Genomic DNA, 99,499 nt, shown 5'->3' with positions numbered 1-99,499 from the left:
GCTGYGCGCCRTGGTCSAGCCAGTGCTGCACGCGTTCCATGTCCATTTTCACGCGCTCTTCGCTGTCTTTCGGCAGCAGCGGGTTGTAGGTGCCCAGCTTCTCGATGAAGCGGCCGTCGCGCGGCATGCGGCTGTCAGCAGCCACGATGCGGTAAAAAGGACGCTTTTTAGAGCCGCCGCGGGCCAAACGGATTTTCATTGCCATGGGTACATCTCCTTTGATGGCGTTGTCCGGGGTTTGCCCCGGTTGTTCCTGTTGTCTGTTGTTATTTTTGGTGTTTCTTGTGGTGGCGGATGACTTCCCCGATGATGAAGTTCAGGAAAGCCTTGGCAAATTCAGGGTCCAGGTCGGCCTGTTCCGCCAAGTCTTCGAGCCGTGCGATCTGTGCCGCTTCGCGGGCCGGATCGGACGGGGGAAGGTCGTGTTCAGCCTTAAGCCGGCCCACCGCCTGGGTGTGCTTGAACCGCTCGCCCAGAGTATAGACGAGGATCGCATCCAGACGGTCGATGCTTTCGCGGTGGCCCTTCAGCAACTGGGCTGCGCGGGCGATGGGATCTTGGGTTCCGGTCGTCATCAGGTCCTCCGCAGGGCAGCAAGGCCGGGGTGTGCCGGGGCGGCAGCGGGCATGCACCCCCTGTACACCCCCTGTGCACCGCCGCAGCGCAGCAAATGCGTTTTCCGGTGCAGATCAGTCAAGCGCCCAGCCCTCCGGCTTGAACAGCGGGTCGGCGTAATGGGCGATCTCCATGTCGATTCCATGCGCAATCTGGCTGTCTTTCAAGGCGTCCGGCCCGGGGTGGCGGTAGACCGCATCATTACCGTCGATGGTGGCGGCCTCAGGGTCCTTGGTGGCGCCCAGACGTTCCGCAAGCCGGGTCGAGTCGAGGTTTTTAGGGTCGATATAGCTGACCGCGGTTTTCCAGCCCAGATTTGAATAAAAATGTCCGCGTGCGGCGTGCGCAGCCTCCAGCGCGTAGCCCTTGCCGGCGGCACCGGGCCAGATGATCCAGGCGATTTCCTGCTCGGGCCAGCCTGCGGGCTGCCAGCCGCCGGCCATGCCGTAGGTTTCATCCGTGGTCTTGTCGTGGATCATCCACATGCCGAAACCGCGCACCTGCCAATGGCCGATCTCGGCGGCATAAAGCATCCAGGCTTCATAGGTGTTGAGCGGCCCGCCCATGAACCGCGAGCGGTAGGAGCTGAAAGTGGCCTTGAAGTCAGGATAGTCCTGCGGCTCGGGGCCACGCAGCACCAGGCGGCGGGTTTCGATCACCGGGATGTCAAACGGCATCAGCGCGCTCCTTTCGAAGAAAGGGCGCGGCCGGGCCGGGATATGATCCCATGCAGGCGCATCAGTGGAGCAGGCCCTGAACGGCCTGCGGGCCGGTCACGCGGGCCGGCGGCATGTGGCGCCAGGCGCGGATGTTGGGGGCGGGCTGCAGGCGGAAGGAGATCGGCTTTTCGGGCCGCGCGCCGACGCGGCGGGCCAGCGCGATGGAAGCGTCGTTTTCCTCCGGCACGTAGGAGACGATCGAGTCCCAGCCGGCCTCGGTGAACAGCCAGTCGAGAACACATTGCGCGGCTTCGCTAGCATAACCCTTGCCGCGACCGGTTTCCATCAGATGCCAGGACAGTTCCGGTTCCGGCCAGCCCTTGGGGAACCAGGGACCGACGAGGCCCACAGTCAGCCCGGAGCTGCGCTCCACCACCGCGAACAGGCCGTAGCCGTGCAGGTGCCAATGGCCGATGATGGTGGCAATCGACCACCAGAGCGAGTCAGTATCCTCCGCCGCATCGATAAAGCGCGGCGCTCCAGGATCCAGGAAAGCCGCATTGGCGTCGAACTCCGGGTCCGCCGGAGAAATCAGCATAAGCCGTTTTGAAACAAGCCGTGGATACGGCGTTTGCACGTCAGTCATCTTATACCCCTTTATCCGGGCGGCGGACCGCCCGGCATGAAATTCACCCATCCAATGATGGAGTATCGGGGAGACTGCGTAATTTTCAGTTAAACGGGCTGCGGAAGCGGCTGCCGGGGGTGCCGTTTTCAGATCAATTTGACGGAAGCTCATGCGTAGGCCTCCATCCCGCCGTCGCAGGGCGAGGCAGGGGCGGGGTGGCGGTAGACCAGCTCGCGCCCGTGTTTCGGATTCTCGAATTCCGCCTCGAACACCGCGCCGAGCCGTTCGGCCAGTGCCACGGAGCGGGTGTTGCCCGGGAAGATGTTGGAACTGAGTGCCGGCAGGCCCATCACGTCATAGGCGTGGGTGCGGACGGCCAAGGCAGCCTCGGCCATGATGCCGCGGCCTTCGCCCGCCGGAAACGCGACCCAGCCCAGTTCCGGTTCCGGCCAGCCCTCAGGCTGCCAGATGCCGGTGATGCCAAGCGGTTCGCGGGTTTCCTTGCAAGTGATGGTCCAGAAGCCAAATCCGCGCATTGCCCAGTGGCCCACCGACATGCTGAACCAGCGCCAGGCCTCGTTACGGTCGAGCGGGCCGCCAAACCCCCAGGAGCGCGCTTCGTCGGCGAAGAACGCTGCCACCGGCCCAAAATCCGCCGCTTCCGGTCCGCGCAGGACCAGGCGTTCGGTTTCAAGCTGAGGGATGGCGGGGAGTTGCATCGCTTACTTCTTCTTGCCGAAGCCGCTGAGGCCCGCAGGCAGGCCCATGCCGCCGCCGAGGCCGGGGAGGCCGCCGGGCAGGCCCTTGCCGCCGCCCATTGCCTTGGCCGCCGCTTCCAGCGCCTTGGGGTCCATTTGCGAGGGGTCCATGCCTTCCATGCCGGGCATGCCGCCGCCTTTGCCGAACATGCCCTTCATGGCCTGTTTCAGCATCTTGCCTTTGCCCATCTTGCCCATCTTCTTCATCACATCGGCCATCTGCCGGTGCATCTTCAGAAGCTTGTTGAGGTCGGACACTTCCATGCCAGCACCGGCCGCGATGCGTTTCTTGCGGCTGGCCTGCAAGAGGGCGGGGTTGGCGCGTTCTTTCTTGGTCATCGACTGGACCATGGCGATCTGGCGTTTCAGCACCTTGTCGTCCATGCCGGCGTCCTGCACCTGCTTGGCCATTTTGCCCATGCCGGGCATCATCTGCATCATGCCCTCCATGCCGCCCATCTGGAGCATCTGTTCCAGCTGCATCTTCAGGTCGTTCATGTTGAACTGACCCTTCATCATGCGCTTCATCATCCGCTCGGCCTGTTCGGCCTCGATGGTCTCCTGGGCCTTTTCGACCAGCGCCACGATGTCGCCCATGCCAAGGATACGGCCCGCGATACGGTCCGGCTCGAAGGTCTCGATGGCGTCCATCTTCTCGCCCAGGCCGACAAAGCGGATCGGCTTGCCAGTGACGGCGCGCATTGACAGCGCCGCACCGCCGCGGCCGTCGCCGTCCATCCGGGTCAGCACCACGCCGGAGATGCCGATCTTTGCGTCGAACTCTTCCGCGACTTCAACCGCGACCTGGCCGGTGAGGCCGTCGACCACCAGCAGGGTCTCGCGCGGGGAGACCACGTTGCGGACGTCCTCGACCTCCTGCATCAGGGTCTCGTCAATGTGCAGGCGGCCGGCGGTGTCGAGCATGTAGACGTCATAGCCGCCGAGCGTCGCCTGCTGTTTGGCGCGTTTGGCGATGTCGACGGGTTTCTGGCCGGGCACGATCGGCAGGGTATCAACGCCGATCTGGGTGCCGAGGACGGCCAGCTGGTCCATCGCTGCCGGGCGGTAGATGTCGAGCGAGGCCATCAGGACCTTCTTGCCCTCTTTCTCCTTCAGCCGTTTCGCCAGCTTGCCGGTGGTTGTTGTCTTGCCGGAGCCCTGCAGGCCGACCATCAGGACGGGGGCAGGGGGGTTGTCGACCTTGAGCCTGCCGGGGTCCTCGTCGCCGCGCAGCACGTCGACCAGCGCGTCGTGCACGATCTTGACCACCTGCTGGCCCGGGGTCACCGATTTGGTGACGGATTGGCCGGTGGCCTGCTCCTGCACCTTCTTGACGAAGTCGCGGGCAACCGGCAGCGAGACGTCGGCTTCCAGCAGAGCGACGCGGACTTCGCGCAGTGCGGATTTGACGTCTTCTTCGTTCAGGGCGCCCTGTTTGGTCAGCCGGTCAAAGACGCCGGAAAGGCGTTCGGATAGATTTTCAAACATGCCTGCGGCCTCCTGATGCCGGTTTCAAGGTGTGGCGCCCCCGTATGTAGGGGACAAGCGGTCCATGCGCAAATGCCCCCACGGGCGTATAACGCTGGTGGGGGGCGATCCCTGGCACGGGCAGGGACCGGAAGACATGAGATCTCCCGGATGTTGGGGCAGGCGTTACGCGGATTGGGGGCCGGAGTCAACCTTTGCCGGGCTTTCGGCAGAGAGCCATGCGTTTATCGCATCGCTCAGCCGCTGCGAGCCGCGGCCGTTGGTGTAGGCCTCGGTCACTGGGTGGCGGCCGGCGCTCATGCCGCCGTCCAGGATCAGCACGGGGCGGTAGAGCGTGCGGGTGCGGCTCTCGCTGCGGCTGGTGGTGCTCTCCACCTCGGCGTGGGAGAGGTCGGCGAGACGGTGCGCCACTTCGTTGTAGCCGAACACCGACTGGCGCCGGATCACAATGCTGCCGTCGGGGCGGTCCAGGATCACCTGTACCCGGCGCACGAAAAGGCAGAAGGCCAGCGCGCCCATGCCTCCGCCAACGAAAGTAAAGATCAGGCCGGGCCAGAGAAGGTCACCGCCCTGGCTGAGCATGCCAAGACCGGCGCCGGCAAAGACCAGAATGAAAAAGACAAGCATGATTCCGATCAGCCAGGGCGTGTCGGACAGGATCAGCTGCTCAGGCGTGTTGCGGGTGATTTTCATGATATCAGCTTACCTAAGGGCAGGTGGCCATTCAGGGGAAAATGGCGGGCTTTGCGTCAAATCCGTGTGCGGGGCGCCATCGCTACGCCCTCTGCGCGCTTGACTCGGGGCAGGGCGCTTGGCCAACATCGGAAGCGGTCCCTTGCTGTCCACTCACCGGCGCGGGCCGCTCAGAGGAGCACCGAGGCAGATCTTCAGCACAGGCAAGCCGCACGCCTTTGGCGTCCGCGGTCCTAGGCGGGTATTCGCACTAGCTAAGGGAGGATCTGAGAACATGCGCGTTTTCACTATTCTGGGACCGTCGCAGTCCGGCAAATCAACGCTAGCCACGGCGCTGGCCAATCTGGACAGCGCTGCGGGCAAGCGGCAAGAGGTTGCAGGCGTCGCCGCGTTGCAGCCTTTTTTATTTATGGATGAGGACTGGGCTGCGATCGACATCGCAGGCGGCGCCGACAATCTGGCGCAGGCGGGGCCGGCGCTGGCCGCCAGTGATGCTGCCGTCCTCTGCGTTCCGGCAGATGCCGGGGCTGCGGTGCTGAGCGCGCCGTACTTGCGCAAACTGGAAGAGGCGGGCATTCCCGCCTTTATTTTTGTCAACCGTATGGACCAGGCGGCGGACCGCGTGGCGGAAATCGTTGCCGAACTTCAGGCCTATTGCAGCCACAACATCATCTTGCGGCAGGTGCCGATCCGCGAGGATGGCCAGGTTGTGGGTGCTGTGGATCTGATCTCCGAACGCGCCTGGCAGTATCAGGAGGGCAAGACTTCGGCGCTGATCGAGCTGCCGGTGGCCATGTACGCTCGCGAGCAGGAGGCCCGCACCGAGCTGCTGGAAGCGCTGGCAGATTTTGACGACACGCTGCTGGAGGAATTGATCGAGGATCAGCAAGTGATGGTTGAGGAGGCCTATGAGGTGGCCACCAAGGTGTTGCAGCACAATGACCTGATCCCGGCGCTGATGGGCTCTGCCGAGCATAAGAACGGGATCATGCGGCTGATGAAGTCGCTGCGCCACGAAGCGCCGGATGTAGGCGTGGCGCTGGAGCGGCTGTCGCAGGGCGGCGGTGTGGTGGCGGTGGGCTGCATGGCGGATCTGGTCAAGCATCTGGGCAAGACCGTGATGGTGCGGGCGTTGGACGGCAGTGTCGGCAACGGCGTGCCGGTTGGCGGCGCCGCGCTGGGATCGCTGACGGGCGTCGGCTCTGTGGCAAATTCCAGCCTGACGCCGGGCGACATGGGGCAGGCGGTGAAATCAGATCACCTCAACCTGGGCTTTGCTTATGGCCGCGATGGCGCGGCACCGCTGCCGGAGTGGGCGCAGCCGCGGCCCTCGACCTTCCGCCGGTTGATCACCCCGGTAAATGAACGGGACGATGCCCGCCTGTCGGGCGCGCTGGAGCGTCTGGCGGAAATCGACCCGGCGCTGGTGGTGGGGCAGGATGAGGCCAGCGGCCATGTGCTGCTGAACCTGCAGGGGCCGCTGCATATGCGCCGCATCAAGCAGGCTTTGAAAGAGGAGTTCGGGGTCGAGGTGGAGGAAGGGCCGGTGCCGCCGGCGCTGCGCGAGACCATCAAGAAAGCGATGCAGGTCCATTACCGCCACCGCAAGCAGTCCGGCGGCGCCGGGCAGTTCGCCGATGTGGTGATCGAGGTGAAGCCCTTGCCGCGCGGCAGCGGTTTTGTGTTCGAGGAGACAGTGAAGGGCGGCGCAGTGCCCAAGAACTATATCCCCTCGGTTGAGGCCGGCGCGCATGAGGCGCTGGCGCAGGGGCTGAACGGCCACCCGGTGGTGGATATCTGCGTGACCTTGAAGGACGGCAAGCACCATTCGGTGGACAGTTCCGACTATGCCTTCCGCACCGCAGGCAAGAACGCTGTACGCGAAGCAATGTCTGAGGCTGGCGCGGTGCTGCTGCAGCCAATCATGCGGGTGAATATCCATGTGCCGTCCGTGTTCACCGGCGGACTGGTGCCGGTGGTGAGCGGCATGAAGGGTCAGATCCTGGGGTTCGAGGCTGAGGTTGGCGTGGCCGGCTGGGATGTGTTCGAGACGCTGCTGCCAATGTCGGCGCAGGATGATCTGTGCAGTACCTTGGCCAGCGCCACCCGCGGCACCGGTTGGTTCAGCACCGATTTCGACCACTATGAAGAGGCGCGGCGGGCGGATTTCGCCGAGGCGTGACCAGCGGGCGGTGGGCGGAATCGTCCACCCGAAGCGGGCGGCGTTTGGACAATGCGCAGGGCGGACAATGCGCCCACCGCTTGAACTGGCGCAAAACGGGGCGCAGGCGGCGGAACAGCTCTTGCGCCCCGATGCCGTTTGGCGTGATCTGCGCTGCAACCCGGAACGGCTTGCGGAGAAAGATCATGGACGCGTCATCGGCTTATCAGGACAGCCTGCCCATTTCCTCGGATGCGCTGCTGGCGCAATTGGATGCGTGGGGCATTCCCTATATCCTGCACACCCATGTGCCGCTGCGCACGGTCGAGGATGCCAAAGGTGTCGAGGATCAGTTCATGGTGCCCGGCGAAAACGCGCTGCGGCTGAAGAACCTGTACCTGCGGGACAAGAAGAAGCGGAACTATCTGGTGACGCTGCAGCAGGACCGGGACATCGACCTGAAGGCGCTGGGTACAGAACTAGGCATCGGCAACCTGTCGTTCGGCTCGGCGGACCGGCTGCTGGAGACCCTCGGGATCCGCCCTGGCGCGGTCAGTCCGCTGGCGATGATCACCGGCGCTGAGAAGGGCGTTACATTCTATATGGATGCGCAGGCGCAAGAGGCGGATGTGATCTATATGCATCCGCTGGTCAATGACCGCACGGTTGCGATGAAGCATGACGATGTGATGGCGTTCTTTGAGAAGGCCGGCGTCGAGGTGAACTGGGTCTAACCGTCCCGTTCCTCCTCCAGCGCAAATCCAGCGCGGCGGCCACATGGGCGGCAGAGGGGTTCACGAACAGGAAGCCGCCGGCCTCGAAATTGACGTCGTCGATGTGATCGGGAAAGGCCAGCGGCAGCTCGATGCAGGCCAGCATAATGGCGTCGCCGGGCCGGGCGTGTTTCTGGCAGAGCTGCAGCAGGGGGGGGCTGGGCAGTGACTGATGCGCCGCCGTGAAAATCCTCGTCGATCATCGAGTGCATTTCGGCGATTTCGGCGCCCGGCAGGGTGCGGTTGGCACTGATCCCGTGTCCGGCAAGGACATCGGCATAATTGCGGGCCTGCATGGTGACGGCGGTCCCGAGCACCAGCGCGGTTTCCGCGCCGGTCTGCACGGCGGCCTTGGCGGTGGCGTCAAAGATGCCAGGGATCGGCATCATCACCCCGTCGCGGATCGCATGCAGCCAGGCGTGCGGCGTGTTGGAGGCGATCAGGGCGAAATCTCAGCCCGCGCGTTCCAGGGTCAGCATGGCGTCGCGGAAGATGGCGTCAAAGGCGGCCCAGCTGGCCTCTTCCCTCGGACGGCCACGCAAGGCGCGGGTCTGTGCCTGCACCACGGATTCGATGGTGACCGGCGGCACCGGCATCGGAGAACCTGCGCCGCGGGCTGCAAAGAACGCTCCGGCGCCTTCGCAGATGGCGCGGTAGTAATCGAGAGTGGAGGCCCAGCCGAATCCGCCGAGGATGCCGATCTTCTTCATGGAAATGCTTGTGCCTTGCGAAGGTGCTGCGGCCAGCGTTGCACAGATCCGTGCAGGCTGCCAAACGTTAAAATGCCGCCAGCCGGGATGCGGCTGACGGCAAGTGCGCTGGGCGGAGCTGGGAGTCAGGCCGCCAGCGCGTCGATCTGGGTTTTCGCCTTGGCCAGGGCACTGTCAGCGTCGACCATCAGGGCGTCGGCGGCCACGATTTCAACCTCGGTGATGCCGATGAAGCCCAGCACGTGGCGCAGATAGGTGGTGGCAAAATCGATGTCAGAGCCTGCCTGGGTGCCGCCGGAGGCCACCGCAATGATGGCGCGCTTGCCTTCCAAGAGGCCGACGGGGCCGGTTTCCTCATAGCGGAAGGTAACACCTACGCGGGCCACCAGATCGATCCAGGCCTTGAGCGTGGAAGGGACCGAGAAGTTGTAGATCGGCGTGCCGATCACGATGGTATCGGCTTGCTTGAGTTCCTCCACCAGCGAGTCGGAAAGAGCGAGCAGCTGCTTCTGTTCGTCGCTGCGCTGGTCTGCCGGGGTGAAGTTGGCCCCGACCCAGGCGCCGTCCAGCTGCGGCAGCGGCGCAGCCAGATCGCGGCGGATCACATGGGAGGCGCCAAGGCGGCTGGTGATCTGCGCGGAGAGATCGCGGGAGACGGAGCCGTCGGTGCGGGCGGAAGAGTCGATATGGAGGATGGTACGGGTCATTTCGGTATTCCTGTGCTTGTTGCTGACAGGAATTTGGGTTATTGCATTTTCGAACGCAACGCTGCTTTGAACACATGAGTTGTGCGTTTTTGTAAAGCGCTATTCCGCCGGCAAGGAGGCTGCCATGGATAATTGGGACGAAGTCCGCACCGCCTATCAAGTGGCCCGCATGGGCACGGTCAGTGGTGCTGCCGAGGTGCTGGGCGTGCATCATGCCACGGTGATCCGGCATATTGATGCGATCGAGGCGCGGCTGGGTGTCAAGCTGTTTCAGCGCCATGCCCGCGGCTATACGCCGACGGAATCCGGTCAGGACCTGCTGCGAGTGGCACAGGCCACAGACGATCAGTTCAGCCAGCTGGTCGGGCGACTGAAGGGACAGGGTGATGATGTCTCGGGCGAGCTGGTTGTGACCTCGCTGGCATCCTTTGCACCGATGATGGTGCCTGCGTTGAAGCTGTTCCAGGATATGCATCCGGGGCTGATAATCCGTTACCTGACCGGCGACCGGCTGTTCCGTCTGGAGTACGGCGAGGCGCATGTGGCGATCCGCGCGGGCAATGCTCCGGATCAGCCGGACAATGTGGTGCAGCCCTTCATGAACCAGCAGATCGGGCTTTATGCCTCTAAGGCTTATGCCGAAGAATACGGAATGCTGAAGGGGGTCGAGGATATTCCCAATCACCGGTTTGTCGGTCAGGACGATGAGACCAGCCGGGCACCGTTTTCGCGCTGGTTGCGGGCCAACGCGCCGGCTGAGGCAATCGCCTTTCGCTGTACCGATGGCTTTACCCTGAAGTCGGCGGTAAAAAGCGGCGCGGGGATCGGCTTCATGGCGGCCTGGGAGGCGCGGCGGCAACCGGATCTGGTGGAGATGATGCCGCCGCAGGAAGACTGGGAAGGCACATTGTGGCTAGTGACCCATGTGGATCTGCACCGGACCACCAAGGTGCAGGCGTTCCTGACGTTCCTCAAGGAACAGGTAAAGGGCTGGCAACTGTGAGCGAGGCGCTGCGCGGGCATCTGGCGATGCTGTTGTTTTCGGCGCTGGTGGCGGGATCCTTCTCGCTGGGCGTGATGGTGGCCAACGAGATTGCGCCGGCGGCCTTGAATGCGGCGCGGTTTGGTATCGCTGCTGTGGTGATCGGTGTGGCGGCACTGGCCACCACCGGGCTGCAGCGGGCGCACTTCCGGGCGCCGTGGCGGTTTGCGGTGCTGGGCGGGCTGTTCGGCGGCTATTTTGTGCTGATGTTCTACGGGCTGCAGACGGCGGCGCCGGTCAGCGCAGCGGCAGTGTTCACGCTGGTGCCGGTGATGAGCGCTGGGTTTGGCTGGCTGCTGCTGCGGCAGGTGACCACCCGCTGGATGGCGCTGGCCCTGGCGATTGGCGCGGCGGGTGCGGTCTGGGTGATCGTGCGCGGCGACCTTGGCGCGCTGGCAGCGTTCCAGATCGGACAGGGCGAGGTCATCTATTTCTGGGGCTGTGTGCTGCACGCCATCTACACGCCGATGGTGCGCAAACTGAACCGGGGCGAGCCTGCGGTGGTGTTTACCTTCGGGATGCTGCTGGCAGGCGGTGCGCTGCTGGCAGCCTTTGGCTGGCAGGACATTCTGGCCACCGATTGGGCTCAGCTGCCCGTTATCGTGTGGATCGGTCTGTTCTATCTGGCGGTCTGCGCCAGCTCAGCCACCTTTGTGCTGCTGCAATATGCAGCGATGCGGCTGCCCTCGGCCAAGGTGATGGCTTATACTTACCTGACCCCCAGCTGGGTGATCCTGTGGGAGATCGGGCTGGGCCGCGGCGCGCCGCCGGGGCTTGTTCTGATCGGCGTGGCCATGTCGGTGGTGGCGCTGGCGATGCTGCTGGAAGGGGCCCGGGAGCGGGTTCCGGCCTGACCGCAGTGGGCGTGCCCTCCGGCGGCCCTTGCCCGACGCTTGCGGCAGGTCAACGCAATTTCCTTGTTTTCCGCTATACTGGTCCTGAGGGACTCTTCGGACAGAGGAGGGAATAATGTTCAAGCATATCATGGTGCCCGTTGATCTGCACTTGCCCCCAACGGTCAAAAAAGCCCTGGATGTGGCGGCGGATTTTGCCAAAAATCACAGCTCGCGCGTGACGCTGGTGCATGTGACGGATCAACAGGTCAAGCGCGGGCATACGGTAGGGCCGTCTGGTGAAGAGCTGGCGGATCTGGCAAGCAGGATGGCGGCGCAGACCGGTGCAAGGGTTGAGGGGCTGCCGGTCTATTCTGTGGACGTCGGGTCAGAGATCGACTCCATCCTGCCCCGGACCGCAAAAGAGCTGGAGGTGGACCTGGTTGTGATGGGCACCCATATGCCCGGGATTCTGGACTATGTGTTTTCGTCCCACGCCAGCCATCTGGTGCTGCATTCCGAAGTGTCGGTGTTTGTGGTGCGCTAGCCGTCCGGCTGCGCGTCCTCGGACAGGTGCTCGGCCTCCAGGAAGCGTTCAAAGGCATCCAGGTTGACCGGTTCAAACTGACCGAAGCCTTGCATCCAGACCGAGGCAGCGCGCAGGGCATCGGGTTGCAGCTTGCACCATTTGACCCGGCCATGCTTTTCCTGCGCGATCAGGCCTGCGCGGGTCAGGATGGCCAAGTGCTTGGAAATCGCCGCCAGCGACATCTCGAACGGTTCCGCCACATCGGTCACTGCCATGTCGTCCTCAAGCAGCATGGTGAGGATTGCCCGGCGGGTCGGGTCGGCCAGGGCCGCAAAGACAGTGTCGAGGGTGTCGCTCATGGCTCCATTCCTATCCACCGCCTGCAGGTTTGACAATCTGTCCTGAGCCGTCATGGTGGCGCCTCTGCGCGGAGGGACAGGGCATGGCACTGAAATACTGGCTGGTGATTTTCGTTCTCGGCATCGGCTGGGGCATGTCGTTCATGTTCAACGCAATCCTGCTGCGCGAGCTGGGACCGCTGTCGGTGTCGATGGGGCGGGTGGGGTTTGGCGCGCTGGGCTGTTGGATCTATGTGCTGGCGGCGCGCAAACGGGTGCCGGCCGATCCCGGGCGTTGGCTGGCCTTGTTCGGCTTTGGTGTGCTTAGCTATGCGGGGCCGTTTGCCTTTTATGCGCTGGGCCAGCAGCATATCGCCAGCGGTGTTGCTGGTATCGTCAATGCGACCACGCCGGCGCTGGCGGTGGTTGTGTCGCACTTCTGGTCTGGTGGCGAGCGCGCAACCGGGCTGAAGTCGTTAGGGGTGGTCTGCGGGTTCCTTGGTATCGTGCTGCTGTCGCTGCCACTGCTGGAGAGCGGTCAATCGTCAGAGATCTGGGCGGTTCTGATCACCCTGTGCGCGCCGTTGTGTTATGCCTTTTCGGTCAATATCGCGCGCAGCTTTAGGGACATGGAACCTGTTGTACTGGTCGCGATTGCGCTGACCGGGGCCACCGCGGCGATTGCGCCGCTGGCCATCTGGAGCGAAGGCGTGCCGGTGATCACGCGGGCTGAGACCTGGGCGTCGCTGTTTGTGATCGGCTTTGTGCTGACCTCGGCCGCCTTCATCGCGTTTTACTGGGTGCTGCCCAAGGTGGGGCCGACCAACATCACCCTGCCGACGCTGATTGCGCCGGTCTCGGCGCTGTTCCTGGGGACCTTCGTCTTGAAGGAGCAGCTGCTGGCAGAGCATCTGTGGGGCATGGCAGCGATCCTGCTGGGATTGTTGCTGATCGACGGGCGGATTGTGCGCTGGCGGATGGCAAAAACGCCCATTCGCTAAAATCAACCTTTTGGTTGAATATGGATTCCGGCGCAGTTTGGCACTGACGGCGGTTGCGACAGAGCAGCGCGATGTGTGGTGTGTGGAAATATATACAGTAAAAACAAAATCTTGAACGTAATCTAAATCTTCAATCCATGTAATTGACTCCTAACTCCAGTGGCCTTAGCACCCTGCATAGGAATTCGCGTGAGGATGGCGCCCGTGACGGACGACGACCAAAAGCAGCGCATGGCGCAGCTGGAGGAGAAGCTGGCAGCGGCGCGTAAGGCACAACAGCCCAAGCCGCGCGCGGATGAGCACTATTCCTTGGCCAATCAGGCCTGGCGGATGGTGATCGAATTGGTGGCCGGTCTCGCGATCGGCTTTGGCATCGGATACGGGCTGGACCATCTGTTTGGAACCCTGCCCATCTTCATGGTGCTGTTTATTATGCTGGGCCTGGCGGCCGGGGTGAAGACGATGCTTCGCACCGCGCAAGAGATCCAGAAAGAGAAACTGGCCGAAGAGGCCGAAAAAAATGCGCAAGACCGGGACTGATCCGACGGGATCAAATGCCGGCGACAGGAGAAGCGGACCGATGGGCAAAATTTTCTTTTATGCAGCGCTGGCGCTGGTACTGGTGTCCGGCCTGATTTTCGCCCCGGCGGAGTCAAAGCTGGCGATCCACCCGATGGATCAGTTCAACGTGGCAGCACTGTTTGGCGATCACATCTCCTGGTACACTCCGACCAACGTGACTCTGTGGATGGCGCTGGCAGTTGCCGCGGTGTTCGCACTGCTGGTCATGGGCTCCTCGCGCCGCGCCATCGTGCCGGGCCGCGCCCAGTCGGTTGCGGAACTGGCCTATGGCTTTATCTACAAGATGGTTGAGGACGTGGCCGGCAAGGACGGCGTCAAGTTCTTCCCCTACATCATGACCCTGTTCATGTTCATCGTGATGGCCAACTTTCTGGGCCTGATCCCCGGCTCCTTCACCACCACCTCGCACATCGCAGTGACCGCGGTTCTGGCAGCGCTGGTGTTCTTCACCGTGACCATCGTCGGTTTTGTCAAGAACGGCGCCGGTTTCCTGGGCCTGTTCTGGGTGTCGAGCGCGCCGTTGGCGCTCCGCCCGGTCCTGGCCGTTATCGAACTGATTTCCTATTTCGTCCGCCCCGTCAGCCACAGCATTCGTCTGGCCGGCAACGTGATGGCCGGCCACGCGGTTCTGAAAGTGTTCGCAGGCTTTGCCGCAGCACTGGGCATGTTCAGCTTCCTGCCGATCTTTGCGATCACCGCAGTCTACGCACTCGAAGTTCTGGTGGCCTTCATCCAGGCCTATGTCTTTACCATCCTGACCTGCGTGTACCTGAAGGATGCACTGCACCCGAGCCACTAAGGCCAGGATCCGGAAAGTTTACCGGGTGAGCCTGGCGGTTCACCCAGACCCTAAATCACCACATTCCATCGTAAGGAGAATACTCATGGAAGGCGATATCGCACAACTCGGTCAGTTCATCGGCGCAGGCCTGGCAGCAATCGGTTCCGGCGCAGCCGCAATCGGTGTGGGCCACGTTGCCGGCAACTTCCTGGCAGGCGCTCTGCGCAACCCGTCGGCAGCAGCTGGTCAGACCGCGACCCTGTTCATCGGCATCGCGTTTGCAGAAGCACTGGGCATCTTCTCGTTCCTGGTCGCTCTGCTGCTGATGTTCGCCGTCTAAGACCTTAGGAACCTATTTCCTTACGGCCGGGCAGTGCGGCTTTAAACCTGCACTGCCCGGTGTAACGGCAAGTTCCCAAGGAGGACGACATGGCATCAAATACGCAAGACGCAGCACACGGCGCCGCAGACGCAGCGCACGGGTCTGCTCCGGGCATGCCGCAGCTGGACTTCTCGACCTTCGGGAACCAGATCTTCTGGCTCGCAGTCGCCCTGGTCGTGATCTACCTCATCCTGTCGCGCGTCGCGCTGCCCCGCATCGCTGCGGTGCTGGCCGAGCGTCAGGGGACCATCACCAACGACCTCGCCGCGGCTGAAGACCTGAAAGCCAAGGCTGTCGAGGCTGAAAACGCATATAACAAAGCTCTGGCGGATGCCCGTGCGGAAGCGCAGCGCATTGCTGCCGAGACCCGTGCGGAAATTCAGGCCGGGCTGGATGAGGCAATCGCCAAAGCAGACGAACAGATCTCTGCCAAGGCCGCTGAATCCGAAAAGGCAATCGCCGAAATCAAGGCCGGCGCACTGGAAAGCGTGAAGGCTGTTGCCACCGATACCGCAGATGCGTTGGTAACAGCGCTGGGTGGTTCGGCAGACGCAGACGCAATTGCCGCGGCAGTTGCTGAGCGGACGAAAGGATAAGGACATGCGCAATATTCTCGCCCTTACCCTGACCTTTGGCGCAGCTTCGCCTGCCCTTGCTGCCGGCGGCGGCATGGACCTGTCCAACACCAATCTGGTTGTGGGCCTCGGCTTTGTGCTGTTCATCGGCATTCTGCTGTTTGCTAAGGTGCCGTCGCTGCTGGCTGGCCAGCTGGACAACCGCGCCGAAGGCATCCAGAAGGAACTGGACGAAGCCCGCGCCCTGCGTGAAGAGGCCCAGACAGTTCTGGCGTCTTACGAGCGCAAGCAGCAGGAAGTTCAGGCCTTGGCTGATCAGATCGTCGCTGCCGCCCGTGACGAAGCTGCCCGTGCAGCGGAACAGGCAAAAGCGGATCTGCAAACCTCCATCACCCGCCGTCTGGCGGCTGCCCAGGAGCAGATCGCCTCGGCGGAAGCTTCGGCTGTGAAGGAAGTGCGCGATCAGGCGATCACCATCGCTGTTGCCGCTGCGGATCAGGTGATCTCCAAGCAGATGACCGCCGCCGAGGCCAACAAGCTGATCGATGCTGCCATTGGGGATGTGGACGCCAAGCTGCACTAGCTCAGGTTGACACTAACGAGTTAAAAGAACCCGGTCCAAGTGGCCGGGTTTTTTGTGCCTTAGGGGTATTGAACCTGCCGGGCATGGTACTCCGTTCAGGCCTTTGTGTCTCTGTTATCCATCGCGTCCAGGTTCATTTAGGTTGCTGGAGAAAAGCGCGATCTTGTTGCCTTGCGGGTCGCGAAGATAGCCAACAAAGAAATGCGGCCCATAGGCGGTTCGAAAGCCGGGCTGGCCTTCGTCCGAACCGCCTGCGCTAAGGGCGCTAGCGTGCAGGTTGCGAACTTGCTCTTGATTTTGCGCTTCAAGAGCAACCATAGACCCGTTGCCACCAGAGGCCGGACGCCCGTCGAAGGTTGGTTTGACGTAAAAGTCTGGAAGCACCGGAGACTGGCCCAGGTCAACGGGCAGTGCGTAACTCAGGCCTTCAGGTCCCTCCTTTAGCTCATAACCAAGGGCAGGTAGAAATGAGGAATAAAACCGCTCGGCACGGGCGATGTCATCTGCGCCTACTGTGACGTAGGCAATCATGCTTTACCCGTCTCATGCTCCAGCCGCTGCCGGGCCACTTCGGCGTTGCGCTCAGCCCGCTGGTGGTCGGTGAGGGCTTGTTTCACGTAGTCCAGATGCGCCTCGACCGCGGTGCGGGCTCCTTGCGGATCGCGGGCTTGCAGGGCGGCGTTGATGGCGCGGTGCTGGTCCAGCAGCGCCTCATAGGTGGTGTGCTGCTGGAACATGATGCGGCGGTTGTAGAACACGCCTTCGCGCAGGAGGTCGAACATCGACCGCATCATGTGCAGCATGATCACGTTGTGGCTGGCGTCCATGATGGCGGAGTGGAACTGGGCATCAAGCTGTGCCGCTTCCTCGGACACGGCGGGATTGCCGGCTGCCTCCATCTTGTCAAAGATCGCCTGGATCACCTGCAGGTCATAGTCCGACCCGAACCGGGCTGCGCGCTCCGCGGCCAGCCCCTCCATGTCGCGGCGGAATGAGAGGTAGTCGAACACCGCCTCATCATGGGTGGCGAAGAGCTGGATCAGGGCGGGCGAGAAGGCGGAGCCCAGAACGTCGGCCACAAACACGCCGGAACCGGCCTTGGAGGCCAGCAGCCCGCGTTCCTGCAATTCGCCGATGGCATCGCGCAGGGAAGGGCGGGAGACGCCGAGTCGTTCCGCCAGCTCCCTTTCGGCAGGCAGCCGCTCGCCGGGAGAAAGGATGCCGCGCAGGATCAGCTGTTCGATCTGCTTGACGACGGAGGCGGAGAGTTTCTCGGGCTGGACTTTCTGGAAAGGCATCTGGTCGCTCTGGCGGATTGGTCAATTTATATGACCACGCTGGACGCGTCGCCGCAAGAGCAGAGGGCATCACGAAGGCTGTAACAATAGGTCAGTATTATTGACTTTAATTTGGAGCCTCTTACCGTGACGCTAGTTGTTGAATGAGGAGAGAGCCATGCAGTTGGATCAGATTTTTGCCACCCGCAACAGCCGGATGAAGGCATCGGAAATCCGTGAGCTGCTGAAGCTGCTGGATCAACCGGACATCATCTCCTTTGCCGGCGGCATCCCCGATCCGGCACTGTTCCCGGCAGATGAGTTTGCCGATGCTTTCAAGAATGCGCTGACGCCGGCGCGGCAGGCGCAGGCGCTGCAGTATTCCGTCAGCGAGGGCTTTCTGCCGCTGCGCCAGTGGATCGTGGTGGAGATGGCGAAGATCGGCATCGACTGCGAGGCAGAGAACGTGCTGATCACCTCCGGCTCTCAGCAGGCGCTGGATTACCTGGGCAAACTGTTCCTGTCGCCGGGCGACACCGCGCTGGTGGGCTGGCCCACGTATCTGGGGGCGCTGGCGGCCTTCAACGCCTATGAACCGCGCTATGACCGGCTGTCGCTGAAGGGTAATCGCACAGCGGAACGCTATACCGAATGTGCGGCAGGGGCGGGCAGTGAGGTGAAATTTGCCTATCTCTCACCGGATTTTGCCAACCCGACCGGCGAGACGCTGGATCGCGCCGGGCGGCTGCGCCTGCTGGAACTGGCGGACACGCTGGACTGCGCCATCATCGAGGACGCGGCCTATCAGTCGCTGCGCTATGACGGCGAGCCGGTGCCGACGGTGCTGGCGCTGGAAATGCAGCAGAAAGGCTCGATCGAGGACTGCCGGACGGTCTATTGCGGATCGTTCAGCAAGACCTTGTCGCCGGGGCTGCGGATCGGCTGGGCGGTGGCGGCAAAGCCGGTGATCGGGCAGATGGTGCTGCTGAAACAGGCGGCAGACCTGCATACCTCGTCGATCAACCAAATGGCGGTGCATGGCGTGGCTGAGGCCTGTTTTGACGAACATGTTGCGCAGCTGCACGCGGTCTACCAGCGCCGCCGCGATGTCATGCTGGCGGCGCTGATAGGCCATATGCCGGAGGGTGTGGAGTGGACCCGGCCTGAGGGTGGCATGTTTGTCTGGGTCACCTTGCCGGAGGGCATGGACGGAGCGCAGCTGCTGGCCCGTTCGCTGGAGACAGAGCGGGTCGCCTTTGTCCCCGGCCAGGCGTTTTTTGCCGATGGCAGCGGCCAGAACACGATCCGGTTGAGCTTCTCCAATTCCAATCATACGGCCATTGAGGAAGGGATTGCCCGTTTGGGCCGGCTGTTGCGGGCCGCCTGACGCCTGATCACGCCCTGCTTGGCAAAAGACCGCCGGATCCTGCGGGTTATCCACAAGATATGGTGGCGATTGAGGCGAATTCACCCCGATTTGGGGGTGCGGAGCGTTGACTCACAGGATAGGAACCGCTGAACTTTCTCGATACGGAATCACGAAGGGGCAGCTTTGCGGTTTTCCAAGCTCAGGCTGAACGGCTTCAAAAGCTTTGTTGATCCTACCGAACTGGTCATTGCCGATGGGCTGACCGGGGTTGTGGGTCCAAACGGTTGCGGCAAATCCAATCTTCTCGAAGCTCTGCGCTGGGTGATGGGGGAAACCCGCGCCAAGGCGATGCGCGGAGGCGGCATGGAGGATGTGATCTTTGCCGGCACGTCGTCGCGACCGGCGCGCAACTTTGCCGAGGTGAGCCTGAATATCGACAACTCCGAACGGCTGGCGCCGTCGGGATTCAACGATGCGGACGGGCTGGAGATCGTGCGCCGCATCACCCGGGACGTGGGCAGTGCCTATAAGTCCAACGGCAAGGATGTGCGGGCGCGCGATGTGCAGATGCTGTTTGCCGATGCCTCCACCGGAGCGCATTCGCCGGCTCTGGTGCGGCAGGGGCAGATCGCCGAGCTGATCAACGCCAAGCCCAAGGCGCGGCGGCGTATTTTGGAGGAAGCGGCGGGGATCTCCGGCCTGTATCAGCGCCGCCATGAGGCAGAGCTGAAGCTGAAGAACACTGAGGCCAACCTGCTGCGCGTCGATGACGTGATCGAGCAACTGGCGGCACAGCTGGCGCAGCTGGCCAAACAGGCGCGGCAGGCGCAGCGCTACCGCGAGATTGGCGAGAAGCTGCGTCTGGCTGAGGGTATGCTGCTGTACCGGCGCTGGCGCGAGGCGGATGAGTTGCGGCTGACCTCCGAGGATGAATTGCGGGTGCGGGTCGAGCAGGCCGCGAAGGCTGAGGCGCTGGTGCGTGCAGCCGCGGCACAGCGCGGCACGTTCGAGGAAAAGCTGCCGCCCCTGCGCGAGGAGGAGGCCATCGCGGCGGCCATCCTGCAGCGGCTGGTGGTCCAGCGCGACTCGCTGGGCGACCAGGAGGCGCAGGCGCGCCAGACCATTGATCGGCTCAGCAGCCGTGTTGTGCAGCTGGGCAACGACATCGAGCGCGAGGCGGGGTTGAACAAGGACGCCGGCGAAACCATCGAGCGGCTGGAATGGGAGCAGCGCGAGCTGTCCAAGGCCGGTGACGGGCATGACGGCAAGATGGCCGAAGCCGCGGAGCTGGCGCGCGATGCAGGCTCGGTCTTGCAGGCGCGCGAGGATCATCTGGCGCAGGTGACCGAGGATGTGGCCCGTCTGGCCGCCCGGCACCAGTCGGCGCGCCGCGCGGTCGAGGATGGCCAGCGTGCGCTTGGCCGTTCCGAGGGCGAAGCGGAGAAAGCCCGCGGTGCTCAGGACGAAGCGCAGGACGCTTTGGAACTGGCTGCGGAGAAATTCGAGGCTGGGGTGACGGCTGAGGAAGAGGCCCGAGAAGCCTCTGAAATGGCGGAGGAGGCGCTGGAAGCAGCGGACGAGGCGCGCACCGAAACCCAGAGCCGCGAGGCAGAGGCGCGTTCGCAGCGCTCCGAGGCTGAGGGCGAGCTGGGTGCGTTGCGAGCCGAGGTGACCGCACTGGCCAAGCTGGTGGAGCGCGACACTGCCGAAGGCGGCCAGGTACTGGATGAGCTGACTGTCTCGCCTGGCTATGAGAAGGCCCTGGGCGCGGCGCTGGCGGATGATCTGCGTGCGCCGCTGGCGGATGCGGACGGTCCGACCGGCTGGGTCTCTTTACCGGGCTATGACCGTGATGCGGAGTTGCCGGAGGGGGCGCAGCCGCTGGCGTTGTTTGTTTCCGGCCCAGAGGCCCTTTCGCGCCGGGTGGCGCAGATCGGACTGGTGGACGGTGATGCGGCGGCGGGCCTGCAGGCGCAGCTGTTGCCGGGGCAGCGGCTGGTCACAGTCGAGGGCGACCTGTGGCGCTGGGACGGCTACCGCGCCTGGGCCGAGGATGCGCCGAGCGCTGCGGCCCTGCGGTTGGAGCAGCTGAACAAGCTGGAAGCGCTGAAACAGCAGATGGAGCGCGTCAGTGCCAAGGCCGACGGCGCCCGTGCCGCGCATGAGATGCTGTTGCGCAAACTGGAAGAGGTGACGCTGGCCGACCAGAATGCCCGCCAGGCCCGCCGGGTAGCGGATCAGCGTGTGGCCGATGCGGCCCGCGCGTTGAGCCGGGCCGAGGCGGACCGCAATCTGGCCGAGGCCAGGCTGGAAACTTTGGGCATTGCCGTCTCCCGCCACGTGGAAGACGCGCTGAATGCCAGCCTGCAACTGAAAGAGGCGGAAAAGGCGCTGGGGGATCTGGGCGATCTGGACCAGGCCCGCACTGCGGTAGAGGACATCAAGCAATCGGTCGAGGCGGCGCGGATCACCATGCTGACGCACCGGTCCTCTCATGATGAGCTGCGCCGCGAAGGCGAGGCGCGCACCAAGCGTGCGCAGGAGGTGACGAAGGAACTGTCCGGCTGGCGCCACCGTCTGGAAAGCGCCGAGGCGCGGATCGAGGAGCTGGCTGAGCGCCGCGAGGCCTCGCAGGAGGAGTTGGAAGAGGCCAACGCGGTTCCGGCGGAAATCGCTGAGAAGCGGGACGAGCTGAACGAGGCAATCTCCGAAGCCGAAGCGCGCAAATCCGCAGCGACCGAGGCGCTGATTGCAGCCGAAGCCGAACTGCGCGAGGGGGTCCACAAGGAGCGCGAATGCGAGCGGCTGGCGTCTGAGGCACGCGAAGCACGCGCCCGCTCTGAGGCGCGCAGCGACGCAGCCAAGGAGGCAGTCACGCAGGCCGCGGGCCGCATCATCGAAGCGCAGGAGATCACCCCGCAGGCACTGCTGGAGAAGCTTGGCGTATCGCCGGATGAGATGCCGGCCTCGGATGATCTGGAGCACGACGTGGACCGCTGCAAGCGCCAGCGCGACGCCCTGGGCGCGGTCAACCTGCGCGCGGAGGAAGATGCCCGCGGCGTGCAGAACGAGCATGACACGCTGGTGGCCGAGAAGCTGGACCTGGAGGGCGCAGTGAAGACCCTGCGCGACGGTATTGCCAGCCTCAACCGTGAGGGCCGGGAGCGGCTGCTGACCGCGTTTGAGCAGGTGAACAACAGCTTTGCCATGCTGTTCACCCATCTGTTCGGCGGCGGCGAGGCCAATCTGGTTATGGTCGAGAGCGACGATCCGCTGGATGCGGGGCTTGAGATCATGTGCCAGCCTCCGGGCAAGAAGCTGTCGACCCTGTCGCTGCTGTCGGGCGGCGAGCAGACGCTGACCGCCATGGCGCTGATCTTTGCGGTGTTCCTGTCGAACCCGGCGCCGATCTGTGTGCTGGACGAGGTCGATGCGCCGCTGGATGATGCCAACGTCACCCGCTTCTGCGACCTGCTGGACGAGATGTGCCGTCAGACCGACACCCGTTTCCTGATCATCACCCATCACGCGGTGACGATGGCGCGAATGGACCGGCTGTTTGGCGTCACCATGCAGGAAAAAGGCGTCAGCCAGCTGGTTTCAGTTGACCTCAAGAAGGCAGAGGCGATGGTGGCTTGAGGCGGGCTGTGAGGATTGGCGGCGCCTGCCGGTAAGAATTAATTTTGGTGGAGTGATAAATGGATATGCTCAAAGCAATTGCCGCATCCGCGGTGCTGATGATGCCGGTAGCCGCGGCTGCCCAGAACGTGGTGGCCAAAACCGGCGACAGCGTTGCCAGTTTCTTCAAGGATGAGGGCGCAAAGGTTGAAGTGACCACCGACAGCGTTGGCGACCCGAACCTGAAGGTCGAATATTACGGCAACGATTTCTCGGTCTACTATTACGGGTGCAACGACAACAAAGACTGCGAAGCCATCCAGTTCTTCTCGGGCTATCAGACAGATGGCAGCGTGCGCCTGTCCAAGATCAACGAGTGGAACAATGAAAACCGCTTTGCCCGCGGCTATGTCTCGGAAGAGGGCTCAGCCCGGATCGAAATGGATGTGTTCCTGGGCAACAAAGGCATGAGCCCGGATGATTTTGCCCAGGCCGTGGGGATCTGGAACCGCGCAATGCAGGATTTCGAAGCTTTCATCGACTGGTAAATCCAGCTGTCACCGGATCGTGACACCGGCTTAACAAGTGAACAGCTAAGGTAGGGGCATGAGATGGATCATGCCCCTGTTTTTATGCCAGTTGGCAAGCAGCGCACTGGCTGAGGGCTGGCCGCTGCGGCCCGGCGACACGGCCCTGGCGCAAAATGAGCTGGAGGCGCTGCCAGGCCGGTCCTTTCGCTTTTATGATGGCGGAGAGTCGCTGTATGGCAGCGATGGCGCCTATGCTTACACCTACTCGGTGGAGAACGGCGGGGGCACCGCTTGGGGCACTTACCGGATTGCCGCAGACGGCAGCATCTGCGTGGAGTTCACCAACGGATTCGGCCGTTGTGATCTGTATGTGCGTAATGGAAGCCGGGTCATCCTGATCACCGAAAGGGGCGAGCGGTTCCCGATCCGTTAAAGCTTCTGCAGCAGCGCCGGCGTCGGCCAGGCATCGGCGGGCAGGCCAAGACGGGCTTGTTCCTTTTGCACTGCAATCCGGGTACGGGCGCCAAGAATGCCGTCGATATCCCCAACGTTATGGCCGCGGGCCTGTAGTATCTGCTGCAGCTGTTTCATCTGAGTGCCGTTCAGCCCGTTTTCGGGTTGGCCTGCGCTATAGGCCTCTGCGCCTTCCAGCCGGTTGGCAAAGTAAGCCGCAGTAAGGACATAGGTAAAGCTTTGGTTCCACTCAAAGTAGACGTCAAAGTTGGGGTAAGCCAGGAAAGCCGGCCCTCTGTGGCCCTGCGGTAGCAGAAGCGAAGCGCGCAAGGAGGGATCGGGTAGTTTGCCGTCCCTTGGAGAGACGCCCAGAGCGCGCCACTGGGCTACGGATTTCTTGCGTCCAGTGCCCGTCAGCGTCAGATCCAGATCCTGAGGGATGATGATCTCTTGCAGCCAGGGCTGGCCCGGCTTCCAACCCAAATGGGACAGCATCCGCGCACCCGACATCAGCGCGTCGGCGGCCGAAGTCTTCAGGCTGACCTTGCCGTCGCCGTCTGCATCGACACCATGTTCCAGAATATCTCCGGGCAGCATCTGAACCATGCCGATCTCGCCGGCCCAGGCGCCTGTTGTGCGTTTGGGATCGAAATTGCCCTGGCTGAACAGCTCCAGTGCCGAGAAGACCTGCGGCCGGAAAAGCTCCGGGCGTCGGCAATCATGCGCCAGGGTGACCAGCGCATCGCGGGTGTTGAAATCGCCCTGATAGCCGCCATAGTCGGTCTCAAACGCCCAGAAGGCAAGCAGCACACCGCGGTCGATGCCATAGGTGTTCTCAATCCGCTGGAAGGTGGCATCATGTTTTTGCGCCATCTGGCGGCCGCGCTTGATCCGGTTTTGCGAGATCAGGTGGCGGGTGAACTCGATGAAAGGCTTCTGAAACACACCCTGGGCACGGTCCGCCTTGAGCACGCCCGCATCCTTGCGGGTGCCCGAGAAGAAGGCGTTGACAGTGGCGGTGTCATACCCGGCCTGCACGGCCTCGTCTTTCATCAGCTTAACGAAATTCTGAAAGCCGCCGCCGCACTGGGCAGTTGCCGCCGCAGGCAGCAGGCTTGCTGCAAGGACGAAGGGCAATAGGCGCATGGTTCTGGCGCTCCTTAGTCTGACCGCTCCCGCAGGGTCTTATGTGCTAGAAAACCGCGGCAATGGCAACCGTCAGGACCAGAGCAAGCGCCCAGGTCTGCCAGAGCAGGGTCACGGAGCGGGTGATGGTTTCGGCGTTGGCGCTTTTGGCACCAATTGCATGGACCCAGGGAAAGCCGCGCATCTGCCCGTCGTAGGACCGCGGGCCGGCCAGCGCGGTGTTCAGCGCCCGCGCCATGGCGGCTTCGGGCCAGCCGGCATTGGGCGACCGGTGCTTTCGGGCGTCTGCAGAAATTGCGCCCCAGTGGTGCAACTGGCCGCTGGACAGGGCGATCAGCAACCCGGTCAGCCGCGCCGGGATCAGGTTCAACAGGTCGTCCAGGCGGGCGGCGGCCCAGCCGAAATCCTCGTACCGGTCGCTACGGTAGCCGATCATGCTGTCGGCGGTGTTGATCATCTTGTAAACAATCAGGCCCGGCAGCCCGGCAATCAGGAACCAGAAGGCAGGGGCGATGACCCCGTCGGACAGGTTTTCAGATCCGCTTTCGATGGCGGAGCGGGCTACTTGCGGCGCCGTCATGGCCGCGGTGTCGCGGCTGACGATCATGGCCACCGCTTGGCGTCCGTCCTCCAGGCTGCTGCGCAGGCCCTTGGCAACGGCAGTAACATGTTCGGTCAGCGACCGCTGGGCGATCAGCATGGCTGCCACCAGGATTTCCACCAGCGTGCCGGGCAGCGACAGCAGCTTGCCTGCGATGAAGCCGCAAAGAACCAGTGCCAATGCGGCCAGCACGCCTTTGCCGCGGCGGTTTTGACCGGTGTTGAGCGTGTGGTCGAGGAAGCCGACTGCTTTGCCCATCAGCACTGCCGGGTGGGTGAAACGGGACCACAGCCATTTGGGCTCGCCGAAAACGGCATCCAACACGAGGGCAACCGCCAGCATTGCCGCGGTGGTCATAGCGTCGTCTCCAGCCGGTCCCAGCCGTCAGCGGGCGGCAGGCCGAGGCGCAAATAGGTTTTGGAATAGGGGAAGATCCGGCTCCAGATGCAGGAACGGGCAAGCTTGTTCTGCCAGACCGCGGCATCGTTCACATTGTAGAGACGGAACAGGTCGGTGCCGCCCACCAGGCTGGCGTCCTTGGCAAGCACCATTTCATCCAGCCGCGCCGCATCCGCCCGGAGCCGGGTGCGGGTGGCTTCGGCCCAACCGTGGTCCTGCAGAGCCAGAGCGCCAGTGCGCAGGGCCGGGCCGGAGACGGCCCATGGGCCTTGCCACGTGGACAGGGTGGCGATCAGTTTGGGATCGCCAATCGCAAAGCCCAGCCGCAGGCCGGCGAGGCCCCAGAATTTGCCAAAGCTTTTCAGGACAATCACGCCGGGCCGGGCGGCCATGCGAATCATGCTCTCGGTTGGGCAGACGTCGCAAAAGCTTTCGTCGATAATAGTGAGCGGTGCAGTGAGTTGTTCTTCACACCAGAGGCGGCCATCGGGGTTATTCGGATGCACCGCGACACGGGCCTCAGCCGGGCCATCCACGCGAATCTTCCAGCCGCGGGCTTCAAAGGCGGCGGCGTGCTCGTTGTAAGTCGGTTTGCTGATCTGCACCCAGCGCGGTGCGGCCAGTGCTGGCAGGGCTGCGATCAGGGCTGAAGCACCAGGGGCGGCGAGAACTGCAGCCTCATCCGGGATGTTCCAGAAAGACCGCGCGGCGAGTTCGAGACCGGCCAGCGCATCGGCGTCCGGCAGCGCGCTCCAGTCTCCGGCGGTGAAGTCCGGCAGCGGATAGTGGTGCGGGTTGATGCCGGTGGAGAGGTCCATCCAATCGCTGCGGATACCACCGAACTCTGCCATGGCAGCGCTGAGGTTGCCGCCGTGGTCCCTGGATGGGGTTGCATTGTCAAGCGGGAGTTCAAGCATCGCGGTAGCCACCGGTTGAATGTTGCTCCGAACGGTTCGGATGCCAAATCAGACACCGCGGTTCATAAAGCAACTGGGGCGAGGCGTGAACTCCCTAATTTTAGGAGCATCGGAAGGAATTGTTCTGCCAGGGGCCGGGGGGCGCCAGATCAGCCGCGCCGGTGCGGTTCCAGCCAGTCGATGTCCGGGTTGACCGGAATGATCCGGTGCGGGTTGATGGTGTCGTGGCTGTAGTAATAGTGGCGCACGATATGCTGCATTCCTACGGTTTCAGCCACGCCCGGCCATTGATACAGCTCGCGTGTGTAGGCCCAAAGGTTCGGGTAGTCCGCCAGCCGCTTGCGGTTGCATTTGAAATGCACGTGATAGACTGGATCGAACCGAAGCAGCGTGGTGAACAGCCGCCAATCGGCCTCGGTCACGCGGTCTCCCAGCAGGTAGCGGTGCTGGGACAGCAGATCCTCCAGCCAGTCCAGGCTTTCAAACAGCGGCTCGACTGCGGTGTCATAGGCCTCTTGCGAGGTGGCAAAGCCGCATTTGTAGACGCCGTTGTTGATGGTGCTGTAAATGCGGGCGTTGACCGCCTCGATCGGCTCGCGCAGTTCCTCCGGCCAGTAGTCATCGCTGTTGCCGGTGATATCGTCGAAGGCCGAATTGAACATGCGGATGATCTCGGCGCTTTCGTTGGAAACGATGGTATCCTGCGCCTTGTCCCACAGCACCGGTACCGTTACCCGGCCTGTATAACCTGCATCGGCGCGAGTGTAGACCTGATGCATATGGGAACTGCCGAACAGAGTGTCACCGGTGGCGCCCTGATCGTCTGTATCAAAGGTCCAGCCTTCGCCCAGCATATCGGGATGCACAACGGAAACGGAGATGTGGTCCTCCAGTCCCTTCAGCTTGCGGAAGATCAGCGTGCGGTGGGCCCAGGGGCAGGCGAGCGAGACATATAGGTGATAGCGGCCGCTTTCTGCAGGGAAACCGCCCTCGCCCGAAGGACCGGCGCTGCCATCAGCGGTGATCCAGTTGCGGAACTGCGATTCGCTGCGTTTGAACGCGCCGCCAGTGGATTTTGTGTCATACCACTTGTCGTGCCATTTTCCGTCGATCAAAAGGCCCATCGGGTTTGCTCCTGCTGCTGTGCGCAGGCACCATAGGCCTGGTCAGGCCGGGTGCCTATGCAGCGCAGCGCGCAAGGCCTCTGCACCACTGCACACGAGCAACAAAATTGCGCGACCGTCAAATTTCCGAAAATGTTCACTTGATTTTATATATTTGTGACGCACCGTTGAAAGAAGGACCCGAGGAAACCCAAGCATTTGGAAGGCCGGAACGATGAACACCTATGTGCCCAAAGCCGTACAGGAAGCACTGGACACCGCCCGCCTTCAGGGGATGCGCAAGAAAAGCCGTTTGCGGGTGATGGCGGACAATGAGCTGGTCCCGGTTCTGCGGATGTGGAAGACGGGTTTTTCGGTTGAGGCGGAGACTGCGCCGATGCTGCGCGGACTGGTCGATCTTTACGAGGGAGCGCGGCACCTGTCGCAATGCCTGATTGTTGCCAGCGAAGAAGAGGGCGGCGAGATGCGCTATGAATTCAAGCGCTCAACACCTGCTGCGGACAGGGCGCCGCTGGATTTCTACAAGTCGCCGGATGCGCCTGCCGGGCTGATCCCCTTCGACCAGTCGCAGGGCAAGATTTGAGCTGCTAGGTCAGGGACGGATTTCAACCTCCGTCCCGATTTCTGCCAGGCGCCACAGCGTTTCCATCTGTTCATTGGTGACAGCGATGCAGCCGGCGGTCCAGTCGCCGGGCAGGGTGATCAGATTGCCCACCGAATTCGGCTGTCCATGTATGAAGATGTCGCCGCCGGGGCTGACCCCGGCCGCGTTGGCCCGCACCCTGTCTTCGGGCTGCGGATAATTGATCCCCAGCGACAGATGATAGGCACTGTTGGGGTTGCGCCGGTCGATCAGAAAGGTGCCTTCGGGCGTTTTGCCGTCACCTTCCTGAAACTTGTCGCCTGCCGGTTCGAACCCTAGTGAGATGGGAAATTCCAGCACCGTTTCACCGCCGCGGCTGGCGGTCAGGCGGCGGGCGGATTTCTCGATCAGGATGCGGTCGATCCGGTCGACCGCCGCGGCCTGCGGCGGTGGTTCGGGCCGCGGGGCAAAAGCCTGCCAGGCGGCCCAGGCGGCGCCGGTCAGAACAACCAGCGCCAAAAGGCGCAACAGGCGCTTCATACCTACTGAAGATCCGAGAAGGCTGCAGTCAGGCGGCGGCAGGCTTCTTCGACACGGGAGCGCTGGGTGGCCAGATTGAACCGCTCCATGAATTCGCCGCCGGCCCCAAAGCCATCACCGGGCGAAGTGGCGATTTTGGCGTCTTCGCGAAGCCGCTTGATGAATTCCTCGCGGCTCATGCCGGTGCCGGAGAAATCCACCCAGGCCAGATAGGTCGATTGCAACGGCAGAGATTTCAGCCCCGGCAGGGCGTTCACGGTCTCATCAAACAGCTTTCTGTTGCCCTCCAGATGGGCGATCTGGGCATCGACCCATTCCGCACCCTCGGGCGAGTAGGCGGCGGTGATCATCGCAACACCAAGCGCGCTGGGGTCATAGTCCAGCGTGTTCTGCCGGTGCCGCATCGCGGTGCGCAGCTCAGGGTCCGGAATGATCATGTTGCCGGTCCTTTGGCCGGCAATGTTGAAGGTCTTGGATGGCGCGGTCAACGTCACTGTCCAGGCGCGTGTATCGGGGGCCGCCACGTCCATTGGGACAAAGGTGCTGCCGGGATAGACCAGGTCGTGGTGGATTTCGTCGGAAACCAGGATCAGATCGTTGCGTTTGGCGAAGTCCGCCACTTCGCGCAGCTCTTCCGGTGTCCAGACCCGGCCCGAAGGGTTTTGCGGCGAGCACCAAAGCAGCAGCTTCTCGGTTCCGTTCAGGCGCGATTGCGCATCGTCTAGGTCCAGATTGTAAGTGCCGCCGTCGCGCGCCAGCGGGCACTCGGTCACCTTGCGCCCGGCCTTGTTCACCTTGTGGGCAAACTCGTGGTAAACGGGCGAGAAGATGACGACGCCGTCGCCCGGCTGGCTCCAGACATCCAGGCAGAGCGCAATGGCATTGCCCAAACCCTGCGAGGTCATCACCCAATCAGTTTCTATGTCCCAGCTGTGCCGGGTCTTCATCCACCATTGAACTGCCTGCAGATACTCCGGGTGCTGCCAGGAATAGCCGAACACGCCGTGATCCGCGGCTTGTTTGACAGCTTCAATCACGCAGGGCGCGGTCTCGTAGTCGGAATCCGCTGTCCACATCGCCAAGCCGTCTTGCGGGGAGACGCCGAACAGCTTCTCCATCTTGTCCCACTTCGAGCTGTGGGTGCCGCAGCGGTCGGTGACTTTGTCAAAATTCATGTGGTGGATTCCCGTGTCGTTGCCTGTAACTTTGCATGCGAAGCTAATCGCTGCAGCGGCATGCGCAAGGGGGCGTTGCGATGAAGCGGCTGATCGCATACATGAAGCGCATGAAACGACCGATCCTGATCCATCCCGATCCCCGCCTGAAAAAGGTTTGCGTGCCCGTGCCGGACCTGAGCGATGACTTGCGCGTGCTGGCGGATGATATGCTGGAAACCATGTATGCTGCGCCGGGCATCGGCCTGGCTGCACCGCAGATCGGCATCCTGCAGCGGCTTATCGTGCTGGACTGCGTCAAGGAAGAAGACGGTGATGCACGTCCGCTGGCGATGTTCAATCCGCAAATCCTGTCCTCTTCCGACGACACCAACGTTTATGAGGAAGGCTGCCTGTCGATCCCGGATCAATACGCTGAAGTAACCCGGCCCAAGGTGGTTGACGTCGAATGGATGGACCGCGACGGCAACGCGCAGCGCGAAACCTTTGACGGGCTGTGGGCGACCTGCGTGCAGCATGAGATCGACCACCTGAACGGCAAGCTGTTCATTGATTACCTGAAGCCGCTGAAGCGCCAGATGATCACCCGCAAGATGCAGAAGCTGAAGCGCGAACGCGCCCGCGCCTGAGGAAACACCAGACATGACTGTCCGCAACTGCCTGCCCTGGCCTGACAAGCGCCTGCGCACCAAGGCCGAAGACGTAAGCGAAATCACCGGCGAGATTCGTGAAATCTGGACCGACATGGTTGATACTATGGATGCGATGCCGGGCGTTGGTCTTGCCGCTAATCAGATCGGTGTGATGCTGCGGCTGGCGGTGGTGGATGGCTCCACCGAACGCGGCCGCGCAGTGAAGCTGGCTAACCCGGAAATCCTGCATTCCTCGATCGAGCTGCGTGAACACGATGAGGCCAGCCCGAACCTGCCGGGTGTTTCGGCCAAGATTAAACGCCCGCGTGCTGTGACCGTCCGATTCATCAACGAGCAAGGAATGGTCGACCGAAAGGATTTCATCGGAATTGAGGCGACCTCGGTGCAGCATCAGATCGATCATCTGAACGGCAGAATGTATTTCGACCGCCTGAGCAAGGTGAAGCGCGACATGCTGATCCGCAAGGCGAAGAAGCTGAACGGCTGAGGCTGGCGATTGAACTCCCGGGCCGCCTGCGGCCCGGTTCGCGCCCGGCCCCGCCCCCAGGGCGGGCGCGAAACGCCCACCCCGGGACCGGGCGCGAACCTGCGTTGTTTCAGGCAAGCCCGTCGGTGTGTGCGGCAAGGCAACCGGGGTGCATACAGGGACGCCGATGCGCATCATATTTATGGGAACGCCTGATTTCTCGGTGCCGGTGCTGGATGCGCTGGCGGAGGCCGGGCACGAGATTGCCGCGGTCTACTGCCAGCCGCCCCGGCCTGCAGGCCGCGGCAAGAAGGACCGCCCCACACCCGTCCACGCCCGCGCCGCGGCCCTGGGGCTGGAAGTGCGCCACCCGGTCTCGTTGAAAGGCGCGGAGGAGCAGGACGCCTTTGCGGCGTTGCAGGCGGATGCAGCGGTGGTGGTCGCCTACGGGCTGATCCTGCCGCAAACCATTCTGGATGCGCCCAAGCTCGGTTGCCTGAATATCCACGCGAGCCTCTTGCCGCGCTGGCGCGGGGCGGCGCCGATCCACCGGGCGATTATGGCAGGTGACGCGGAAACCGGCATCTGCATCATGCAGATGGAAGCAGGGTTGGACACCGGCCCGGTTCTGCTGCGGGAGGCTACTGAAATCGGAGCAGAAGAAACCACTGCGCAGCTGCATGATCGGCTTTCGGCGATGGGGGCTGCGCTGATCGTGGACGCTCTGAGCCGCCTGGAAGGGCTGACGCCTGAGGTGCAGCCGGACTCTGGCGTCACCTACGCCGAAAAGATCGGTAAAGGCGAGGCTCGGATAGACTGGACCCGCCCGGCGGCAGAGGTGGACCGCAAGATCCGCGGGTTGTCGCCCTTCCCCGGTGCCTGGTGCGAAATCGAGGGCCAGCGGGTCAAGCTGCTGGCCTCAAGACTGGCAGAGGGTCATGGAGCACCGGGCGCGGTGCTGGACGACGACCTGACCATTGCCTGCGGCACCGGCGCGGTACAGTTGTTGCGCTTGCAACGGGCCGGCAAAAGCGCGCAGGATCCTGAGGCATTCTTGCGCGGTTTCCCGGTTCCCACGGGCAGCCGCCTGTAACCGGAGACGCTTGATGATCCTGACCCTGATGGGCACCGTGGTGATTGCCGGGATTGTCGGCTACGCTTCTGAACGAAGCGGCTTTACCAGCAATGGCTATGTGCCATCGATCATCATCTGCACGGGCGGGGCGTTTCTGTTCTATTTCGTGCGGCTGATGTTCGGCATTGGCTTCAGCGCGTCGGGCTGGAATGCGATTGCCTCTTCCATCGGGGCCTTGGTGATCGTGCCGACCCATTGGCGCAGATAGGGAGATCGCTATGCCCATCCTTGCTTTGCTTATCATCGGCGCTGCGGCAGGTTTCCTTGCGACCCGGCTGATGCGGCTGGAAACCGATATCATCACCACGGTCTGTATCGGCATGGCCGGGGCGTTGGTCGGCGGGCTGGTGCTGCGCGCCCTGTTGGCGGTCATGGGGTTCATGGCGGGTTTTGTCGGCGCGGTATTAGGCGCTTTGGTGCTGATCTGGCTCTGGCAGCGGTACCTGGGCAAGTAATCCTGGCTGAGGTACGCAGGCCACAGCCGAGGGGGGAGCGCGCGATTTCTGCTGCACCGGGCCGCTGAATGAATACAATATCTCAACCGCTGTGCAATGCGGTGGGAAAACGAGGCAGAGGGCATTTGCAGATGACACAGGACAGCGGCCAGCCCGGTGCGCCGAACGTGGTGGTTGTGACCACCATGAAAGATGAAGGCGCCTATATTCTTGACTGGATCAGCCATTACAAATCCATTGGTGTCAGCGATTTTGTCATCTTCACCAATGAGTGCTCCGATCCCACGGACCATATCCTGCGCTGCTTGCACCGCATGGGTGTAATCGAACACCGGTTCAGCCGGGTGGTGCGCCGCGGCCCGCACAAAAGCGCACTGATGTGGGCGGAGTACGAGCCCAAAGTGAACAATGCCGACTGGGTCCTGGTGATCGACGTCGATGAATACCTGCAAATCAATTCCGGTGACGGCACGTTGCCGGGGCTTCTGGCAGAACGGGCGGATGCAGATGCGGTTTCCTTTGTTTGGCGCATTTTCGGCAATGCAGGGGTTGGAACTGTGGACCATCCCCCTGTGCCTCAGGCCTTTGTGCTGGCTGAACCCGCGGTGGGGCTCCCGGATGAGCATCGGTTCTTCAAGACCGCATTCCGCAAGAATGGAAAATTCACCCGTATGGGGGTTCACCGCCCTTTTCTGGCGGAATCGGCGGGCGAGGTGAACTGGCAGCTTGCCGATGGCACGCGCCTGCCAGAGGATGAGCTGGAAGGTGCGCTTTACGTGCGAGGCGGCTACGGCTATTCCGCAGCGCAGCTCAATCACTATGCGCTGCGGTCTCGTGACGGGTTCCTGAACAAGAAAGCCCGCGGCCGGGCGAACCACTTCACCTCCTCCATTGAGCCAAGCTACTGGCACAAGTTTGACAAGAATGAAGAAGAAGACCGGCGGCTGGCGGACAATTTCTCAGCCGCGCTGCAGATCAAGGAGGACCTTCTGCAAGACGCCAGTCTGAGGGAATACCATGAAATGGCGCTGGTCTGGCACCGGCGCAAGGGCCGTAAGGCCAGGATCAGCAAAGACGGCCAGGAGTTTCTGAAATCCTTGGGTGACACCCGCAAAACCGCCTGATTGCGGTTGATTTGTTGCCGGTGCCATTCGTGTCAGCGCGTCTTGGTTTCCGGTGCTGGCAGATTACGCAGCCTTGCTCCGTAGCAGCAGCGCATCTGATCGCACTGGTGACAGTTCCTTGATCCGGGTTGTGAAGACAGGGTTCACAATCAGGCATTTCCGGTTGACTGGAGGAGGCGCCAATTGTTCTGACCGCAAACCGGCCTTAACTGCGCGGCGGGCGGCTTTTGTAGACAGGCAGGTGCCAGCCGAGCAGGATCGACCCTGCCCGCAAGGTCCAGCACACGCCGGCGCAGGCCAGCAGGGCAAACCGCACCTCCAGTCCAAGCCAGATCGCCAGGACGGCGGTGATCGCACCTGCCATGGCGCAGGAGATGTAAAGCTCACCCTGTTTCAGCACCAGGGGCACTTCGTTGCAGACAACGTCGCGCATCAAGCCGCCCATGGTTCCGGTGGCCATGCCCATCAGCACGGTGATCACCGGCGGGCTGCCCAGCGCCAGTGCGGCGCCTGTGCCTGCAGGAACAGCTACGGCAAGTGCAAAGCTGTCCAACCAGACCACCCAGCGCAGACGGCTCTCCAGCAGATGCGCGGTAAAGAACACCGCCACCGCAGCGAAGGCCGCCAACAGGATGTAATTCGGGTTGCCGATCCAGAACACCGGATTGCGGTCCAAAAGCAGATCGCGCAGCGTGCCGCCGCCAAGCGCGGTCAGGCAGGCGACAAAGGCAAAGCCGACGATATCCAGCTGCGCCCGGCTGGCCACCAGCGCGCCGGACAGGGCAAAGACCAGAACAGATGCGTAGTCCAGCAAAGCCAGAAACGTCATGCCCGGTTCTCGTGCATCAGGCGTTTTTCTTTTTCTTGAAGGGGGCCATGCCGGCGCGGGCCAGCTCATCCGCGCGTTCGTTCTCCGGGTGGCCGGCATGGCCCTTGACCCATTCCCAGGTCACCTTGTGGCGGGCTTGCGCTTCGTCCAGGCGCTGCCACAGTTCGACGTTCTTGACCGGCTTCTTGCTGGAGGTTTTCCAGCCGTTTCTCTTCCAGCCGAAGATCCAGCCGGTGACGCCGTTCTTCACATAGGCTGAGTCGGTAACAACGGTAAGCGTTGACGGGCGCGCCAGGCTTTCCAGCGCGTTGATCGCGGCCAGCAGTTCCATCCGGTTGTTGGTGGTCTCGGCTTCGCCACCCTTCAGTTCTTTCTCCTTGACGACGGTGTCTCCATCCATCGCACGCAGCAACGCACCCCATCCGCCGGGGCCGGGGTTGCCGGAGCAGGCGCCATCGGTATAGGCAAACAGCTCAGCCATGGGCGGTCAGGATCACATAGGTTTCAACCCCGCCGGCCAGTCCCTGGCCGTTTCCGCGGCGGGACCGGGTTACGGTGAAGCCCGCATCTTGAAGCAGATTTTTCAATTCATCCTCGCTGTAGTAGGCATAGAAACGTCCCAATTTGTCACGCCCCTCGCTGTCTCCGAGCTTCATGCCAATATGGAAGATGCCGCCGGGGTTCAAGGCGCGATGGATGCGCGTCAGATGACTGGGGAGATCGGCCCGCGGCGCATGCAGCAGGCTGAAATTTGCCCAGATGCCATCATACTCCCTTTTGCTCTCCAGTGCTTCGAAAGTTGCGACCTTCACCTCAATTCCGAAATCCGATTTTGCCAATGCGGCCATCTCAGGGGAGGCATCCATGGCCGAGACCTCAAAGCCTTGCGCCTTGAACCGTGCCGCCCAGTGACCCGGACCGCAGCCCAGATCCATGACCCGGGCGCCTGCTGGCAGAAGCGAGGTGAAGGCCTCGAAGTCAGGATCGTGAAAACTGTCATCGGACCGGGCGAATCCATCTGCATATGCCTGCGCCGCCTCGGCGTAGGCTTCCAGTGTTTTCTGGTCGCTCATTTCTTGCCCCTTTTCCGCAATGGCCGGCTCAGGCACGTTCAAAAGCGAGCCGGGCGGCAAGGCCTGCAAACACGGCAGCAAAGCCGCGGCTCATCCATTTCAGCACCCGCGCGCTGTTCAGAAGGTAACTGCGGGCCTGGGCGGCAAACAGCCCGTAGAGCACAAAGATGGCAAAGGTCATCGCCATGAACACCAACCCCAGAACTGACATCTCCAGCGTCGCGCTGGCAGGATTTCCGCTCAGGAACGGCGGCAGCAGCGCCAGGAAGAACACCGACAGCTTGGGGTTCAGAATGTTGATCAGCGCTCCGCGCCAGGCGATACTCCGGCCGGGTTGGCTGGTACGTTGTGAATTGACAGCCAGGGCACCGCCGCTGCGCAGCGCCTGCCAGGCCAGATACAGCAGATAGGCAACGCCTGCGGCCTTGACGATCTGGAACAGTAGCGCCGAGCTGTGCAGGACGGCGGCCAGCCCCAGGGTTGCGGCGGCCAGGTGCGGCACAATGCCGAACGTGCAACCAAGCGCGGCCCAGATCGCAGCGCGGCGGCCTTGGCCAAGGCCCAGGGCCAGCGTGTAGATAACGCCGGTGCCGGGGGCGAGGACGACAACAAAAGCAGTGATCAGAAATTGCAGGGTAATCATCAATGCGGCTCCAAAAAATGTCCGAATGCTATTGGGTGCCACGATTAGCGTACCGCAGGTGTGCTTTCTGTGACTTTCTTCGCAATTCAGCCGCGTTTCGTCAGGCGGTTTCGCGCAATACCTTGGGCACCTTGAATTCCACGGTTTCGACAGCGGTTTCCACCACCTCGACGGTCACGTCGAAACGTTCGCGGAAGGCGTCGATCACCTCGTTGACCAGCAGCTCGGGCGCCGAGGCTCCGGCGGTAATGGCAACCGAGCGGATGCCCTCCAGTGCGCGCCAGTCTATGTTTTCAGCACGCTGCACCAGTTGGGCGTAATCGCAACCGTTTTTGGCGCCGACCTCGACCAGGCGGCGGGAATTCGAGGAGTTCGGCGCACCGACCACCAAAAGGGCGTCTGCTTTGGGCGCCACCGACTTCACTGCTTCCTGGCGGTTGGTGGTGGCATAGCAGATGTCTTCTTTGTGCGGGCCGGTGATGTTCGGGAACCGCTGGTGCAGCGCTGCCACGATGCCTTTGGTGTCGTCTACCGACAGGGTGGTCTGGGTGACATAGGCCAGTTGATCCGGGTCGCGCACCTCCACCTTGGCCACATCCTCGACGGTTTCCACCAGCAGCACCTCACCGTCGGGCAGCTGTCCCATGGTGCCGATGGTTTCAGGGTGGCCTTTGTGGCCGATCATGATCATCTGCAGACCGGCCTCGGCGTGGCGTTGGGCCTCGATATGCACCTTCGAGACCAGCGGGCAGGTGGCATCGACATAGACCATCTCGCGGCGGCCGGCTTCGGCCGGAACTGACTTTGGCACCCCGTGGGCGGAAAAGATCACCGGGCGGTCATCAGGGCATTCGTCCAGCTCCTCGACAAAGACCGCGCCCTTATCGCGCAACGAGTCGACCACGAATTTGTTGTGCACGATTTCGTGGCGCACATAGACTGGCGCGCCCCATTTTCCGATCGCCATTTCGACAATTTTGATGGCGCGGTCCACGCCAGCGCAAAAGCCGCGCGGCGCCGCGAGGTAGAGGGTCAGGGCTGGTTTGGTCATGGGCGTCTCCTTGCGGCCAGAGGTAAGCGGTTCGAGCGGCAAGGTCCAGTGCTGGCGGGTCGCAACGGGTCCGCTCGGAGCGTCCCGCAGCAGGCGGCAGCAAAGGGATCGGCAGAGCCGAACTTGCATCAGGGAATGTATGAAATGGATAACTGGAGCCGCCAAAGGGCAAGGGTCGCCGCAGCCGTGAAGGCGTTTATGTCCAGGCGCTAAGCAAACATAATGTTGCTGGCTGTCTTGTCCACTTAAAGTACTGCGAGCCCGCTGACAGCATTAGTCACGGTAAGCTGGTTTCACGCCGCAAGCCGATCAATAATCAGGCGGCCGAAAAGCGCTGTCCGGAACAAGGCGCCACCCCATCAGGCGCCTTGTTCCGGCAGGTTTTGCTTAGCCGTGTGCAGCTGTCGCTGAACGCGGTTCGCTTTGCTCGCGCGGCGGGCGGCCGATGACATCGCGCAATTCTTCCAGCTCGATGAAATTGTCGGCCTGGCGGCGCAGATCGTCAGAGATCATTGGCGGCTGGCTGCGGATGGTAGACACCACCGAAACACGCACGCCCTGGCGCTGCAGGCTGGCAATCAGCGGACGGAAATCCCCATCACCTGAGAACAGCACGATGTGATCCACCCGCGGCGCCAGCTCCATGGCATCGACGGTAAGCTCGATATCCATGTTGCCTTTCACTTTGCGGCGGCCCATGCTGTCGGTGTATTCCTTGGCCGGTTTGGTGACCATGGTGAAGCCGTTGTAATGCAGCCAGTCCACCAGAGGTCTGATCGGGGAATACTCGTCATTTTCCAGCAGAGCGGTGTAATAAAAGGCCCGCAAAAGCTTGCCGCGGCGCATGAATTCCTGCCGCAACAGCTTATAGTCGATGTCAAACCCAAGCGCCTTAGCCGCGGCGTACAGGTTCGACCCGTCTATGAACAGCGCAAGCCGTTCGTCTTTATAAAACATAAAATGTTCCTTCCGGTATAACCGTCCCGGCCGGGTGTTCCGTGAGTGAGTGCTTGAAATCAGCGGGACGGGTGGACTTAATGTAAGTTATTTGTCATCTGCCGCAAGTATACTGCCATTCTGAAATAGGGTCAAAAATGGCCGGAAACCGGAAAACGTCGCTCATCGCGCTTGGCGGCAACCTGCCTGTTGACGCTGATGCGCCGCAAGCCACCTTGTCAAAGGCGATTGCCGCTTTGCAATCGGATGACGTTCTGCTGCGCTGCATCTCGCGGTTCTTTCAGACGCCCTGTTTCCCGGCAGGCGCCGGGCCGGATTATGTGAATGCGGCTGTAGCGGTTGAGACATCCTTGTCCGCGCGCGGGCTGCTGGCGCGCTTGCATGACATTGAAGCGCAGTTCGCCCGGGTGCGGCAGCAGCGCTGGGGGATGCGCACGCTGGATCTGGACCTGATTGATCATGGCGGTGCGGTGCTGCCGGATGAGGGCGGATTTGCCCGCTGGCAGGGGCTGCCGCTGGAGACCCAGATGCAGGAGGCCCCTGGGCAGCTGATCCTGCCGCATCCGCGCATTCAGGATCGCGCCTTTGTGCTGGTGCCGCTTTGCGATATTGCCCCGCGCTGGCACCACCCTGTGCTGCAGAAAACCGCCGCCCGGCTGCTGGCGGAATTGCCGCCGGAGGATGTGGCAGAGGTCACGCCGTTGTAAGACGCGCAATGCGGTGTTTTCCGCTCTTGTCAAGGGAAAGGTTTGGGCGTAAATGTCTGCCTTCTGGACCCGGAATGAAATGGAGAGTCGCTGATGGCCCGCGTGACGGTTGAAGATTGCGTCGATAAAGTGCCCAACCGCTTTGAGCTGGTGATGCTGGCAGCGCACCGTGCCCGCGAAATCTCGGCCGGTGCCCCGATCACCGTGGATCGCGACAACGACAAAAACCCGGTCGTTTCCCTGCGTGAAATCGCTGATGAAACACAAAGCGCAGACGATCTGCGCGAGCGTCTGATCGAAGGCAACCAGACTCAGATCGAGGTCGATGAGCCGGAAGAAGATTCGATGGCTCTGCTGATGGGCGCGGATCACGACAAGCCCGCCGATGACGACATGTCTGAAGAGAAACTGCTGCGCGCGCTGATGGAGGCCCAGGGCCAGGGCTGAGGCGTACGCTGACGAATTTGAGGCTGCGGACCGGACATGAACTCCCCCGATATTTCCGCTGGAGATCTGCTTGCTCTGGTCCGCAACTACAACCCAAAGACAAATGCGGACAGGATCGCCGAGGCTTATGCATTCGGCGAGCAGATGCATGAAGGGCAATACCGCCATTCGGGCGAACCCTATTTCACGCATCCGGTTGCCGTTGCAGCCATTCTGACCGAACAGCGCCTGGATGATGCGACGATCATCACCGCGCTTTTGCATGACACCATCGAAGACACCAAGGCCTCTTACGAGGAGGTCACCCGCCGCTTTGGCGATGAGGTGGCGATGCTGGTCGATGGCGTCACCAAACTGACCAACCTTCAGCTTTCCAGCCGCGAGACCAAGCAAGCTGAGAACTTCCGCAAGCTGTTCATGGCAATGTCCAAGGACCTGCGGGTTATCCTGGTCAAGCTTGCCGACCGGCTGCACAACATGCGCACAATCAAGGCGATGCGCCCGGAAAAGCAAGCCCAGAAGGCGCGCGAGACGATGGATATCTATGCGCCTCTGGCGGGCCGCATGGGGATGCAGTGGATGCGCGAGGAGCTGGAGGATCTGGCCTTCCGCGTGCTCAACGCCGAAGGCCGCCAGTCGATCATCCGCCGCTTTGTGACCTTGCAGCGCGAAACCGGCGATGTGATCCATCGGATCACCGGCGATATGCGGCTGGAGCTGGAAAAGACCGGGATCGAGGCCGAAGTGTTCGGCCGCGCCAAGAAGCCCTATTCGATCTGGCGCAAGATGCAGGCCAAAGATCAAGGATTTTCACGGCTGTCGGATATCTACGGATTCCGGGTGATCACTATGTCCGAAGAAGACGCCTACCGGGCGCTAGGCGCCATCCACCAGCGCTGGCGCGCGGTGCCGGGCCGGTTCAAGGATTACATCAGTCAGCCGAAATCGAACGGTTACCGCTCAATCCACACCACAGTGTCGGGCCGCGACGGCAAGCGGGTTGAGGTGCAGATCCGTACCCGCCAGATGCACGACGTGGCCGAAACCGGCGTGGCGGCGCATTGGTCTTACCGCGACGGTGTGCGGACGGAGAACCCCTTTGCCGTGGATCCGGCCAAATGGATTGCCTCGCTGACTGAGCAATTCGATGCAGAGGACGACCACGACGAATTCCTCGAGGCGGTGAAGCTCGAGATGTATTCGGACCAGGTGTTCTGCTTCACGCCAAAGGGCGATGTGATCAAGCTGCCCAAGGGCGCGACGCCGATCGACTTTGCCTATGCCATCCATACCCGCATCGGCCATGCCTGTGTCGGCGCCAAGGTAGACGGGATCCGGGTGCCGCTGTGGACCCGGCTGCGCAACGGCCAGTCGGTGGATGTGATCACCGCCGAGGGCCAGACCCCGCAGGTCAGCTGGCTGGAGATTGCCACCACCGGCAAGGCCCGCACTGCGATCCGCCGCGCCCTGCGCGAAGCGGACCGGGCGCGGTTTGTGAAGCTGGGCCATGAACTGGCACGCTCGGCTTTTGAACATGTCGGCAAGAAAGCCACCGACAAAGCGCTGGAAACCGCAGCGCGCGCATTGCGGGCAGGCGGGGTGAACGAGTTGCTGGCGCGGCTTGGCGCGGCAGAGATCACCGCGCATGACGTGGTGCAATCGGTTTATCCGGAACTGACCACCACTGGCGATGGCGATGAAATCTCTCCGCGCCGCGCGGTGGTCGGCCTGGAGCCGGGGCAAAGCTTTGAGCGCGCACCCTGCTGCCAGCCGCTGCCGGGTGAGCGCATCATTGGTATTACCTACCGCGGCCGCGGGGTTGTCGTGCATGCTGCGGATTGCGACAAGCTGGGCGAGTTCGAGGACCAGCCGGAACGCTGGATGGATGTGCAGTGGCACAGCGGCACCCACCCGGCGGCCTATGGAACCACGCTTGAACTGACCATTGGCAATGACGCCGGTGTGCTGGGGCGCATTTGCACATTGATTGGCGAGAAAAAGGCCAATATCTCGGACTTGGAATTTGTCGACAGGAAACCAGACTTTTACCGGCTTATGATCAATGTGGAGCTGCGGGATGTGGAGCAGCTGCACTCGCTGATGCTGACGCTTGAAGCCGAAAGCGATGTTGCCGCGGTGGCGCGGTTCCGGAACAAGCCGGAAGAACGCCATTTTCCGGGATAAGCCGCTGAAATTTTGAGCCGGGAACTGGGAAGGACGCACAGCTTTGGTATTCAGGCGCCGGGACAGACGTCCGCCCCTCCGGGCGCTGGCGAATTTTCTCTGGCCGCGCGGCGGCTGGGGAAGGGCGTTCCTGTATGTGAAGCACAGGGTGCGGCGGCTGCCCGATTCGCCTGAGCGCATCGCCCGCGGCATCTGGGCCGGGGTGTTCACCACTTTTACGCCTTTTTACGGTCTGCATTTCCTGGTTGCAGCGGTCATTTCCCGTCTGATGAACGGCAATATCCTGGCCTCGCTCAGCGCTACCTTCTTTGGCAACCCGCTGACTTATGTGCCGATCGGAGTGGCCTCGCTGCAGACCGGGCATTGGATCCTGGGCACCGAGTTCGACGAGGAAGTCGATAAGTCCCTGGTTGGCAAATTCATGGCGGCCGGCGGCGACCTGAAAGACAACCTGTTTGCGTTGTTCAAGGATCAGCCTGCCGATTGGCAGGGCCTGCACCTGTTCTATAACGAGGTTTTCTATCCCTATATGATCGGCGGCATTGTTCCGGGCATCATCACGGCCACGGTCTGCTATGTGCTCAGCCTGCCGGTGATCCGGGTCTACCAGCAGCGCCGCCGCTCCAAGATCAAGGCGAAGTTCGAGGCAATCAAGCAACGGGCGGAAATCGGGACCGACCCCTGAACCCAGTTGCCGGATTGTACCATTATTACCTGCAGGGTTGCTCTTGCCGGGCGGGTGTCTAGTCTTTGGTTAAAGTATTGACTTCAGACGGATGAGACAGATCTCATGACACAGAACAAATTGCGCTTGGGCGTGAACATCGACCATGTCGCCACCGTGCGCAACGCCCGCGGCGGCGCCTATCCGGACCCGGTCCGCGCGGCAAAGCTGGCTGAGGAAGCTGGCGCCGACGGGATCACTGCGCATCTGCGCGAAGACCGCCGCCACATCACCGATGCCGATATCGACAGGCTGATGGAGGCGCTTAACGTGCCGCTGAATTTCGAGATGGCGGCAACAGAGGAGATGCAAAGGATCGCCCTGCGCCACAAGCCGCACGCTGTTTGCATCGTGCCGGAAAAACGCGAGGAACGCACCACCGAGGGCGGGCTGGAAGTCGCTCGCGAGGAGAATCGCCTGGCCCACTACATCGCGCCCTTGCGCGATGCGGGCTGCAGAGTGTCGATATTCATTGCGGCTGACAAAAAGCAGATCGAAGTTGCGCACCGGATCGGCGCCGAAGTGATCGAACTGCACACAGGCGCCTATTGCGATTACCACGCCGAGGGCAAAACCGAGGATCGCGAGCGCGAACTGGACGCCCTGCGCGAAATGTCCGCATTTGCCCATTCTCTGGGGCTGGAAGTGCATGCAGGCCATGGCCTCACCTATGAAACAGTAAAGCCGGTAGCGGCCTTTCCAGAAGTGAAGGAGCTGAACATCGGCCATTTCCTGATCGGCGAGGCGGTCTTCCGCGGCTTGACCCCGGCAGTGCAGGAAATGCGGCGGATGATGGACGAAGCGCGGGAGGCATAAGGCCATGCAAGTCAATTTAATCCGCTATGGACTGCTGTGGATGGCGGCCTCAGTCGGTATGATGCTCTTGGGTCTGGTGCTGGCACAGTTCGGGGCCGGCATGCCCGCCGGGCTGGCAACGGTCCTGCCGCCGATGTTTGCCGCAGTTCTTGAAGGAATGCGCATCGCGCAGGCAACCCGGGCACCGCTGGCCGGCAAAACGGCCTGGGTCTGTGCTGCGGCGATGACCGGGGTCGTCGCGCTGCTGACCATTGCCCAGCTGCCGCTCTACTGGAACAACCCGGTGATCGCAGAGGCGCGGGCAACCATTCCTGTTCTGTATCTCGCGGGCCTGTTTGTGTTGCTGCTGGCGGTCATCCTGATGGTCAACCGCCTGTTTCTTGCGCATGGCATCAAACTGGGGCTGAAACGGCTGGAAGAATGATCCTGGGTGTTGGAACCGATTTGGCCAATATCGAGCGTATCCAGCGCACGCTGGACCGTTTTGGCGATAGGTTCCGCAACAGGGTCTTCACTGAAACCGAACAGCGCAAGGCCGAACGCCGCCGCGATATCGCAGGCACCTATGCCAAGCGCTGGGCCGCCAAAGAGGCCTGTTCAAAGGCACTGGGCACCGGCCTGCGCATGGGTATCGCCTGGAAGGACATGGCGGTTTCCAATCTGCGTACCGGTCAGCCGGTGATGCATGTGACTGGCTGGGCCGCCGAACGCCTGCGCGAGATGACGCCGCCTGCCCATGAGGCTGTGATCCACGTGACACTGACCGATGATCACCCCTGGGCGCAGGCTTTTGTGGTGATCGAGGCGCGTCCCATCACAGGGAACCCAGCGGAATCGCCCGCCGGAACTTGACTTGGCCCTTTCAGGCCCGCATGTAGCCCCGGACCCTGTTTCCAATCCGGAGAGCCTGATGACGGCCAAAGCAAAGACCAGCAGTTCGATCATCGAGACGATAAAGACCATCGTCTATGCGCTGCTGATCGCCGGTGTCTTCCGCACCCTGTTTTTCCAGCCCTTCTGGATCCCGTCCGGATCGATGAAGGAGACCCTGCTGATCGGGGATTTCCTGTTCGTGAACAAAATGGCCTACGGCTACTCCTACGCCTCCTGCCCCAGCGTGCGCATCCCCGCGGTTGGCTTGAATATCGACGCCAAAAACATCTGCGGCTTCCTGGACGGCGACAACACCCGCCTGATGGGCAGCCAGCCTGAGCGCGGCGACGTGGTGGTGTTCCGCCATCCGGTCAACAGCAATGACTTCATCAAACGGCTGATTGGTCTGCCGGGCGACAAGATCCAGATGAAAAACGGTGTGCTGTTCATCAACGGCGAACCGGTCAAACTGCAAGACGCCGGCCAATTCGAGGAAGTGATGGAGCGCCAGGGGCCGCAGGGTTCCTTCCCGCGCTGTGAAAACGCGCCGGTGGGCCAGGGGGCTGTCTGCAACAAGTCGCGCAAACTGGAAACCCTGCCGGGCGGCAATGAACATATCGTGCTCAACATCACCAATCAGGGCATGGATCACACCGGTGTCTATCAGGTGCCGGAAGGCCACTATTTCTTTATGGGCGATAACCGGGACAACTCCTCGGACAGCCGCTTGCCGCAGTCTGCCGGCGGGGTTGGTTTTGTGCCGTTTGAAAATCTGATCGGCCGGGCCGACCGGATCATGTTCTCCTCTGCCGGGCGGTCCATGCTGTATTTCTGGACATGGCGGAGCGACCGTTTCTTCAAGGGGATCCAGTGAAGCTGTCCAAGGAATTGCGCGCGTTTGAAGACCGGATCGGGCATCATTTTGCCCGTCCTGACCTGTTGCAGCGCGCTGTGACACATGCGTCTGTATCCTCGCCCAACCGCAAGGATAACCAGCGGCTGGAGTTTCTGGGTGACCGGGTGCTGGGGCTGGTGATGGCAACTGCACTGCTGGAGCACGACAAAACAGCCACCGAGGGCCAGCTCGCGCCGCGTTTCAACGCGCTGGTGCGCAAGGAGGCCTGCGCTGATGTCGCCGCAGAAATCGACTTGGGCGCCGTTCTGAAACTGGGCCGGTCGGAAATGATGTCCGGCGGACGCCGCAAACAAGCGCTTCTGGGCGACGCCATGGAAGCGGTGATTGCCGCAGTCTACAAGGACGCGGGCTTTGAAGCTGCGGCGGAAATGATCCTGCGCTTGTGGGGCCGCCGTATCCATCAGGTCGAAAGCGACGCACGCGACGCCAAGACCTCGCTGCAGGAATGGGCGCAGGCGCGGGGCCAGAAACCGCCGGCCTACATTGAAGTGTCCCGCAGCGGCCCGGATCACGCGCCGGTTTTCACTATTGCAGCGCGGCTGCAAGACGGCACCGAGGCACAGGCGACCGCAGGTTCCAAGCGGCAGGCCGAACAGGCCGCCGCAAAGGCGCTGCTGGAACAGCTCGGTTAAGCCATCAGGTCACGCGGATGTAACCCGCAAGGCCGGTTTTCTGGTGCTCGATCACATGGCAGTGAAAGGCCCAGTCGCCCGGATTGTCCGCAACCAGAGCGATCTCGGCCACCTCATCCTTCAACAATAGCATGGTGTCCGTCACCAGCGGGGGCAGCGTGCGCAGGTTTGATCGGATCGGGATAAATGCCAGCCCATGCAAATGGATCGGATGCAGGTTCGGCGATTCATTCCTCAGCCGCAGCACATAGCTTCTGCCGCGCTCCAGTGTCGCCAGCGGCCCGGTGCCCTTGGCCGCATCCCCGGCCCAGGGCGTTCGGTTGATCGACCAGAAACTGTAGCCGAGAGAACCGCAATACCCGTCATTCGGCGGTCCGCCCTCAGGCGTCCAGCCAAAGACGAAATCAAGCACGTCGGCGTTTGAGGGATCCGGCCGTGAAACCGGATTGGCCGGCAGCGGTTTCAACTCGGCCATGTCGCGCGCCAGGTTTGTGCCAACCGAACGCAACCGGGCCATGGTGCGCGTTGGCTGACCCGGAAGCTCTGCCAATAGATCCGCTGTCTGCCCCTCGCTTGCAGGCATCTGCACCGCAAATTCCACCCGCTGACCGGGGCCGACCAGCAGCGGCTCCGAGGCGGAGGGCAGGGGAATGTCCATATCCACGGGATGCCCGTCCCATGCGATGATCCTTGCCTGGTCTGTACTGAGATGCAGCTTGTAGATCCGCGTGGTATCCGTATTCACTACGCGCAACCGCACCAGCCCGCCAGCGGGGTGATCGTAAACCGGCGCCTGCAGCCAGTTCGCGGTCAGCACATTGCCGTGGGTTCCGCCGCGGGCCGCGCCGCGGGCGGTGTAGTAGGGCAGGAAGGCGCCCTGATCATCCAGCCGGAAGTCGCGCAGATTGATCACCTGATCACCGTCGAAACCGGGATCCTCTGCTTCCCTGACAACCATCACCCCGGTCAGCCCATGCGCCATCTGCGCCATGGTCATGCAGTGCGGATGATACCAGTAGGTGCCCGCATCCGGCGGAGTGAATTCATAACTAAACGACTCGCCGCCGGCGATCGGCATTTGAGTCAGATAGGGCACCCCGTCCATTGCGTTGGCGATCCGCAGCCCGTGCCAGTGCATCGCGGTGTAATCTTCGGTGCCGTTGGCCACCCGCAGGCGCATGGGGTTGCCCTGGGTGCCATAAAGAACCGGCGGCGGCGCATCCGGCGACAGGCTCACCAACCCGTCTGTAGGTTGTTCGCGAAAGGCAAAGCGGGCGGTCTGAATGGTCAGCTGCTGTTCGGTGCTGCGGGCTGCCCTCCAGGACGCAGCGCCCATCACGCCTGCCGTCGCAGCAGACCCAAGCAGAAAATCACGACGTTTCATTGGAAGCCTCCCCAAGGCGCAAATGTCATGAAAAGCCTGGCTCGCGAAGTGGCTTGGCGCTGCGGTTGTCACATTGGATCTGCCACAGGTCTTTGACATAGGGCAAGGTTGTGGGAAGGTGCCGGAAGCCCGTTGAAAACGCCTCTGGCCCCTGTGGGTAAAATCCTGTAGTGGGTCTGCTCTGCAAACAGGACCAGTACAGATGACCACACGCGCCGGATTCGTTGCCCTGATCGGAGAGCCCAACGCGGGCAAATCTACCTTGTTGAACCGCATGGTCGGGGCCAAGGTATCGATCGTGACCCATAAGGTGCAGACCACCCGAACGCGGATCCGCGGCGTGGCAATGGAGGGCGACGCGCAATTGGTGTTCGTCGACACGCCGGGCCTGTTCAAACCGCGCCGCCGCCTGGACCGGGCAATGGTCGCCGCTGCCTGGGGCGGCGCAGCCGATGCCGACGTTGTGGTGCTGATGGTCGAGGCGCACCGGGGCATCACCGAAGGCGTCGAAACCATTCTGCACGGGCTTGAAGAAATCGGCACCGGCCGCAAAGTGGCGCTGGCCATCAACAAGATTGACAGGGTGCCGGCTGAGAAACTGCTGGGCCTCGCCGAGGACCTGAACAGCCGCTACGGCTTTGCCGAAACCTTTATGATCTCTGCTGAACGCGGCCATGGCGTCGACGATCTGCGCCAGTGGCTGGCGGGCAAATTGCCGGAAAGCCCCTGGCTCTACCCCGAGGATCAGATCGCCGACCTGCCGATGCGGATGATTGCGGCGGAAATGACCCGTGAAAAACTGACACTGCGCCTGCACCAGGAACTGCCCTACCAGCTGACTGTCGAAACCGAGAACTGGGAAGAACGCAAGGACGGCTCAGCCCGGGTGGATCAATTGATTTATGTGGTGCGCGACGGGCATAAGGGCATTGTGCTGGGCAAGCGGGGCGAGACGATCAAAGCGGTCAGCCAAGCGGCCCGCGCTGAACTGGAGGAATTCCTGGACCGCAAGGTGCATCTGTTCCTGCAAGTGAAGGTGCGCCCGAATTGGCTGGAAGAATCCGAGCGCTATTCCGAAATGGGCCTCGACTTCAAAGACGGCAATTGAAGCTGCCCATGCACTTCACCTTTGTGAAAATACTCCTGCCAGAGGCGCCCGTGCGTTCAACCGGCGGCACCGCCGGAAAACGCGCAGCATGACCCGCCTTACTGCTGAATTCTGGGTGCAGGCCTATCTGGCCCGGCTGCGGCTGATGGAAATTCCTGCCTTTGTAACGTCGCACGGTGACGACACGGCGGGTGCCGTGCTGGTGAAACTTAACACCCTGGACGGCCAGGCACGCGCCTTCCACCGCACCTATGACCTGATGAGCGGCGCGCGCAAATGGGATGAGCTTTCAGCCGGGCCGGAAGCTGAGGTCGACACCTCTATCCTGCGTCAGCGTTCGTTTGATCCCGACCTCTGGGTTATTGAGGTCGAAGACCGGGCTGGACGCCATCTGCTGGACGAGCCTGGGTTGGAATAGTCTTGACGCTTGCGGAACGCACCGCAATGCGGTCTGCTGAGGCTGCCGGAACAACAGAGAGGGCCGCCATTGGAGTGGCGTGATCACGGCATATTGCTTTCAGTGCGCCGCCACGGTGAAAACTCGGCCATCATCGACGTCTTCACCGAAGAGCATGGCCGCCACGCGGGCATGGTGCGCGCCGGTGCCAGCCGCAAGCTGGCGCCGATCCTGCAGCCCGGCGCGCAGCTGGACGTGACTTGGCGGGCGCGGCTGGAGGACCATCTGGGCAGCTATCACGCTGAGCCACTACGAAGCCGTGCTGCAGCAGCGATGTCCGGAAGGCTGGCACTAGCCGGCCTTAATGCGGTGACAGCGCTGCTGTCCTTCTGTCTGCCAGAGCGTGAGCCGCACCCTGATCTCTATACCCGCAGTGAACGGCTGCTGGATCTCTTGGGTAATGAAGAGCTCTGGCCGCTTGCCTATCTGCGCTGGGAGTTGGCGCTGCTGGAGGAGATGGGTTTTGGCCTCGATCTGTCAGCTTGCGCCGTGACCGGCAGTGACAGAGCCTTGAGTTATGTCTCGCCGAAATCAGGCCGGGCTGTTTCACGTGAAGGCGCCGGTGATTGGGCGGATCGGCTGCTGCCCTTGCCGCCGGTGATGCTGGGACAGGGCAGCGCGGAGGATGCGGAAATTGTGCAGGCGCTGCGCACCACTGGCTATTTTCTGGACGCGCATCTGGCGCCATCTTTGGGCAATCTGCCAATTCCAGAGGCACGGAGGCGGCTGGCGGATTTGCTCATCCGCCGGCTGTGAACAGCATCTCGCGCCCCTGGCCGTTGCTGAGGATCAGCACATCCCCGGAAACCTCGGCCAGCGTCATTTTTTGAAGGGACTGCAGAAATTCGGTTTCAAGTGCCAGTTCGGGACAAGCCGCGCGTGTAACGGTAAGCGCCTCAGCGCTGAACCAGGGGTAAGGTGCGGTCTGAGCACCCTGGAAACTGTTGCAGGGCGTATGCCCGGTGATTTTTCCAGGTTCAGGGAATGCTAGCCTGGCAATTGCAGGAAAGGCCGCATTGTCGATACTGGAGAGACGCCAGGTTTTATCCGCCGCCCCAAAGGCCGATAAAGTCTCGTCTCCGGTGCAGGCACTGGCAAGCATCAGTAAGCAGATCAAAATAGCACGCGGCATAAGGTTTCCGTATAGCAGTGATTTTTTGCACTCTGGAAAAGGAGCGCAGAGAACGCAAGGCGGGCCCTGAACTGGAAAGGTGACGGCTCCCGCCCGCGGCAGCGGCATTGTGAATGCCTTGCGCCCGTTGGGCATGGCGCCGCGCAATGCGCGGTGCGGACGAGCCCGGGCGGGAATGCGCTGTTTGCGCCGTGCGCAGCCCGGCGCCCGGCCCAACGCAGAAGATGCATTCCATGAATGCGTCTGAAGCGGCGGGAGGGGCCGCCTAATTTGCCTGGATGATTTCGGCCACCTTGCGGCCAATCTCGCTGCTGGCCTTTACCGACGGGTGGATCATATCCAATGCATGATAGGAGTGGTCGCCAAAAGGCACCATGTCTTTGTTCGACAATAAGAAAATGCCCTCATCCAGTGCCGCCAGGCGTTCGATGCGGGTTTCCAGCTCGTTGCCCTCATCGCGGCAATGCTCGATCATCGATCCCACTCCGGGGCTGCGCAGATAACCGACGTAGATCACCTTGGCACCGGTTGTGCGCAGTTCTGACAGCATGCCCGGAATCGCTCCTTTGCGTCCGTCGGGGGAAACCAGCTTGTTCAGTTTCCGATTACAGGCAAAACAGCCGCAGCCGAGCCACAGGTCATTGCCGCCGCCATTCACGATCACCCAGTCCCATTTGCCGGGCTTGTACTGTTTCCGGATCTGCATTCCCGCCGCGCCGGAAATCGGCAGCTTGTAGATGATCCGCGCGGCTGAGACGGAGCGGTCAACGACTGGTTCCTGCAACTCTCGGGCAACGGTGTCGGCAATGGATTTGCCTGCCAGGCTGTGCCAGGCCAGCAGGGAATCCCCCATCGCCAGAATGCGGGGGGACTGATCCACCGGCACGGTATCGGCGCAGGCGGAAAACAGAAACAGCACGGGAAGCAGAAGGCAGCGCAAGAGTGTCATGGTTTCTTGTTAACCATAATTGGTGAAAGATCGAATAACCGGATTGGAAACAGTCTTATTCCTCGCATTGGTTGCAGCGCGAACGCATCCTGGGCAGATCCCGGCTGCAAAAAGCCCGGCGCGAACACCGGGCTTAAAGCGGGACGGAACCCGAGAAGCTGCTTTCGGTCGGTCAGCCCAGCAGGCGGCGGGCGATAACCTGGGCTTGGATTTCTGCGGCGCCTTCAAAGATATTCAGGATCCTTGCATCACACAAAACGCGGGAGATTTTGTATTCCATAGCAAAGCCGTTGCCGCCGTGGATCTGCAGCCCGTTGTCGGCGGCGGCCCAGGCGACGCGGGCCCCCAGCAGCTTGGCCATGCCGGCCTCCAGGTCGCAGCGGTGGCCGTGGTCCTTTTCCCAGGCCGAGAAGTAAGTCAGCTGGCGGGCGATCATGATTTCCACCGCCATCATCGCCAGCTTGCCGGAGACGCGGGGGAAGTTGATCAAAGACTTGCCGAACTGTTTGCGGTCCTGGGCGTATTGCATGGCAATGTCCAGCGCCGACTGTGCCACGCCGATGGCACGGGCCGCAGTCTGGATGCGGGCCGATTCAAAGGTCTCCATCAATTGCTTGAAGCCTTTGTTTTCCTCGCCGCCCAGAAGGTTCCCGCCCTTTACGTGGAAGTTGTCGAAACCCAGCTCGTATTCCTTCATGCCGCGGTAGCCCAGCACTTCGATCTCGCCGCCGGTCATGCCTTCGGTCGGGAACGGCGTCTCGTCGGTGCCGGGCGTTTTTTCTGCCAGGAACATCGACAGTCCGCGGTGATCGGTGGTGTTCGGATCGGTGCGCGCCAGCAGGGTCATCACATGGGTGCGGGCGGCATGGGTGATCCAGGTCTTGTTGCCGGTGATCTTGTAATCGCCGTTTTCGTCTTTGACCGCGCGGGTGCGCAAGCTGCCGAGGTCGGAACCGGTGTTCGGTTCGGTGAACACAGCGGTGGGCAGGATTTCAGCGCTGGACAGCTTGGGCAGCCAATTGGCTTTCTGCTCCTCGGTGCCGCCGCAAAGGATCAGCTCCGCTGCAATTTCCGAACGGGTGCCCAGCGAGCCAACGCCGATATAGCCGCGCGACAGCTCCTCGGAGACCACCACCATCGAGGCCTTGGAGAGGCCGAAACCGCCGTATTCCTCGGGGATGGTGAGGCCGAAAACACCCATTTCCGCCAGCTCTTCGATCACGCTGAGCGGGATCAGCTCGTCCTTCAGATGCCAGTCATGGGCGTAGGGCTCGACCTTCTCCACCGCATAGCGGCGGAACTGGTCGCGGATCATCTCCAGCTCTTCCTCCAGACCAGAGGCGCCGAACATGGTGGAGCCAGCCTGTTCTTCCATCAGCTCGACCAGGCGGGTGCGTGCGGCCTGGCTGTTGCCCTGCTCGCATAGCGTCATCACCGCTGGCATCATCAGCGCACGCTGGGCATCCTGGCTCAGGCCCAGATCCTGCAGGCGGATGATTTCGCCCTGGTTCATTTGGATGCCGCCGTAGACCTGCCACAGGTATTCGCCAAAGCCGATCTGATGGATCAGCTGCTCCATCTCGCCGAACTTGGCCTCACCCTGCAGTTTCTCGGCCCATTTCTGCATCTGGCGCAACGAGTAGACATAGGTTGCCAGCCACGACAGGCCATGTGCGGCAACCTGGTTTTCCTCGATCAGACGGCCTGAGACGCGGCCGTCGCTGCTCACCATCTCCTTGACCGAGGCGCGGGCGGCCTCAAGCAGCTGGTCCAGCGGTTCCAGTGCGGCGCCGGTCAGCGCCAGCAGGTCGGGAATGAGTGTCGGTTTCATCTGCAAGTCCTGTCCGTCATGAGCCATGAATCAGATCCTTCTTCGGTCGCCCGGTGGTAAATCATTTTGCAGGTGCAGCGCAACAAAAATACTCACAGGTGCGGTGTTTGGACCAAATCTTGCGTGTTGATTTTGCCAATGCAGCACGCTGCGGATATGGTACAGCGGAGGTATGACGGCATTGTTTTCCCTTCTTTCCCCGGCAGAGCTGGCAGCAGCTTTTGGCATCGCGCTGCTGGCGGGCACAGTCAAAGGCCTGGTTGGTTTTGCCATGCCGATGATTTTCATTTCCGGTCTCAGCATGTTTCTGGCGCCGGATCTGGCGCTGGCCGGGCTTATTTTGCCGACGCTGGTGACAAACGGTATGCAGGCGCTGCGCCAGGGGCCTGCGGCTGCCATGGCCTCGATTCGCAAATTCCGGGTGTTCCTGCTTATCGGCCTTGTCTGCCTGCTGCTAAGCGCCCAGTCTGTGCGGCTGCTGCCGCAGCAGGCGCTGCTGCTGGTCATTGGCCTGCCGGTCACGGTCTTTGCTTGCATCCAGTTGATGGGCAAGGTCTTCACCATCGCAAACCCCACACGCCGCAGCGAGGCGGTGGTGGGCGGCATTGCAGGGCTGATCGGCGGTGTTTCCGGGGTTTGGGGCCCGCCGACAGTGGCCTATCTCACCGCCTTGAATACCGGGAAGGCGGAACAGATCCGGGTGCAGGGCGTGATCTACGGTCTCGGCGCAGTGGCGCTTCTGGTGGCGCATATCGGATCGGGTGTGATCCGTGCTGAAACTGCGCCTTTCTCGCTGGCGCTGATCGTGCCCGGGGTGGTTGGCATGTGGATCGGCGGTCAGCTGCATGACCGGATCGACCAAGCGCTGTTCCGCCGCGCAACACTTGTGGTTTTGCTGATCGCCGGGCTGAACCTGCTGCGCCGCGGCTTGCTGATGTGAACAGGGGCCGGGGGACGGGATCATGCATCAACGGCTAAGTGCCGGGCAACTGGCAACAGGCTCGATTCTGATCGCGCTGGCGGTCATGGGGCTTAAGACGGCCGCTTGGATGATGACAGGGTCAGTCGCGCTGCTGTCTGATGCGCTGGAGTCGCTGGTGAATATCGGCGGCGCAGTGATGGCCTGGTTTGCCGTGCGCTATGCCCAGCGGCCGCCGGATGCAGACCACCCTTTTGGCCATCATAAGGCTGAATACTTCTCTGCTGTGGCCGAAGGCATCCTGATTGTCATCGCCGCATTGGTCATCGTGCATGAAGCCGTGAATGCCTTGGGCCGCCCTGCCGCCGCCGAGTGGGGCACTGCGGGCATGGTGGTCAATGCCGTGGCAATGGGCGTGAACCTGGCGTGGGCGCGGGTGCTGTTGCAGGCGGGGCGGCGGCTGCATTCACCGGCGCTGTCTGCCGGCGGGCACCACCTGATGAGCGATGTCTGGACCTCGGCAGGGGTGCTGTTCGGCCTGGTGCTGGCGCTGACTACTGGCTGGGCCGTGCTTGACCCGCTGCTGGCACTGTTGGTTGCGGTCAACATCTTGCGCGAAGGCTGGCAGGTGATTTCCGGATCAGTGAACGGGCTGATGGACACCGCCGCCCCTGAAGGGGAGCGTACAGAGATTGAGGAAATCATCCATAGTTCGGCGGCCGGAGCGTTGCAGGTGCATGGCCTCAAGACCCGCCGCGCAGGCAGGGCGCTGTTTGTGGAGTGCCACATGGTTGTCGAAAGCAGTATGACTGTCCAGGAAGCGCACGATATCTGCGACCGTGTGGAAGCCGCACTGCGCAAGGGGTTTCCAGACGCGCAGCCGGTGATTCACGTGGAGCCTGAGCACAAGCTGGAGCCTGCCGGGATCAAGCCGCGCTGAAGCGATTGCATTTCCGCCCGGCCTCCCGTTTAACCGCGTTCAAACAGGCAAAGGAGCAGGCACATGGCGATGGAGTGGAACAGGCTGCTGAACCCGGGGCGGCTGTGCCGGCCGGACTACCCCGAAGCACCGGGACGCGAGGCCTATCTGCAGGACTATGACCGTATCCTGTTTTCCGAGCCGTTCCGGCGGCTGGCGCAGAAGACCCAGGTGCATCCGCTTTACAGCCACGACCATGTGCATCACCGGATGATTCACAGTATGGAGACCTGCAGCGTCGGGCGGTCACTCGGTACCAGTGCCGGCCATGCCCTGCTGAAGGACGGGCGGATCTCTGCGGATCAAGTTCTGCGCATTGCGGGCCATGTGCAGGCCGCCTGCCTGCTGCATGACATTGGCAATCCGCCCTTCGGTCACTCTGGCGAGGATAGCATCGGCGGCTGGTTCGCAGCTCAATTCCAGTCTGAAAACGGGTTGGCTGTCCGGATCCCGGCGGACCGGCAGGCCGAGTTCGCCCATTTCGAAGGCAATGCCCAAGGACTGCGGATCGCCGGCCGGCTGGAAATGGCACGGCGCGAGGGCGGCATGCGGCTCAGTTATGCAACGCTGGGTGCATTTCTAAAGTACCCCTGCACCCGCCAGGTCCGCGACATTGTCTGCGGCGACGGCCCGGCACCTTATACAGGCCTCAAGAAATTCGGCGTCTTTGCCTCTGACACCGGGCTGTTGGACGAAATCTGCGAAGCCACCGGAATGCTGCACGAAAGCGCGGGCTGGTACCGCCGCCATCCGCTCGCCTTCCTGGTCGAGGCGGCGGACGACATCTGCTACCGGATCATGGATATCGAGGACGCAGGCGCGGTCGGTGACCTGGACCGCTCCGACGTGGCAGCAGTGCTGGAAGACATCACCGGCAAGCCCAACCGTGAGGAAGACGCGGCCATGCCGCTGAATGACCGGGTGGCCTTGCTGCGCGCCTTGTCAATCGGTGCTGCCACCAGCGCGGCGGTTCAGGCGTTCATGGACAATTACGACGCCATCATGAGCGGCGAGTTCGACGGCGATCTGATCGGAGCTTCAGCCAAGGCAGATGCGTTCGCTGAACTTCAGCGATTGTCGGTGGAGCGCATCTTTGCCGCGCGCCGCAAGACCGAGCTGGAAGTTGCAGGCCACCAGGTGCTGCACCGCCTTCTCGACCATTTTCACGGGCTGTATGCCGATCTCGCTTCTTGTGAATGGGATCAGGATCAGCTGGGCAAAAAGTACCCGCACTGGAAGCAGCTGATCCGCGCCGTGGACCTGGACCTGCGCGGGGTGGAGGACGCCTATACGGCCATGCACTCGCTTGCCGACTTCGTCTCCGGCATGACTGACCGTTACGCGGTCAAAGTCCGGGACATGGTTACAGGCTCGCTTCAGGTCTGATCCGTTGCCCGTGCGCGCATGAGCTTGTCGCGGGCTGAGCTGTCGCGGCCCGCCATCTGATCCGTAATCCGGTTCGCCCAAGCGTTGTTCTCGTCCGCAAGCGCCTTGATCTCACGCGCCAGAAACGCAAAGCCCTGGCCGGCCTTTCCGGCCCGGGCAGCCTCGATGCCCGCATTGATGGCCAGGATCGAAAGTTTCTGAACTGACCGTAGAATATTCTCTGCCAGCTTGAGGATTTCGGCATTGTCTGCTTCGGTCTTCTGCAAAGTCTCTTCGAGTTCCCTGCGCAGGTTGACCTCAGCCGAGGCATCCACGACCAACCCCTCAAGGTAAACCATTTCGCCGTCATCATCATAAACCGCATTGCCGCGCTCGCGCACCCAGGCGGCTGAGCCGTCCGGCCGGCTCAGCCGGTAGGCGACGTCCCAGTTCTGCCGCGCTTCGATTGCGGCATCCACATCGGCAAAGACACGGTCGATGTCCTCTGTGTGAGTCAAGCTGACATAGGACACCTTTGCATTTCCTAGAATGTCCGATTTCGGGCAGCCGCAGAGCTTTTCGATCTGCCCGGCCATGAACTTCATCGTGAAGTTTTCGTCATTGGCACAGCGGTACACAAAGGCGCTGCCGGAACTGAAAATACTGTTGAAAACTGTTAAAGCCTCTTTGTCCATTCTGACCTCTCCCCGGAGCGTGGCGCAAAACTCGGTGAAACAGCCGTAAAGCTGCGTTTGCGGAAGGATTGCGCCGGAAGGGTTAAAGAAGTGTTTACTGGAAAAATAATTTCCTGGAATGAAAAATCAGCACAAGGCCGGGGGGGGGGGGCGTTATTCGGAAGAGTCTGAAAGGGATCAGCCGAGGCTCTTTGGAAACTCCTTCTCGGCAGCCCCGTTGATCTCGCTCCTGAGCGGCCTCGACGATGATCTGGCGAAAGATCCGGGAGATTGAACTGCCCCTTCAGGATGGGATCGCTTTTATCCGCCCGCGAACATCGGTCAGAGCGATCATTCTCTTCATGCTGCGGGCAAGAACGTTCAATGCCATCTCTGTTCGGACGCCTTTGAACCGCCGCGTCAGGAGGTGCGTCGTTCCCATCCAGGCCTTGATTGTGCCAAAAGAACATTCGACCGTGCTGCGGCGTAGCTTCATTGGATCATGCGCACCGCCGAGGCGAGGCAGCATCTGATCAATCAGATGCGCGTGTTCCCAACGGGAGATCCTGCGTTCCTTGCCGGTTGTGCCGCGACGCTTGATTGGGCAGTGCCCGCACCGCCCGGGCCAGTAGCGCCGGATGGGCCGCCCGTTTTCCTCTCGCGTTAGCGATAGCTCAGCACCTGACCGGCGGGGCAGTGATAGACATCTTTGGACGCGCCGCAGGCAAAGCCCGCCTTTACGAACATGCCCTTAGAGCGGTTGCCTGAAGCTTCAGGATGCGGAACGGCCGTGGTGATCCCAATCTTGTGGCAGGCAAGTATCCCGGCGCTTCTGAAGCACCCCTTGTCTGCGGGGGCGTGCAGACCCTTTCGCCCAAGCGCTGTCTTCGCTGCCTTGGCCATGGGAGCCGGCTGATCGCGGCCGAACCCCTGGCTGGTTGCCTCGTGCGCGACAATCAGAGGGGTGCCGGCATCCACCGCGCTTTGGATGTTGCAGCCCGCATGGCCGCTGCCGCGCGCGCTGATCGCCATGGCGCGCGCGTCCGGGCCGGTCAGGGAAATTTGCCCATCGGGTGCCTCCGCCAGAGCCTCCCCCATTGCGTTAGGGCATTCGATCTCCTGGAGGAGCCGCCCACGGCGTTTGCCGGGCTGGGCGAGCCTCTCGGCCCTGGCGTCTCCGGCTTCTTGCCGGTCAATGCGAACAATCTCGCCGATGCAGCGTTCGGCATCAGCTTCGAGATGGGCCAATCGGCTTGCAATCTTGCGCTTGATAACGTCCCGGCCCGGTTGCTGACCGTCTTGAACCTGCTCCTGCCGATGGCGGCGCAGGCACCTTTGAGGACGCCGGCACGGTTCTACGAAACAAGCGCAGGTCCGGCGGATAGCGGGGCCGTCCTCAGGGGAAACGATCCCCGGGATCGCTTCCTGGTCCTTCGAACTCGCGGCGGAAGCCGGCGATGGCCTTGCGGTCAGCCACAAGGCGCCTGGTCAGCCGCATCACTTCGACGTTGCGCCCGGCTTCCCGCTCAAGGCGGCGGCTGGAGGGGATGCAGTTCAGGCAGCCGTAGATGAAGAGCTTGAGCGGCACAGCCGGATGAGACCCCGGCCGCCCGGTTCGTGCTGGAGGGGGCGGCTGAAACCCAGCGCGGCCAGATCGAGGTCCTCGACAATGAGACCGGCCGCACGGACCGGATGATCCTCGCAGATCCAGTCTTCAAGCCGTTCCGGAAACAGTGTTGTCTGATCCCGGTTCGCGCCCTCGATAAAGCCTGCCGTGATTAGCCTCCCGCGCCTGTCTGGAAATTACCATGCCAGGCAGGGAGTTTCCGCACAGCCTCAGCCGATGGCTGCAGCCTTCACGTCCTCGTCGATGAACGGCAGATACTGCTCAAAGTTGTCGGAGAACATCTGCACCAGCTTGGCCGCCTGCGCGTCATATGCCCCTTTGTCGTCCCAGGTGCGGCGCGGGTCCAGCAGCATTTCAGGAACGCCCGGCACGTCGACCGGCACGTCAAAGCCAAAGTTGGCATCTTTGCGGAATTCGACATTGGCCAGCGAGCCGTCCAGGGCTGCGGTTAGCAGGGCGCGGGTTGCCTTGATCGGCATCCGGCTGCCGGTGCCATAAGCGCCGCCGGTCCAGCCGGTGTTCACCAGCCAGCAGGTCGCGCCGTGCTGGGCGATCTTTTCGCGCAGCAGGTTGCCGTAAACCTCAGGGCGGCGCGGCATGAAGGGGGCGCCGAAACAGGTCGAGAACGTCGGTTCCGGTTCGGTCACGCCGCGCTCGGTGCCGGCCACCTTGGAGGTGAAACCCGACAGGAAGTGGTACATCGCCTGCGCCGGGGTCAGCCGCGAGATCGGAGGCAGCACGCCGAAGGCATCACAGGTCAGCATGATGATGTTCTTCGGGTGGCCGCCGCGGGCGCTGTCCGATGCATTCGAGATGTAATGCAGCGGGTAGGCACAGCGCATGTTGGCGGTCAGGCTGTCGTCGTTGAAATCCAGCTCCTTGGTCTCCGGATCAAACACCATGTTCTCGATCACGGTGCCGAACTTGGAGGTGGTGGCATAGATTTCCGGCTCTGCCTCGGCATTCAGGTTGATGGTCTTGGCATAGCAGCCGCCTTCAAAGTTGAAGGTGCCGTTGTCCGCCCAGCCATGTTCGTCATCGCCGATCAGCACCCGGTCCGGGTCGGCGGACAGGGTGGTCTTGCCGGTGCCCGACAGGCCGAAGAACACGGCGGTGTCGACCGGGTTGCCCTTGGCGTGGTTAGCAGAGCAGTGCATCGGCATGATGCCTTTCTCCGGCAGCAGGTAGTTCAGCAGGGTGAAGACGGATTTCTTGTTTTCGCCTGCATATTCGGTGCCGCCGATCAGGATCATCTTGCGGTCGAAATTCATCGCAATGACGGTCTCGGAACGGCAATCATGCTTTTTGGGGTCAGCCTGGAAACTGGGGCAGTTGACGACCGTGAAATCTGCGATGAAATCATCCAGGTCTTCGCGGTCCGGACGGCGCAGCATGGTGCGGATGAACAGGTTGTGCCACGCCAGTTCGGTCACCATGCGGACATTGATGGCATGGGCCGGATCAGCGCCGCCGACCAGATCCTGGACGTAATAGTCCTTGCCTTTCATGTGCTCCAGCATGTCGGTGTAAAGCGCGTCAAAGCCTTCCGGACTCATCGCTGCGTTGTTGTCCCACCAGATGGTGTCGCGCACGCTGTCCGACTTGACGACGTGTTTATCTTTGGGCGAGCGGCCGGTGAATTTGCCGGTGGTCACAAGGAAGGCGCCGCCATTGCCCAGCGTGCCTTCGCTGCGCTTCAGCGCGGCTTCGATCAGCGCCGGCTCCATGAAGTTGTAGAAGACATTGCCCAGACCCTCGATGCCCTGATCCTCGAGGCGGAATTGCGGGTTAACCCGTCCAGATGTCATACGTTTTTTCTCCTGTGGCGGCGCGGCGGCACGCAGGCTGCGGGCTGCGCCAATGGGGCAATAGAACACGGCATCGCTGCCGGTGGCGGGGTCTTAACACGGCGTTTCGGGCGGTGAACAGGCCGGTTCCCCCGAGTTAGCGCCACCAAGGCGATGTTTAGCGCAACCATCAGTTTAAGCCTGCGCCGGTGCCTGCTTGTTCAGCAGACGCTAAGGTATTTTTGCCCCAATTGAGACCAAAGATCGCCCTGATTCTTCAAATGGGATTGATTCGGGGCACCATAACGGCGATGAAAGTGCTAAAAAATAACACAGAACAGAGCAGATTAGGGGCAATTCCGATGTCAAAAATTGCATTGGTAGATGATGACAGGAACATCCTGACATCCGTTTCCATGACGCTTGAGGCCGAAGGCTTTGAGGTGGAAACCTACAACGACGGCCAGGCGGCGCTGGACGCGTTCAACAAGAAGCTGCCGGACATGGCCGTGCTGGATATCAAAATGCCGCGGATGGACGGCATGGACCTGTTGCAGCGGCTGCGCCAGAAATCCCAGATGCCGGTGATCTTCCTCACCTCCAAGGATGATGAGATCGACGAGGTGCTTGGCCTGCGCATGGGCGCTGACGACTATGTCAAAAAGCCGTTCTCGCAGCGCCTTCTGGTCGAACGGATCCGGGCGCTGCTGCGCCGCCAGGAGGCGATCAGCAGCGACGCTGCCGGAACCGCCTCGCCCGAGGCCAAAGTGATGGAGCGCGGCAACCTGCGGATGGACCCGCTGCGCCACGCGGTCAGCTGGAAGGGCAGGGATGTGTCGCTGACCGTGACTGAGTTCCTGCTGCTGCAGGCGCTGGCCCAGCGGCCGGGTTTTGTAAAAAGCCGCGACCAGCTGATGGATGTGGCCTATGATGACCAAGTCTATGTGGATGACCGTACCATCGACAGCCACATCAAGCGCTTGCGCAAGAAAATGAGGACAGCGGACTCGGATTTTGCGGCTATCGAAACGCTTTATGGAATCGGTTACCGTTACAATGAAGAATAAGCGGCACGTTTAAGCGGGGCTGTTTGCCCCGGGGCCGAAGGAGTGGGCGCGCATGCGCGATACCAGCATTACGCAACGCCAGCAGGACGGCGATGTTGTTCTAGGGGAAGACTGGGTCACCCCTGAGCAATCCGTCACGCAGGAGATGCAGGTCAAGCGCGCGCGCCGGGGGCTTTTGTCGCTCAAGGGCTCGCCGCTGACCCGGAAGATCATCACTTTCAACCTGATCGCATTGATCATTCTGGTCACCGGGATCCTGTATCTGAATTCCTCGCGTCAAAGCCTGGTGCAGCAGCGCGCGGGCGCTTTGGTATCCGAAGCCATGCTGGCGGCGGATGTCTTTGAGGCCGAAATGCCGGCCGCAGGCGCAGTCAGCTTCGCTGCAGGCGACGGCATCCAGGTCGAGGACACCCTGGCGCGGCTCAGCCTGCGCGGCGGCGTCGAAGCCTTTGTGTTCGATACTACCGGCAATCTGATTTCCAGCATCAAGGGCGTGGACCGCAGTGATGCCCTGAACGTGTTGAATGACAGTGGCCGAAGCCGCACGCTGATCAGCGATGCACTGTCGGCCATTTGGGGCATAGCTGATGGCGGCGAGGCGGCGGCTGCTGGTTCTGCCGCGTTGGGATCGTCCTTAGAGAAACGGCTGGGCGGTTTGGTCGACCGGACGATGAACGGCGGCACCGGCATTGAGACGGTCGTGGATACCACAGGCAGCCGGGTGATCTCTGCGGCAGCGCCGATCATGCATAATGGCAGGGCAGCCGGGGTCATCGCGCTGACCTCCCCGACGGGCGAGGTGGACGCTTTGGTGCGCGGCGAGCAGGAGCGTGTGCTGCAGATGTTTGTCGTCGCCTTGCTGGTCTCAGTCGGGTTGAGCCTGGTGCTGGCCTCGACTATCGCGAACCCGCTTGCCGATCTCGCCGAGGCTGCCGAACTTGGCCGCGAGCGCGGCAGCCGCAAGTCAAACCCGGGGCGGATCCGGATTCCGGACCTGTCTGCCCGGCCGGATGAAATCGGACGGCTGAGCCGGGCACTGCGCGGGATGGTCAAGGCGCTGTACTCCCGGATCGACAGCAACGAACAGTTTGCAGCCGACGTGGCGCATGAAATCAAAAACCCCTTGGCCAGCCTGCAGTCGGCGGTCGGCACCCTGCGCATGGTGCGCCGCGACGATCAGCGCGAAAAGCTGATGGAGGTGATCGAACACGACGTGCGCCGCCTGGACCGGTTGGTCAGCGACATATCCAACGCGTCGCGGCTGGATGCCGAGCTGGTCAAGGAGGAAGAAGAAGACTTCGATCTGCTGGCCATGCTGGGCAACCTTAATCAATACTTGGGCGAGGACGCCCGCGCCAAGGGGATCGATTACATCACCGACCTGCCCGCCCAACCCCTTCAGTTGCAGGGCCTTGAAGCGCGATTGGCGCAGGTCTTTGTCAACCTGATCACCAATGCGATCTCGTTCTGCGAGGAGGGCGACGCCATTCGCGTATGGGCAAGACGCCGTGCCAACCGGGTGCTGATTGTGGTCGAGGATACTGGTCCAGGCATTCCGGACCAGGCCTTGTCGAAGATTTTCAAACGCTTCTATTCGCAGCGCCCGGTGGAGCATTTCGGTAACAACTCAGGACTCGGCCTGGCAATCTCGAAACAGATTGTCGAGGCGCACGGCGGCGTGATCTGGGCCGAAAACATCCGCCCGACAGAAGCCGACGTCACCTCGGAACCCTTGGGCGCACGGTTTGTAGTTGGTCTGCCGGTGTAACCATGTCTGATACAGAAAGCCTCATCCTGCATGCCTCCTGCGTCGCGCTGGAGGGGCGGGGGCTTTTGATCACCGGCACTTCCGGGCAAGGCAAGTCCGCGCTGGCACTGCAGCTGATGGCCTTTGGCGCGCAGCTGGTGGCGGACGACCGGGTGTTGCTGCAGCTTTTGGACGGGCAGGTTGTGGCCAGCGCGCCTGAACCGATCCGCGGACTGATCGAGGCGCGGTTCATGGGCCTGCTGCACGCGCAAATCCGCAGCCCTGTGCCGGTGTCTGCACTGGTGGACCTGGATGAGGTCGAAACCGAACGCCTGCCGATGCGGCACAGCACGCAATTGCTGGGGCAGAAAGTGCTTCGGGTCAAGCGCGTGGACGGTGCGCATTTCGCTCCGGCACTGATGCAGTATCTCAGATGCGGAGCTTTGGACCCCGATGCCTGAAGTTGAGCAAAAGGCGGTTCCGGCGGTGCTGGTTACCGGCCCCTCCGGCGCAGGCCGGACCACGGCGATCAACGTGCTTGAGGATCTTGGCTTCGAAGCGATCGACAATCTTCCGCTCCGGCTGCTGCCCGGTCTGATTGATGCAGCTGCGGCACCCCGCCCGATGGCGCTGGGTCTGGACAGCCGCAACCGGGATTTCTCGCCGCGGGCGCTGCTGGATGTGATCGATATGCTGTCCGGCCGCCGCGAAGTAGAGTTGACCGTGCTCTACCTTGATTCGAAAGCTGACGTGCTGCTGCGGCGCTATTCCGAGACCCGCCGCCGGCATCCGCTGGCGCCCGCGGAATCTCCGGGCGAAGGCGTGCGCCGCGAGCTGGATCTGATGGCGCCGATCCGTGACCGCGCTGATATCCTGCTGGAAACTTCGGATATGAATGTGCATCAGTTGAAGGCAGAGATCGAACGCTGGTTTGCCCCTGAAGGCCGCGCCCTGGCACTGTCGGTGCAAAGCTTCTCTTACAAACGCGGCATGCCGCACGGCATCGATATGGTGTTTGATTGCCGCTTTCTGGCCAATCCTTATTGGCAGCCCGAATTACGGCAGTGCAACGGTATTGATCAGGCTGTGCAGGATTATGTGCGGGCCGACGGCAGGTTCACCCCTTTCTTCACCCGGGTGCTGGACCTCACCCGTCTGCTGTTGCCGGCTTACCAGGAAGAGGGGAAATCGCATTTTTCCATCGCCTTCGGCTGCACCGGCGGGCAGCACAGATCAGTAACGATGGCGGAAACCCTGGCCAAGGCCCTTGCGGAAGACGGCCTGCAAGTGTCAATTAGACACCGCGAGCTGCAAGGCCAGCAAAGAAGTGAGAGGCCGGGTTGATCGGGATTGTGATCGTAGCGCATGGCGAGCTGGCAAGGGAATACCTTGCCGCTGTGGAACACGTTGTGGGCCCGCAGCCCTGCCTGATGGCCATCGGCATCGGACCCGAGGACGACAGGGACCGCAAGCAGGATGAGATCTGCTCGGCTGCGAATGAAGTGGACACCGGCGACGGGGTCGTTGTGGTCACCGACCTGTTCGGCGGCTCGCCTTCCAACCTCAGCCTGAAGGCTTGCGCTCCGGCTGATCGCCGTATTCTGTACGGAGCCAATTTGCCGATGCTGATCAAACTGGCGAAATCCCGCCACCTGCCTGTGGCCGATGCGGTCCGGCAGGCCATGGAGGCCGGGCGCAAGTACATAAACGCTCAAAACGTAAACCCTGATGGGGAGCAGGCACATTAAATGGCTGTGAAGACGCTGAAAATCATCAATGAAAAGGGGTTGCACGCCCGCGCCTCGGCCAAGCTGGTAGAAGTGGTCGAAGGGTTCGACGCCACGGCAGAGGTGATCAGGGACGGCTTGTCTGCTTCCGGCGACAGTATTATGGGTCTTTTGATGTTGGCAGCCTCGAAAGGAACGACTATTGACGTCGAGACTTCGGGGCCCGATGCTGATGCGCTGGCGCATGCGCTCGAGGCCCTGGTGGCCGGCAAGTTCGGCGAGGGCTACTAGGCCCGCGCCGGCAGCGGAACGGGAAAGACACTTTGGCGGATACCGCACACGACAGGAATACCGGCGTCGCGCCGGAAACCGCTGATCAGACAGGCGAGGTCTATGACCGCCGCACGCTGACCTATGCCAATTCATTTGACGATCGCTGGACCTCGCTGGCGATCAAGACCATCGAATGGCTCACCGGAAAACTGACCATCCTGCGTATGGTCAGCAAGTTCGAAAAGCAGAATGCGGAATACCGCGGTCAGAAGTTCTGGCGCGGCGCCCTCAATATTATGGGCATTGATTTGCAGACGCCGGAAGAGCAGATCAACAACATCCCCAAGGACGGACCTGTGGTGATCGTTGCCAACCATCCCCATGGGATGGTCGATGGCATGATCTTTGCCGACCTCATCGGCCGCCGCCGCCTGGACTACCGTATTCTGACCCGATCGGTGCTGACCGGTCTGGATGAGGCCGCAACCTCCTTTATGATCCCGGTGCCGTTCCCGCATGATCCCGAAGCGCAGCGCAAAATGGTCGACATGCGGGCCAAAACCATGGCCTTCCTCAAGGACGGCGGCGCGGTGGCGTTGTTCCCGTCGGGCGTGGTGATGTCTTCCGACAGTTGGTTCGGCCCTGCGGTCGAACGTGAATGGAATGTCTTCACCGCACAGCTGATCCGCCGCTCCGGCGCCCGGGTGGTGCCGATATACTTCCCCGGCCACAATTCCCGCTGGTACCAGATCGCCTGCCGGATCTCACCGATCCTGCGTCAGGGTCTGCTTCTGCGCGAGATTGTCCGCTCCTGTAACAAGCCGCAGGCGCCAGTTGTGGGCAAACCGCTGACGGACGCGCAGATGGAACAGCTGCAAAGCGATCCGCGCGGTTTCATGGCCTGGCTGCGCGAACATACCCTGAGCCTCGGCAAGCCAGGCTAAGACTGCCTCACACCGGGTCAGAAACAGACCGGGTCAGAAACAGAAAAGCGCCCCGCGGGGCGCCTTTTTTGTTCCTGCTACCGTGTCGGCACCGGCGTTTCCCCGCGATAGTCATAAAAGCCGCGCTGGGTCTTGCGGCCCAGCCAGCCGGCCTCGACATATTTGGTCAGCAGCGGGCAGGGGCGGTATTTGGTGTCCGCCAGCCCGTCATGCAGCACGTTCATGATGGCCAGGCAGGTGTCCAGGCCGATGAAATCCGCCAGCTCCAGCGGACCCATCGGGTGATTGGCGCCAAGTTTCATCGACTCATCGATCGATTTGACCGAACCAACGCCCTCATACAGCGTATAAACCGCCTCGTTGATCATCGGCATCAGAATGCGGTTGACGATGAAGGCGGGGAAATCTTCAGCGCTGGCAGAGGTCTTGCCCAAGCGGGCCACGACTTCCTGGCAGGCAGTGAATGTCGGTTCATCTGTGGCAATGCCGCGGATCAGCTCCACCAGTTGCATCACCGGCACCGGGTTCATGAAATGGAACCCCATAAAGCGTTCCGGACGGTCGGTGCGGCTGGCCAGCCGGGTGATCGAGATTGACGAAGTGTTGGACGTCAGGATCGTGTGCGGCTGCAGATGCGGCAGCAGATCATCAAAGATCGCCTGTTTGACGGTTTCCCGTTCGGTGGCCGCTTCAATGACCAGATCGGTTGCGCCGGCATCTGCAAGCGTCAGTGAGGGGGTAATGCGAGCCAATGCAGCCTTTACGTCTGCATCCGAGATTTTTCCCTTGCTCGCCTGACGGTCCATGTTCTTGTGAATAAGGCTCAGGGCGCTGTCCAGCGCCGGCTGGCTGACATCATTCAGCACGACCTCGTACCCGGCAAGCGCCAGAACATGGGCAATGCCATTGCCCATCTGCCCGGCGCCGATCACTCCAACCTTCTGAATTTCCATGCCTCAGGCTCCTGAAATATCTGCGGCAACCTTACTGGCGGGCGAAGGGCGGGCACAAGGGCGGCTGGGGCCGATTTGAGGCAAATTCTCACTTTAGGGAATTTGCAATGCTTGCGCGGCAAGGTGAGTCTCGGGTGAAAAATTGGTGGTGAAATGAGCTATGAACTCAAAAGCGCGGGGGCGCTTTCGGGGGAACCATGCAGATACGGGCATTCCAGGCTGTTGGTCCGGGGCCCGCAGCGGTCCCTGGATAAACCCTATGTTGCCTTTCTTGGTGGAACCGAAGTTTACGGGCGGTTCGTTGAATTTCCCTTTGTCGACTCCCTGCAAACCCAGCTTGGATTGGATTGCATCAACCTAGGCAGTGTGAACGCCGGGCTGGACAGTTTTGTTCAGGATGATTCCCTGATTGGTATCGCCAGACAGGCGGATGTATCCGTGGTGCAGATGCTGGGCGCGCAGAACATCTCAAATCCATATTACCGGGTGCACCCGCGCCGCAACGACCGGTTTCTGCAGGCCCACGCGGCCCTTAAGACGCTCTATCCCGAAGTGGATTTTACAGAGTTTCATTTCAACAAGCATCTGCTGTGCACCCTGCGGGAAATCTCCGGCCAGCGGTTTGAGAAAGTGCAGGAACAGCTGCAACGCAGCTGGATCGAGCGGATGAGCGATTTGGTCGAGGCGCTTGATGGCCGCGTTCTGCTGCTATGGCTCCGCTATGAATTGGACGCCGAAGCCGGTTTTCCAGAAGAGCCGGTCCTGGTAGACCGTTCCATGGCCGATGCCTTGCGCCCCAAGGTTCAGGGCGTGCTGGAGTTCAGAGCCTCTTCGGCGGCAGTGGCACAGGACATCGCCGGCATGATCTTCGGCCAGATGGAATTGCCCGCCGCCCGCCACATGATTGGGCCGAAGGAACATCTGCGGATTGCCGATGCGCTGGCAGACCATCTGTTGCCGCTGGTCAAGAAGTAAGAACACCTCTGGAAGTGGAAGCAAAAAGGCCCGCCGGATGGCGGGCCTTTCCTTATTAATCAGCTGTCGAGCCGGGCTTAGCCCAGCTTTTCGGTCAAGGCTGGGACGGCTTCGAACAGGTCGGCAACCAAGCCAAAGTCCGCAACCTGGAAGATCGGTGCTTCTTCGTCCTTGTTGATCGCCACGATGACCTTGGAGTCCTTCATGCCGGCCAGGTGCTGAATGGCGCCGGAGATGCCGATGGCGACATACAGGTCCGGAGCAACAACCTTGCCGGTCTGACCAACCTGCCAGTCGTTCGGGGCGTAGCCCGAGTCGACGGCAGCGCGCGATGCGCCAACGGCGGCACCCAGCTTGTCGGCCAGGCCTTCGATCAGTTTGAAGTCTTCTTCGGAGCCAACGCCGCGGCCGCCGGAGACAACGATGCCGGCCGAGGTCAGCTCGGGGCGGTCGCTTGCGGCAACCTTGTCTTCGACCCACTCGGACAGGCCCGGGTTCGCAGCGGCAGAGATGGTCTCAACCGATGCCGAACCGCCGTCGCCCGCTGCGTCGAAGGACGCGGTGCGGATCGAGACGACTTTCTTGGCGTCGTTCGACTTCACGGTCTGGATCGCGTTGCCGGCGTAGATCGGGCGCTCGAAGGTGTTGCCGTCGACAACGCCGGAAACGTCCGAGATCACCATCACGTCCAGCAGCGCGGCAACGCGCGGCAGAACGTTCTTGGCGTCGGTGGTGGCGGGCGCAACGATGTGCTCAAAATCAGACGCCAGGCCAGCGATCAGGGCCGCGGTCGGCTCCGCCAGGCGGTGGCCCAGCGATGCGTCCTCGGCGACCAGCACCTTGGCAACGCCTGCGATCTTGGCGGCTTCTTCGCCAGCCGCAGCAGCAGAGGCGCCAGCGGCTAGAACGGTCACGTCGCCCAGCGATGCAGCTGCGGCAACGGCTTTTGCGGTTGCGTCCAGCGCCAGGGCGCCGTCGGTCACTTCAGCAAGGAGAAGAACAGCCATTACACAGCCCCCGCTTCTTTGAGTTTCTCAACCAGCTCGTCAACAGAACCAACCACGATGCCTGCAGCGCGGGCCGCGGGTTCTTCGGTCTTGACGATTTCGAGGCGCGGCGTGACGTCGACGCCGTAGTCGGCTGCGGTTTTCTCGGCCAGCGGCTTCTTCTTTGCCTTCATGATGTTCGGCAGCGACGCATAGCGGGGCTCGTTCAGGCGCAGGTCCACGGTGATGATGGCGGGCATCTTCACGGAAATGGTCTGCAGGCCGCCGTCGACCTCACGGGTCACCTTGGCGGTTTCGCCTTCGATGTCCAGCTCGGACGCAAAGGTGCCCTGGGACCAGCCCAAAAGCGCCGACAGCATCTGGCCGGTTGCGTTCATGTCGTTGTCGATTGCCTGCTTGCCGCAGAGCACGACGCCCGGCTGCTCTTCCTCGACCACTTTGGCCAGGATTTTCGCAACGGCCAGCGGCTCGATGTCGGTGTGCACGTCATCGGCAGCAACCACCAGGATGGCGCGGTCTGCACCCATGGCCAGCGCGGTGCGCAGGGTTTCCTGGGCCTGCTTCACGCCGATCGAAACTGCAACCACCTCGTCAGCCTTGCCGGCTTCTTTCAGGCGGATGGCTTCTTCGACGGCGATTTCGTCGAAGGGGTTCATCGACATTTTCACGTTGGCGAGATCGACACCGCTGCCGTCCGCTTTGACGCGGACCTTCACGTTGTAGTCAATCACGCGTTTGACAGGCACGAGTACCTTCATTTTGCGTTCTCTCCTTAACAAACGGCAAGCCGCCCCAGGGCGACTCCCCTCTATGCTCTCGCAGCGTTGATACCGGCTGGTGTGCGCCTGCAACAGGGCAAAATCGTCACGTTAGCGCACGCCGACGTCGCGTTTGCTCATTTGGAACATCATTTTTGCAAGAATGTTTCCGGTGGGAAATCCGCCTCCCGGATTGGCGCTGCCGCGGGCATGCAAATGACGCGTTGCCCGCGGGATTGGCCGAAAACCGGCATGAAATCGCGAATCAAACCGGTGGCAGGGGGAATCAGCGGTTGGCGCCGGGAACCCACAGAACGTCGTCCTTGCCGCCATTGTTGGCAACGCGGGCGGCGACAAAGAACCAGTCCGACAGGCGGTTCAGGTATTTCACCGCCGCCGGGTTCACGTCCTCACCGGTGCTGAGGTCGGTGGCCAACCGTTCGGCGCGGCGCGCCACGGTGCGGCAGACATGCAAATGTGCTGCCAGTTTCGAGCCGCCCGGCAAGATGAAGCTGCGCAGCGCTTCCAGATCCTTGTTCATCACGTCAATCTCGGCCTCCAGCCGTTCGACCTGAGCGACGGCAACCCGCAGCGGCGGGTATTCCGCATCCGCGTCCTTGGCCATCTCCGGACGGCATAGATCGGCACCCAGGTCGAACAGATCGTTCTGAATGCGCGCCAGTGCGGCGTCCATTTCACCCTCTGCTTCCAGCCGGGCCACGCCGACAAAGGAATTCAGCTCATCCGAAGTGCCATAGGCATTGACCCGGGCCGAATGCTTGGCCACGCGGTCGCCGTTGCCAAGGGCGGTTTCGCCCTTGTCGCCGGTGCGGGTGTAAATCTTGTTCAAAACAACCATTGCCGCTTATCCTCCGTTGCTGCGCAGGTAGACGTAGGCCAGCAGTATCGCCACCGCAATGAATTGAAACAGGATGCGCAACCGCATCATCTTGTTTGCATTCTTGCGGTTGAACTCGCCGCCCTTGCCAAAGCCGCCGATGCCGACGACCAGTGCCACAACCACGGCGGCAACGGCTGCCAGTCCCAGATAATACAGCGGATCGCTCATTTTGTCCCCCAAAGGCGCATCAATTCTGTTGCCTCCGTCTACCCTGCGTCAGCTCCGTTGGCGACTGCGAATCTGCTATCCGAGCTTCACCAGGATGCGGTCAATTGCCCTTGTGCTGAGGATCCGGCGCAGAAATCCGGCGATATGGGTGGGGGTGGTGACGTAATAGCGTTCGCGCGGACGGCGGGATTCGCAGGCGTGTGCCAGCTTGGCTGTCACGGCTGAGGCCGGCAGTTCGAACCGGTCCGGTCCACTGCTTTCATACAGCCGCTTCAGCAGGCGCGATTCGTAAAGGTCGCGCAGGGGCGACGCCTGCCAGTCGATGAACCGCTCAAAATGCGGGATTGATTTTTCCCGGATTTTCGACGTCACCGGTCCCGGCTCGATCAGCACCATATGGATCCCGGTGCCTCGCAGCTCCACCCGCAGCGTGTCGGTCAGCCCTTCCAGCGCGTATTTCGTTGCCACATAGGCACCGCGCCAAGGGAATGTGACAAATCCCAGGATCGAGGAATTCTGCACGATCCGCCCATGCCCTTGCGCCCGCATCACTGGAATCACCTGCCGTGTCAGCTCGTGCCAGCCAAAGAAATTGGCCTCAAAAATTGTCCGCAGGGCGTCGGTCGGCAGATCCTCCACCGCGCCGGGCAGCCCGTGGGCGCCGTTGTTGAACAGCGCATCCAGCGTGCCGTCTGTGGCCGCCAGCACTTCGGCCAGACCGGATGTGATGCTGGCCGGATCCGTGTAGTCAATCCGCGGGCTTTCGAACCCCTCGGCGCGCATCCGGTCGCAGTCCCGCTGCTGGCGGCAGGAGGCAAACACCCGCCAGCCGCGTTCCCGCATGCCGCGTGCCGCATCCAGGCCGATCCCTGAGGAACAGCCGGTAATCAGAATGGTTTTCTTCATGTGAACGCCTCTTGCCCCGGAATCCTCCGCAGCAGTTATGGGCGTTTCTTGCTCACCAGGGAAGCGGCAATCCAGCCGGTAACGCCCTTGTCCGGGGCGCGAAGATGCAGCCAGCCGGTGCCGCTGTCCTCAATCACGATGACCTCGTCACCGCCCAGAAGGCGGGTAATGACCGGATAGGATGTGCCTGGCCCCTGGCGCATATTCACGCGTGAGGCACGGATGCTGCGGCGGTCCGGGAACGCCGCTGATGCGGGCTGTGTGACGGGGGCCGCAGCAGCCGCGGCGGGCGCAGCGGTGATGGCTGCAAGGCCGCCATCAAGCGATGCCAGCTGCAATGCACCCGGTGCAGGTTCGCCTGAGAAGGCAGCCTGGGTTGAGGTAAGCACACCGGATGCGCTGGCCAGATGCTCTGCTGCCACACGCTGGCGCAGTTCCGGATCTGCTGCGGGACGGGCCGGGGTTTGAACCTGCGCCCGCTGTGTCAGGACAGGCCGGGTTTTGAGTGATGCGGCTGTGATTCCGGCCTGTTCAACCGGCTGGGCCGCAGATTCGGTCTCTGCCACTGCAGCAGGCCGTTTCGGCGGCTCAAAATCCGCTCCTCCGCTCAACTCGTAAAAGCCCCACCCAAGGAAGGCGAATGATACCATAACAAATCGCGACATAATCCGGTCCCCCCAGACCAACAGACGGCAGCTGCACTCTATTGCATGAATTCAGAAACAAACGCGCGGCGCGGCTGCCTGGTTCCAATTTAACTAGCGCAAGTTAAGGCGCAGGAAACAGGGGAGAGTCAGGTGTCTTCTCCCCCGAACTGCCCCCGAACTGTGCAGCGGTGTGCGAATTTCGCGCGCGCCCGCTTTACCAATTCCGGCAGCGGCAGTATCACCGATTCATGACCGATCTGGTAGAAGACCCCGACATGCCCTCCGCCCCCGAACAAGGCGAAATCCTGGAACCGCTGCGCCGCGCCATTGGCGAGCGCTATCTGACCTATGCGCTCAGCACCATCATGCACCGGGCGCTGCCCGATGCGCGTGACGGGCTCAAGCCGGTTCACCGGCGGATCCTTTATGCGATGAACCGCCTGCGGCTCAGTTCGTCCGGCGGCTTTTTGAAATCGGCCAAAATTTCCGGCGACACCATGGGCGACTTCCACCCCCATGGCGACGCCGCGATCTATGACGCGATGGCGCGGCTGGCGCAGGACTTCAACGTCCGCTATCCGCTGGTCGACGGACAGGGCAACTTCGGCAACATCGACGGCGACAACCCGGCGGCGTCCCGCTACACCGAGGCGCGGATGACCTTCGTCGCCGAGGCAATGCTCGAAGGCCTCAACGAAGATTCGGTCGATTTCCGGGACAACTATGATGGCCGTCTGACCGAACCGGCAGTGCTGCCCGCGACCTTTCCGAACATCCTCGCCAATGGTGCGGCCGGCATCGCGGTGGGCATGGCCACCAATATTCCGCCGCACAATATTGCCGAGCTGATCGACGCCTGCCTGCATCTGATCAAAATCCCGGATGCCCGCGACGATACCCTGCTGAACTATGTGCCGGGTCCGGACTTCCCCACCGGCGGCGTCATTGTCGAGCCCAAGGAAAACATCGCCAAGGCCTACAGCACGGGACGCGGCTCTTTCCGCCTGCGCTGCACCCATGAGGTCGAGGACCTGGGCCGAGGCCAGTGGCAGATCGTCGTGACCGAGATCCCCTATCAGGTCCAGAAATCCAAGCTGATCGAGAAGATCGCCGAGCTGATCCAGACCAAGAAGGTGCCGATTCTCGCCGACGTGCGCGACGAATCGGCCGACGACATCCGCATCATCCTCGAACCCAAGTCCAAGAACGTGGACCCCGAGGTTCTGATGAACATGATGTTCCGCAACTCGGACTTGGAAATCCGCTTCAGCCTGAACATGAACGTGCTGATCGATGGTGTGACCCCCAAGGTCTGCTCGATGAAGGAAGTGCTGCGCGCCTTCCTCGATCACCGCCGCGACGTGCTGCAGCGCCGCTCGCAGCACCGGATGGAAAAAATCGACCACCGGCTGGAGGTGCTCGAAGGCTTCATCATCGCCTTCCTGAACCTCGACCGTGTGATCGACATCATTCGCTATGACGAGGACCCCAAGGCCGCGCTGATCCGCGAGGATTGGAGCAAAGACCACCCCCGCGCCTTCACCGAGGCCGAATACATCACCCCGGCACCTGGCACAGGCGAGCTGACAGAGGTTCAGGCCGAGGCCATCCTCAACATGCGCCTGCGGTCGTTGCGCAAGCTTGAAGAAATCGAACTGGTCCGCGAACGCGACGCGCTGCGCGCCGAACGTGCCGGGCTGGTCGAACTCCTGGGCTCTGAAGAACTGCAGTGGACCCGCATCTCCGAACAGCTGAAAGAGACCAAGAAGCAGTTCGGCAAGGACTACGCCGGCGGCGCCCGCCGCACCCGCTTTGCCGAGGCGGGCGAGGTCGAGGACGTGCCGCTGGAAGCGATGATCGACAAGGAGCCGATCACTGTTGTCTGCAGCCAGATGGGTTGGATCCGGGCGATGACTGGCCACATCGACCTGAACCGCGAATTGAAGTTCAAGGACGGTGATGGCCCGCGCTTTGTCTTCCACGCGGAAACCACCGACCGGCTCTTGGTGTTCGGTTCCAACGGCCGTTTCTACACTCTGTCGGCGGCGAATCTCCCTGGCGGCCGTGGCATGGGCGAACCGCTGCGCCTGATGGTCGACCTGCCGAACGAGGCAGAGATTGTCGATCTGTTGATCCATAACCCCGAGGGACGGCTGCTGGTTGCATCCGATGCCGGTAACGGTTTCATCTGCGCTGAAAAGGAAATCGTCGCGCAGACCCGCAGCGGCAAGCAGGTGCTGAACGTCAAGAACGATGACCACGCCAAGATCTGTATCCCGGTCGACGGCGATCACGTCGCCATTGTCTCGGAAAACGGCAAGTTCCTTGTCTTCGCGGTCGAGGAAATGCCGGAACTCACCCGCGGCAAGGGCGTACGCCTGCAGAAATACAATATGGCCCGTGGCAAGCAGGGTTCGCTGGAGCTGGACGGCGGCCTCAGCGACGTCACTACCTTCAATTGGGATGATGGGCTCAAGTGGGAAATGGGCGGCGGCAAGACCCGGCATGAGGCCGACCTCACCCAGTGGCTGGGAAAACGGGCCGGGGTTGGCAAACGCCCGCCGCATGGTTTCCCGCGCGATTACAAGTTCAAGTAAGGCGGCAAAAACCTGCTGCCCGCCTGTGCCCCCCGCGCCACCTGCGCGGGGGTTGCTGTTTCCAGGCCTTTACCCGCCGCACTGCGCCCGGCTATCTGGGCGGGATCGAATTTCCTTGGGGGGCGTCCATGATCCGCATTCTTTCCATTCTGGCCACGATGGCCTTGCTCGCTGCCTGCGGTGAAACCCGGTTGGACGAAGCGCCCGAGGATCTCGGCGCCTTTCAGGCACGGGTAACGCATGTCTACACCGAAAAGGCGCTGCAATGGCCGCTGTCGCGCAATGCGGAACACAGCGAATGGGATGCTGCGATGAAGAACGCCCTGGAAACCCGCCTGCGCCGCTATCAGGGGGCGCAGGAATATGATGTGGCAGTAACATTGGAGGGTTTCATGCTGGCACCGCCCGGCGTGCCGGTTCTGTTCTCACCCAAAAGCGCGGTGGTGGTGAACGTCTTTGTCTATGACGTAGCGGAAAAGAAATTCCTGGCCAAGAAGCACCAGATGGAGATCTTTGAAAGCACCACCGGCGAAAGCGCGCTGCTGGGATCCGGCCACGCCCGCACCAAACAGCAGCAAATCCAGGGTCTGGCAGTCAATATTGCCGACAAGGTCGAAGAATGGATGGCAAAACAGCATGAGGCCGAGGGCTGGTTTGCGCCGCGCCCGGCGGCGGGGTTCAGCAGCGGAGCTGCTGCGGATGCCGCCGTGCCCGCGCCAGCTGGCTGAGCCTTGCGAATTCCGCCTCCGTCAAGCAAGAACGGGTTGATTTTTCCGCTCAAACCAAATAACCCGCCCGCGCAGAGGTAACCGGGTCAATGCATGACCCCTGTTTCAAAAGGGCGCCTAAGGAATGGCTAAGGAAAAGTTTGAGCGTACAAAACCGCACGTCAACATCGGCACCATCGGCCACGTTGACCACGGCAAAACCACGCTGACCGCAGCAATCACCAAATACTTCGGTGACTTCAAAGCCTACGACCAGATCGACGGCGCACCGGAAGAAAAAGCCCGCGGCATCACCATCTCGACCGCCCACGTCGAGTATGAGACCGAGACCCGCCACTACGCCCACGTCGACTGCCCCGGCCACGCTGACTATGTGAAAAACATGATCACCGGCGCGGCGCAGATGGACGGCGCGATCCTGGTTGTGAACGCTGCTGACGGCCCGATGCCGCAGACCCGCGAGCACATCCTGCTGGGCCGCCAGGTCGGCATCCCGCACATGGTTGTCTTCATGAACAAGGTTGACCAGGTCGACGACGAAGAGCTGCTTGAGCTGGTGGAAATGGAAATCCGCGAGCTGCTGTCGTCCTACGACTACCCGGGCGACGATATCCCGATCATCGCGGGTTCGGCTCTGGCCGCAATGGAAGGCAACAAGCCTGAAATCGGCGAAGAGAAGATCAAAGAGCTGATGGCAGCTGTTGACGAATACATCCCGACCCCGGCGCGTGCTGTTGACCAGCCGTTCCTGATGCCGGTTGAAGACGTGTTCTCGATCTCGGGCCGCGGCACCGTTGTGACCGGCCGGGTTGAGCGCGGTGTGATCAACGTTGGCGACTCGATCGAAATCGTTGGTATCCGCGACACCAAGACCACCACCTGCACCGGTGTTGAAATGTTCCGCAAGCTGCTGGACCGCGGTGAAGCCGGCGACAACATCGGCGCCCTGCTGCGCGGCATCGACCGTGACGGCGTTGAGCGCGGCCAGGTTCTGTGCGCACCCAAGTCGGTGAACCCGCACACCAAGTTCGAAGCTGAGGCCTATATCCTGACCAAGGAAGAAGGCGGCCGTCACACGCCGTTCTTTGCGAACTACCGTCCGCAGTTCTACTTCCGCACCACCGACGTGACCGGCACCGTGACCCTGCCTGAGGGCACCGAGATGGTGATGCCGGGCGACAACCTGAAGTTCGACGTTGAACTGATCGCCCCGATCGCGATGGAAAACGGCCTGCGCTTCGCCATCCGCGAAGGCGGCCGCACCGTCGGCGCCGGTGTTGTGTCGAAAATCACCGAGTAAGACGGCTTTGCCGTCTGGTGGCGGCAGGCGGTTTTCCAAAGGAAAATCGCCGAGAGCCACTCAGAACTGTTCTGCGAAAGGGCCGCTCGAAAGAGCGGCCCTTATTTTGCATTGCTGCAACCGGAAACCGGCACCGTTTCCGGCCCGGAAAAATCGATTTTTCCGAGCCGTTTCCCTCGCAGGGAAACGGTATTCAGGTGGATTGAGCCTGCGGCCGCTCGCCAGTCCGCCCGGCGGCGCTGTCTGCCGCAGCGGTGATGGTCTCCAGCGAGGCTTCCAAGCTTAATCGCAAGTTTTCTGCCTCGGAACCGGTTGGCTTTTTCGGGACTTCATCTGTCCACTCCTGGCACATCAGCACACCCCTGGAAAATGGCAGAGGCAGCATTTGCCGGTCCCAGGTCGGCAGTTCAATCACCTTTTTTTCGGCAAAAGCCACCGTGAACACCCGGCAGCCGGTCATCCGGGCCCAGACAACTGGGACGGTTGAGGATATGCGCGCCGGGCCGCGCGGCCCGTCAGCGGCGATGCCGATTGAGCAGCCGTCCCGGGTGCGGCGCAGCACTTCGCGCGACAGCGCCACATGGCGCTTGTGGCTGGACATCGGGATGGTCTCAAACCCAAGCCGGACCAGGATCTGGCCGGCCAGCCGTCCGGCGCGGGCCGAGGAGGTCAGGGCGCAGATGCGGCCCAGCGAGGTGTCAAACAGATAAGGCGCCATGATCAGCCGCTGGTGCCACAGCACAAAGATCACCGGCTCGCCGCGGCGCACGCAGGCGTCCATGTCGTCGAACCCGCTGCGGGTCCAGCGCGAGGTGCGGAAGGCGAATCGCACATAGGCGGCAAACAGCCCCTCGATGGCGCGGTTGACGCGGGGGCTGTCAGCGATTTTCTTTCTTAGGCTCACGATTGGCGGCTCGTATTTTCGAGTGTCCCGGAGCAAAAGGCCCCGGCATCCGCCTTGTCTTACTGCATGGCTGAGCCGCGGCAAAGCCTGCAACGGCCAAACCGCAGGCCGGCACCCGGAAAACCCGTTTTTCCTCTTGCCAGCGCAGCACGTCTGCCTTAGGAAATGCCGCACCGTACAGGGGTATAGCTCAGTTGGTAGAGCGACGGTCTCCAAAACCGTAGGTCTCGGGTTCGAACCCTGATGCCCCTGCCATTTCACCGGATCACCAGCAGAACCGCAAAACGCCTCCGGGAAAGCCCGCCCGCTTGGGCTGCAGACGCCTTTGCTATGGTTAGGCCAGCGGCAGGTGCTCCGGGGCGGCTCCTTGCAAATACCGGTCATAGGCGGCGTCATAGGCCTGTTCGATTTGCCGTGCCAGGCGTGCCGGGTTCGGCAAAGCCGCATGCTGGAGGTGGCGTTTCAGTGTTTTGCCGGCCTCTGGATCCTGCGCCAGGCCTGCAGCCTTTGCCTCGTAGTTCTCTGCGCTGGCGGCGATCAGTTCCGGCAGCCCGGCGGCCTGCAGCAGGCTTGCGACAGTGCGGGCGGCGAATTGCTGCCCCGGCAAGGTGAGCACCGGCAGCCTGGCTGCCAAGGCTGACTGGGCGGCGCTGCGGGCATTCACAGTGAAGGTGTCCAGGAATAAATCTGCCAGCGGCAGGCGGGCCTGGTGTTCCGCCGGCGGGGCAGGCGGTGCAAAGACGAGCCGGTCCGGATCTACGCCGCGCGCCGCCGCAGCCCGGCGCAGGCTGGACACTGCATGCGCGCCGTTATCCTGCAGCCACAGAACGCTATTCTTGGCCCCGCTCAGCAGCCGCATCCAGATGTCGAATTCTGACGGGGTGATCCGGCTGCCTGCTGCAAAGTTGCAGAATACAAATCCAGTCTCCGGCAGGCCGCAGCTGGCCCGGCCCGGGCGCTCCGTTGGAAGGGCCGGTGCCGGCGTCACCGCCAGATGGCTTTCCGGCAGGCGCAGCAGGTATTCGTTGTGATAGCGTTCGCTGCCGGGCGGGCACACGGTGTAATCGCTGACCAGGTAATCAAAGGCGGCGGTGCCCATGGTGCCGGGGTATCCCGGCCATGCAATGTGCAGCGGTGCCAGCCGGTCGGAAAGCAGTTGGCTCAGGCTGCCGTTTGTATAGCCTGAGATATCCACGGCAATGTCCAGACGGTCTGCCTTGATTGCGGCGGCCGCGTCTTGTCCGGCTGGTCCGCCCAGTTGCTTGAAACAGGAGACGGTTTGGCTCAGTCCGGCAGCGGTTTCTGCTGCAAGTTCTGTGCCGGTGGCATAGGCGTGAATTTCAAACCGGGTGCTATCGTGGGCTGCCAGCATTGCCGCGTGCCGGCTTGCAACTGCGTCTCCGTCACTGCCGGCAAAGAAGTATCCAATCCGCAGCCGGGCGGGACGCTCCCGGACAGGAGGGGCCGCTTGCAGCTCAAACACCGAAGACGCGTCGCTGGCATAAGCCTGGGCCCGTGCCCGCAGCAGATCGGGGTTGTCTTCCATCAGCATCAGCACGCTTGGATCGCAGCCGCTGCCGCGCAAGCCCAGCAGGCGCCGGTAGTCTGCGTATTCCTGCACCCACCGCCAGTCATTGAGCTCCGCCAGAACATGCAGCCGCTGGGTGCGGCTGCGGTCATCGGATGGTGAAATCTGCAGGATCTTGTCAAAACAAGGCAGGGCATCCGCAAACCTGCCCTCGGCCTTAAGCAGCAGGCCAAGCTGGAAATGAGCTTCGGTCAGCTGCGGATCCAGGCTGGCTGCACGGGTGTAATGCTCTTTGGCTTCAGCGGGGGCGCCCAGCTTCTGGAGCAGGCTGGCCAGTTTGAAATGCAGCGAGGCATCTTCAGGGGCAAGGGAAACCGCCTGGCGCAGAACACCGGCGGCCTCAACGCTGCGGCCCTCAAGCGGCAGGGCTTCGGCCATGCTGCACAGGGCAGGCAGGCATTCTGCATCCAGTTTCAGGGCTTTCTGATACAGCGCTATGGCGTTGTCTTGCTGCCCGCGCGCCATATGGACACGCCCCATCGCGGCATAGGTGCCTGCTTCCTGGGGGTTCAGCCCGCAGGCCTTGTTCAGGCAGGTTGCGGCGTTGTCCAGATGGCCGGCCGCCAGGTGGCAGCGGCCCAGGAAATCCCACAGGAAATGCGAGTCGCGGAACGTCTTGAGCAAGGCGCCGCAGCTGTCAGCCGCATCGAAATGGCGGCCGGCGGCAAGCGCTGTCTCCAGTTCCGCTTTGGTGTCCGGCGATGGTTCCCGCTGTTCGCGCAAGCGGCCGCGCAGGGAGCTCAGCGCTTGCAGGGCGCGGGTGTTCTTCGGGTTGCGTGCCAGGATGCCGGAATAGGCAAGCACAGCATCCTCAAGTTTGGAGTCACGTTCAAGCTGTTCGGCCTGGGATAAGGAATATGCGGGTGTCATGGCATCCAATCTCATCAATAAACGCGGGATAGGCCTGCACGGCGCGCACAGGGCGCCGGGGCTGCTTGGGACAGTTTTGCAGGAAGTGGATTAAAATTGGATTGACTGGGCGGTCCAATCTGCCCCGGCACCGGAGCAGGGCTTGAATTTACCCGCAGCAGGCGTTAAATCGCGACCACTGCTAGCAGAGAGACACCCCCAGTATGGCGACTATCAATCCAGTTCAGTTCATTCAGCAAGTCCGTGCCGAAGTGTCCAAGGTCGTTTGGCCGACCCGGCGCGAGGTGCTGCTGACCACGGTCATGGTGTTCATCATGGCGGCGCTTACGGCGGTGTTCTTTGCACTGGTCGACCTGCTGATCCGCTATGGCCTGCAGGGCTTGCTGGGGATGTTCGGCTAAGCCTGCGGCAGTTTGCTGGCTGCCATGCTCATGTTGCTGCGCCGCCCTTGATCTTGGCGGCAATGGGCGGTAGGTGAGCCATAACTATTGAGGCGGGCGTGCGGCGATTCGGTTTGCACGCCGCTTTTTGTTGGAGAGCGCAGCTTCAGGGCTGCATCGGGATGATAAAGCGGCGGCGCGGCAATGGCCCGCCTGGCAAAACAAGGACGACAGTTCATGGCGAAACGGTGGTATTCGGTCAGCGTTCTTTCGAACTTCGAAAAGAAAATCGCAGAGCAAATCCGCACCTCGGTCGCTGAACAGGGCCTTGAGGACGAGATCGACGAAGTGCTGGTCCCCACCGAAGAGGTGATCGAGATCCGCCGCGGCAAGAAAGTCTCGACCGAGCGCCGGTTCATGCCGGGCTACGTGCTGGTCCACATGGAAATGTCCGACCGCGGCTATCACCTGATTTCCTCGATCAACCGGGTCACCGGCTTCCTCGGCCCGCAAGGCCGCCCGATGCCGATGCGCGACGCTGAGGTGCAGGGCATCCTGGGCCGCGTCGAGGAAGGCGTCGAGGCGCCGCGCACCCTGATCCATTACGAGATCGGCGAGAAGGTCAAGGTCAACGACGGCCCGTTCGAGGATTTCGACGGCATGGTCGAAGAGGTCGACGAGGACAGCCAGAAGCTCAAGGTCACCGTGTCGATCTTCGGCCGCGAAACCCCGGTCGAGCTGGACTTCACCCAGGTGACCAAGCAGGGGTGATTGGCGGCGGGCAGGGTGCCCGCGCTATGGAATTCGAGGCGCCGCGTTGGGTTCAACGCGGCGTTTTTTGTTTTGAGAGAGATGCGATGCCGTCATTCACCGCGATGGTTGGCCTTCAGCAATCGGAAGGCTGATCGCAGCACTCAATTTGGAGTGTCATTGCAAGCCGGAGAGCACTCTGTTCTCCAGCGGAACCGCTCGCTAAAGTTGACTGGGCTGATCTAATTAGGAGCTGGAGTGAAAGTGAGATTCATCGTTGTGTTATTCTCGGCAATGCTCTTCAGTGCCTCGCCCAGTCAAGCTGATGATTTTGGCTTGGATGATGTGAAAGGATGGCTCGACGGTTGTGTGGCGTTGGCGCCAACAACAGCGCCCATGTCGTCTGTTCTAGAGCTCGATTGTCTGAAGGCAGCAATAAAATACTGTGAGGTGGGCCGCAGCAAAGAGTATCATGAGACCTGCCGCCGCTCCTTGGCATCGCGCCTTTCATCCGAGGTCGTGATGATCCGCCCTTTCTTGGAGCCTGCCGCAGAAATGAAGGTGCGCTCTCGAAGGAGCTATGAACGGCGGTTGGAGCGCCTTGACAATTCCAACCATGAAACCTGCCCGGAAGATCTTCAGGAAACCGAATGCGAGTTAGTGCAAGTTGGACTGAATTGGTTGGAGGCGCGTTCTCTTGCAAGAGTGATCGATATCTCATTCCAGCAAGTGATTGATGAAGGTAAAGCTGAAAACTAGGAGATAGCGGAGTGTTCTACGCAGTTGCCAACTGCATAGAACCCCAGCGGAAATTCCTTAATGCTGCCGTCCCATTTCCACCGCCCGCCACTTGCCAACCCCACCATTCCCCTGTACATGCCGCCTCTATCGTCTTCGGGCGAGAGTCTCTCGTGGGAGATCAAGGGATCGCGATCCTGACATCCGACCACGCAACATACATCGGACGGGACGCGTCCCGCCCTTGTTGAAAGGAAAACCAAATGGCTAAGAAGCTCGTCGGCACGATGAAGCTGCAAGTTAAAGCCGGTCAGGCAAACCCAAGCCCGCCGGTTGGTCCGGCGCTGGGTCAGCGCGGCATCAACATCATGGAATTCTGCAAGGCGTTCAACGCCAAGACCGCAGACCTGGAGCCCGGCGCGCCGTGCCCGACCGTGATCACCTACTATCAGGACAAGTCCTTCACCATGGACATCAAGACGCCGCCCGCGTCTTATTACCTGAAGAAGGCTGCCAAGGTGAAGTCGGGTGCAAAAACCCCGTCGCGCGAAACCGTCGGCACCGTGACCGCGGCCCAGGTGAAAGAAATCGCCGAAGCCAAGATGAAAGATCTGAACGCCAACGACATCGAGGCGGCAATGCAGATCATCCTGGGCTCTGCCCGCTCCATGGGCATCGAGGTGAAGTAAGATGGCAAAGCTCGGTAAACGTACCCGCGCCGCGCGCGAAGCTCTCGTCGGCAAAGACAACCTGTCTGTCGAAGAGGCTGTTGCCCTGATCAAGGCGAACGCCACCGCGAAATTCGACGAAACCGTCGAAATCGCCATGAGCCTGGGTGTTGACACCCGCCACGCAGACCAGATGGTCCGCGGTGTTGTCGGTCTGCCGAACGGCACCGGCAAAGCCATGCGCGTTGCAGTGTTCGCCCGCGGCCCCAAGGCTGAAGAAGCTCAGGCGGCTGGTGCAGACATCGTCGGCGCCGAAGACCTGATGGAAGCCATCCAGGGCGGCAACATCGACTTTGACCGTTGCATCGCAACCCCGGACATGATGCCTGTCGTTGGCCGTCTGGGTAAGATCCTCGGCCCGCGCAACCTGATGCCGAACCCCAAGGTCGGCACCGTGACCATGGACGTCAAGGCAGCTGTGGAAGCAGCCAAGGGCGGCGAAGTCCAGTTCAAAGCTGAAAAAGGCGGCGTTGTGCATGCCGGCGTCGGCAAAGCCTCCTTTGATGAAGCCAAGCTGGTCGAAAACGTCCGTGCCTTCATCTCGGCCGTGGCCAAGGCCAAGCCGTCGGGCGCCAAGGGCGCCTACATGAAAAAGATCAACCTGACCTCGACCATGGGCCCGGGCGTCACTGTTGATGTGGACAACGCTGTCACCGAGTAATTCGGGCGGCAGTGCCAGAACAAGGGCTCCGGGCGTTGCACCCGGGGCCCTTTTTTCGTCCGGCGGCGGTGCGCCGCTCAAAAGACCGTGCGTTGCATTTCAACCATGTGTTTACCCTTGCGCCTGATTGCTTGCACTCATAATTGCGGGCTATGGCACTTCGCAGTTTCTTCGCTCAGGGCAGTTCGAGCCTGGTTGTCACGTCGAGCTCCAATGGCTCGATTGTCGGTGATGCGGTCATTAACAACTCGGACACGCCCAACGGGACCGTTTTCGCCTATTCCGGCGGCACCGGAACCGAAGTCACGCTGAATGATACCGGCGGCGGGCGGAACAGATTCAATGACGACCGGGAAACAGACCACGTCATAACCGATGGCGGCGGCATCGTTGCGGACGGTGCGCAAGTTGAATCCGAGTCGCATATCCTGTTGCGCGAGCTCGACGGAAACGGCAACCCTGCCGGGCCGGAGATTACGATCTATGTCTTTTCGCAGGGCGGTCAGACATCCAATGTCTGGGGGTTTGCGACGGACCTGCCGCTTGAGGCCGGGAAATCCTATGTAAAGACCGGCGGCCAGAACACCGGCACGTCGCGCTATTCGGATTATGTCACCTGCTTTGGGGAAGGGACGCAGATCGAGACCGCTGATGGTCAGGTGGCCGTGGAGGATATCGCCACGGGGCAGATGGTCTGGACCAAGGATGCCGGGCTGCAGCCGGTGCGCTGGATCTCATCCACGCCGGTTCGCGGCAGCGAAAACTTTGCCCCTGTGGTTTTTGCACCCGGGGCTATTGGGAATGCCGGCGAGCTGGTCCTGTCGCAGCAGCACAGGGTTCACGTGGAATTGCCGGTTGCGGAGATGCTGTTCGGCCAGGCGGATGTCCTGGTGGCTGCAAAGCATCTCTGCGGCCTTCCGGGAGTCAGGATCCGCGAGCAGGCTGCAATCCGCTATTTCCATTTCATGTTCGACCGCCATCACATCGTGCGATCCAATGGTGTGCTGACAGAAAGCTTCTTTCTGGCGCCAGGGTCGGTGGCCGCCCTGGGTGCGGCGCAGCGCATTGAGCTGCTGTCGCTTTTTCCGGCCCTTGGCCGGGGCGGCAACCGGTTCGGCAGGACTGCGGCGATGACGCTGACTTCGGGGGAGGCGCGTGTGCTGAGGAGCTGCCTGGAAACCCGTGGCGGACAGTCCTGTCTTGCGGCGCGCTGAATTTGCCTGAGGCGGCCAGTTTCCCCCTTGGAAAACCGGTGAAATACGACTAACTACGGCTACGAGATAAAGCGTGCGATTCGTCGTGCGCTTTATTTCATTTCGTCCAAGATGGTGGGTGGCCTTTCGATCGGGCCTTAATTTCCCTCCTGAGACGGGTACAGACCAAGAAGATCGAGGGTTTTCATTCCCTCGGGCGGATTTGGCTCATCCCGTAAAACGGACCTGAACGCCGGGCCATATGGGCCGGCAAATATGAGCCGGGGTGCATAAGCATCCCTAACTTGGAGAGAACTGTGGATAGAGCCCAGAAAGAGAAAGTGGTCGAGGAACTCGGCCAGATCTTCGAAAGCTCTGGCGTCGTAGTGGTTGCCCACTACGCCGGTCTGACAGTTGCCGAGATGCAGGATCTGCGCGCGCGTGCAAGCGACGCGAACAGCTCCGTGCGTGTTGCCAAAAACAGGCTCGCCAAAATCGCCCTCGAGGGAAAGCCGTGTGAAAGCATGTCTGACCTGCTGACAGGGATGACCGTTCTGACCTATTCCGAAGACCCCGTGTCCGCTGCAAAAGTGGCCGAGGGTTTCGCCAAGGATAACAAAAAGTTTGAGATCCTCGGCGGCGCAATGGGTGAGAATGCTCTGGACCGCGCAGGCGTCGAAGCCGTGTCGAAAATGCCGTCCCGCGACGAGCTTATTGCTCAGATCGCAAGCTGCATTGGCGCACCCGCTTCCAACATCGCCGGCGCAATTGGCGCACCTGCAAGCAACATCGCAAGCATCCTTTCGACCATCGAAGAGAAGGCGGAAGCTGCGTAAGCGGTTGGCACTGAATGACTGGCGTGGGGCAAAGCCTGCACGTTGGAACACACATACTGTAAACGGAAAGAGCTGATACAATGGCTGATCTGAAAGCACTCGCAGAAAGCATCGTGGGTCTGACCCTGCTGGAAGCACAAGAACTGAAAACCATCCTGAAGGATGAGTATGGCATCGAGCCCGCAGCTGGCGGCGCAGTTGTCATGGCGGCCGCCGACGGCGGCGCAGCTGCTGAAGAAGAAAAGACCGAATTCGACGTCGTTCTGAAGAACGCCGGCGCTTCCAAGATCAACGTGATCAAAGAAGTCCGCGGCATCACCGGCCTGGGCCTGAAAGAAGCCAAGGAACTGGTCGAAGCCGGCGGCAAGATCAAAGAAGGCGTCGACAAAGCCGAAGCCGAAGACGTCAAAGCCAAGCTGGAAGCAGCTGGCGCAGAAGTCGAGCTGGCCTAAGCCCTGCTCCTGGTGCATTTCTGATGCATCGGAAATTTGGCTGGGTCCGGAGTTTTCCGGGCCCAGCCGAACCTGTCTTAGAAAGGGCCTCTGAGGAGGTGTTTTTTCAGGCGGAGTTCAAAGGATCGGGAGGCTGCCTTCGGGACGGTGGCCATGAATTGATCCGAACGCGCTGTCTCGTATGGGCAAGGTGCCGGGGCCCGGCGGCATCCTTGACCGGTGAGAACTCGAAAGGTGACATCTGACATGGCTCAATCGTTCCTTGGCCAGAAACGTCTACGCAAATACTACGGCAAAATCCGCGAAGTGCTGGAGATGCCGAACCTCATTGAGGTGCAAAAATCTTCCTACGACCTGTTCCTGCGCTCTGGCGATGAAGCCGAACCGCTGGACGGCGAAGGCATCAAAGGTGTGTTCCAGTCGGTTTTCCCGATCAAGGACTTCAACGAGACCTCGGTCCTGGAGTTCGGCAAATACGCGTTTGAGAAACCGAAATACGACGTCGAAGAGTGCATGCAGCGCGACATGACCTACAGCGCGCCGCTGAAGGTCACCCTGCGCCTGATCGTTTTTGATGTCGATGAGGATACCGGCGCCAAGTCGGTGAAAGACATCAAGGAACAGGACGTCTTCATGGGCGACATGCCCCTGATGACCCCGAACGGCACCTTTGTCGTCAACGGCACCGAGCGTGTGATCGTGTCCCAGATGCACCGTTCGCCGGGCGTGTTCTTCGACCACGACAAGGGCAAGACCCACTCCTCGGGCAAGCTGCTGTTTGCCTGCCGCATCATCCCGTACCGCGGCTCCTGGCTGGATTTCGAGTTCGACGCCAAGGACATCGTCTTTGCCCGTATCGACCGCCGCCGCAAACTGCCGGTGACCACTCTGCTGTACGCCCTGGGCTTGGACCAGGACGCCATCATGAGCGCCTATTACAACACCGTCCAGTTCAAGCTTGAAAAGTCCCGCGGCTGGGTCGCCCCGTTCTTCCCGGAACGTGTGCGCGGTACCCGCCCGACCTATGACCTGGTCGATGCGGCCACCGGCGAGATCATCTGCGAGGCCGGCAAGAAAGTCACCCCGCGCGCCGTCAAGAAAATGATCGAAGAAGGCACCATCACCGAGCTTCTGGTGCCCTTCGAGCATATCGTCGGCAAATATGTTTCCCAGGACATCATCAACGAAGAAAACGGCGCGATCTATGTCGAAGCCGGTGATGAGCTGACCCTGGAATACGACAAGGACGGCGAACTGATCGGCGGCTCTCTGAAAGAGCTGCTGGATGCCGGCATCACCGACATTCCGGTGCTGGACATCGACAACATCAACGTCGGTCCCTACATGCGCAACACCATGGCGCAGGACAAGAACCGGACCCGCGAAAGCGCGCTGATGGACATCTATCGCGTGATGCGTCCGGGCGAGCCGCCCACCGTCGAAGCTGCGTCGGCCCTGTTCGACACCCTGTTCTTTGATGGCGAGCGTTACGACCTCAGCGCCGTTGGCCGCGTGAAGATGAACATGCGCCTGGCTCTGGACGCCGAAGACACCCAGCGCACCCTGCGCAAGGAAGACATCGTTGCCTGCATCAAGGCGCTGGTCGACCTGCGTGACGGCCGCGGCGATATCGACGACATCGACCACCTTGGCAACCGCCGCGTGCGTTCTGTCGGCGAGCTGATGGAAAACCAGTACCGTGTCGGCCTCCTGCGCATGGAGCGCGCGATCAAGGAACGTATGTCCTCGGTCGAGATCGACACTGTGATGCCGCAGGATCTGATCAACGCGAAACCGGCTGCAGCCGCGGTGCGTGAATTCTTCGGTTCCTCGCAGCTGTCGCAGTTCATGGACCAGACCAACCCGCTGTCGGAAGTTACCCACAAACGCCGTCTCTCGGCGCTTGGCCCCGGCGGTCTGACCCGCGAGCGTGCCGGCTTTGAGGTCCGCGACGTTCACCCGACCCACTATGGCCGGATGTGCCCGATTGAAACGCCGGAAGGTCCGAACATCGGTCTGATCAACTCGCTGGCTACTTTTGCGCGCGTCAACAAGTACGGCTTCATCGAAACACCTTACCGCGTCGTCAACGAGGCGAAGGTGACCGACGAAGTCCACTACATGTCCGCGACCGAAGAAATGCGCCACACTGTTGCGCAGGCGAACGCGACCCTGGATGAGAACGGCAAGTTCATCAACGATCTGGTCTCGACCCGTCAGTCCGGCGACTACACCCTGGCGCCGCGCGAAAGCGTGGACCTGATCGACGTCAGCCCGAAACAGCTGGTCTCGGTTGCGGCCTCGCTGATCCCGTTCCTGGAAAACGACGACGCCAACCGCGCTCTGATGGGCTCGAACATGCAACGTCAGGCGGTTCCGCTTCTGCGTGCCGAGGCGCCGCTGGTCGGCACCGGCATCGAGGAAAAAGTGGCGATCGACTCCGGCGCGGCCATCCAGGCCAAGCGGGCGGGCATCATCGACCAGGTCGATGCGCAGCGTATCGTGATCCGCGCCACCTCCGATCTGGAGCTGGGCGATGCGGGCGTTGACATCTACCGGATGCGCAAGTTCCAGCGTTCGAACCAGAACACCTGTATCAACCAGCGTCCGCTGGTGAAGGTGGGCGACACTGTGACCAAGGGCGAAGTCATCGCTGACGGTCCGTCGACCGATATGGGCGAATTGGCTCTGGGTAAGAACGTGGTCGTCGCGTTTATGCCGTGGAACGGCTACAACTACGAGGACTCCATCCTGATCTCCGAGCGCATCGCGCGTGACGACGTCTTCACCTCGGTCCACATCGAGGAATTCGAAGTCGCCGCCCGTGACACCAAGCTTGGCCCGGAAGAAATCACCCGCGACATCCCGAACGTCGGCGAGGAAGCTCTGCGCAACCTCGACGAAGCGGGCATCGTCTACATCGGTGCCGATGTAGAGCCGGGCGACATTCTGGTCGGCAAGATCACCCCGAAGGGCGAAAGCCCGATGACCCCGGAAGAAAAGCTGCTGCGCGCCATCTTCGGCGAGAAGGCTTCCGACGTGCGCGACACCTCGCTGCGCGTGAAGCCGGGCGACTACGGGACTGTGGTCGAAGTGCGCGTCTTTAACCGCCACGGTGTGGAAAAAGACGAGCGTGCGCTGCAGATCGAGCGTGAGGAAGTCGAACGTCTGGCCCGTGACCGGGACGACGAACTGGCGATCCTGGACCGCAACATCTATGCGCGTCTGCGCGGCATGATCCTGGGCAAAGTGGCTGTCAAAGGCCCGAAAGGCGTGCGTTCCGGTGCCCCGATCGACGAGGAACTGCTGGATTCGCTGTCGCGCGGCCAGTGGTGGATGCTTGCCCTCGAGGAAGAGCAGGACGCCCAGGTTGTCGAGGCCCTGAACGAGCAGTACGAGGCGCAGAAGCGTGCCCTGGATGCCCGTTTCGAGGACAAGGTCGAAAAAGTCCGCCGCGGCGACGACCTGCCGCCGGGTGTGATGAAGATGGTCAAAGTCTTCATCGCCGTGAAGCGCAAGCTGCAGCCGGGCGACAAAATGGCCGGCCGTCACGGCAACAAAGGTGTGATCTCGAAAGTGGTGCCAATGGAGGACATGCCGTTCCTCGCCGACGGCACCCCGGTCGACTTCTGCCTCAACCCGCTGGGCGTGCCGTCGCGTATGAACGTCGGTCAGATCCTGGAGACCCACATGGGCTGGGCCGCACGCGGCCTCGGCATCAAGGTGGACGACGCGCTGCAGGAATACCGCCGCTCTGGCGACCTGACCCCGGTTCGTGACGCGATGCACCACGCCTATGGCGACGATGTTTATGACGAAGGCATCGCCAACATGGACGAGGGTGCGCTGGTCGAAGCCGCAGGCAACGTGACCCGCGGTGTGCCGATTGCCACCCCGGTCTTTGACGGCGCCAAGGAAGACGACGTGAACGACGCCCTGGTGCGTGCGGGCTTTGACCAGTCCGGCCAGTCGATCCTGTTCGACGGCCGCACCGGCGAGCAGTTCGCGCGTCCGGTCACCGTCGGCATCAAGTACCTGCTGAAGCTGCACCACCTGGTGGACGACAAGATCCACGCGCGTTCCACCGGCCCCTACAGCCTCGTTACTCAGCAGCCGCTGGGCGGTAAGGCACAGTTCGGCGGTCAGCGCTTTGGTGAGATGGAAGTCTGGGCTCTGGAAGCTTACGGCGCCGCTTACACCCTGCAGGAGATGCTCACCGTGAAATCGGATGACGTCGCCGGCCGGACCAAGGTCTATGAATCGATCGTCAAGGGCGAGGACAACTTTGAAGCGGGCGTTCCGGAATCGTTCAACGTTCTGGTTAAAGAAGTCCGTGGCCTCGGCCTGAACATGGAACTCCTGGATGCGGAAGAAGAGTAAGGGCCCCGGCCCTTACCCCCTCCTCCCTTCCGCACGAATTTGAGGTATCAAAATGAACCAGGAAATCACCAACAACCCGTTCAACCCGCTGACGCCGCCTAAGGTCTTTGATGAAATCAAAGTCTCGCTGGCGTCGCCGGAACGGATCCTGTCGTGGTCCTATGGCGAAATCAAAAAGCCTGAGACCATCAACTACCGGACCTTCAAGCCCGAGCGCGACGGCTTGTTCTGCGCCCGTATCTTTGGCCCGATCAAAGATTACGAATGCCTCTGCGGCAAATATAAGCGGATGAAATACCGTGGCGTCGTCTGCGAAAAATGCGGCGTCGAAGTCACCCTGCAGAAAGTGCGCCGCGAGCGCATGGGCCACATCGAACTGGCCGCGCCGGTTGCGCACATCTGGTTCCTGAAGTCGCTGCCGTCCCGCATCGGCCTGATGCTGGACATGACCCTGCGCGACCTGGAGCGGGTTCTGTACTTTGAAAACTACGTTGTCATCGAGCCGGGCCTGACCGACCTCTCCTATGGTCAGATGATGACCGAAGAAGAGTTCATGGACGCCCAGGATGCCTATGGCATGGACGCCTTCACCGCCAACATCGGCGCCGAAGCGATCCGTGACATGCTGGCCCAGATCGACCTGGAATCAGAAGCCGAGCAGCTGCGCGCCGAACTGGCCGAAGCCACCGGCGAACTGAAGCCCAAGAAGATCATCAAGCGTCTGAAAGTCGTGGAATCCTTCCTGGAATCGGGCAACCGTCCGGAATGGATGATCATGACCGTGATCCCGGTCATCCCGCCGGAACTGCGCCCGCTGGTTCCGCTGGACGGCGGCCGCTTTGCGACCTCCGACCTGAACGACCTGTACCGCCGCGTGATCAACCGGAACAACCGTCTGAAGCGTCTGATCGAACTGCGCGCGCCTGACATCATCGTCCGCAACGAAAAGCGGATGCTGCAGGAATCCGTTGACGCCCTGTTCGACAACGGCCGCCGCGGCCGCGTCATCACCGGCGCCAACAAGCGCCCGCTGAAATCGCTGTCCGACATGCTGAAAGGCAAGCAGGGCCGCTTCCGTCAGAACCTCTTGGGTAAGCGCGTCGACTTCTCCGGCCGTTCGGTCATTGTGACCGGTCCGGAGCTGAAGCTGCATCAGTGCGGTCTGCCCAAGAAGATGGCGCTCGAACTCTTCAAGCCCTTCATCTATTCGCGTCTGGAGGCCAAGGGCCTGTCCAGCACCGTGAAGCAGGCGAAGAAGCTGGTCGAAAAAGAGCGTCCCGAAGTGTGGGATATCCTCGACGAGGTGATCCGCGAGCACCCGGTGATGCTGAACCGCGCACCGACGCTGCACCGTCTGGGGATCCAGGCGTTCGAACCCACGCTGATCGAAGGCAAGGCAATCCAGCTGCACCCGCTGGTCTGCTCGGCGTTCAACGCGGACTTCGACGGCGACCAGATGGCTGTGCACGTCCCCTTGAGCCTTGAGGCCCAGCTGGAAGCGCGCGTCCTGATGATGTCGACGAACAACGTTCTGTCGCCGGCCAACGGCGCGCCGATCATTGTTCCCTCGCAGGATATGATCCTGGGTCTCTACTATGTGACCCTGGAACGCGAAGGCATGCCCGGTGAAGGCATGGTGTTCGGCTCGATCGAGGAAGTTCAGCACGCGCTGGACGCAGGTGTTGTTCATCTGCACACCAAGATCACCGCGCGGATCACGCAGTTCGACGAAGAAGGCAACGAGGTTAAGTCGCGGTTTGAAACCACGCCTGGCCGTGTCCGTCTGGGCGCGCTGCTGCCGAAGAACGTCAAAGCGCCGTTTGAACTGGTCAACCGCCTGCTGCGGAAGAAAGAGGTTCAGCAGGTCATCGACACCGTCTACCGCTACTGCGGTCAGAAAGAGTCGGTTATCTTCTGTGACCAGATCATGACCATGGGCTTCCGCGAAGCGTTCAAGGCGGGCATTTCGTTCGGCAAGGACGACATGGTGATCCCCGACACCAAATGGACGCTGGTCGACGAGACCCGCGATCAGGTGAAGGACTTTGAACAGCAGTACATGGACGGCCTGATCACTCAGGGCGAAAAGTACAACAAAGTGGTCGATGCATGGTCCAAGTGTAACGACAAGGTCACCGATGCGATGATGGGCACCATCTCCGCAGACAAGCGCGACGAAGCTGGCGCCGTGATGGAACCGAACTCGGTTTACATGATGGCCCACTCCGGTGCGCGTGGCTCGGTCACCCAGATGAAGCAGCTGGGCGGCATGCGCGGCCTGATGGCCAAGCCGAACGGCGACATCATCGAGACTCCGATCATCTCGAACTTTAAGGAAGGCCTGACCGTTCTCGAGTACTTCAACTCGACCCACGGTGCCCGTAAGGGTCTGTCCGATACCGCGCTTAAGACGGCGAACTCGGGTTATCTGACCCGCCGTCTGGTGGACGTGGCGCAGGACTGCATCGTGCGCGAGAACGATTGCGGCACCGAGCGTGCGATCACTGCCGAAGCGGCTGTGAACGACGGTGAGGTTGTCGCAACCCTGGGCGAGCGTCTTCTGGGCCGTGTGGCCGCAGACGACATCCTGCGTCCGGGCACCGAAGAGGTCATCATCGCTGCAGGCCAGCTGATCGACGAACGCATGGCGGATGCCGTGGAAGAGGCCGGCGTTCAGTCGACCCGTATCCGCTCGCCGCTGACCTGTGAGTCGGAAGAGGGCGTCTGCGCCATGTGCTATGGCCGTGACCTGGCGCGCGGCACCAAGGTGAACGAAGGCGAAGCGGTGGGTATCATCGCGGCGCAGTCGATCGGCGAACCCGGCACCCAGCTGACGATGCGGACCTTCCACATCGGCGGCGTTGCACAGGGTGGCCAGCAGTCGTTCCAGGAAGCGTCCCAGGAAGGCAAGATCGTCTTCGAGATGCCGCAGACCCTGGAAAACGCCAATGGCGAGACCATGGTTGTCGGCCGCAACATGAAGCTGATCATCCAGGACGAACACGGCGAAGAACGTGCCAGCCACAAGCTGGGTTACGGTTCCAAGCTGTTCGTCAAGGAAGGTCAGGACATTGCGCGCGGCGACAAGCTGTTCGAATGGGATCCCTACACCCTGCCGATCATCGCCGAGAAGCCCGGTACCGCGAAATACGTGGACCTGGTCTCGGGCCTGGCTGTCCGCGACGAGACCGACGAAGCCACCGGCATGACCCAGAAGATCGTGATCGACTGGCGTGCGGCTCCGAAGGGCTCTGACCTGAAGCCGGAAATCATCCTGGTCGATAGCAACGGCGAGCCGGTCCGCAATGACCTTGGCAACCCGCTGACCTACCCGATGTCCGTGGATGCCATCCTGTCGGTCGAAGACGGCCAGCAGATCATGGCCGGTGACGTTGTCGCGCGGATCCCGCGTGAAGGCGCCAAGACCAAGGACATTACCGGTGGTCTGCCGCGCGTTGCGGAACTGTTCGAAGCCCGCCGTCCGAAAGATCACGCGATCATCGCCGAAATCGATGGCCACGTGCGCTTTGGCCGCGACTACAAGAACAAGCGCCGCATCGCGATTGATCCTGTGGACGAGTCGCTGGAGCCCGTCGAATACATGGTGCCCAAGGGCAAGCACATCCCGGTCGTGGAAGGTGACTTTGTCCAGAAGGGCGACTACATCATGGACGGCAACCCGGCGCCGCATGACATCCTGTCCATCATGGGTGTCGAGGCTCTGGCCAACTACATGATCGACGAGGTGCAGGACGTTTACCGCCTGCAGGGTGTGAAGATCAACGACAAGCACATCGAGGTGATCGTCCGCCAGATGCTGCAGAAGTGGGAGATCTCGGACTCCGGCGACACCACGCTCCTGAAAGGCGAGCACGTGGACAAGCAGGAGTTTGACGCAGCCAACGAGAAATCGCTGGCCCGCGGCAAGCGTCCGGCGCAAGGCGAACCGATCCTGCTCGGCATCACCAAGGCGTCCTTGCAGACCCGCTCCTTCATCTCGGCGGCCTCCTTCCAGGAGACCACCCGGGTTCTCACCGAGGCTTCGGTGCAGGGCAAGAAGGACAAGCTGGTCGGCCTCAAGGAAAACGTCATCGTGGGCCGCCTGATCCCGGCCGGCACCGGTGGTGCGACCCAGGCAGTGCGCGCCATTGCCCAAGGCCGCGACAACGTGGTTCTGGAAGCCCGCCGCGAAGAAGCCGAAGCCGCTGCAGCCCTGGCCGCACCGGTGGTGGACGAAGATGCGATGGGCGGCGACGACCTGGATATCCTGGTCGAAACCCCGGAAAGCCGCGACTAAGCCACGGCTGATACCTTCAGGAAAAGCCCCCGCATGATCTCATGCGGGGGCTTTTTCATTTCTGCAACCGCGGGTATCTGTAGTCGGGCAGGGGATCAGGCCGGACCACATGGCCTGCAGGCGGGGAGCGGTGATGGATATCAGGCTGCGGATGATCGGATTGGTGCGGTTTTCCGTACTCAGCACGAATTACTATTCAGAGCGGTTCAACAGCTTGGAGGAAAAGGCAGCGCATCTGTTCTCGCCGGAACGGATGGACTTGCGCTTCCGGCTGTTCGAACATTTGTGCCTGCGGTCGCTGACGCAGCAAAGCGACCCGAGTTTCCGGCTGATCGTACTGACCTCCGAAGATCTGCCTGATCCCTATCTGGAACGGCTGCTGGAACTGACGGAGCCTTACAGCAACATCTTCTGCCACGGTGCGGCCCCGGACACGCATTACCAGCAGCTGAAGGGCGCCTTCAGCCTGGTGAATTTGCGCCGCGCTACCCATCACGTTCTGTTCCGGCTGGATGATGACGATGCTTTGGACCGGAATTTCGTCAAACGCACCAAGGGCTTTGCCCGCGGCATGATTCCGTTGCAGGGCGAGGGTCAGACCCCGTTTATCATCGCCCATAACCGCGGCTTGTATCTAGAGAAAACCGCCAAAGGCGCGGAGCTGTATGACACCTGCGAGCGGTCGCCGTTGTCCACCGGCCTGTCGCTGGTTGCTCCGGCGGATCACCCGGCCAACCCTTATGCGTTCAACCACCGCAAAATTGCGCAGCACTATAATACGTTTTCCGACATTTCGGTGCCCGCATTCCTGCGAACCATTCATGGCGACAACAAATCGGATCCTGCGCAAATGGGCCTGACCCGGAAATGGCCCGCACACCAAATCCAAGACGCGCTGAACGAGCATTTCGGCTATACAGCGGCGCAGCTGAAGGCTTTGCTGCCGTAGCTGCCGTAGCTGCCGTAGCTGCCGTAGCTGCCGTAGCTGCCGTAGCTGCCGTAGCTGCCGTAGCTGCCGTAGCTGCCGTAGCTGCCGTAGCTGCCTGTCTGGCCGTTGCCGGCTTAGCGCGGCTTGAACGCCGCCCGCACCTTGGCAGCCCGCAGACCAAAGACCGTAGCAAACTCAAGCTCTTGTTTGCCGGTCAGCAGTGCGACGTCAACAGCTGCGGCGCCGTCCTGCCGGGAGTCATTGAACCGGTTGTGGCTTCGGACCCACATGGGGACGTCGGTTAGGGTGACAGACGGCATGTGGTGGTGAATACGGTGGTGGGCAAAGTTCATGATGGTTTTGCGGCTGCCCGCTGCCACATGCATGCCAAGGGCTGCGGTGAAATAGGGCCGGACGGTGGGCGCTGCTGAAATGCCGTCCGGGCCGAACTCCGCAACATAGCCCCGGTTGAAATCAATCGCCGCCGAGGCGGATTTGGCAAACAGCTTGGCGCAGTCTTTTGCGGTGTCCCGCAGGCGCTCGACAAACTCCGTTGCCACCGCGTCGTCATCGTCGAACCTGAACTGCAGGCAGGGCTGGCCGGGTTTGCGCCGCGCACCGTTCAAAAGATCTTTCATCACCTCGCGATGCTTGCGCGGCGGTTCCGCGTGAAGCTGGATTTGCGGTATGTCCGCAATCAGATCCTGCAACCGGTCGCGGTGAACCTGGGGCAGGCTGTCGCCGATCACCATGATCAGGTCAAAATCCTGGTCGGTCTGCTCCCGCAGGCAGGGCAGGGCGACGGTTTCCAGCAGCCGGAACCGTTCTTCCATCCGGGCTTCGGCATAGAGATAGGAAATCCGCTCTTCAATCGTTTCATGCTCCACTTGGAACCCGCCGATGGCCGGATAGGAAAACCGGCACAATCCGATGACTTGCATTCTGAAATCCGTCTTATACTAAAGCGCTGCCGCCGCGACTATGCCGCTCAGCTGTGCTGCGGGCAAGGGCGGGCAAGGGCGGGCAAGGGCGCGGGCACCCTTGTGGACCTGCCGGCAGCTGGGCCGTTTCCACCCGCTGTTGACAACCTGGGCGACTCCCCATATACGCGCGCTTATCCGGCACCCGGAGTGTATTCTTCGAAAGCCGAATTCAAAATTGCAGTGGCTCAAGGCTTGGGCACTTTTTCCACCCGGGCCCTCTGTAACCTCACCGCGTCGTCTCACCTCGGAATGGGAGCGATTGCGGTTTTTGCGCTTGTGGACGCACAAGTGCAGCGAAATCACCCGCACGCGCCGGCGTGCATGACAGTGTTGCGAAACGGGGAAAACCTGAATGCCAACGATCCAGCAGCTGATCCGCAAGCCGCGTCAGCCGAAACGCAAAGTTTCGAAGTCCCAGCACCTCGAGCAGTGCCCGCAGAAGCGCGGCGTCTGCACCCGCGTGTACACCACCACACCGAAGAAACCGAACTCCGCTATGCGGAAAGTTGCGAAGGTCCGCCTGACCAACGGTTTCGAAGTGATCTCCTACATCCCCGGTGAAAGCCACAACCTTCAGGAGCACTCTGTGGTTCTGATCCGCGGCGGCCGGGTAAAAGACCTTCCGGGTGTCCGTTACCACATCCTGCGCGGTGTTCTGGATACCCAGGGCGTTAAAGACCGTAAACAACGCCGTTCGAAGTACGGCGCGAAGCGTCCTAAGTAAGAAGGAGAGGCTGATATGTCACGTCGTCACGCCGCCGAAAAACGCGAAGTCCTGCCCGACGCCAAGTTCGGCGACCGCGTTCTGACCAAATTCATGAACAACCTGATGATCGACGGCAAGAAGTCGGTCGCAGAGCGTATCGTCTACAACGCCTTTGACCGCGTTGAAGGCAAGATCAAGCGCGCGCCGGTTGAAGTGTTCCACGAAGCTCTCGACAACATCAAACCCTCGGTCGAAGTCCGTTCGCGCCGTGTGGGCGGTGCCACCTACCAGGTGCCGGTTGAAGTCCGTCCCGAGCGCCGTGAAGCACTGGCAATCCGCTGGCTGATCACTGCGGCGCGCAAGCGCAACGAAAACACCATGGAAGAGCGCCTTGCAGGCGAGCTGATGGACGCTGTCCAGTCCCGTGGCACCGCAGTGAAAAAGCGCGAAGACACCCATAAGATGGCCGAGGCGAACAAAGCCTTCAGCCATTACCGCTGGTAAGCCGGAGGACCTAGACCTATGGCACGCGACTATCCGCTCGAACTGTACCGTAACTTCGGTATCATGGCGCACATCGATGCAGGCAAAACCACCTGCTCCGAGCGCATCCTGTATTACACCGGCAAATCCCACAACATCGGTGAGGTGCACGACGGTGCAGCCACCATGGACTGGATGGAGCAGGAACAGGAACGCGGCATCACCATCACCTCGGCTGCGACCACCACTTTCTGGGAACGCACCGAAGATGGCCAGACCGCTGACTCGCCCAAGCACCGCCTGAACATCATCGACACCCCCGGCCACGTTGACTTCACCATCGAAGTTGAACGCTCGCTGGCGGTTCTCGACGGTGCTGTCTGTGTTCTGGACGCCAACGCCGGTGTTGAGCCCCAGACCGAAACCGTGTGGCGTCAGGCTGACCGCTACAAGGTTCCGCGCATGGTGTTCGTCAACAAGATGGACAAGATCGGCGCTGACTTCTTCAACTGCGTTGAAATGATCGAAGACCGCACCGGCGCCCGCGCGGTTCCGGTTGGTGTGCCGATCGGCGCCGAAACCGAGCTGGAAGGCCTGGTTGATCTGGTCAACATGGAAGAATGGCTGTGGCAGGGTGAAGACCTTGGCGCATCGTGGATCAAAGCACCGATCCGCGACAGCCTGAAGGACATGGCTGACGAATGGCGCGGTAAGATGATCGAGGCGGCCGTCGAAATGGACGACGACGCCATGGAAGCTTACCTGGAAGGCGAAGAGCCTGACGTGCCGACCCTGCGCAAACTGCTGCGCAAGGGCACGCTGGAAATGGCCTTTGTGCCGGTTCTGGGCGGCTCTGCGTTCAAAAACAAAGGCGTGCAGCCGCTGCTGAACGCTGTGATCGACTACCTGCCCAGCCCGCTGGACGTTGTTGATTACATGGGCTTCAAACCCGGTGACGAAGAAGAAGTCCGTGACATCGCCCGCCGTGCGGACGACAACATGGCGTTCTCGGGTCTGGCGTTCAAAATCATGAACGACCCCTTCGTCGGCTCGCTGACCTTTACCCGGATCTACTCCGGCGTCCTGAACAAGGGCGACACGCTCTTGAACTCGACCAAAGGCAAGAAAGAGCGCGTTGGCCGGATGATGATGATGCACTCGAACAACCGTGAGGAAATCACGGAAGCGTTCGCGGGCGACATCATCGCGCTGGCAGGTCTGAAAGACACCACCACCGGTGACACCATCTGTGCTGTCAACGATCCGGTCGTGCTGGAAACCATGACCTTCCCCGATCCGGTTATCGAAATCGCGGTTGAGCCCAAGACCAAGGCCGACCAGGAGAAAATGTCCCAGGGTCTGCAGCGTCTTGCTGCTGAGGATCCGTCCTTCCGTGTTGAGACCGACATCGAGTCCGGTCAGACCATCATGAAGGGCATGGGCGAACTTCACCTGGACATCCTGGTTGACCGTCTGAAGCGTGAATTCAAGGTCGAAGCCAACATCGGTGCGCCGCAGGTTGCCTACCGCGAGACCATCTCCAAAGAGGTCGAGCATTCCTACACCCACAAGAAACAGTCGGGTGGTTCGGGCCAGTTCGCCGAGGTGAAACTGATCATCTCGCCGACAGAGCCGGGCGAAGGCTACTCCTTCGAATCCCGCATCGTCGGCGGTGCGGTTCCGAAGGAATACATCCCGGGCGTCGAAAAAGGCATCAAGTCCGTCATGGACAGCGGCCCGCTGGCCGGCTTCCCCGTGATCGACTTCAAAGTTGCCCTGATCGACGGTAAGTTCCACGATGTGGACTCCTCGGTTCTGGCCTTTGAAATCGCCGCCCGCATGGGCATGCGTGAAGGCATGCGCAAGGCTGGTGCGAAACTGCTCGAGCCGGTGATGAAAGTCGAAGTGATCACCCCGGAAGACTATACCGGCGGTATCATCGGCGATCTGACCTCGCGCCGGGGCCAGGTGTCCGGCCAGGAGAACCGCGGCAACGCAATCGCAATCGACGCGTTTGTGCCGCTGGCGAACATGTTCGGCTACATCAACACCCTGCGTTCGATGAGCTCGGGCCGCGCCCAGTTCACCATGCAGTTCGACCACTACGAACCGGTTCCGCAGAACATCTCGGAAGAGATCCAGGCGAAATTCGCGTAAGCGTCACAAAAATTGAGGGGTTCGCGTCCGCAGCGGCCCCCTCTCGAAACAATAGGAGGCCATCATGGCTAAGGAAAAGTTCGAACGCACAAAACCGCACGTCAACATCGGCACCATCGGCCACGTTGACCACGGCAAAACCACGCTGACCGCAGCAATCACCAAATACTTCGGTGACTTCAAAGCCTACGATCAGATCGACGGCGCACCGGAAGAAAAAGCCCGCGGCATCACCATCTCGACCGCCCACGTCGAGTATGAGACCGAGACCCGTCACTACGCCCACGTCGACTGCCCCGG

Annotated in this window: 105 protein-coding genes, 1 tRNA gene and 2 pseudogenes; 65 read left to right on the top strand and 43 right to left on the bottom strand. The window is 61.6% G+C overall.

The window, feature by feature from the left end; all coding sequences use genetic code 11:
* The 7 genes from rpsP to A2I95_RS09080 form a co-directional block, all read right to left on the bottom strand.
* Positions 1–205, bottom strand: a 205-nt coding sequence (gene rpsP / locus A2I95_RS09110; protein ID WP_291729459.1) for a 30S ribosomal protein S16, incomplete at its 3' end; no start/stop codon positions are given.
* 61 nt (positions 206–266) lie between these two features.
* Entirely contained in the window at positions 267–575 is a 309-nt protein-coding gene (locus A2I95_RS09105; protein ID WP_291729458.1) for a chorismate mutase, read from the bottom strand.
* A gap of 114 nt (positions 576–689) precedes the next feature.
* On the bottom strand, positions 690–1,292 hold the full coding sequence (locus tag A2I95_RS09100) for a GNAT family N-acetyltransferase (RefSeq protein WP_291729457.1): 603 nt from the start codon (positions 1,290–1,292) through the stop codon (positions 690–692).
* A 61-nt stretch (positions 1,293–1,353) separates the two neighbouring features.
* Positions 1,354–1,920 (bottom strand): GNAT family N-acetyltransferase, encoded by a 567-nt coding sequence (locus A2I95_RS09095; protein ID WP_291729456.1) that lies wholly within the window; start codon positions 1,918–1,920, stop codon positions 1,354–1,356.
* Between the two features lie 149 nt (positions 1,921–2,069).
* Positions 2,070–2,621 carry a GNAT family N-acetyltransferase gene (locus tag A2I95_RS09090; protein WP_291729455.1) on the bottom strand — a complete coding sequence of 184 codons (552 nt, stop codon included), beginning with the start codon at positions 2,619–2,621 and terminating at the stop codon, positions 2,070–2,072.
* Positions 2,622–2,624: 3 nt separating this feature from the next.
* On the bottom strand, positions 2,625–4,148 hold the full coding sequence (gene ffh, locus A2I95_RS09085) for a signal recognition particle protein (RefSeq protein ID WP_291729454.1): 1,524 nt from the start codon (positions 4,146–4,148) through the stop codon (positions 2,625–2,627).
* A 165-nt stretch (positions 4,149–4,313) separates the two neighbouring features.
* Complete coding sequence (locus tag A2I95_RS09080; protein ID WP_291729453.1) at positions 4,314–4,841, bottom strand: hypothetical protein; 528 nt, start codon at positions 4,839–4,841, stop codon at positions 4,314–4,316.
* Between the two features lie 274 nt (positions 4,842–5,115).
* Here A2I95_RS09080 and A2I95_RS09075 point away from each other — a divergent pair, with 274 nt between their 5' ends.
* The 3 genes from A2I95_RS09075 to A2I95_RS09065 all read left to right on the top strand — a co-directional run bounded on the left by A2I95_RS09075 (position 5,116) and on the right by A2I95_RS09065 (position 7,944).
* Positions 5,116–7,023, top strand: a complete 1,908-nt coding sequence (locus A2I95_RS09075) for an elongation factor G (RefSeq protein WP_291729452.1) — start codon at positions 5,116–5,118, stop codon at positions 7,021–7,023.
* 185 nt (positions 7,024–7,208) lie between these two features.
* Complete coding sequence (locus A2I95_RS09070; RefSeq protein ID WP_291729451.1) at positions 7,209–7,736, top strand: prolyl-tRNA synthetase associated domain-containing protein; 528 nt, start codon at positions 7,209–7,211, stop codon at positions 7,734–7,736.
* A gap of 43 nt (positions 7,737–7,779) precedes the next feature.
* Positions 7,780–7,944 carry a hypothetical protein gene (locus tag A2I95_RS09065; RefSeq protein WP_291729461.1) on the top strand — a complete coding sequence of 55 codons (165 nt, stop codon included), beginning with the start codon at positions 7,780–7,782 and terminating at the stop codon, positions 7,942–7,944.
* A 76-nt stretch (positions 7,945–8,020) separates the two neighbouring features.
* Here the strand turns inward: A2I95_RS09065 and A2I95_RS09060 are convergent.
* The 3 genes and pseudogenes from A2I95_RS09060 to A2I95_RS09050 all read right to left on the bottom strand — a co-directional run.
* Positions 8,021–8,167, bottom strand: a pseudogene (locus tag A2I95_RS09060) (Asp/Glu racemase); the annotation flags it as partial.
* 60 nt (positions 8,168–8,227) lie between these two features.
* Positions 8,228–8,485, bottom strand: a complete 258-nt coding sequence (locus tag A2I95_RS09055) for a hypothetical protein (RefSeq protein ID WP_291729450.1) — start codon at positions 8,483–8,485, stop codon at positions 8,228–8,230.
* Between the two features lie 125 nt (positions 8,486–8,610).
* Positions 8,611–9,192, bottom strand: coding sequence for an NAD(P)H-dependent oxidoreductase (locus A2I95_RS09050; RefSeq protein ID WP_291729449.1), 582 nt, complete (start codon positions 9,190–9,192; stop codon positions 8,611–8,613).
* 124 nt (positions 9,193–9,316) lie between these two features.
* Here A2I95_RS09050 and A2I95_RS09045 point away from each other — a divergent pair, with 124 nt between their 5' ends.
* From A2I95_RS09045 to A2I95_RS09035, 3 genes are all read left to right on the top strand, one after another.
* Positions 9,317–10,195, top strand: a complete 879-nt coding sequence (locus A2I95_RS09045; protein WP_291729448.1) for a LysR family transcriptional regulator — start codon at positions 9,317–9,319, stop codon at positions 10,193–10,195.
* The gene (locus A2I95_RS09040; RefSeq protein ID WP_291729447.1) at positions 10,192–11,088 is read left to right on the top strand and encodes a DMT family transporter; all 897 of its coding nucleotides are present in this window, start codon (positions 10,192–10,194) and stop codon (positions 11,086–11,088) included. Before A2I95_RS09045 ends, A2I95_RS09040 begins: the two co-directional genes overlap by 4 nt.
* 115 nt (positions 11,089–11,203) lie before the next feature.
* Entirely contained in the window at positions 11,204–11,614 is a 411-nt protein-coding gene (locus tag A2I95_RS09035; protein WP_291729446.1) for a universal stress protein, read from the top strand.
* Here A2I95_RS09035 and A2I95_RS09030 read toward each other — a convergent pair.
* Complete coding sequence (locus A2I95_RS09030) at positions 11,611–11,955, bottom strand: helix-turn-helix transcriptional regulator (RefSeq protein ID WP_291729445.1); 345 nt, start codon at positions 11,953–11,955, stop codon at positions 11,611–11,613. The genes A2I95_RS09035 and A2I95_RS09030 overlap by 4 nt on opposite strands.
* A gap of 83 nt (positions 11,956–12,038) precedes the next feature.
* On the opposite strand from A2I95_RS09030, the gene A2I95_RS09025 reads away from it, so the two are divergent.
* The 6 genes from A2I95_RS09025 (at position 12,039) to A2I95_RS09000 (ending at position 15,838) form a co-directional block, all read left to right on the top strand.
* Entirely contained in the window at positions 12,039–12,935 is an 897-nt protein-coding gene (locus A2I95_RS09025; protein WP_291729444.1) for a DMT family transporter, read from the top strand.
* A gap of 204 nt (positions 12,936–13,139) precedes the next feature.
* Positions 13,140–13,475, top strand: coding sequence for an AtpZ/AtpI family protein (locus tag A2I95_RS09020; protein ID WP_291729443.1), 336 nt, complete (start codon positions 13,140–13,142; stop codon positions 13,473–13,475).
* A 40-nt stretch (positions 13,476–13,515) separates the two neighbouring features.
* Positions 13,516–14,316, top strand: coding sequence for a F0F1 ATP synthase subunit A (locus A2I95_RS09015; protein ID WP_291729442.1), 801 nt, complete (start codon positions 13,516–13,518; stop codon positions 14,314–14,316).
* A gap of 85 nt (positions 14,317–14,401) precedes the next feature.
* On the top strand, positions 14,402–14,638 hold the full coding sequence (locus tag A2I95_RS09010) for a F0F1 ATP synthase subunit C (RefSeq protein ID WP_008205040.1): 237 nt from the start codon (positions 14,402–14,404) through the stop codon (positions 14,636–14,638).
* An 89-nt stretch (positions 14,639–14,727) separates the two neighbouring features.
* A complete protein-coding gene (locus A2I95_RS09005) occupies positions 14,728–15,276 on the top strand; it encodes a F0F1 ATP synthase subunit B' (protein WP_291729441.1) in 549 nt (182 codons plus the stop codon).
* Between the two features lie 4 nt (positions 15,277–15,280).
* Positions 15,281–15,838 (top strand): F0F1 ATP synthase subunit B, encoded by a 558-nt coding sequence (locus A2I95_RS09000; protein WP_291729440.1) that lies wholly within the window; start codon positions 15,281–15,283, stop codon positions 15,836–15,838.
* A gap of 114 nt (positions 15,839–15,952) precedes the next feature.
* Here the strand turns inward: A2I95_RS09000 and A2I95_RS08995 are convergent, their stop codons facing one another.
* Together A2I95_RS08995 and A2I95_RS08990 are read right to left on the bottom strand one after the other, a co-directional pair.
* Positions 15,953–16,369: a VOC family protein gene (locus A2I95_RS08995; protein ID WP_291729439.1), complete on the bottom strand. Its 417-nt coding sequence runs from the start codon at positions 16,367–16,369 to the stop codon at positions 15,953–15,955.
* Positions 16,366–17,136, bottom strand: a complete 771-nt coding sequence (locus tag A2I95_RS08990; protein WP_291729438.1) for a FadR/GntR family transcriptional regulator — start codon at positions 17,134–17,136, stop codon at positions 16,366–16,368. The genes A2I95_RS08995 and A2I95_RS08990 overlap by 4 nt, the downstream gene beginning before the upstream one ends.
* A gap of 157 nt (positions 17,137–17,293) precedes the next feature.
* On the opposite strand from A2I95_RS08990, the gene A2I95_RS08985 reads away from it, so the two are divergent.
* The 4 genes from A2I95_RS08985 (at position 17,294) to A2I95_RS08970 (ending at position 23,065) form a co-directional block, all read left to right on the top strand.
* Positions 17,294–18,502 (top strand): PLP-dependent aminotransferase family protein, encoded by a 1,209-nt coding sequence (locus A2I95_RS08985; protein WP_291729437.1) that lies wholly within the window; start codon positions 17,294–17,296, stop codon positions 18,500–18,502.
* 165 nt (positions 18,503–18,667) lie between these two features.
* A complete protein-coding gene (locus A2I95_RS08980; protein ID WP_291729436.1) occupies positions 18,668–22,123 on the top strand; it encodes an AAA family ATPase in 3,456 nt (1,151 codons plus the stop codon).
* 59 nt (positions 22,124–22,182) lie between these two features.
* Positions 22,183–22,650, top strand: coding sequence for a YbjN domain-containing protein (locus tag A2I95_RS08975; RefSeq protein ID WP_291729435.1), 468 nt, complete (start codon positions 22,183–22,185; stop codon positions 22,648–22,650).
* A gap of 70 nt (positions 22,651–22,720) precedes the next feature.
* Positions 22,721–23,065 (top strand): hypothetical protein, encoded by a 345-nt coding sequence (locus tag A2I95_RS08970; RefSeq protein WP_291729434.1) that lies wholly within the window; start codon positions 22,721–22,723, stop codon positions 23,063–23,065.
* Here the strand turns inward: A2I95_RS08970 and A2I95_RS08965 are convergent.
* The 4 genes from A2I95_RS08965 to A2I95_RS08950 form a co-directional block, all read right to left on the bottom strand.
* Positions 23,062–24,231: a lytic murein transglycosylase gene (locus A2I95_RS08965; RefSeq protein WP_291729433.1), complete on the bottom strand. Its 1,170-nt coding sequence runs from the start codon at positions 24,229–24,231 to the stop codon at positions 23,062–23,064. The genes A2I95_RS08970 and A2I95_RS08965 overlap by 4 nt on opposite strands.
* A 46-nt stretch (positions 24,232–24,277) precedes the next feature.
* Complete coding sequence (gene cbiB / locus A2I95_RS08960) at positions 24,278–25,189, bottom strand: adenosylcobinamide-phosphate synthase CbiB (RefSeq protein WP_291729432.1); 912 nt, start codon at positions 25,187–25,189, stop codon at positions 24,278–24,280.
* Entirely contained in the window at positions 25,186–26,148 is a 963-nt protein-coding gene (locus A2I95_RS08955) for a threonine-phosphate decarboxylase (protein ID WP_291729431.1), read from the bottom strand. Before A2I95_RS08955 ends, cbiB begins: the two co-directional genes overlap by 4 nt.
* Before the next feature lie 149 nt (positions 26,149–26,297).
* Positions 26,298–27,272: a glutathione S-transferase family protein gene (locus A2I95_RS08950; RefSeq protein ID WP_291729430.1), complete on the bottom strand. Its 975-nt coding sequence runs from the start codon at positions 27,270–27,272 to the stop codon at positions 26,298–26,300.
* 214 nt (positions 27,273–27,486) lie between these two features.
* Here A2I95_RS08950 and A2I95_RS08945 point away from each other — a divergent pair, with 214 nt between their 5' ends.
* Positions 27,487–27,855, top strand: a complete 369-nt coding sequence (locus A2I95_RS08945) for a hypothetical protein (protein ID WP_027257273.1) — start codon at positions 27,487–27,489, stop codon at positions 27,853–27,855.
* A gap of 9 nt (positions 27,856–27,864) precedes the next feature.
* Here the strand turns inward: A2I95_RS08945 and A2I95_RS08940 are convergent, their stop codons facing one another.
* Together A2I95_RS08940 and A2I95_RS08935 are read right to left on the bottom strand one after the other, a co-directional pair.
* Positions 27,865–28,395, bottom strand: coding sequence for a L,D-transpeptidase family protein (locus A2I95_RS08940; protein WP_291729429.1), 531 nt, complete (start codon positions 28,393–28,395; stop codon positions 27,865–27,867).
* Between the two features lie 2 nt (positions 28,396–28,397).
* The gene (locus A2I95_RS08935; protein ID WP_291729428.1) at positions 28,398–29,570 is read right to left on the bottom strand and encodes a MalY/PatB family protein; all 1,173 of its coding nucleotides are present in this window, start codon (positions 29,568–29,570) and stop codon (positions 28,398–28,400) included.
* Positions 29,571–29,680: 110 nt separating this feature from the next.
* On the opposite strand from A2I95_RS08935, the gene def (A2I95_RS08930) reads away from it, so the two are divergent.
* From def (A2I95_RS08930) to A2I95_RS08905, 6 genes are all read left to right on the top strand, one after another.
* On the top strand, positions 29,681–30,199 hold the full coding sequence (gene def / locus A2I95_RS08930; RefSeq protein ID WP_291729427.1) for a peptide deformylase: 519 nt from the start codon (positions 29,681–29,683) through the stop codon (positions 30,197–30,199).
* A 13-nt stretch (positions 30,200–30,212) separates the two neighbouring features.
* Positions 30,213–30,710, top strand: a complete 498-nt coding sequence (def, locus tag A2I95_RS08925) for a peptide deformylase (protein ID WP_291729426.1) — start codon at positions 30,213–30,215, stop codon at positions 30,708–30,710.
* A gap of 166 nt (positions 30,711–30,876) precedes the next feature.
* On the top strand, positions 30,877–31,782 hold the full coding sequence (gene fmt / locus A2I95_RS08920; protein ID WP_291729425.1) for a methionyl-tRNA formyltransferase: 906 nt from the start codon (positions 30,877–30,879) through the stop codon (positions 31,780–31,782).
* 13 nt (positions 31,783–31,795) lie between these two features.
* Positions 31,796–32,032: a hypothetical protein gene (locus A2I95_RS08915; RefSeq protein WP_291729424.1), complete on the top strand. Its 237-nt coding sequence runs from the start codon at positions 31,796–31,798 to the stop codon at positions 32,030–32,032.
* 10 nt (positions 32,033–32,042) lie between these two features.
* Complete coding sequence (locus tag A2I95_RS08910) at positions 32,043–32,279, top strand: GlsB/YeaQ/YmgE family stress response membrane protein (RefSeq protein WP_291729423.1); 237 nt, start codon at positions 32,043–32,045, stop codon at positions 32,277–32,279.
* Between the two features lie 131 nt (positions 32,280–32,410).
* Positions 32,411–33,403: a glycosyltransferase family 2 protein gene (locus tag A2I95_RS08905; RefSeq protein WP_291729422.1), complete on the top strand. Its 993-nt coding sequence runs from the start codon at positions 32,411–32,413 to the stop codon at positions 33,401–33,403.
* A gap of 205 nt (positions 33,404–33,608) precedes the next feature.
* Here the strand turns inward: A2I95_RS08905 and A2I95_RS08900 are convergent, their stop codons facing one another.
* The 6 genes from A2I95_RS08900 to A2I95_RS08875 form a co-directional block, all read right to left on the bottom strand.
* On the bottom strand, positions 33,609–34,232 hold the full coding sequence (locus A2I95_RS08900; protein ID WP_291729421.1) for a trimeric intracellular cation channel family protein: 624 nt from the start codon (positions 34,230–34,232) through the stop codon (positions 33,609–33,611).
* Positions 34,233–34,248: 16 nt separating this feature from the next.
* Positions 34,249–34,713 (bottom strand): ribonuclease HI, encoded by a 465-nt coding sequence (rnhA, locus tag A2I95_RS08895; protein ID WP_291729420.1) that lies wholly within the window; start codon positions 34,711–34,713, stop codon positions 34,249–34,251.
* Entirely contained in the window at positions 34,706–35,305 is a 600-nt protein-coding gene (locus A2I95_RS08890) for a class I SAM-dependent methyltransferase (protein WP_291729419.1), read from the bottom strand. Before A2I95_RS08890 ends, rnhA begins: the two co-directional genes overlap by 8 nt.
* Before the next feature lie 28 nt (positions 35,306–35,333).
* Positions 35,334–35,948, bottom strand: a complete 615-nt coding sequence (locus tag A2I95_RS08885) for a LysE family translocator (protein ID WP_291729418.1) — start codon at positions 35,946–35,948, stop codon at positions 35,334–35,336.
* A 100-nt stretch (positions 35,949–36,048) separates the two neighbouring features.
* Complete coding sequence (gene ispH / locus A2I95_RS08880) at positions 36,049–36,999, bottom strand: 4-hydroxy-3-methylbut-2-enyl diphosphate reductase (RefSeq protein WP_291729417.1); 951 nt, start codon at positions 36,997–36,999, stop codon at positions 36,049–36,051.
* Positions 37,000–37,386: 387 nt separating this feature from the next.
* The gene (locus tag A2I95_RS08875) at positions 37,387–37,956 is read right to left on the bottom strand and encodes an NYN domain-containing protein (RefSeq protein ID WP_019296609.1); all 570 of its coding nucleotides are present in this window, start codon (positions 37,954–37,956) and stop codon (positions 37,387–37,389) included.
* Positions 37,957–38,093: 137 nt separating this feature from the next.
* On the opposite strand from A2I95_RS08875, the gene folK reads away from it, so the two are divergent.
* The 9 genes from folK to rnc all read left to right on the top strand — a co-directional run bounded on the left by folK (position 38,094) and on the right by rnc (position 45,255).
* On the top strand, positions 38,094–38,663 hold the full coding sequence (folK, locus tag A2I95_RS08870) for a 2-amino-4-hydroxy-6-hydroxymethyldihydropteridine diphosphokinase (RefSeq protein ID WP_291729416.1): 570 nt from the start codon (positions 38,094–38,096) through the stop codon (positions 38,661–38,663).
* Between the two features lie 93 nt (positions 38,664–38,756).
* Complete coding sequence (rpoZ, locus tag A2I95_RS08865) at positions 38,757–39,110, top strand: DNA-directed RNA polymerase subunit omega (RefSeq protein ID WP_129369324.1); 354 nt, start codon at positions 38,757–38,759, stop codon at positions 39,108–39,110.
* 36 nt (positions 39,111–39,146) lie between these two features.
* A complete protein-coding gene (locus A2I95_RS08860; protein WP_291729415.1) occupies positions 39,147–41,294 on the top strand; it encodes a bifunctional (p)ppGpp synthetase/guanosine-3',5'-bis(diphosphate) 3'-pyrophosphohydrolase in 2,148 nt (715 codons plus the stop codon).
* A 43-nt stretch (positions 41,295–41,337) separates the two neighbouring features.
* Complete coding sequence (locus A2I95_RS08855) at positions 41,338–41,979, top strand: DUF2062 domain-containing protein (RefSeq protein ID WP_291729414.1); 642 nt, start codon at positions 41,338–41,340, stop codon at positions 41,977–41,979.
* Positions 41,980–42,084: 105 nt separating this feature from the next.
* Positions 42,085–42,834: a pyridoxine 5'-phosphate synthase gene (locus A2I95_RS08850; RefSeq protein ID WP_291729413.1), complete on the top strand. Its 750-nt coding sequence runs from the start codon at positions 42,085–42,087 to the stop codon at positions 42,832–42,834.
* A gap of 4 nt (positions 42,835–42,838) precedes the next feature.
* Positions 42,839–43,258, top strand: coding sequence for an ABZJ_00895 family protein (locus A2I95_RS08845; RefSeq protein ID WP_027257291.1), 420 nt, complete (start codon positions 42,839–42,841; stop codon positions 43,256–43,258).
* Positions 43,255–43,686, top strand: a complete 432-nt coding sequence (acpS, locus tag A2I95_RS08840; protein ID WP_291729412.1) for a holo-ACP synthase — start codon at positions 43,255–43,257, stop codon at positions 43,684–43,686. Before A2I95_RS08845 ends, acpS begins: the two co-directional genes overlap by 4 nt.
* A gap of 58 nt (positions 43,687–43,744) precedes the next feature.
* Positions 43,745–44,581 carry a signal peptidase I gene (gene lepB, locus A2I95_RS08835; protein WP_134830819.1) on the top strand — a complete coding sequence of 279 codons (837 nt, stop codon included), beginning with the start codon at positions 43,745–43,747 and terminating at the stop codon, positions 44,579–44,581.
* Positions 44,578–45,255: a ribonuclease III gene (rnc, locus tag A2I95_RS08830; protein ID WP_027257294.1), complete on the top strand. Its 678-nt coding sequence runs from the start codon at positions 44,578–44,580 to the stop codon at positions 45,253–45,255. Before lepB ends, rnc begins: the two co-directional genes overlap by 4 nt.
* Before the next feature lie 4 nt (positions 45,256–45,259).
* Here the strand turns inward: rnc and A2I95_RS08825 are convergent, their stop codons facing one another.
* Positions 45,260–46,639 carry a multicopper oxidase family protein gene (locus A2I95_RS08825; RefSeq protein ID WP_291729411.1) on the bottom strand — a complete coding sequence of 460 codons (1,380 nt, stop codon included), beginning with the start codon at positions 46,637–46,639 and terminating at the stop codon, positions 45,260–45,262.
* Between the two features lie 202 nt (positions 46,640–46,841).
* Here A2I95_RS08825 and era point away from each other — a divergent pair, with 202 nt between their 5' ends.
* The 3 genes from era (at position 46,842) to recO (ending at position 48,960) form a co-directional block, all read left to right on the top strand.
* Positions 46,842–47,747 (top strand): GTPase Era, encoded by a 906-nt coding sequence (era, locus tag A2I95_RS08820; RefSeq protein WP_291729410.1) that lies wholly within the window; start codon positions 46,842–46,844, stop codon positions 47,745–47,747.
* An 88-nt stretch (positions 47,748–47,835) separates the two neighbouring features.
* Positions 47,836–48,165: a DUF1491 family protein gene (locus A2I95_RS08815; RefSeq protein WP_291729409.1), complete on the top strand. Its 330-nt coding sequence runs from the start codon at positions 47,836–47,838 to the stop codon at positions 48,163–48,165.
* A gap of 69 nt (positions 48,166–48,234) precedes the next feature.
* Positions 48,235–48,960, top strand: a complete 726-nt coding sequence (gene recO / locus A2I95_RS08810) for a DNA repair protein RecO (RefSeq protein ID WP_291729408.1) — start codon at positions 48,235–48,237, stop codon at positions 48,958–48,960.
* Here the strand turns inward: recO and A2I95_RS08805 are convergent.
* From A2I95_RS08805 to A2I95_RS08790, 4 genes are all read right to left on the bottom strand, one after another.
* Positions 48,944–49,336, bottom strand: a complete 393-nt coding sequence (locus A2I95_RS08805) for an META domain-containing protein (protein ID WP_291729407.1) — start codon at positions 49,334–49,336, stop codon at positions 48,944–48,946. The genes recO and A2I95_RS08805 overlap by 17 nt on opposite strands.
* Before the next feature lie 265 nt (positions 49,337–49,601).
* Positions 49,602–50,285, bottom strand: a complete 684-nt coding sequence (locus A2I95_RS08800) for an SGNH/GDSL hydrolase family protein (protein WP_291729406.1) — start codon at positions 50,283–50,285, stop codon at positions 49,602–49,604.
* 172 nt (positions 50,286–50,457) lie between these two features.
* Entirely contained in the window at positions 50,458–52,143 is a 1,686-nt protein-coding gene (locus A2I95_RS08795; protein ID WP_291729405.1) for an acyl-CoA dehydrogenase family protein, read from the bottom strand.
* 3 nt (positions 52,144–52,146) lie between these two features.
* Complete coding sequence (locus A2I95_RS08790; protein WP_291729460.1) at positions 52,147–52,404, bottom strand: hypothetical protein; 258 nt, start codon at positions 52,402–52,404, stop codon at positions 52,147–52,149.
* Here A2I95_RS08790 and A2I95_RS08785 point away from each other — a divergent pair.
* From A2I95_RS08785 to dgt, 3 genes are all read left to right on the top strand, one after another.
* The gene (locus tag A2I95_RS08785) at positions 52,289–53,056 is read left to right on the top strand and encodes a sulfite exporter TauE/SafE family protein (RefSeq protein ID WP_291729404.1); all 768 of its coding nucleotides are present in this window, start codon (positions 52,289–52,291) and stop codon (positions 53,054–53,056) included. The genes A2I95_RS08790 and A2I95_RS08785 overlap by 116 nt on opposite strands.
* Positions 53,057–53,078: 22 nt before the next feature.
* Entirely contained in the window at positions 53,079–53,975 is an 897-nt protein-coding gene (locus A2I95_RS08780; protein ID WP_291729403.1) for a cation diffusion facilitator family transporter, read from the top strand.
* A 63-nt stretch (positions 53,976–54,038) separates the two neighbouring features.
* Entirely contained in the window at positions 54,039–55,400 is a 1,362-nt protein-coding gene (gene dgt / locus A2I95_RS08775) for a dGTP triphosphohydrolase (RefSeq protein ID WP_291729402.1), read from the top strand.
* Here dgt and A2I95_RS08770 read toward each other — a convergent pair.
* From A2I95_RS08770 to A2I95_RS08760, 3 genes and pseudogenes are all read right to left on the bottom strand, one after another.
* The gene (locus A2I95_RS08770; RefSeq protein WP_291729401.1) at positions 55,391–56,074 is read right to left on the bottom strand and encodes a PAS domain-containing protein; all 684 of its coding nucleotides are present in this window, start codon (positions 56,072–56,074) and stop codon (positions 55,391–55,393) included. The two genes, dgt and A2I95_RS08770, sit on opposite strands and share 10 nt — an antisense overlap.
* 283 nt (positions 56,075–56,357) lie before the next feature.
* Positions 56,358–57,832: pseudogene (locus tag A2I95_RS08765) on the bottom strand (transposase).
* Positions 57,833–57,889: 57 nt separating this feature from the next.
* Positions 57,890–59,488 (bottom strand): phosphoenolpyruvate carboxykinase, encoded by a 1,599-nt coding sequence (locus A2I95_RS08760; protein ID WP_291729400.1) that lies wholly within the window; start codon positions 59,486–59,488, stop codon positions 57,890–57,892.
* Between the two features lie 341 nt (positions 59,489–59,829).
* Here A2I95_RS08760 and A2I95_RS08755 point away from each other — a divergent pair, with 341 nt between their 5' ends.
* The 7 genes from A2I95_RS08755 to A2I95_RS08725 are packed head-to-tail and all read left to right on the top strand — an operon-like array spanning position 59,830 to position 65,225.
* Positions 59,830–60,534 (top strand): response regulator transcription factor, encoded by a 705-nt coding sequence (locus tag A2I95_RS08755; RefSeq protein WP_027257307.1) that lies wholly within the window; start codon positions 59,830–59,832, stop codon positions 60,532–60,534.
* 52 nt (positions 60,535–60,586) lie between these two features.
* Positions 60,587–62,302 (top strand): sensor histidine kinase, encoded by a 1,716-nt coding sequence (locus A2I95_RS08750; RefSeq protein ID WP_291729399.1) that lies wholly within the window; start codon positions 60,587–60,589, stop codon positions 62,300–62,302.
* Positions 62,303–62,304: 2 nt separating this feature from the next.
* Entirely contained in the window at positions 62,305–62,742 is a 438-nt protein-coding gene (locus tag A2I95_RS08745) for an HPr kinase/phosphorylase (RefSeq protein WP_291729398.1), read from the top strand.
* The gene (gene rapZ / locus A2I95_RS08740) at positions 62,735–63,625 is read left to right on the top strand and encodes an RNase adapter RapZ (RefSeq protein WP_291729397.1); all 891 of its coding nucleotides are present in this window, start codon (positions 62,735–62,737) and stop codon (positions 63,623–63,625) included. The genes A2I95_RS08745 and rapZ overlap by 8 nt, the downstream gene beginning before the upstream one ends.
* A complete protein-coding gene (locus A2I95_RS08735; RefSeq protein ID WP_027257311.1) occupies positions 63,622–64,029 on the top strand; it encodes a PTS sugar transporter subunit IIA in 408 nt (135 codons plus the stop codon). Before rapZ ends, A2I95_RS08735 begins: the two co-directional genes overlap by 4 nt.
* Positions 64,030–64,299, top strand: coding sequence for an HPr family phosphocarrier protein (locus A2I95_RS08730; RefSeq protein ID WP_027257312.1), 270 nt, complete (start codon positions 64,030–64,032; stop codon positions 64,297–64,299).
* Between the two features lie 32 nt (positions 64,300–64,331).
* Positions 64,332–65,225 carry a lysophospholipid acyltransferase family protein gene (locus A2I95_RS08725; RefSeq protein ID WP_291729396.1) on the top strand — a complete coding sequence of 298 codons (894 nt, stop codon included), beginning with the start codon at positions 64,332–64,334 and terminating at the stop codon, positions 65,223–65,225.
* Positions 65,226–65,302: 77 nt separating this feature from the next.
* Here the strand turns inward: A2I95_RS08725 and A2I95_RS08720 are convergent, their stop codons facing one another.
* Positions 65,303–66,178, bottom strand: a complete 876-nt coding sequence (locus tag A2I95_RS08720; protein WP_291729395.1) for a 3-hydroxybutyryl-CoA dehydrogenase — start codon at positions 66,176–66,178, stop codon at positions 65,303–65,305.
* 153 nt (positions 66,179–66,331) lie between these two features.
* On the opposite strand from A2I95_RS08720, the gene A2I95_RS08715 reads away from it, so the two are divergent.
* Positions 66,332–67,153, top strand: a complete 822-nt coding sequence (locus A2I95_RS08715; protein WP_291729394.1) for a DUF6473 family protein — start codon at positions 66,332–66,334, stop codon at positions 67,151–67,153.
* A gap of 77 nt (positions 67,154–67,230) precedes the next feature.
* On the opposite strand, the gene A2I95_RS08710 is transcribed toward A2I95_RS08715, so the two are convergent.
* From A2I95_RS08710 to A2I95_RS08685, 6 genes are all read right to left on the bottom strand, one after another.
* Positions 67,231–68,160, bottom strand: coding sequence for an electron transfer flavoprotein subunit alpha/FixB family protein (locus A2I95_RS08710; protein WP_291729393.1), 930 nt, complete (start codon positions 68,158–68,160; stop codon positions 67,231–67,233).
* Positions 68,160–68,918, bottom strand: coding sequence for an electron transfer flavoprotein subunit beta/FixA family protein (locus tag A2I95_RS08705; protein WP_291729392.1), 759 nt, complete (start codon positions 68,916–68,918; stop codon positions 68,160–68,162). Before A2I95_RS08705 ends, A2I95_RS08710 begins: the two co-directional genes overlap by 1 nt.
* A gap of 286 nt (positions 68,919–69,204) precedes the next feature.
* Positions 69,205–69,777, bottom strand: a complete 573-nt coding sequence (locus A2I95_RS08700; protein WP_291729391.1) for a cob(I)yrinic acid a,c-diamide adenosyltransferase — start codon at positions 69,775–69,777, stop codon at positions 69,205–69,207.
* Positions 69,778–69,783: 6 nt separating this feature from the next.
* Positions 69,784–69,987 carry a twin transmembrane helix small protein gene (locus A2I95_RS08695; protein WP_291729390.1) on the bottom strand — a complete coding sequence of 68 codons (204 nt, stop codon included), beginning with the start codon at positions 69,985–69,987 and terminating at the stop codon, positions 69,784–69,786.
* 75 nt (positions 69,988–70,062) lie between these two features.
* Entirely contained in the window at positions 70,063–70,893 is an 831-nt protein-coding gene (locus A2I95_RS08690) for an SDR family NAD(P)-dependent oxidoreductase (protein WP_291729389.1), read from the bottom strand.
* A 35-nt stretch (positions 70,894–70,928) separates the two neighbouring features.
* Complete coding sequence (locus tag A2I95_RS08685) at positions 70,929–71,558, bottom strand: SH3 domain-containing protein (protein ID WP_291729388.1); 630 nt, start codon at positions 71,556–71,558, stop codon at positions 70,929–70,931.
* Between the two features lie 230 nt (positions 71,559–71,788).
* Between A2I95_RS08685 and A2I95_RS08680 the strand changes: the two genes are divergently transcribed.
* The 3 genes from A2I95_RS08680 to tuf all read left to right on the top strand — a co-directional run bounded on the left by A2I95_RS08680 (position 71,789) and on the right by tuf (position 76,165).
* Entirely contained in the window at positions 71,789–74,137 is a 2,349-nt protein-coding gene (locus tag A2I95_RS08680; RefSeq protein ID WP_291729387.1) for a DNA topoisomerase IV subunit A, read from the top strand.
* A gap of 128 nt (positions 74,138–74,265) precedes the next feature.
* The gene (locus A2I95_RS08675; RefSeq protein WP_291729386.1) at positions 74,266–74,865 is read left to right on the top strand and encodes a hypothetical protein; all 600 of its coding nucleotides are present in this window, start codon (positions 74,266–74,268) and stop codon (positions 74,863–74,865) included.
* Positions 74,866–74,989: 124 nt separating this feature from the next.
* Positions 74,990–76,165 carry an elongation factor Tu gene (gene tuf, locus A2I95_RS08670; RefSeq protein ID WP_291729385.1) on the top strand — a complete coding sequence of 392 codons (1,176 nt, stop codon included), beginning with the start codon at positions 74,990–74,992 and terminating at the stop codon, positions 76,163–76,165.
* Positions 76,166–76,358: 193 nt separating this feature from the next.
* On the opposite strand, the gene A2I95_RS08665 is transcribed toward tuf, so the two are convergent.
* Positions 76,359–77,069: a DUF374 domain-containing protein gene (locus tag A2I95_RS08665; RefSeq protein WP_291729384.1), complete on the bottom strand. Its 711-nt coding sequence runs from the start codon at positions 77,067–77,069 to the stop codon at positions 76,359–76,361.
* Between the two features lie 179 nt (positions 77,070–77,248).
* Between A2I95_RS08665 and A2I95_RS08660 the strand changes: the two genes are divergently transcribed.
* Positions 77,249–77,324 (top strand) — tRNA-Trp (locus A2I95_RS08660).
* Positions 77,325–77,403: 79 nt separating this feature from the next.
* Here A2I95_RS08660 and A2I95_RS08655 read toward each other — a convergent pair.
* Positions 77,404–79,527: a tetratricopeptide repeat protein gene (locus A2I95_RS08655; RefSeq protein WP_291729383.1), complete on the bottom strand. Its 2,124-nt coding sequence runs from the start codon at positions 79,525–79,527 to the stop codon at positions 77,404–77,406.
* 203 nt (positions 79,528–79,730) lie between these two features.
* Here A2I95_RS08655 and secE point away from each other — a divergent pair, with 203 nt between their 5' ends.
* The 11 genes from secE to A2I95_RS08600 all read left to right on the top strand — a co-directional run bounded on the left by secE (position 79,731) and on the right by A2I95_RS08600 (position 94,891).
* A complete protein-coding gene (secE, locus tag A2I95_RS08650) occupies positions 79,731–79,928 on the top strand; it encodes a preprotein translocase subunit SecE (RefSeq protein ID WP_027257327.1) in 198 nt (65 codons plus the stop codon).
* A 216-nt stretch (positions 79,929–80,144) separates the two neighbouring features.
* Complete coding sequence (gene nusG, locus A2I95_RS08645; protein WP_291729382.1) at positions 80,145–80,678, top strand: transcription termination/antitermination protein NusG; 534 nt, start codon at positions 80,145–80,147, stop codon at positions 80,676–80,678.
* A gap of 237 nt (positions 80,679–80,915) precedes the next feature.
* Complete coding sequence (locus tag A2I95_RS08640) at positions 80,916–81,416, top strand: hypothetical protein (protein ID WP_291729381.1); 501 nt, start codon at positions 80,916–80,918, stop codon at positions 81,414–81,416.
* A gap of 242 nt (positions 81,417–81,658) precedes the next feature.
* Positions 81,659–82,084, top strand: coding sequence for a 50S ribosomal protein L11 (gene rplK / locus A2I95_RS08635; protein WP_291729380.1), 426 nt, complete (start codon positions 81,659–81,661; stop codon positions 82,082–82,084).
* A gap of 1 nt (position 82,085) precedes the next feature.
* Positions 82,086–82,784, top strand: a complete 699-nt coding sequence (gene rplA, locus A2I95_RS08630; protein WP_291729379.1) for a 50S ribosomal protein L1 — start codon at positions 82,086–82,088, stop codon at positions 82,782–82,784.
* Positions 82,785–82,936: 152 nt separating this feature from the next.
* Positions 82,937–83,998 carry a Hint domain-containing protein gene (locus tag A2I95_RS08625; RefSeq protein WP_291729378.1) on the top strand — a complete coding sequence of 354 codons (1,062 nt, stop codon included), beginning with the start codon at positions 82,937–82,939 and terminating at the stop codon, positions 83,996–83,998.
* Positions 83,999–84,294: 296 nt separating this feature from the next.
* Positions 84,295–84,813 carry a 50S ribosomal protein L10 gene (gene rplJ, locus A2I95_RS08620; protein WP_129372972.1) on the top strand — a complete coding sequence of 173 codons (519 nt, stop codon included), beginning with the start codon at positions 84,295–84,297 and terminating at the stop codon, positions 84,811–84,813.
* Positions 84,814–84,893: 80 nt separating this feature from the next.
* Positions 84,894–85,265: a 50S ribosomal protein L7/L12 gene (gene rplL / locus A2I95_RS08615; RefSeq protein ID WP_291729377.1), complete on the top strand. Its 372-nt coding sequence runs from the start codon at positions 84,894–84,896 to the stop codon at positions 85,263–85,265.
* 246 nt (positions 85,266–85,511) lie between these two features.
* The gene (gene rpoB / locus A2I95_RS08610; protein WP_291729376.1) at positions 85,512–89,645 is read left to right on the top strand and encodes a DNA-directed RNA polymerase subunit beta; all 4,134 of its coding nucleotides are present in this window, start codon (positions 85,512–85,514) and stop codon (positions 89,643–89,645) included.
* Between the two features lie 52 nt (positions 89,646–89,697).
* Complete coding sequence (gene rpoC / locus A2I95_RS08605; RefSeq protein WP_291729375.1) at positions 89,698–93,942, top strand: DNA-directed RNA polymerase subunit beta'; 4,245 nt, start codon at positions 89,698–89,700, stop codon at positions 93,940–93,942.
* A 133-nt stretch (positions 93,943–94,075) separates the two neighbouring features.
* The gene (locus A2I95_RS08600) at positions 94,076–94,891 is read left to right on the top strand and encodes a glycosyltransferase (RefSeq protein ID WP_291729374.1); all 816 of its coding nucleotides are present in this window, start codon (positions 94,076–94,078) and stop codon (positions 94,889–94,891) included.
* A 113-nt stretch (positions 94,892–95,004) separates the two neighbouring features.
* Here the strand turns inward: A2I95_RS08600 and A2I95_RS08595 are convergent, their stop codons facing one another.
* On the bottom strand, positions 95,005–95,811 hold the full coding sequence (locus A2I95_RS08595; protein ID WP_291729373.1) for a putative rhamnosyl transferase: 807 nt from the start codon (positions 95,809–95,811) through the stop codon (positions 95,005–95,007).
* A 394-nt stretch (positions 95,812–96,205) separates the two neighbouring features.
* On the opposite strand from A2I95_RS08595, the gene rpsL reads away from it, so the two are divergent.
* The 4 genes from rpsL to A2I95_RS08575 form a co-directional block, all read left to right on the top strand.
* Positions 96,206–96,577, top strand: a complete 372-nt coding sequence (rpsL, locus tag A2I95_RS08590; protein WP_008204009.1) for a 30S ribosomal protein S12 — start codon at positions 96,206–96,208, stop codon at positions 96,575–96,577.
* 15 nt (positions 96,578–96,592) lie between these two features.
* Entirely contained in the window at positions 96,593–97,063 is a 471-nt protein-coding gene (rpsG, locus tag A2I95_RS08585; RefSeq protein ID WP_027257337.1) for a 30S ribosomal protein S7, read from the top strand.
* A gap of 18 nt (positions 97,064–97,081) precedes the next feature.
* Entirely contained in the window at positions 97,082–99,199 is a 2,118-nt protein-coding gene (fusA, locus tag A2I95_RS08580) for an elongation factor G (protein WP_027257338.1), read from the top strand.
* 64 nt (positions 99,200–99,263) lie between these two features.
* Positions 99,264–99,499 (top strand): GTP-binding protein (locus A2I95_RS08575; RefSeq protein ID WP_291729372.1); only part of this gene is annotated, 236 nt, incomplete at its 3' end.

Source organism: Leisingera sp. F5 (genome assembly GCF_001593695.1).
The sequence above is the reverse complement of the archived record's forward strand: the minus strand, read 5'-3'. Positions and strand labels throughout refer to the sequence as shown.

Bases quoted from the DNA above. Each gene is read 5' to 3' on its own strand.
- A2I95_RS09105 (WP_291729458.1), bottom strand. From the start codon at position 575: ATGACGACCGGAACCCAAGATCCCATCGCCCGCGCAGCCCAGTTGCTG.
- A2I95_RS09100 (WP_291729457.1), bottom strand. From the start codon at position 1,292: ATGCCGTTTGACATCCCGGTGATCGAAACCCGCCGCCTGGTGCTGCGT.
- A2I95_RS09095 (WP_291729456.1), bottom strand. From the start codon at position 1,920: ATGACTGACGTGCAAACGCCGTATCCACGGCTTGTTTCAAAACGGCTT.
- A2I95_RS09090 (WP_291729455.1), bottom strand. From the start codon at position 2,621: ATGCAACTCCCCGCCATCCCTCAGCTTGAAACCGAACGCCTGGTCCTG.
- ffh (WP_291729454.1), bottom strand. From the start codon at position 4,148: ATGTTTGAAAATCTATCCGAACGCCTTTCCGGCGTCTTTGACCGGCTG.
- A2I95_RS09080 (WP_291729453.1), bottom strand. From the start codon at position 4,841: ATGAAAATCACCCGCAACACGCCTGAGCAGCTGATCCTGTCCGACACG.
- A2I95_RS09075 (WP_291729452.1), top strand. From the start codon at position 5,116: ATGCGCGTTTTCACTATTCTGGGACCGTCGCAGTCCGGCAAATCAACG.
- A2I95_RS09070 (WP_291729451.1), top strand. From the start codon at position 7,209: ATGGACGCGTCATCGGCTTATCAGGACAGCCTGCCCATTTCCTCGGAT.
- A2I95_RS09065 (WP_291729461.1), top strand. From the start codon at position 7,780: ATGGGCGGCAGAGGGGTTCACGAACAGGAAGCCGCCGGCCTCGAAATT.
- A2I95_RS09055 (WP_291729450.1), bottom strand. From the start codon at position 8,485: ATGAAGAAGATCGGCATCCTCGGCGGATTCGGCTGGGCCTCCACTCTC.
- A2I95_RS09050 (WP_291729449.1), bottom strand. From the start codon at position 9,192: ATGACCCGTACCATCCTCCATATCGACTCTTCCGCCCGCACCGACGGC.
- A2I95_RS09045 (WP_291729448.1), top strand. From the start codon at position 9,317: ATGGATAATTGGGACGAAGTCCGCACCGCCTATCAAGTGGCCCGCATG.
- A2I95_RS09035 (WP_291729446.1), top strand. From the start codon at position 11,204: ATGTTCAAGCATATCATGGTGCCCGTTGATCTGCACTTGCCCCCAACG.
- A2I95_RS09030 (WP_291729445.1), bottom strand. From the start codon at position 11,955: ATGAGCGACACCCTCGACACTGTCTTTGCGGCCCTGGCCGACCCGACC.
- A2I95_RS09025 (WP_291729444.1), top strand. From the start codon at position 12,039: ATGGCACTGAAATACTGGCTGGTGATTTTCGTTCTCGGCATCGGCTGG.
- A2I95_RS09015 (WP_291729442.1), top strand. From the start codon at position 13,516: ATGGGCAAAATTTTCTTTTATGCAGCGCTGGCGCTGGTACTGGTGTCC.
- A2I95_RS09010 (WP_008205040.1), top strand. From the start codon at position 14,402: ATGGAAGGCGATATCGCACAACTCGGTCAGTTCATCGGCGCAGGCCTG.
- A2I95_RS09005 (WP_291729441.1), top strand. From the start codon at position 14,728: ATGGCATCAAATACGCAAGACGCAGCACACGGCGCCGCAGACGCAGCG.
- A2I95_RS09000 (WP_291729440.1), top strand. From the start codon at position 15,281: ATGCGCAATATTCTCGCCCTTACCCTGACCTTTGGCGCAGCTTCGCCT.
- A2I95_RS08995 (WP_291729439.1), bottom strand. From the start codon at position 16,369: ATGATTGCCTACGTCACAGTAGGCGCAGATGACATCGCCCGTGCCGAG.
- A2I95_RS08990 (WP_291729438.1), bottom strand. From the start codon at position 17,136: ATGCCTTTCCAGAAAGTCCAGCCCGAGAAACTCTCCGCCTCCGTCGTC.
- A2I95_RS08985 (WP_291729437.1), top strand. From the start codon at position 17,294: ATGCAGTTGGATCAGATTTTTGCCACCCGCAACAGCCGGATGAAGGCA.
- A2I95_RS08975 (WP_291729435.1), top strand. From the start codon at position 22,183: ATGGATATGCTCAAAGCAATTGCCGCATCCGCGGTGCTGATGATGCCG.
- A2I95_RS08970 (WP_291729434.1), top strand. From the start codon at position 22,721: ATGCCCCTGTTTTTATGCCAGTTGGCAAGCAGCGCACTGGCTGAGGGC.
- A2I95_RS08965 (WP_291729433.1), bottom strand. From the start codon at position 24,231: ATGCGCCTATTGCCCTTCGTCCTTGCAGCAAGCCTGCTGCCTGCGGCG.
- cbiB (WP_291729432.1), bottom strand. From the start codon at position 25,189: ATGACCACCGCGGCAATGCTGGCGGTTGCCCTCGTGTTGGATGCCGTT.
- A2I95_RS08955 (WP_291729431.1), bottom strand. From the start codon at position 26,148: ATGCTTGAACTCCCGCTTGACAATGCAACCCCATCCAGGGACCACGGC.
- A2I95_RS08950 (WP_291729430.1), bottom strand. From the start codon at position 27,272: ATGGGCCTTTTGATCGACGGAAAATGGCACGACAAGTGGTATGACACA.
- A2I95_RS08945 (WP_027257273.1), top strand. From the start codon at position 27,487: ATGAACACCTATGTGCCCAAAGCCGTACAGGAAGCACTGGACACCGCC.
- A2I95_RS08940 (WP_291729429.1), bottom strand. From the start codon at position 28,395: ATGAAGCGCCTGTTGCGCCTTTTGGCGCTGGTTGTTCTGACCGGCGCC.
- A2I95_RS08935 (WP_291729428.1), bottom strand. From the start codon at position 29,570: ATGAATTTTGACAAAGTCACCGACCGCTGCGGCACCCACAGCTCGAAG.
- def (WP_291729427.1), top strand. From the start codon at position 29,681: ATGAAACGACCGATCCTGATCCATCCCGATCCCCGCCTGAAAAAGGTT.
- def (WP_291729426.1), top strand. From the start codon at position 30,213: ATGACTGTCCGCAACTGCCTGCCCTGGCCTGACAAGCGCCTGCGCACC.
- fmt (WP_291729425.1), top strand. From the start codon at position 30,877: ATGCGCATCATATTTATGGGAACGCCTGATTTCTCGGTGCCGGTGCTG.
- A2I95_RS08915 (WP_291729424.1), top strand. From the start codon at position 31,796: ATGATCCTGACCCTGATGGGCACCGTGGTGATTGCCGGGATTGTCGGC.
- A2I95_RS08910 (WP_291729423.1), top strand. From the start codon at position 32,043: ATGCCCATCCTTGCTTTGCTTATCATCGGCGCTGCGGCAGGTTTCCTT.
- A2I95_RS08905 (WP_291729422.1), top strand. From the start codon at position 32,411: ATGACACAGGACAGCGGCCAGCCCGGTGCGCCGAACGTGGTGGTTGTG.
- A2I95_RS08900 (WP_291729421.1), bottom strand. From the start codon at position 34,232: ATGACGTTTCTGGCTTTGCTGGACTACGCATCTGTTCTGGTCTTTGCC.
- rnhA (WP_291729420.1), bottom strand. From the start codon at position 34,713: ATGGCTGAGCTGTTTGCCTATACCGATGGCGCCTGCTCCGGCAACCCC.
- A2I95_RS08890 (WP_291729419.1), bottom strand. From the start codon at position 35,305: ATGAGCGACCAGAAAACACTGGAAGCCTACGCCGAGGCGGCGCAGGCA.
- A2I95_RS08885 (WP_291729418.1), bottom strand. From the start codon at position 35,948: ATGATTACCCTGCAATTTCTGATCACTGCTTTTGTTGTCGTCCTCGCC.
- ispH (WP_291729417.1), bottom strand. From the start codon at position 36,999: ATGACCAAACCAGCCCTGACCCTCTACCTCGCGGCGCCGCGCGGCTTT.
- A2I95_RS08875 (WP_019296609.1), bottom strand. From the start codon at position 37,956: ATGTTTTATAAAGACGAACGGCTTGCGCTGTTCATAGACGGGTCGAAC.
- folK (WP_291729416.1), top strand. From the start codon at position 38,094: ATGGCCGGAAACCGGAAAACGTCGCTCATCGCGCTTGGCGGCAACCTG.
- rpoZ (WP_129369324.1), top strand. From the start codon at position 38,757: ATGGCCCGCGTGACGGTTGAAGATTGCGTCGATAAAGTGCCCAACCGC.
- A2I95_RS08860 (WP_291729415.1), top strand. From the start codon at position 39,147: ATGAACTCCCCCGATATTTCCGCTGGAGATCTGCTTGCTCTGGTCCGC.
- A2I95_RS08850 (WP_291729413.1), top strand. From the start codon at position 42,085: ATGACACAGAACAAATTGCGCTTGGGCGTGAACATCGACCATGTCGCC.
- A2I95_RS08845 (WP_027257291.1), top strand. From the start codon at position 42,839: ATGCAAGTCAATTTAATCCGCTATGGACTGCTGTGGATGGCGGCCTCA.
- acpS (WP_291729412.1), top strand. From the start codon at position 43,255: ATGATCCTGGGTGTTGGAACCGATTTGGCCAATATCGAGCGTATCCAG.
- lepB (WP_134830819.1), top strand. From the start codon at position 43,745: ATGACGGCCAAAGCAAAGACCAGCAGTTCGATCATCGAGACGATAAAG.
- A2I95_RS08825 (WP_291729411.1), bottom strand. From the start codon at position 46,639: ATGAAACGTCGTGATTTTCTGCTTGGGTCTGCTGCGACGGCAGGCGTG.
- era (WP_291729410.1), top strand. From the start codon at position 46,842: ATGACCACACGCGCCGGATTCGTTGCCCTGATCGGAGAGCCCAACGCG.
- A2I95_RS08815 (WP_291729409.1), top strand. From the start codon at position 47,836: ATGACCCGCCTTACTGCTGAATTCTGGGTGCAGGCCTATCTGGCCCGG.
- A2I95_RS08805 (WP_291729407.1), bottom strand. From the start codon at position 49,336: ATGCCGCGTGCTATTTTGATCTGCTTACTGATGCTTGCCAGTGCCTGC.
- A2I95_RS08800 (WP_291729406.1), bottom strand. From the start codon at position 50,285: ATGACACTCTTGCGCTGCCTTCTGCTTCCCGTGCTGTTTCTGTTTTCC.
- A2I95_RS08795 (WP_291729405.1), bottom strand. From the start codon at position 52,143: ATGGCTCATGACGGACAGGACTTGCAGATGAAACCGACACTCATTCCC.
- A2I95_RS08785 (WP_291729404.1), top strand. From the start codon at position 52,289: ATGACGGCATTGTTTTCCCTTCTTTCCCCGGCAGAGCTGGCAGCAGCT.
- A2I95_RS08790 (WP_291729460.1), bottom strand. From the start codon at position 52,404: ATGAAAATCATCGGCATGGCAAAACCAACCAGGCCTTTGACTGTGCCC.
- A2I95_RS08780 (WP_291729403.1), top strand. From the start codon at position 53,079: ATGCATCAACGGCTAAGTGCCGGGCAACTGGCAACAGGCTCGATTCTG.
- dgt (WP_291729402.1), top strand. From the start codon at position 54,039: ATGGCGATGGAGTGGAACAGGCTGCTGAACCCGGGGCGGCTGTGCCGG.
- A2I95_RS08770 (WP_291729401.1), bottom strand. From the start codon at position 56,074: ATGGACAAAGAGGCTTTAACAGTTTTCAACAGTATTTTCAGTTCCGGC.
- A2I95_RS08760 (WP_291729400.1), bottom strand. From the start codon at position 59,488: ATGACATCTGGACGGGTTAACCCGCAATTCCGCCTCGAGGATCAGGGC.
- A2I95_RS08755 (WP_027257307.1), top strand. From the start codon at position 59,830: ATGTCAAAAATTGCATTGGTAGATGATGACAGGAACATCCTGACATCC.
- A2I95_RS08750 (WP_291729399.1), top strand. From the start codon at position 60,587: ATGCGCGATACCAGCATTACGCAACGCCAGCAGGACGGCGATGTTGTT.
- A2I95_RS08745 (WP_291729398.1), top strand. From the start codon at position 62,305: ATGTCTGATACAGAAAGCCTCATCCTGCATGCCTCCTGCGTCGCGCTG.
- rapZ (WP_291729397.1), top strand. From the start codon at position 62,735: ATGCCTGAAGTTGAGCAAAAGGCGGTTCCGGCGGTGCTGGTTACCGGC.
- A2I95_RS08730 (WP_027257312.1), top strand. From the start codon at position 64,030: ATGGCTGTGAAGACGCTGAAAATCATCAATGAAAAGGGGTTGCACGCC.
- A2I95_RS08720 (WP_291729395.1), bottom strand. From the start codon at position 66,178: ATGGAAATTCAGAAGGTTGGAGTGATCGGCGCCGGGCAGATGGGCAAT.
- A2I95_RS08715 (WP_291729394.1), top strand. From the start codon at position 66,332: ATGAGCTATGAACTCAAAAGCGCGGGGGCGCTTTCGGGGGAACCATGC.
- A2I95_RS08710 (WP_291729393.1), bottom strand. From the start codon at position 68,160: ATGGCTGTTCTTCTCCTTGCTGAAGTGACCGACGGCGCCCTGGCGCTG.
- A2I95_RS08705 (WP_291729392.1), bottom strand. From the start codon at position 68,918: ATGAAGGTACTCGTGCCTGTCAAACGCGTGATTGACTACAACGTGAAG.
- A2I95_RS08700 (WP_291729391.1), bottom strand. From the start codon at position 69,777: ATGGTTGTTTTGAACAAGATTTACACCCGCACCGGCGACAAGGGCGAA.
- A2I95_RS08695 (WP_291729390.1), bottom strand. From the start codon at position 69,987: ATGAGCGATCCGCTGTATTATCTGGGACTGGCAGCCGTTGCCGCCGTG.
- A2I95_RS08690 (WP_291729389.1), bottom strand. From the start codon at position 70,893: ATGAAGAAAACCATTCTGATTACCGGCTGTTCCTCAGGGATCGGCCTG.
- A2I95_RS08685 (WP_291729388.1), bottom strand. From the start codon at position 71,558: ATGTCGCGATTTGTTATGGTATCATTCGCCTTCCTTGGGTGGGGCTTT.
- A2I95_RS08680 (WP_291729387.1), top strand. From the start codon at position 71,789: ATGACCGATCTGGTAGAAGACCCCGACATGCCCTCCGCCCCCGAACAA.
- A2I95_RS08675 (WP_291729386.1), top strand. From the start codon at position 74,266: ATGATCCGCATTCTTTCCATTCTGGCCACGATGGCCTTGCTCGCTGCC.
- tuf (WP_291729385.1), top strand. From the start codon at position 74,990: ATGGCTAAGGAAAAGTTTGAGCGTACAAAACCGCACGTCAACATCGGC.
- A2I95_RS08655 (WP_291729383.1), bottom strand. From the start codon at position 79,527: ATGACACCCGCATATTCCTTATCCCAGGCCGAACAGCTTGAACGTGAC.
- secE (WP_027257327.1), top strand. From the start codon at position 79,731: ATGGCGACTATCAATCCAGTTCAGTTCATTCAGCAAGTCCGTGCCGAA.
- nusG (WP_291729382.1), top strand. From the start codon at position 80,145: ATGGCGAAACGGTGGTATTCGGTCAGCGTTCTTTCGAACTTCGAAAAG.
- rplK (WP_291729380.1), top strand. From the start codon at position 81,659: ATGGCTAAGAAGCTCGTCGGCACGATGAAGCTGCAAGTTAAAGCCGGT.
- rplA (WP_291729379.1), top strand. From the start codon at position 82,086: ATGGCAAAGCTCGGTAAACGTACCCGCGCCGCGCGCGAAGCTCTCGTC.
- A2I95_RS08625 (WP_291729378.1), top strand. From the start codon at position 82,937: ATGGCACTTCGCAGTTTCTTCGCTCAGGGCAGTTCGAGCCTGGTTGTC.
- rplL (WP_291729377.1), top strand. From the start codon at position 84,894: ATGGCTGATCTGAAAGCACTCGCAGAAAGCATCGTGGGTCTGACCCTG.
- rpoB (WP_291729376.1), top strand. From the start codon at position 85,512: ATGGCTCAATCGTTCCTTGGCCAGAAACGTCTACGCAAATACTACGGC.
- rpoC (WP_291729375.1), top strand. From the start codon at position 89,698: ATGAACCAGGAAATCACCAACAACCCGTTCAACCCGCTGACGCCGCCT.
- A2I95_RS08600 (WP_291729374.1), top strand. From the start codon at position 94,076: ATGGATATCAGGCTGCGGATGATCGGATTGGTGCGGTTTTCCGTACTC.
- A2I95_RS08595 (WP_291729373.1), bottom strand. From the start codon at position 95,811: ATGCAAGTCATCGGATTGTGCCGGTTTTCCTATCCGGCCATCGGCGGG.
- rpsL (WP_008204009.1), top strand. From the start codon at position 96,206: ATGCCAACGATCCAGCAGCTGATCCGCAAGCCGCGTCAGCCGAAACGC.
- rpsG (WP_027257337.1), top strand. From the start codon at position 96,593: ATGTCACGTCGTCACGCCGCCGAAAAACGCGAAGTCCTGCCCGACGCC.
- fusA (WP_027257338.1), top strand. From the start codon at position 97,082: ATGGCACGCGACTATCCGCTCGAACTGTACCGTAACTTCGGTATCATG.